This window comes from Hydrogenophaga sp. (genome assembly GCF_041913525.1).
In the GTDB taxonomy this organism is placed as follows: Bacteria; Pseudomonadota; Gammaproteobacteria; order Burkholderiales; family Burkholderiaceae_C; genus Hydrogenophaga.
The window spans coordinates 131,173-244,176 of the sequence record NZ_JAYSFD010000002.1 but is presented as its reverse complement, the minus strand read 5'-3'; the positions used below and the strand labels follow the sequence as shown (position 1 = coordinate 244,176).

Annotated in this window: 102 protein-coding genes, 1 tRNA gene and 1 other RNA gene (2 of these 104 cut by a window edge); 47 read left to right on the top strand and 57 right to left on the bottom strand. The window is 67.7% G+C overall.

All coding sequences use genetic code 11. The features are described from left to right. From ACE3RQ_RS03975 to mdoH, 10 genes are all read left to right on the top strand, one after another. Positions 1–464: the 3' portion of an enoyl-CoA hydratase gene (locus ACE3RQ_RS03975; protein WP_374520140.1), read on the top strand. It extends 319 nt beyond the left edge of the window; the window shows 464 of its 783 coding nt (coding positions 320–783); its start codon lies beyond the left edge, outside the window; its stop codon occupies positions 462–464. A gap of 41 nt (positions 465–505) precedes the next feature. Beyond that, positions 506–582: transfer RNA gene (locus tag ACE3RQ_RS03970), tRNA-Met, on the top strand. A 58-nt stretch (positions 583–640) separates the two neighbouring features. Then, a complete protein-coding gene (locus ACE3RQ_RS03965) occupies positions 641–1,201 on the top strand; it encodes a YaeQ family protein (protein WP_374520138.1) in 561 nt (186 codons plus the stop codon). Between the two features lie 84 nt (positions 1,202–1,285). Next, complete coding sequence (locus ACE3RQ_RS03960; RefSeq protein WP_374520136.1) at positions 1,286–1,699, top strand: hypothetical protein; 414 nt, start codon at positions 1,286–1,288, stop codon at positions 1,697–1,699. A 70-nt stretch (positions 1,700–1,769) separates the two neighbouring features. Then, complete coding sequence (gene miaB, locus ACE3RQ_RS03955) at positions 1,770–3,113, top strand: tRNA (N6-isopentenyl adenosine(37)-C2)-methylthiotransferase MiaB (protein ID WP_374520134.1); 1,344 nt, start codon at positions 1,770–1,772, stop codon at positions 3,111–3,113. Positions 3,114–3,126: 13 nt separating this feature from the next. Beyond that, complete coding sequence (locus tag ACE3RQ_RS03950; RefSeq protein ID WP_374520132.1) at positions 3,127–4,545, top strand: sensor histidine kinase; 1,419 nt, start codon at positions 3,127–3,129, stop codon at positions 4,543–4,545. Then, on the top strand, positions 4,535–5,089 hold the full coding sequence (locus tag ACE3RQ_RS03945) for a hypothetical protein (protein ID WP_374520131.1): 555 nt from the start codon (positions 4,535–4,537) through the stop codon (positions 5,087–5,089). Before ACE3RQ_RS03950 ends, ACE3RQ_RS03945 begins: the two co-directional genes overlap by 11 nt. An 11-nt stretch (positions 5,090–5,100) precedes the next feature. Continuing rightward, positions 5,101–6,492: a sigma 54-interacting transcriptional regulator gene (locus ACE3RQ_RS03940; RefSeq protein WP_374520129.1), complete on the top strand. Its 1,392-nt coding sequence runs from the start codon at positions 5,101–5,103 to the stop codon at positions 6,490–6,492. A gap of 217 nt (positions 6,493–6,709) precedes the next feature. After that, positions 6,710–8,254: a glucan biosynthesis protein G gene (locus ACE3RQ_RS03935; protein ID WP_374520127.1), complete on the top strand. Its 1,545-nt coding sequence runs from the start codon at positions 6,710–6,712 to the stop codon at positions 8,252–8,254. Beyond that, the gene (gene mdoH / locus ACE3RQ_RS03930) at positions 8,227–10,206 is read left to right on the top strand and encodes a glucans biosynthesis glucosyltransferase MdoH (RefSeq protein ID WP_374520125.1); all 1,980 of its coding nucleotides are present in this window, start codon (positions 8,227–8,229) and stop codon (positions 10,204–10,206) included. The genes ACE3RQ_RS03935 and mdoH overlap by 28 nt, the downstream gene beginning before the upstream one ends. A 55-nt stretch (positions 10,207–10,261) precedes the next feature. On the opposite strand, the gene ACE3RQ_RS03925 is transcribed toward mdoH, so the two are convergent. Both ACE3RQ_RS03925 and ffh read right to left on the bottom strand, forming a co-directional pair. After that, a complete protein-coding gene (locus ACE3RQ_RS03925) occupies positions 10,262–10,891 on the bottom strand; it encodes a hypothetical protein (RefSeq protein WP_374520123.1) in 630 nt (209 codons plus the stop codon). Between the two features lie 41 nt (positions 10,892–10,932). Further along, positions 10,933–12,303 carry a signal recognition particle protein gene (ffh, locus tag ACE3RQ_RS03920; RefSeq protein ID WP_374520121.1) on the bottom strand — a complete coding sequence of 457 codons (1,371 nt, stop codon included), beginning with the start codon at positions 12,301–12,303 and terminating at the stop codon, positions 10,933–10,935. A 186-nt stretch (positions 12,304–12,489) separates the two neighbouring features. On the opposite strand from ffh, the gene ACE3RQ_RS03915 reads away from it, so the two are divergent. The 8 genes from ACE3RQ_RS03915 to ACE3RQ_RS03880 all read left to right on the top strand — a co-directional run bounded on the left by ACE3RQ_RS03915 (position 12,490) and on the right by ACE3RQ_RS03880 (position 22,938). Next, positions 12,490–13,284 (top strand): inner membrane protein YpjD, encoded by a 795-nt coding sequence (locus tag ACE3RQ_RS03915; RefSeq protein ID WP_374520526.1) that lies wholly within the window; start codon positions 12,490–12,492, stop codon positions 13,282–13,284. A gap of 23 nt (positions 13,285–13,307) precedes the next feature. Beyond that, entirely contained in the window at positions 13,308–13,586 is a 279-nt protein-coding gene (locus ACE3RQ_RS03910) for a PP0621 family protein (protein ID WP_374520119.1), read from the top strand. A gap of 14 nt (positions 13,587–13,600) precedes the next feature. Then, positions 13,601–15,412 (top strand): PAS domain-containing sensor histidine kinase, encoded by a 1,812-nt coding sequence (locus ACE3RQ_RS03905; protein WP_374520117.1) that lies wholly within the window; start codon positions 13,601–13,603, stop codon positions 15,410–15,412. 4 nt (positions 15,413–15,416) lie between these two features. After that, positions 15,417–16,907 (top strand): sigma-54-dependent transcriptional regulator, encoded by a 1,491-nt coding sequence (locus ACE3RQ_RS03900; RefSeq protein ID WP_374520115.1) that lies wholly within the window; start codon positions 15,417–15,419, stop codon positions 16,905–16,907. Next, positions 16,891–17,505 carry a 1,6-anhydro-N-acetylmuramyl-L-alanine amidase AmpD gene (gene ampD / locus ACE3RQ_RS03895; protein ID WP_374520113.1) on the top strand — a complete coding sequence of 205 codons (615 nt, stop codon included), beginning with the start codon at positions 16,891–16,893 and terminating at the stop codon, positions 17,503–17,505. Before ACE3RQ_RS03900 ends, ampD begins: the two co-directional genes overlap by 17 nt. 457 nt (positions 17,506–17,962) lie before the next feature. Next, positions 17,963–20,776 (top strand): ribonucleoside-diphosphate reductase subunit alpha, encoded by a 2,814-nt coding sequence (locus ACE3RQ_RS03890; RefSeq protein WP_374520524.1) that lies wholly within the window; start codon positions 17,963–17,965, stop codon positions 20,774–20,776. 143 nt (positions 20,777–20,919) lie between these two features. Then, the gene (locus tag ACE3RQ_RS03885; RefSeq protein WP_374520112.1) at positions 20,920–22,086 is read left to right on the top strand and encodes a ribonucleotide-diphosphate reductase subunit beta; all 1,167 of its coding nucleotides are present in this window, start codon (positions 20,920–20,922) and stop codon (positions 22,084–22,086) included. Between the two features lie 222 nt (positions 22,087–22,308). Beyond that, positions 22,309–22,938 (top strand): histone, encoded by a 630-nt coding sequence (locus tag ACE3RQ_RS03880; RefSeq protein ID WP_374520110.1) that lies wholly within the window; start codon positions 22,309–22,311, stop codon positions 22,936–22,938. 51 nt (positions 22,939–22,989) lie between these two features. Here ACE3RQ_RS03880 and ACE3RQ_RS03875 read toward each other — a convergent pair whose 3' ends face one another. The 7 genes from ACE3RQ_RS03875 to ACE3RQ_RS03845 form a co-directional block, all read right to left on the bottom strand. Further along, complete coding sequence (locus ACE3RQ_RS03875; protein ID WP_374520108.1) at positions 22,990–23,883, bottom strand: carbohydrate kinase family protein; 894 nt, start codon at positions 23,881–23,883, stop codon at positions 22,990–22,992. 15 nt (positions 23,884–23,898) lie between these two features. Next, positions 23,899–25,089, bottom strand: a complete 1,191-nt coding sequence (locus tag ACE3RQ_RS03870) for a DUF3426 domain-containing protein (protein WP_374520106.1) — start codon at positions 25,087–25,089, stop codon at positions 23,899–23,901. 33 nt (positions 25,090–25,122) lie between these two features. Then, positions 25,123–26,007, bottom strand: coding sequence for a 50S ribosomal protein L11 methyltransferase (gene prmA, locus ACE3RQ_RS03865; RefSeq protein ID WP_374520522.1), 885 nt, complete (start codon positions 26,005–26,007; stop codon positions 25,123–25,125). Between the two features lie 22 nt (positions 26,008–26,029). Further along, positions 26,030–27,379 carry an acetyl-CoA carboxylase biotin carboxylase subunit gene (gene accC, locus ACE3RQ_RS03860; protein ID WP_374520104.1) on the bottom strand — a complete coding sequence of 450 codons (1,350 nt, stop codon included), beginning with the start codon at positions 27,377–27,379 and terminating at the stop codon, positions 26,030–26,032. Between the two features lie 13 nt (positions 27,380–27,392). Further along, complete coding sequence (gene accB, locus ACE3RQ_RS03855) at positions 27,393–27,854, bottom strand: acetyl-CoA carboxylase biotin carboxyl carrier protein (protein ID WP_374520103.1); 462 nt, start codon at positions 27,852–27,854, stop codon at positions 27,393–27,395. A 211-nt stretch (positions 27,855–28,065) separates the two neighbouring features. After that, positions 28,066–28,599: a TlpA family protein disulfide reductase gene (locus ACE3RQ_RS03850; protein ID WP_374520101.1), complete on the bottom strand. Its 534-nt coding sequence runs from the start codon at positions 28,597–28,599 to the stop codon at positions 28,066–28,068. Continuing rightward, the gene (locus ACE3RQ_RS03845) at positions 28,596–29,201 is read right to left on the bottom strand and encodes a hypothetical protein (protein ID WP_374520099.1); all 606 of its coding nucleotides are present in this window, start codon (positions 29,199–29,201) and stop codon (positions 28,596–28,598) included. The genes ACE3RQ_RS03850 and ACE3RQ_RS03845 overlap by 4 nt, the downstream gene beginning before the upstream one ends. A 48-nt stretch (positions 29,202–29,249) precedes the next feature. Between ACE3RQ_RS03845 and mpl the strand changes: the two genes are divergently transcribed. Then, positions 29,250–30,635, top strand: a complete 1,386-nt coding sequence (gene mpl, locus ACE3RQ_RS03840; RefSeq protein WP_374520097.1) for a UDP-N-acetylmuramate:L-alanyl-gamma-D-glutamyl-meso-diaminopimelate ligase — start codon at positions 29,250–29,252, stop codon at positions 30,633–30,635. A gap of 6 nt (positions 30,636–30,641) precedes the next feature. Here mpl and ACE3RQ_RS03835 read toward each other — a convergent pair whose 3' ends face one another. The 6 genes from ACE3RQ_RS03835 to ACE3RQ_RS03810 form a co-directional block, all read right to left on the bottom strand. Next, positions 30,642–30,962 carry a hypothetical protein gene (locus ACE3RQ_RS03835; RefSeq protein WP_374520095.1) on the bottom strand — a complete coding sequence of 107 codons (321 nt, stop codon included), beginning with the start codon at positions 30,960–30,962 and terminating at the stop codon, positions 30,642–30,644. A gap of 96 nt (positions 30,963–31,058) precedes the next feature. Next, positions 31,059–32,183 (bottom strand): 3-deoxy-7-phosphoheptulonate synthase, encoded by a 1,125-nt coding sequence (locus ACE3RQ_RS03830; protein ID WP_374520093.1) that lies wholly within the window; start codon positions 32,181–32,183, stop codon positions 31,059–31,061. Between the two features lie 199 nt (positions 32,184–32,382). After that, positions 32,383–33,843: a metalloprotease TldD gene (gene tldD, locus ACE3RQ_RS03825; RefSeq protein WP_374520091.1), complete on the bottom strand. Its 1,461-nt coding sequence runs from the start codon at positions 33,841–33,843 to the stop codon at positions 32,383–32,385. 70 nt (positions 33,844–33,913) lie between these two features. After that, positions 33,914–35,068, bottom strand: coding sequence for a rod shape-determining protein RodA (rodA, locus tag ACE3RQ_RS03820; RefSeq protein WP_374520089.1), 1,155 nt, complete (start codon positions 35,066–35,068; stop codon positions 33,914–33,916). 9 nt (positions 35,069–35,077) lie between these two features. Further along, on the bottom strand, positions 35,078–36,934 hold the full coding sequence (locus ACE3RQ_RS03815; protein ID WP_374520087.1) for an ATP-binding protein: 1,857 nt from the start codon (positions 36,932–36,934) through the stop codon (positions 35,078–35,080). After that, positions 36,931–37,659 (bottom strand): response regulator, encoded by a 729-nt coding sequence (locus tag ACE3RQ_RS03810; RefSeq protein WP_374520085.1) that lies wholly within the window; start codon positions 37,657–37,659, stop codon positions 36,931–36,933. Before ACE3RQ_RS03810 ends, ACE3RQ_RS03815 begins: the two co-directional genes overlap by 4 nt. Positions 37,660–37,883: 224 nt before the next feature. Here ACE3RQ_RS03810 and ACE3RQ_RS03805 point away from each other — a divergent pair, with 224 nt between their 5' ends. The 8 genes from ACE3RQ_RS03805 (at position 37,884) to ruvC (ending at position 46,423) form a co-directional block, all read left to right on the top strand. Next, positions 37,884–39,887 carry an Ig-like domain-containing protein gene (locus ACE3RQ_RS03805; protein WP_374520083.1) on the top strand — a complete coding sequence of 668 codons (2,004 nt, stop codon included), beginning with the start codon at positions 37,884–37,886 and terminating at the stop codon, positions 39,885–39,887. Between the two features lie 65 nt (positions 39,888–39,952). After that, entirely contained in the window at positions 39,953–40,564 is a 612-nt protein-coding gene (locus ACE3RQ_RS03800; protein ID WP_374520081.1) for a YqiA/YcfP family alpha/beta fold hydrolase, read from the top strand. Between the two features lie 21 nt (positions 40,565–40,585). Then, complete coding sequence (locus ACE3RQ_RS03795) at positions 40,586–42,646, top strand: ribonuclease catalytic domain-containing protein (RefSeq protein ID WP_374520080.1); 2,061 nt, start codon at positions 40,586–40,588, stop codon at positions 42,644–42,646. 28 nt (positions 42,647–42,674) lie between these two features. Further along, positions 42,675–43,520 carry a TonB family protein gene (locus ACE3RQ_RS03790; RefSeq protein ID WP_374520520.1) on the top strand — a complete coding sequence of 282 codons (846 nt, stop codon included), beginning with the start codon at positions 42,675–42,677 and terminating at the stop codon, positions 43,518–43,520. Between the two features lie 9 nt (positions 43,521–43,529). Continuing rightward, positions 43,530–44,279 (top strand): monofunctional biosynthetic peptidoglycan transglycosylase, encoded by a 750-nt coding sequence (gene mtgA, locus ACE3RQ_RS03785; protein WP_374520078.1) that lies wholly within the window; start codon positions 43,530–43,532, stop codon positions 44,277–44,279. A 10-nt stretch (positions 44,280–44,289) separates the two neighbouring features. Continuing rightward, positions 44,290–44,907 (top strand): lysophospholipid acyltransferase family protein, encoded by a 618-nt coding sequence (locus tag ACE3RQ_RS03780; protein ID WP_374520076.1) that lies wholly within the window; start codon positions 44,290–44,292, stop codon positions 44,905–44,907. After that, positions 44,907–45,881 carry a phosphatidate cytidylyltransferase gene (locus tag ACE3RQ_RS03775; protein ID WP_374520074.1) on the top strand — a complete coding sequence of 325 codons (975 nt, stop codon included), beginning with the start codon at positions 44,907–44,909 and terminating at the stop codon, positions 45,879–45,881. The genes ACE3RQ_RS03780 and ACE3RQ_RS03775 overlap by 1 nt, the downstream gene beginning before the upstream one ends. Next, a complete protein-coding gene (ruvC, locus tag ACE3RQ_RS03770; RefSeq protein WP_374520072.1) occupies positions 45,881–46,423 on the top strand; it encodes a crossover junction endodeoxyribonuclease RuvC in 543 nt (180 codons plus the stop codon). The genes ACE3RQ_RS03775 and ruvC overlap by 1 nt, the downstream gene beginning before the upstream one ends. Positions 46,424–46,436: 13 nt before the next feature. Here ruvC and ACE3RQ_RS03765 read toward each other — a convergent pair whose 3' ends face one another. The 27 genes from ACE3RQ_RS03765 to dapF all read right to left on the bottom strand — a co-directional run bounded on the left by ACE3RQ_RS03765 (position 46,437) and on the right by dapF (position 76,132). Then, positions 46,437–46,613, bottom strand: a complete 177-nt coding sequence (locus ACE3RQ_RS03765) for a hypothetical protein (RefSeq protein WP_374520070.1) — start codon at positions 46,611–46,613, stop codon at positions 46,437–46,439. A 32-nt stretch (positions 46,614–46,645) separates the two neighbouring features. Continuing rightward, entirely contained in the window at positions 46,646–47,569 is a 924-nt protein-coding gene (gene lpxC, locus ACE3RQ_RS03760; RefSeq protein WP_374520068.1) for a UDP-3-O-acyl-N-acetylglucosamine deacetylase, read from the bottom strand. A gap of 214 nt (positions 47,570–47,783) precedes the next feature. Continuing rightward, positions 47,784–49,004 (bottom strand): cell division protein FtsZ, encoded by a 1,221-nt coding sequence (gene ftsZ, locus ACE3RQ_RS03755; RefSeq protein WP_374520066.1) that lies wholly within the window; start codon positions 49,002–49,004, stop codon positions 47,784–47,786. Between the two features lie 207 nt (positions 49,005–49,211). Then, positions 49,212–50,441 (bottom strand): cell division protein FtsA, encoded by a 1,230-nt coding sequence (gene ftsA / locus ACE3RQ_RS03750; RefSeq protein WP_374520064.1) that lies wholly within the window; start codon positions 50,439–50,441, stop codon positions 49,212–49,214. A gap of 14 nt (positions 50,442–50,455) precedes the next feature. After that, positions 50,456–51,253 carry a cell division protein FtsQ/DivIB gene (locus ACE3RQ_RS03745; RefSeq protein WP_374520062.1) on the bottom strand — a complete coding sequence of 266 codons (798 nt, stop codon included), beginning with the start codon at positions 51,251–51,253 and terminating at the stop codon, positions 50,456–50,458. Positions 51,254–51,275: 22 nt separating this feature from the next. Next, positions 51,276–52,232: a D-alanine--D-alanine ligase gene (locus ACE3RQ_RS03740; protein WP_374520060.1), complete on the bottom strand. Its 957-nt coding sequence runs from the start codon at positions 52,230–52,232 to the stop codon at positions 51,276–51,278. A gap of 5 nt (positions 52,233–52,237) precedes the next feature. Further along, complete coding sequence (murC, locus tag ACE3RQ_RS03735; RefSeq protein ID WP_374520058.1) at positions 52,238–53,647, bottom strand: UDP-N-acetylmuramate--L-alanine ligase; 1,410 nt, start codon at positions 53,645–53,647, stop codon at positions 52,238–52,240. Then, complete coding sequence (gene murG / locus ACE3RQ_RS03730; protein WP_374520056.1) at positions 53,644–54,729, bottom strand: undecaprenyldiphospho-muramoylpentapeptide beta-N-acetylglucosaminyltransferase; 1,086 nt, start codon at positions 54,727–54,729, stop codon at positions 53,644–53,646. Before murG ends, murC begins: the two co-directional genes overlap by 4 nt. After that, positions 54,726–56,000 carry a putative lipid II flippase FtsW gene (ftsW, locus tag ACE3RQ_RS03725; RefSeq protein ID WP_374520518.1) on the bottom strand — a complete coding sequence of 425 codons (1,275 nt, stop codon included), beginning with the start codon at positions 55,998–56,000 and terminating at the stop codon, positions 54,726–54,728. Before ftsW ends, murG begins: the two co-directional genes overlap by 4 nt. Before the next feature lie 35 nt (positions 56,001–56,035). After that, on the bottom strand, positions 56,036–57,829 hold the full coding sequence (murD, locus tag ACE3RQ_RS03720) for a UDP-N-acetylmuramoyl-L-alanine--D-glutamate ligase (RefSeq protein WP_374520052.1): 1,794 nt from the start codon (positions 57,827–57,829) through the stop codon (positions 56,036–56,038). An 8-nt stretch (positions 57,830–57,837) separates the two neighbouring features. Then, complete coding sequence (gene mraY, locus ACE3RQ_RS03715) at positions 57,838–59,016, bottom strand: phospho-N-acetylmuramoyl-pentapeptide-transferase (protein WP_374520050.1); 1,179 nt, start codon at positions 59,014–59,016, stop codon at positions 57,838–57,840. Then, the gene (gene murF, locus ACE3RQ_RS03710; protein WP_374520048.1) at positions 59,006–60,445 is read right to left on the bottom strand and encodes a UDP-N-acetylmuramoyl-tripeptide--D-alanyl-D-alanine ligase; all 1,440 of its coding nucleotides are present in this window, start codon (positions 60,443–60,445) and stop codon (positions 59,006–59,008) included. Before murF ends, mraY begins: the two co-directional genes overlap by 11 nt. After that, positions 60,442–61,947, bottom strand: coding sequence for a UDP-N-acetylmuramoyl-L-alanyl-D-glutamate--2,6-diaminopimelate ligase (locus ACE3RQ_RS03705; RefSeq protein WP_374520046.1), 1,506 nt, complete (start codon positions 61,945–61,947; stop codon positions 60,442–60,444). The genes murF and ACE3RQ_RS03705 overlap by 4 nt, the downstream gene beginning before the upstream one ends. Continuing rightward, on the bottom strand, positions 61,947–63,680 hold the full coding sequence (locus ACE3RQ_RS03700; RefSeq protein WP_374520044.1) for a peptidoglycan D,D-transpeptidase FtsI family protein: 1,734 nt from the start codon (positions 63,678–63,680) through the stop codon (positions 61,947–61,949). Before ACE3RQ_RS03700 ends, ACE3RQ_RS03705 begins: the two co-directional genes overlap by 1 nt. Continuing rightward, a complete protein-coding gene (gene ftsL, locus ACE3RQ_RS03695) occupies positions 63,677–63,991 on the bottom strand; it encodes a cell division protein FtsL (RefSeq protein ID WP_374520042.1) in 315 nt (104 codons plus the stop codon). The genes ACE3RQ_RS03700 and ftsL overlap by 4 nt, the downstream gene beginning before the upstream one ends. After that, complete coding sequence (gene rsmH / locus ACE3RQ_RS03690; protein WP_374520040.1) at positions 63,988–64,911, bottom strand: 16S rRNA (cytosine(1402)-N(4))-methyltransferase RsmH; 924 nt, start codon at positions 64,909–64,911, stop codon at positions 63,988–63,990. Before rsmH ends, ftsL begins: the two co-directional genes overlap by 4 nt. Before the next feature lie 8 nt (positions 64,912–64,919). Beyond that, the gene (gene mraZ, locus ACE3RQ_RS03685; protein WP_374520038.1) at positions 64,920–65,345 is read right to left on the bottom strand and encodes a division/cell wall cluster transcriptional repressor MraZ; all 426 of its coding nucleotides are present in this window, start codon (positions 65,343–65,345) and stop codon (positions 64,920–64,922) included. Positions 65,346–65,618: 273 nt separating this feature from the next. After that, positions 65,619–66,947, bottom strand: coding sequence for an ATP-dependent protease ATPase subunit HslU (gene hslU / locus ACE3RQ_RS03680; protein WP_374520036.1), 1,329 nt, complete (start codon positions 66,945–66,947; stop codon positions 65,619–65,621). A gap of 7 nt (positions 66,948–66,954) precedes the next feature. Next, positions 66,955–67,503 carry an ATP-dependent protease subunit HslV gene (gene hslV, locus ACE3RQ_RS03675; RefSeq protein WP_374520034.1) on the bottom strand — a complete coding sequence of 183 codons (549 nt, stop codon included), beginning with the start codon at positions 67,501–67,503 and terminating at the stop codon, positions 66,955–66,957. Positions 67,504–67,595: 92 nt separating this feature from the next. Further along, the gene (locus ACE3RQ_RS03670; RefSeq protein WP_374520033.1) at positions 67,596–69,392 is read right to left on the bottom strand and encodes an STAS domain-containing protein; all 1,797 of its coding nucleotides are present in this window, start codon (positions 69,390–69,392) and stop codon (positions 67,596–67,598) included. A gap of 32 nt (positions 69,393–69,424) precedes the next feature. Beyond that, on the bottom strand, positions 69,425–70,444 hold the full coding sequence (gene dksA / locus ACE3RQ_RS03665) for an RNA polymerase-binding protein DksA (RefSeq protein WP_374520031.1): 1,020 nt from the start codon (positions 70,442–70,444) through the stop codon (positions 69,425–69,427). Between the two features lie 291 nt (positions 70,445–70,735). After that, positions 70,736–71,812 (bottom strand): GTP-binding protein, encoded by a 1,077-nt coding sequence (locus tag ACE3RQ_RS03660; RefSeq protein ID WP_374520029.1) that lies wholly within the window; start codon positions 71,810–71,812, stop codon positions 70,736–70,738. Positions 71,813–71,887: 75 nt separating this feature from the next. Beyond that, complete coding sequence (locus ACE3RQ_RS03655; protein WP_374520027.1) at positions 71,888–73,072, bottom strand: class I SAM-dependent rRNA methyltransferase; 1,185 nt, start codon at positions 73,070–73,072, stop codon at positions 71,888–71,890. A gap of 36 nt (positions 73,073–73,108) precedes the next feature. Further along, complete coding sequence (locus ACE3RQ_RS03650) at positions 73,109–73,543, bottom strand: DsrE family protein (RefSeq protein WP_374520025.1); 435 nt, start codon at positions 73,541–73,543, stop codon at positions 73,109–73,111. Between the two features lie 49 nt (positions 73,544–73,592). Next, positions 73,593–74,549 carry a tyrosine recombinase XerC gene (locus ACE3RQ_RS03645; RefSeq protein WP_374520023.1) on the bottom strand — a complete coding sequence of 319 codons (957 nt, stop codon included), beginning with the start codon at positions 74,547–74,549 and terminating at the stop codon, positions 73,593–73,595. After that, entirely contained in the window at positions 74,546–75,244 is a 699-nt protein-coding gene (locus tag ACE3RQ_RS03640; RefSeq protein ID WP_374520021.1) for a DUF484 family protein, read from the bottom strand. The genes ACE3RQ_RS03645 and ACE3RQ_RS03640 overlap by 4 nt, the downstream gene beginning before the upstream one ends. Positions 75,245–75,256: 12 nt before the next feature. Further along, positions 75,257–76,132 carry a diaminopimelate epimerase gene (dapF, locus tag ACE3RQ_RS03635; RefSeq protein WP_374520019.1) on the bottom strand — a complete coding sequence of 292 codons (876 nt, stop codon included), beginning with the start codon at positions 76,130–76,132 and terminating at the stop codon, positions 75,257–75,259. 99 nt (positions 76,133–76,231) lie between these two features. On the opposite strand from dapF, the gene ACE3RQ_RS03630 reads away from it, so the two are divergent. Together ACE3RQ_RS03630 and ACE3RQ_RS03625 are read left to right on the top strand one after the other, a co-directional pair. Next, positions 76,232–77,953 (top strand): MBL fold metallo-hydrolase, encoded by a 1,722-nt coding sequence (locus tag ACE3RQ_RS03630; protein WP_374520017.1) that lies wholly within the window; start codon positions 76,232–76,234, stop codon positions 77,951–77,953. An 8-nt stretch (positions 77,954–77,961) separates the two neighbouring features. Continuing rightward, positions 77,962–78,264 (top strand): hypothetical protein, encoded by a 303-nt coding sequence (locus ACE3RQ_RS03625; protein ID WP_374520015.1) that lies wholly within the window; start codon positions 77,962–77,964, stop codon positions 78,262–78,264. A 5-nt stretch (positions 78,265–78,269) separates the two neighbouring features. On the opposite strand, the gene rnpB is transcribed toward ACE3RQ_RS03625, so the two are convergent. The 3 genes from rnpB to ACE3RQ_RS03610 all read right to left on the bottom strand — a co-directional run bounded on the left by rnpB (position 78,270) and on the right by ACE3RQ_RS03610 (position 80,621). Then, positions 78,270–78,619, bottom strand: an RNA gene (rnpB, locus tag ACE3RQ_RS03620) — RNase P RNA component class A. A 28-nt stretch (positions 78,620–78,647) separates the two neighbouring features. Further along, complete coding sequence (locus ACE3RQ_RS03615; RefSeq protein WP_374520013.1) at positions 78,648–80,003, bottom strand: MATE family efflux transporter; 1,356 nt, start codon at positions 80,001–80,003, stop codon at positions 78,648–78,650. Between the two features lie 30 nt (positions 80,004–80,033). Next, a complete protein-coding gene (locus tag ACE3RQ_RS03610) occupies positions 80,034–80,621 on the bottom strand; it encodes a DUF2239 family protein (protein WP_374520011.1) in 588 nt (195 codons plus the stop codon). Between the two features lie 111 nt (positions 80,622–80,732). Between ACE3RQ_RS03610 and ACE3RQ_RS03605 the strand changes: the two genes are divergently transcribed. Beyond that, entirely contained in the window at positions 80,733–82,556 is a 1,824-nt protein-coding gene (locus tag ACE3RQ_RS03605) for an NAD(P)/FAD-dependent oxidoreductase (RefSeq protein WP_374520009.1), read from the top strand. An 88-nt stretch (positions 82,557–82,644) separates the two neighbouring features. Next, positions 82,645–83,406 (top strand): glycine zipper 2TM domain-containing protein, encoded by a 762-nt coding sequence (locus ACE3RQ_RS03600; protein WP_374520007.1) that lies wholly within the window; start codon positions 82,645–82,647, stop codon positions 83,404–83,406. Positions 83,407–83,516: 110 nt separating this feature from the next. Here ACE3RQ_RS03600 and ACE3RQ_RS03595 read toward each other — a convergent pair whose 3' ends face one another. The 3 genes from ACE3RQ_RS03595 to ACE3RQ_RS03585 form a co-directional block, all read right to left on the bottom strand. Beyond that, on the bottom strand, positions 83,517–84,491 hold the full coding sequence (locus tag ACE3RQ_RS03595; RefSeq protein ID WP_374520005.1) for a porin: 975 nt from the start codon (positions 84,489–84,491) through the stop codon (positions 83,517–83,519). A 148-nt stretch (positions 84,492–84,639) separates the two neighbouring features. Continuing rightward, on the bottom strand, positions 84,640–85,662 hold the full coding sequence (locus ACE3RQ_RS03590) for a porin (RefSeq protein ID WP_374520003.1): 1,023 nt from the start codon (positions 85,660–85,662) through the stop codon (positions 84,640–84,642). Between the two features lie 252 nt (positions 85,663–85,914). Further along, on the bottom strand, positions 85,915–86,883 hold the full coding sequence (locus tag ACE3RQ_RS03585) for a porin (RefSeq protein ID WP_374520001.1): 969 nt from the start codon (positions 86,881–86,883) through the stop codon (positions 85,915–85,917). A 265-nt stretch (positions 86,884–87,148) separates the two neighbouring features. On the opposite strand from ACE3RQ_RS03585, the gene coq7 reads away from it, so the two are divergent. Beyond that, a complete protein-coding gene (gene coq7 / locus ACE3RQ_RS03580) occupies positions 87,149–87,799 on the top strand; it encodes a 2-polyprenyl-3-methyl-6-methoxy-1,4-benzoquinone monooxygenase (protein ID WP_374519999.1) in 651 nt (216 codons plus the stop codon). Positions 87,800–87,809: 10 nt separating this feature from the next. On the opposite strand, the gene ACE3RQ_RS03575 is transcribed toward coq7, so the two are convergent. Further along, complete coding sequence (locus tag ACE3RQ_RS03575; protein ID WP_374519997.1) at positions 87,810–88,259, bottom strand: OsmC family protein; 450 nt, start codon at positions 88,257–88,259, stop codon at positions 87,810–87,812. Positions 88,260–88,471: 212 nt separating this feature from the next. Here ACE3RQ_RS03575 and ilvA point away from each other — a divergent pair, with 212 nt between their 5' ends. Beyond that, on the top strand, positions 88,472–90,064 hold the full coding sequence (ilvA, locus tag ACE3RQ_RS03570; protein ID WP_374519995.1) for a threonine ammonia-lyase, biosynthetic: 1,593 nt from the start codon (positions 88,472–88,474) through the stop codon (positions 90,062–90,064). Positions 90,065–90,074: 10 nt separating this feature from the next. Then, entirely contained in the window at positions 90,075–91,172 is a 1,098-nt protein-coding gene (locus ACE3RQ_RS03565) for a nicotinate-nucleotide--dimethylbenzimidazole phosphoribosyltransferase (RefSeq protein WP_374519993.1), read from the top strand. Between the two features lie 13 nt (positions 91,173–91,185). On the opposite strand, the gene ACE3RQ_RS03560 is transcribed toward ACE3RQ_RS03565, so the two are convergent. Both ACE3RQ_RS03560 and ACE3RQ_RS03555 read right to left on the bottom strand, forming a co-directional pair. Further along, the gene (locus tag ACE3RQ_RS03560; RefSeq protein WP_374519991.1) at positions 91,186–93,084 is read right to left on the bottom strand and encodes a DUF294 nucleotidyltransferase-like domain-containing protein; all 1,899 of its coding nucleotides are present in this window, start codon (positions 93,082–93,084) and stop codon (positions 91,186–91,188) included. 11 nt (positions 93,085–93,095) lie between these two features. Continuing rightward, on the bottom strand, positions 93,096–93,608 hold the full coding sequence (locus tag ACE3RQ_RS03555; RefSeq protein ID WP_374519990.1) for a type II secretion system protein N: 513 nt from the start codon (positions 93,606–93,608) through the stop codon (positions 93,096–93,098). Positions 93,609–93,679: 71 nt separating this feature from the next. Between ACE3RQ_RS03555 and gspG the strand changes: the two genes are divergently transcribed. The 13 genes from gspG to ACE3RQ_RS03490 all read left to right on the top strand — a co-directional run bounded on the left by gspG (position 93,680) and on the right by ACE3RQ_RS03490 (position 107,108). Then, positions 93,680–94,132: a type II secretion system major pseudopilin GspG gene (gene gspG, locus ACE3RQ_RS03550; RefSeq protein WP_374519988.1), complete on the top strand. Its 453-nt coding sequence runs from the start codon at positions 93,680–93,682 to the stop codon at positions 94,130–94,132. Between the two features lie 29 nt (positions 94,133–94,161). Further along, complete coding sequence (locus tag ACE3RQ_RS03545) at positions 94,162–94,614, top strand: prepilin-type N-terminal cleavage/methylation domain-containing protein (RefSeq protein WP_374519986.1); 453 nt, start codon at positions 94,162–94,164, stop codon at positions 94,612–94,614. Further along, on the top strand, positions 94,611–94,994 hold the full coding sequence (gene gspI / locus ACE3RQ_RS03540; RefSeq protein ID WP_374519984.1) for a type II secretion system minor pseudopilin GspI: 384 nt from the start codon (positions 94,611–94,613) through the stop codon (positions 94,992–94,994). Before ACE3RQ_RS03545 ends, gspI begins: the two co-directional genes overlap by 4 nt. A gap of 1 nt (position 94,995) precedes the next feature. Next, complete coding sequence (locus ACE3RQ_RS03535; protein WP_374519982.1) at positions 94,996–95,694, top strand: type II secretion system protein J; 699 nt, start codon at positions 94,996–94,998, stop codon at positions 95,692–95,694. Then, entirely contained in the window at positions 95,691–96,656 is a 966-nt protein-coding gene (gspK, locus tag ACE3RQ_RS03530) for a type II secretion system minor pseudopilin GspK (protein WP_374519980.1), read from the top strand. Before ACE3RQ_RS03535 ends, gspK begins: the two co-directional genes overlap by 4 nt. Positions 96,657–96,749: 93 nt before the next feature. After that, complete coding sequence (gspL, locus tag ACE3RQ_RS03525) at positions 96,750–98,030, top strand: type II secretion system protein GspL (RefSeq protein WP_374519978.1); 1,281 nt, start codon at positions 96,750–96,752, stop codon at positions 98,028–98,030. Next, on the top strand, positions 98,027–98,551 hold the full coding sequence (gene gspM, locus ACE3RQ_RS03520; RefSeq protein WP_374519976.1) for a type II secretion system protein GspM: 525 nt from the start codon (positions 98,027–98,029) through the stop codon (positions 98,549–98,551). Before gspL ends, gspM begins: the two co-directional genes overlap by 4 nt. A 4-nt stretch (positions 98,552–98,555) precedes the next feature. Next, on the top strand, positions 98,556–99,350 hold the full coding sequence (gspN, locus tag ACE3RQ_RS03515; protein ID WP_374519974.1) for a type II secretion system protein N: 795 nt from the start codon (positions 98,556–98,558) through the stop codon (positions 99,348–99,350). A gap of 37 nt (positions 99,351–99,387) precedes the next feature. Beyond that, positions 99,388–101,547 carry a type II secretion system secretin GspD gene (gspD, locus tag ACE3RQ_RS03510; RefSeq protein ID WP_374519972.1) on the top strand — a complete coding sequence of 720 codons (2,160 nt, stop codon included), beginning with the start codon at positions 99,388–99,390 and terminating at the stop codon, positions 101,545–101,547. A gap of 10 nt (positions 101,548–101,557) precedes the next feature. Further along, the gene (gspE, locus tag ACE3RQ_RS03505; protein WP_374519970.1) at positions 101,558–103,006 is read left to right on the top strand and encodes a type II secretion system ATPase GspE; all 1,449 of its coding nucleotides are present in this window, start codon (positions 101,558–101,560) and stop codon (positions 103,004–103,006) included. 17 nt (positions 103,007–103,023) lie between these two features. Next, positions 103,024–104,253, top strand: a complete 1,230-nt coding sequence (gene gspF, locus ACE3RQ_RS03500; protein WP_374519968.1) for a type II secretion system inner membrane protein GspF — start codon at positions 103,024–103,026, stop codon at positions 104,251–104,253. 155 nt (positions 104,254–104,408) lie between these two features. Continuing rightward, a complete protein-coding gene (locus ACE3RQ_RS03495; protein WP_374519966.1) occupies positions 104,409–105,305 on the top strand; it encodes a 5'-nucleotidase in 897 nt (298 codons plus the stop codon). Between the two features lie 21 nt (positions 105,306–105,326). Beyond that, on the top strand, positions 105,327–107,108 hold the full coding sequence (locus tag ACE3RQ_RS03490; protein ID WP_374519964.1) for an ABC transporter ATP-binding protein/permease: 1,782 nt from the start codon (positions 105,327–105,329) through the stop codon (positions 107,106–107,108). Here ACE3RQ_RS03490 and ACE3RQ_RS03485 read toward each other — a convergent pair. From ACE3RQ_RS03485 to flgL, 6 genes are all read right to left on the bottom strand, one after another. Next, complete coding sequence (locus ACE3RQ_RS03485; protein WP_374519962.1) at positions 107,081–107,494, bottom strand: hypothetical protein; 414 nt, start codon at positions 107,492–107,494, stop codon at positions 107,081–107,083. The two genes, ACE3RQ_RS03490 and ACE3RQ_RS03485, sit on opposite strands and share 28 nt — an antisense overlap. 35 nt (positions 107,495–107,529) lie before the next feature. Then, on the bottom strand, positions 107,530–110,076 hold the full coding sequence (locus tag ACE3RQ_RS03480) for a hypothetical protein (RefSeq protein ID WP_374519960.1): 2,547 nt from the start codon (positions 110,074–110,076) through the stop codon (positions 107,530–107,532). Between the two features lie 21 nt (positions 110,077–110,097). Then, positions 110,098–110,538 (bottom strand): hypothetical protein, encoded by a 441-nt coding sequence (locus ACE3RQ_RS03475; protein ID WP_374519958.1) that lies wholly within the window; start codon positions 110,536–110,538, stop codon positions 110,098–110,100. A 202-nt stretch (positions 110,539–110,740) separates the two neighbouring features. Continuing rightward, a complete protein-coding gene (gene queC / locus ACE3RQ_RS03470; RefSeq protein ID WP_374519957.1) occupies positions 110,741–111,445 on the bottom strand; it encodes a 7-cyano-7-deazaguanine synthase QueC in 705 nt (234 codons plus the stop codon). 34 nt (positions 111,446–111,479) lie between these two features. Continuing rightward, positions 111,480–112,712, bottom strand: a complete 1,233-nt coding sequence (locus ACE3RQ_RS03465; RefSeq protein ID WP_374519955.1) for an HDOD domain-containing protein — start codon at positions 112,710–112,712, stop codon at positions 111,480–111,482. 12 nt (positions 112,713–112,724) lie between these two features. Continuing rightward, on the bottom strand, positions 112,725–113,004 hold the 3' portion of the coding sequence (gene flgL, locus ACE3RQ_RS03460; RefSeq protein ID WP_374519953.1) for a flagellar hook-associated protein FlgL. Its footprint extends 935 nt past the window's final position; only the last 280 of its 1,215 coding nucleotides appear in the window; its start codon lies beyond the right edge, outside the window — the gene reads right to left on this strand; its stop codon occupies positions 112,725–112,727.

Below are 113,004 nucleotides of genomic sequence, written 5' to 3'. Positions count from 1 at the left end.
TCGCCCTGGGTGGCGGCTGCGAGCTGGCCATGATGTGCGACTTCATCATCGCCGCCGACAACGCCAAGTTCGGCCAGCCCGAGATCAAGCTGGGCGTGATCCCCGGCGCCGGTGGCACGCAGCGCCTGCCGCGCGCCGTGGGCAAGGCCAAGGCCATGGACATGGCCCTCACCGGCCGCATGATGGACGCCACCGAAGCCGAACGCTCGGGCCTGGTCAGCCGCGTGGTGCCGCTGGACAAGCTCATGGACGAGGCCCTGGGCGCCGCGCTCACCATTTGCGAGTTCTCGCTGCCCTCGGTGATGGCCGCCAAGGAAGCCGTCAACCGCGCCTTCGAAGGCACGCTGGCCGACGGCGTGATGTTCGAGCGCCGCCTGTTCCACGCGCTGTTCGCCACCGACGACCAGAAGGAAGGCATGGCCGCCTTCATGGAAAAGCGCAAACCGGTCTTCAAGCACCAGTGATTGAACACACGCCAAAAACGTGTGTATAATGCGCGCTTCACGGCGATATAGCTCAGTTGGTTAGAGCGCAGCATTCATAATGCTGATGTCGGTGGTTCAAGTCCACCTATCGCCACCAAACCTGAAAACGGGCTCTGGCAACAGAGCCCGTTTTTTTTCGCCCCGCGCCGAACCCCATGGCCCTCAAGTCCACCATCTTCAAGGCGAACCTGCAGATCGCCGACATCGACCACGGCTACTACGCCGACCACGCCCTCACCCTGGCCCGCCACCCCAGCGAGACCGACGAGCGCATGATGGTGCGCCTGGTGGCCCTGGCCTTGCAGGCCCATGAGCTGCAAGACACCTGCGGCGGCGACGGCACCCTGGCCTTCGGTGCCGGCCTCTCCGACCCGAACGACCCCGACGCCCACCTCACCGACTTCACCGGGCGCAAGCGCGTGTGGATCGAGGTGGGCCAGCCCGAAGACAAGCCGCTGGCCAAGGCCTGCAGCCAGGCCGACGCGGTGGTGGTCTACGCCTTCTCCAGCGCCGCCGACGTGTGGTGGCGCGGCATCGAGACCAAGCTCACCCGCCTGGACCGCCTGCAGGTCTGGCGCCTGCCCACCGAAGCCGCCCCGGCCCTGGCGGCCCTGGCCGAGCGCAGCATGCAACTGCAGGCCACGGTGATGGACGGGGTGCTCACCCTCTCCAGCACACAGGGCAGCGTGAGCGTGGAGCCGCTGCGCTGGAAATGAGCCACCGCCCGGCGGCCCGGCGCAGGCGCCGCCCCCCATGCCCATGAGACAATCGCGGGCTTCTTCAGCCTCTGGATCTACACCATGAACCGCTGTTCCCCTATCGCTGCCGCCACACTGGCCCTGGGCCTGCTGGTCGCCAGCGGCGCCCACGCGCAATCTGTGCAACGGCCCTTTCCCAAAGACGCCCTGCGCGGCACCCTGACGGTGGTGCAACCGCCCTATGTGCAGATGGACGACCGCACCACGCGCCTGGCGCCCGGTGCGCGCATCCGCGGCACCGACAACAACCTGCTGCGCCCCGCCGCCCTGGTCAAGCAAGAGCTCACGGTGAACTACACCATGGACCGCAAAGGCCAGGTGCAAGAGGTGTGGGTCCTCACCGAGCAGGAAGCGCAAGAGAAGCGAGCCACGCTGGGCGTGGAGCGCAACTACCGCTTCGAGTCGCAGCAATCCCAATCGCCCTCGGTGCTCGGCACGGCCGACGCCACCCGCTGATTTCCCCTTCACGTCGCGTCCCGCCGCCCTGGCGGGCGCGGGCGCTGGCCGCGCCCACAGGAGCTTCGCCATGACCAAAAAAGTCTTCATCAAAACCTTCGGCTGCCAGATGAACGAGTACGACTCGGACAAGATGGCCGACGTGCTCGGCGCCGCCGAGGGCTTCGAGAAAACCCAAGACCCCGAAGAGGCCGACCTGATCCTCTTCAACACCTGCTCGGTGCGCGAGAAGGCACAGGAGAAGGTGTTCTCCGACCTGGGCCGCGTGAAGCACCTGAAGGAAAAGGGCGTGCTGATCGGCGTGGGCGGCTGCGTGGCCAGCCAGGAGGGGGCCGAGATCATCAAGCGCGCGCCCTTCGTGGACGTGGTGTTCGGCCCGCAGACCCTGCACCGCCTGCCCGAGATGCTCAAGGCCCGCGACCGCCTGAACCGGCCGCAGGTGGACATCAGCTTCCCCGAGATCGAGAAGTTCGACCACCTGCCCCCGGCCAAGGTGGAAGGCGCCTCGGCCTTCGTGTCGATCATGGAAGGCTGCTCGAAGTACTGCAGCTACTGCGTGGTGCCCTACACCCGGGGCGAAGAGGTGAGCCGCCCCTTCGAGGACGTGCTGGTGGAGATCGCCGGCCTGGCCGACCAGGGCGTGAAAGAGGTGACGCTGCTGGGCCAGAACGTGAACGCCTACCGCGGCGCCATGGGCGACACGAGCGAGATCGCCGACTTCGCCCTGCTGCTGGAGTACGTGGCCGACATCCCCGGCATCGAGCGCATCCGCTACACCACCAGCCACCCCAACGAGTTCACGCCGCGCCTGATCGAGGCCTACGCCAAGATCCCCAAGCTGGTGAACCACCTGCACCTGCCGGTGCAGCACGGCAGCGACAAGATCCTCATGGCCATGAAGCGCGGCTACACCGCCATGGAATACAAGAGCACCATCCGCAAGCTGCGCGCGATCCGCCCCGACATCTCCATGAGCAGCGACTTCATCGTGGGCTTCCCCGGCGAGACCGAGGACGACTTCCAGAAGATGATGAAGCTCATCACCGACATCGGCTTTGACAGCAGCTTCAGCTTCATCTTCAGCCCCCGCCCCGGCACGCCGGCGGCCAACCTGGCCGACGACACGCCGCATGAGGTCAAGCTCGCCCGCCTGCAGCACCTGCAGGCCACCATCGAAGACAACGTGCGCCGCATCAGCGCCAGCCGCGAAGGCACGGTGCAGCGCATCCTGGTGGAAGGCCCATCGCGCAAGAACGCGGCCGAGCTGATGGGCCGCACCGAGTGCAACCGCATCGTCAACTTCGACGGCGGCCCCCACAGCGCCCGCCTGGTGGGCCAGATGGTGGACGTGAAGATCACCCAGGCCCTGCCGCACTCGCTGCGCGGCGAGGTGCTGGTGCGCGAATCGGCCTGACCCTGCCCCTGTGGTGAAGGCCTCGCGCTTCTCGTTCCAGCAACTGCTGCTGGTGGCGTTCCTGTTGATCGGCGCGCTGCTGGGCACGGCGGCGCTGCGGGCGCTGTTCTCGCTGGAACAGCTCATGGACCAAAGCCGCGACGGTGCGGCGCAGGCCATTGCCTTGTCCACCGCGGCCCAGTCGCTGAGCGAGCGCAGCCTGACCATGGAGCGTGCGGCGCGGCAATCGCTGGTGCTGCGCGACCGCCTGCTGCGCCGGCGCTTCGACGAGGCCGCCACTGGCGCGCGCGACATCCTGCGCCGGCTGGGCGAGAACCAGTTGCCCGAGGAGTTCGCAGCCCCCTGGCGGGCCCAGCTCGACACCATCACCGCCCTGCTCGACGGCCCGCCCGAAACCGCCCTGGACCGCGAGCGCGAGGTGGCACGCGCCTTTCGTGAGCTGGACGGCCACACCACCGCCATCGCCCAGCAAGTGCAAAGCCTCATTGGCTCGCGCAACGAGGCGCTGCAGGCCCGCTTCGAGCGCAGCCGCCAGCAGCTCACGCAGCAGGTGGTGGGCACCATCGGCGTGGCCGCGGTGCTGGCCCTGGCCTTCGGCGTGTGGCTGGCCCGGCCGTTTCAGCGGCTGGAGAAGGCCATCGTGGGCCTGGGCGAAAACCGGCTGGACGAGGCCATCGACATCCCCGGCCCGCGCGACGTGCGCCGCGTGAGCCAGCAGCTCGAATGGCTGCGCCTGCGCCTGACCGAACTCGACGCCGACAAGGCCCGCTTCCTGCGCCACATCTCGCACGAACTCAAGACGCCGCTGGCCTCGCTGCACGAGGGCGTGGCGGTGCTGGGCGACGGCGTGGCCGGGCCGCTGAACGAGAACCAGGCCGAGGTGGTGCGCATCCTGCAGACCAACACCCAGATGCTGCAGACGCAGATCGAGGCCCTGCTGCGCTTCAACGCCGCGGCCTTCGAGGCGCGCCAGCTCAAGCGCGAGCGCACCGACCTGCGCGCCCTGCTCGAAGACCAGGTGGAGGCCCAGCGCCTGCACTGGCAGGCCCACCAGCTCAGCGTGCGGGTGGAAGGCCCCTCGGTTCGCTTGCCGGTGGACCGCGAAAAGATGGCCTCGGCCGTGGGCAACCTGCTGCTCAACGCCATCCGCTTCTCGCCGGTGGGCGGCACGGTGCGCCTGGTGCTGCTGGAGCAACCCGGTCGCCTGTGCCTGGACATCATCGACCAAGGCCCCGGCGTGGCCGAAGACGACCGCGAGCGCATCTTCGAGCCCTTCTATCGCGGCACCCACCAGCCCGAGAACGCGGTGCGCGGCACCGGCATCGGCCTGTCCATCGTGCACGAGTACGTCACCGCCCACGGCGGTCGCCTGGCCCTGCTGCGCTCGCCGCGAGGTGCCCATTTCCGCATCGAATTGCCCCATGCTGCCTGACCTCTCCCACTCCCTTGGCCGGCGACTGCTGGCCGCCGGCTGCCTGGCGCTGGCCCTGATGGCCGGCGCCCCCGCGCTGGCCCAAGACCCGCCCACCGCACCGCAACAGACCCTGGCGCCCGACGAGGGCAGCCCGGTGGACTCGCTGCTGGCCTACGCCGATCGCGTGGGCCAGTTCAGCGCGGCCGACCTGAGCACCGAAATCCTCAACCTGGGCGAGCCGGGCCAGTCGCCGCTGCGCCAGATGCAACTGGCCATTGCCCTGGGCCAGACCCACCTGCCGGTGGACACCGCACGCGCCCTGGGCCTGGTGCAGCGCGTGGCCACCAGCCCCTCGCCCGAGGCCACGCCGCTCAAGCCACTGGCCCGCCTGCTCTCGGCCCGCCTGTTCGAGCAGCGCCGCCTGGAAGACCTGCTGGACCGCCAGGCACAACAACTGCGCGACAGCCAGCGCCGCATTGACCAGCTCAACGAGCGCCTGGAGGCCATGCGCGCCATCGAGCGCAGCCTCAACCGCAGCAGCAACCGCCAGCCCACGCGCTGACCGCCACCGCCATGTCCGCCAACCCCTCCCACCGCGCCCGCTTGCTGGTTGTCGACGACGACGCCGACATGCTGCGCCTGCTGTCCATGCGCCTGGGCGCGGCCGGCTACCACGTCACCGCCGTGGGCTCGGCCGAGGCCGCCCTGTCGCAACTCGACATCGAGCGCCCGCAATTGGTCATCTCCGACGTGCGCCTGCCCGGCAAGGACGGCCTGGCCCTCTTCGAGGCGGTGCGCCAGCGCCACCCCTCGCTGCCGGTGATCCTGCTCACCGCGCACGGCACCATCCCCGACGCGGTGGAGGCCACGCGCCGTGGCGTGTTCACCTACCTCACCAAGCCCTACGACGCCAAAGAGCTGCTCGAGCGCATTTCGCAGGCCCTGGCCCTGGGCGCCCCGGCTGGCCCCAGTGCCCCCGCCGACGAGGCCTGGCGCGCCGAGATCGTGAGCCGCTCCAACCGCATGGCCGACCTGCTGGCCGAGGCGCGCATGGTGGCGCAGAGCGACGCCAGCGTGCTGCTGCGCGGCGACTCGGGCACCGGCAAGGAAATGCTGGCGCGCGCCATCCACAAGGCCAGCCCGCGCGCGGGCAAGCCCTTCGTGGCGGTGAACTGCGGCGCCATTCCCGAGGCGCTGCTGGAGTCCGAACTGTTCGGCCACGTCAAGGGCGCCTTCACCGACGCGGTGGCCAACCACAAGGGCCTGTTCCAGGCGGCCGATGGCGGCACGCTCATGCTCGACGAGATCGGCGACATGCCCCCGGCCCTGCAGGTCAAGCTGCTGCGCGTGCTGCAAGAGCGCGCGGTGCGCCCGCTGGGCTCCAGCCAGTCGGTGCCGGTGGACGTGCGGATCATTTCGGCCACCCACCGAGACCTTGAGGCCGCCATGGCCGAGGGCCAGTTCCGCGAAGACCTGTACTACCGGCTCAACGTGGTCACGCTCACGCTGCCCACCCTGGCCGAGCGGCGCGAAGACATCGCCCTGCTGGCCAACCACTTCCTGGCCAAGCTCTCGGCCAAGTACGGCAAGCGCAGCTCGGGCTTTGCGCCCGAGGCCCTCAAGGCCCTCACCATGGCCGCCTGGCCGGGCAATGTGCGCCAGCTCTACAACGTGGTGGAGCAGGTCTGCGCCCTGTCCACCACGCCCCTGGTGCCGCTGGCGCTGGTGCAGCGTGCCCTGCGCACCCCCACCACCGAGGTGCTGAGCTTCGCCGAGGCCAAGCAGCGCTTCGAGCGCGACTACCTGGTGGGCCTGCTCAAGATGACCGATGGCAACGTGGCCGACGCCGCCCGCCTGGCCCAGCGCAACCGCACCGAGTTCTATCGCCTGCTGCAAAAGCACGCCCTCACCCCCGGCCTGTTCAAAAGCGATGGCAGTGGCGCCGACGCTGTCGCCGATTTGTGACAAGAGAACATCGTTGATTTGATTGGCTTTTTTTGAGATGGCCCACCCCCTTGTCGCCGAATGGCGACAAAAACACCGGGTAAACCCTCAATTTCGCACCCCGTCACCCTTTGTCACCAGAAAAACCACGTTCAAGTCTTTGATTTGAATAGGTTTTTTTGATCTGGCACGGTGCTTGCCCTTATAGGGCATGCCCCAAGGTATTTCCCCACTCTTCATGCCCCGCGCGCTGCGGCGTGTGCTCGTGCTGGGAGCCCTGTTGGCGTGGTTTGGCGCGGCCTGCGCCCAGGCCCAGGGCTTTGACTGGGACAGCCTCACCCACCTCGCCCGGGTCCGCGCCAGCGAGGCTTATGTGGCCCCCGGCGACAAGCTGCCCGAGGCCCTGGCCACCATCAGCTACGACGGCCTGCGCGACATCCGCTTCAAGCCCGCTCGCGCCACCTGGCGCGACCAGGGCCTGCCCTTCGAGGCCCAGTACTTCCACCTGGGCCTGTACCAGAAAGAGCCGGTTCGCGTCCACGAAATCGCACCCGACGGCCAGGTGCAGCACATCGCCTACCGAAGCGACGACTTCGACTACGGTGCCAACCGCTTCGACGCCAGCACCTGGGGCGACCTGGGCCATGCCGGCTTTCGCCTGCACTACCCGCTGAACAACGCCGCCTACAAGGACGAGCTGGTGGTGTTCCTGGGCGCCAGCTACTTCCGTGCCCTGGGTGCCGGCCAGCAATATGGCCTGTCGGCCCGTGGCCTGGCCATCGACACCGTGGGCGGGCGCGGCGAGGAATTTCCGCGCTTCAGCGAGTTCTGGATTCGCCGCCCGGCCCACGACGCCACCGAGGTGACGGTGTACGCGCTGCTGGAGTCGCCGCGCGCCACCGGCGCCTACCGCTTCGTCATCCGCCCCGGCCAGCAAACCACCATGGTGGTGGGCGCGCGCGTGTTCCTGCGCGAAGGGGCCGAACCGGTGCGCACCCTGGGCATCGCCCCGCTGACCAGCATGTTCCTCTCGGGCGAAAACCAGCCCCTGCCCGGCGACTTCCGCCCCGAGGTGCACGACTCGGACGGCCTGATGATCGCCACCGGCGAAGGCGAGTGGCTGTGGCGCCCTCTGCAGCGCCCGCGCGCCATCCAGGTCAACTCCTTCTCCACCACCCACCCGCGCGGCTTCGGCCTGATGCAGCGCGACCGCGCCTTCAGCAGCTACGAAGACGTGGAAGCCCGCTACGAGCGCCGGCCCAGCGCCTGGGTGAAGCCCATCGGCGACTGGGGCCCGGGCCGCGTGGAGCTGGTGCAGTTGCCCACGCCCGACGAAACGCACGACAACATCGTGGCCTATTGGGTGCCCGAGCGCCTGCCAGAGCCGGGCCAGGCCCTGGAACTGAGCTACGAGCTGGCCTGGCAGGGCGACACGCAGCAGCGCCCGCCCTCGGCTTGGGTCACGCAGACCCGCCGTGGCCACGGCTACACCCGCCTCAGCCCGGCCGAGCAGGCCGCGCAACCGCAGTTCGTGCTCGATTTCGCCGGCCCCGCGCTGGACGCACTGCCCTCCGGCGCACCCGTTCGCGTGGTGGCCACGGCCAACGCCAACGGCCGGGTGATCGACGCCCGCGCCTACCCCAACCCTGCCACGCGCACCTGGCGAGTGAGCCTGCGCGTGGTGCGCATCGACCCCAACCAGCCGGTTGAGCTGCGCGCCTTTCTTCAACACCTCAACGACACCGTGAGCGAAACATGGACACATCTGCTCCTGCCCGAGTGACTCCCGCCCGCAGCCCGCTGCGCGAGGAGCGCCATCCGAACGCGGTGACCGCCCCGCCCATCCACCGGGGCTCGATGGTGCCGCGCCCCTGGCGCGGCTTCTGGAACAGCGTGGGCACCGCCGCGCTGAGCCTGGCGCACCGCCTGCTGCCGCCCTTTGGTGGCCAGCGCGCCGCGCGCCCGGTGGTCTCAAGCCGCGAGCGCGCCATCAACTGGCGCCGCAATGTGTTCGCGCTGCTGTCGGTGTTGAGCACGGTGCTGGCGGCCTGGCTGTTCGCCGACGCCCAGCCCGACCACGAAAACACCTGGCTGCAGATGGGCCAGTTGGCGCTGTTCACCGTGCTGTCGGCCTGGGTGGTCACCGGCTTCGTGACCGCGCTCATGGGCTTCTGGGTGCTGCTGCGCGGCGACCCGTACACCCTGCGCGCCGCGTCGGTGAAAGACCGCCCGATGGACACCGATTCGCGCACGGCCATCATCATGCCGATCTGCAACGAAGACGTGTCCACCGTGTTCGCCGGCCTGCGCGCCACCTGCGAATCGCTGGCCGCTACCGGCCACGCGCGACAGTTCGACGTGTTCGTGCTGTCTGACAGCTTTGACCCCGAGATCGTGCGCGCCGAGCGCGCCGCCTGGGAGGCCCTGCGTGGCGCCCTGGCCGCCCAGCAGGAACTGCCCCCGATCGAGGTGTACTACCGCCTGCGCAAGCGCCGCACCCACCGCAAGGCCGGCAACGTGGCCGACTTCTGCCGCCGCTGGGGCAAGGACTACGACTACATGGTCGTGCTCGACGCCGACAGCGTGATGAGCGGCGACTGCCTGGTCTCCATGGTCAAGCTCATGGACGCCAACCCCAAGGCTGGCATCGTCCAGACCGCCACCCAGGCCATCGGCCACGCCACCCTGCACGCCCGCGCGCAGCAGTTCGCCTCGCGCGTGACCGGCCGCCTGTTCACCCTGGGCATGCAGTTCTGGCAGCTCAGCGAATCGCACTACTGGGGCCACAACGCCATCATCCGCGTGGACGCCTTCATGAAGCACTGCGCGCTGGCCCCCATCGCCGGCACCGGCGGCATGTCGGGCGGCATCATGTCGCACGACTTCGTCGAGGCCGCGCTGATGCGCCGCGCCGGCTACCACGTGTGGCTGGTCTCCGACCTCAAGGGCAGCTACGAGCAGCAGCCACCCGACCTGCTGAGCGAGCTGCAGCGCGACCGCCGCTGGTGCCAGGGCAACCTGCAAAACGCCCGCCTGATGGCTGAGCCCGGCCTGCACCGCGTGCACCGCACCATGTTCGCCATCGGCGCCATGTCCTACATCTCGGCGCCGCTGTGGCTGGGCTTCCTGGCCATTGGCACCGCGCTGTGGGTGGCCGAGGCCGGCACCGTGCCCCAGTGGGACGCCATTCCCACCGAAATGCGCGGCCTGTGGGCCTGGACGCTGACCATGCTGTTCATGCCCCGCGTGCTGGGCCTGGTGGCGGTGTTCATGAAGGGTGAGCAAAAGCAGTTCGGCGGCCCCTTGGTGCTGCTGGGCAGCATGGCGGTGGAAACCGTGCTGGCCATCCTGCAAGCGCCCATTCGCATGCTGGCGCACTCGCTGTTCGTGCTGGTGGCCGTGACCGGCATCAAGCTCGACTGGAAATCGCCCCCCCGCGAGGCCACCGGCATTGCCTGGGGCGACGCGGCCACCCGCCTGGCCCCCATGACCAGCGTGATCGGCCTGCTGGCCGTGGTGGTGGCCGCCATCAGCCCGCCGGCCCTACTGTGGATGGCCCCGGTGGCCCTGCCGCTTCTGCTGTCCGTGCCACTGACCGTGATCACCAGCCACGTGGAGTTCGGTGCCTGGATGCGCTCGCAGGGCATGCTGCTGATCCCGGAGGAATCGTGGTCACCAGCGGTGCTTCGCCGTGCCTGGCGCCACGCCAGCCGCCTGGCGTTGAAGGCAGCTTGATCGGGGCTACCCCCATCGTTCACTCCAACAACGGCCCTTCGGGGCCGTTGGCGTTTCAGGCGTCGGGCGGTGGATGCAAGTACCGCTGGTCCGACCAGGTGGCCAGCCACTGCGGCACAAAGGCCACGAACACGGCCGCCATCAAGCCGGTGAGGAAGGCATCGCCCCAGGCCATGAGCCAGCGCGCCACCAAGGCCTGCTCAGACGATTCCACGCCCGATGCCCACTGCAAGCCCGCCAGCATCAGCCCACTGCCAAACACCGCCACCGCCGTGCCCAGAAAGCCCCGGCCCAAGGTGTAGACAAACGGATTGGGCGGCAACCAGCGCCGCAGCGCCGCCCCAATGCCCAGCGCCAGCGTGGCCGGCACGATGCCGATCCACACCCACTGCGCCAACACCGCCTCCAGCGGCGCCTGGCCCAGCGCGTACACCAGCAAGGCAATGGCGCTGAGTTCCAGCACGGCCAGGGGCCAGCCCAACATGAGCAAGAGCAGGCTCGCGCCCGAGAACTGCACCTGCAAGCCCTGGGGCAGGTGCTGGGGCAGCAGCCACAGCAAAGGCAGAAACACCAGGGCCGCGAGCGCGGGGGTGAGCAGCGGGCCGGCCAGCATGCGCCAGGGCCGCAGGGACAAGGCCGCCAGCAAGGCCGCGCCCCCCAAGATGGACTCAATCCAGAACAACATGGCCGTCAGAGCGACGCGAGCCGTTGGCCCACGCGGGCGGGTCAGCCCATGCCGGGCAGCTTGGGCATGCCCTTCATGCCGCCCATGCGCTTCATCATCTTCATCAGGCCGCCGCCCTTCATCTTCTTCATCATCTCCTGCATCTGCTCGAATTCCTTGAGCAGGCGGTTGACCTCTTGCACTTGCACGCCCGCACCAGCGGCAATGCGGCGCTTGCGCGTAGCCTTGATGATCTCGGGCTTGCGGCGCTCGGCGGCGGTCATGCTGCAGATGATGCCTTCCTTGCGGCGAATGTCTTTCTCGGCGCGGGTGAGGTCGGCCTCGCTGGCCTTGGCGGCCATGCCGGTGGGCAGCTTGTCCATCAGGCTGGAGAGGCCACCCATCTGCTTCATCTGGCGAATCTGGTCCAGGAAGTCGTTCAGGTCAAAGCCTTGGCCGCTCTTGACCTTGGCCGCCAGCTTCTGGGCCGCGGCCATGTCCACGCCAGCCGACACCTGCTCCACCAGGGCCAGGATGTCGCCCATGCCCAGCACGCGTTGCGCGTGGCGCTCGGCGTCGAACACCTCCAGGCCGTCAATCTTTTCGGACACGCCGGCGAACTTGATCGGCGCACCCGTGACCTGGCGCACCGACAAGGCCGCGCCACCGCGCGAATCGCCGTCGAGCTTGGTGAGCACGATGCCGGTGAGCGGCAACGCCTCTTTGAACGCCCGGGCGGTGTTGATGGCGTCCTGGCCCTGCATGGCGTCCACCACGAACAGCGTCTCCACCGGATTGAGCGCGGCGTGCAGTTCCTGGATCTCGCGCATCAGCGCCTCGTCGATCGCCAGGCGACCCGCCGTGTCCACCAGCAGCACATCGAAGTAGTGGCGGCGGGCGTGGTCCAACGCGGCGCGGGCAATGTCCAGCGGCTTCTGGTCGGGCGAGCTGGGGAACCACTCGGCGCCGGCCTGGGCCGTCACGGTCTTGAGCTGCTCGATGGCGGCGGGACGGTACACGTCACCCGACACGGTGAGCACCTTCTTCTTGCGCTTCTCGATCAGGTGCTTGGCCAGCTTGGCGGTGGTGGTGGTCTTGCCCGCGCCCTGCAGGCCGGCCATCAGGATCACCGCCGGCGGCTGCGCGGCCAGGTTGATGTCGGCCACGCCCTCGCCCATGGTGGCGGCCAACTCGCGGTTGACAATGCCCACCAGCGCCTGCCCCGGCGTGAGCGAGCCCACCACCTCGGCGCCCAAGGCCTTTTCTTTCACGCGCGCAATGAAATCGCGCACGACCGGCAAGGCCACATCGGCCTCCAGCAGGGCCATGCGCACCTCGCGCAGCATGTCGGTGACGTTGCTTTCGGTGATGCGCGCCTGACCGCGCATTTCCTTGACGATGCGGGATAGGCGTTCGGAGAGGGCTGAGGCCATGCTGCGCTCGGGTTGGATCGAAGAAGCCGCGTGCCCCGGCCGACGCGGCGGCCACCAAGGGGGCGAGAGAGCGGAAGGGAGGCCGCCACCGGCTCACGGACGGAGCAGACTGGGCCGTTAAACTGTGCGGATCATTTTAGCCGCGCCGCCCCGCCTGCGATGGCGCGGTCCACCGTCACCATGAGCATGGTTTCCGCCCTCTCCCACCACCTGCCCGCCACCCTGTCGGCTGGCGCCGCTGCGCTGGCCTATGCGGTGCTGGCGGGTGCGCACACCCGCCTGACGCCCGCCAGCGCCCGGCAGGTGATGCTGCTGGCCTGGGGTCTGCACCTGCTCACCCTCGTGCTGAGCCTGTTCGCCACCCCGGCGCGCTTCGGTTTTGCCCCGGCGCTGTCGGTCACGGGCTGGCTGGTGCTCACGGTCTACCTGATCGAGAGCCGCCTCTACCCGCAGCTCAAGGCACGTTGGACACTGGCGGTGCTGGGCACGCTGGTGGTCTTGCTGGCCCTGGTGTTCCCGGGCGCCCCCTACCCGGCCCTCGGCTCGGCCTGGCTGCCTCTGCACTGGGCGCTGGGCATTGCCTCTTATGGGTTGATCGCCACCGCCGTGGCCCACGCCTGGCTCATGCAGCGCGCCGAGCGCGCCATGCGCGCCGGCTTGTCCACCGAGGCCGACATGCCCCTGCTCACGCTGGAGCGCCTGACCTTCCGCTTCGTCGGTGCCGGCTTCGTGGTGCTGGGCGCCACCCTGCTGGCGGGCTGGTGGTTCTCCGAAGGCCTGGTGCACCGCTGGGTGTGGAACCACAAGACCGTGTTCTCGGTGCTGGCCTGGCTCACCATGGGCGTGCTGCTGCTGGGACGCTGGCGCCTGGGCTGGCGCGGTCGCACCGCCGTGCGCACCCTCTACCTGGGGGCCGGTTTCCTGCTGCTGGGTTACGCTGGATCGCGCTTTGTGCTTGAGGTTCTGCTGCAGCGCGCCTGAGCCCACACCCGACAACATCCAACATGAAATACCTCCTCGTGCTGGCCGTGGTCATGGTGGCCGTCTATGTGTGGCGCCAAAACCGCCGCGCCGACATCGAGGCCCAGCGCCCCGAGCCGCCACGACAGCCGCCCAAGGCGCCCCAGACGCCCCAGACGCCCCAGACGCCCCAGACGCCATCGATGATGGTCACCTGCCTGCACTGCGGCACGCACCTGCCCCCAACAGAAGCGGCAAAGGGACACCTGGGCTGGTATTGCGGCGACGAGCACCGGCGACTGCACGGTGACCGCGCGGCCTGAGCCCTTCCAGCGCCATGGCCAAGGACAACAGCACCCAGTTCGCCCCCTCCTGGTACTCGGCATTTGGTGCCACGGAGCACGACGGCCCCTTTCAACACACGCGGGCCTTTGCGCGGCTGTGGCGCGCCTTCATGCGGGCGCGGCTCATCGTGGCGATGGTGCTGCTGGCCTTGCAACTCTTTCTGCAAGTCAACGGCGGCAACCCCAATTTGCAGGAAGGCCCGCCCTGGCTGAGCGTGGTGGTGGGGCTGTACTTGGCCAACTGTCTGCTCATGCTTCGGCGCGGGCGTCCCCTGGATCAGAACCGATCGGCCACGCTGCAATGGCTGCTGACCGTTGGCATCGACATCGTGGTCTTCATGCTGCTGCAGGTGTTCCAGGCAGGTGGCATCAACTACACCCTGCTGTTCGCCCTGCCGGTGCTGCTCACGTCCATCCTGGGCTCGCAGACTCTCGGTCTGGGTGCGGCGGCGGCGGTGACCATCTGCCTGCTGGGCGACGCCTGGCTCGGCGGGCCGGCCGACGTCAGCACCATGCGCCTGCTGCAAACGGCCCTGGCTGGTACGGGGTTTTTCCTGGTGTCGGTGCTGGCGCATCAGCTCGCTGTGCGCCTGGCCCGAGAAGAGGCGCTGTCGGCCAGCAGCCAAGCCGCGGCCCGCACCCAGGCCCAGGTGAACGAACTGGTGATCGAAAGCCTGAGCGTGGGCGTTCTGGTGGTTGACCCGCACGGTGTGGTGCGCAGCGCCAACCCGGCCGCACTGCAAATGCTCATTGGCGAAAACTTCCCAGCAGGCGCGCGGCTGCTGCTGTCCGCCAGAACCGCGTGGACCCACCTGGCAGCCCTGGTGCAGCAAACCTTTCTGATGGGTCAGGCACTTGAAGTCGAGACCGACATCGAGCACGAGGCCCGGCCCATCCAGCGGGTGCACGCCCGCACCCGCCTGACCACGCTTGATGGCCAAGGTAGCGGCCTGTGCGTGCTCTTTCTGGAAGACCTGCGCGAAGTCGAGGCACGGGTGCGCACCGAAAAGCTGGCGTCCATGGGGCGCATGTCGGCGGCCGTGGCCCACGAAATCCGCAACCCCCTCACCGCCATCACCCAGGCCAACGCCCTGCTGGACGAAGAAGTGAAAGAGGCCACGCAGAAACGCCTCACTCGCATGATCGAGCAGAACGCGTCTCGCCTGTCGCGCATCGTCGATGACATCCTCAACGTGGCACGGGCCCAGCCCAACCCCGGCGAAGGCCTGGCGCCGCGCCTGCCACTGGACTTGGCGGTGCGACACGTCTGCACGGAATGGTCGACACAAAACCAGGCCCAGGGCCGCTTCGCCATGCACCTTCACTCGCCCAAGGCCCTGGTGGAGTTCGACCCCGAGCACCTGCGCCGGCTGCTGGTGAACCTGCTCGACAACGCCGCCAAACACGCCAGCACGGCACCAGGGGCCATTCGGGTGATCAGCCAGCCCAGCGGGCCAGAGCATGTGCGCCTGTCGGTGTGGAGCAATGGCGCGCCCTTGGAGACCTCGGTGCAACGCCACCTGTTCGAACCCTTCTTTTCGTCAGAGAGTCGCTCCAGCGGCCTGGGCCTCTACATCTGCCGCGAGCTGTGCGAACGGTATGGCGCCAAGATCGCCTACCAACGCACCCAGCTTGACCAGCAGGAAGGCAATGAGTTCTTCGCCGTGCTGCCCCTGGCCGGCTGGTCCGAGCGCCAGGCGCGGGCGCAGCGCCACACAGAGCCCGGTGCGCTGGACTCGCGCTTCGGCGCGACCACCGTGTTCGACCCCTCGCCTTCAAACCGCCCCCCCCTGGGCGCCGCCTGACCGCATGACCGCCTCATCCAGCGCCTCCATCCTGGTCGTGGACGACGAGCCCGACCTGCGCACCCTGTACGAACTCACCTTGCTGCGAGAAGGCCACGCCGTGACCACCGCCGGCAACCTCAGTGAAGCGCGTGAACACCTGCGTCTGCAGCGCTTTGATGTGCTCATCTCCGACATGCGCCTGCCCGATGGCCTGGGCCTGCAACTGTTGCGCGAAGTGGCTGACGCCCAGCGCACCGAAAAGGCCATCGTGATCACGGCACATGGCTCGGCCGAGAACGCCGTGGAGTCCTTGAAAGCCGGTGCCTTCGACTACCTCACCAAGCCAGTGGATCTCAAACAACTGCGCGGCGCCGTGAGCGCCGCCCTGCAAAGCCAGCGCACGCCCCTGGCCAGCGCGGCTGGTGGCGCCGCGCTGCGCAGCGCCCCACCACCACCTGCCGGCGTGGCCTCGCTGGCGCGCATCGTGGGCAGCTCGCCCAGCGTGGTGCAGATCAAGGCCCGCATCGAGAAAGTGGCCACCAGCATGGCCCCCGTGCTCATCCTGGGCGAATCGGGCACCGGCAAGGAACTGGTGGCGCGCGCCGTGCACGAGTGCAGCCACCGCGCCAGCGGACCGTTCATCGCGGTGAACTGCGGCGCCATCCCCGAAAACCTGATCGAGGCCGAGTTCTTCGGCGCGCGCAAGGGCGCCTACACCGGCGCCACCGCCGACCGCGAGGGCTATTTCCAGGCCGCGCGCGGCGGCACGCTGTTCCTCGACGAAATCGGCGACCTGCCCTTGGCCATGCAAGCCAAGCTGCTGCGCGTCATTCAAGAGCGGCGTGTGCGCGCCCTGGGCGGCGTGCAGGAAGAAGCCGTGGACGTGCGCCTGATCAGCGCCACCCACCGCGACCTGCCCACGCAGGTGCAGGCCGGGCTGTTCCGGCAAGACCTGTTTTATCGGCTCAACGTCATTGGCCTGCGCACCCCCCCGTTGCGCGAACGGCGCGAAGACCTGCCCTTGCTGGTGGATGCCCTGCTCGCGCGCCTGTGCGCCGAGAGCGGGCAGGCGCTGCCCTCGGTGTCGGCCAATGCCATGGCCTGGCTGCGGCAACGCGAACTGCCCGGGAATGTGCGCGAGCTGGAAAACCTGCTGCAGCGCGCCCTGGCCCTGAGCAGCGGCGACACCCTGCAGCCAGAAGACTTCGGCGAGGTCGAGCACACCGACTTCATGCCCACACAGCCGGCCCAACAGCACGAGGCCGAATCGGATACCGTGGCCAGCGCGTCCTTGGGCCAGGCAACGGTGGACTCAGACGACCTTCCCAGCGACCTGCAGCGCTACCTCGACGAACAGGAACGCCAGGTGCTGCTCAAGGCGCTTCGCGAAACCGACTTCAACCGCACCGCTGCCGCTGCGCGCCTGGGCCTGAACCTGCGGCAGATGCGCTACCGCATCCAGCGCCTGGGCATCGCCATGCCAGGGCAGGAAAGCGATGACGACACGAACTGAAACCCAGGCCTGGGACGGCGGCTGGCTGCGCGAGGCCCGCCGTTGCCCATCGCCCAACTTTGGTCCACGGCCCGCCGGGGCGTCTATCGACCTGATCGTGCTGCACTCCATCAGCCTGCCCCCTGGCCAGTATGGTGGCCCCGAGGTAGAGCAGCTTTTCACCAATCGCCTCGACTGGGACGCCCACCCCTACTTCCAGCAGATCCGCGGCGTGGAGGTCTCGGCCCACTTCTTCATTCGTCGCAACGGTGAACTGGTGCAGTTCGTCGATGCCGACGCCCGCGCCTGGCACGCCGGTGCCTCTTGCTGGCGAGGCCGACACAACTGCAACGACGACTCGGTCGGCATTGAACTCGAAGGCCTGGAGGGCGACACCTTCGAGCCCGCGCAGTACCAGGCGCTGGCACGCCTGTGCCGCCACCTGGCCCAACGCTACCCCATCGAACACGTGGCTGGGCATGAGCACATTGCCCCAGGCCGCAAACTCGACCCGGGTCCCGGCTTCGATTGGGCATACCTGCAACAGGCACTGGCCTGGAGCAAAAAATTTTTTCCACCTGCCACCCAGGCGCAGGCCAGCGACCGCACCGCCACCTGAGGTCACGCGCTCTAACACCGATGCCCAATGGCCATGCGGCCCGCACGCGGAAATCGGCTCAGACATCGCATCAAACCGGCCTTTTGAGCGCCCAGCCCGCGCGCCACCAATGCGCCCGCCATGGCGCAGGGGAATGGAGCCAGAACCGTCATTTTGCTTGGCGAAAATGCGGCAGAGCACAATTCGGCGCACACCCATCAGACACTACCGGTAGTGCCTTGAGCCCCTGGTTAACACCAGATATAGTGTGCCCCTGTGTCTTTCGCGGACCGGATTGACTGGCCCCGCCAGGGAGCTATCCGCCCCTTCGGCGCTACGCCAGCAGCCCGTAATGCCGCTGCCCCAGAGGCCATTCGTCTGCACAGACCCCCCAACAACGACGACTGAAAGAGGAACCATGCTGACCGCACCCACCCCATCTATCGACACGCCCTCCACGGGCTCCACCCCCGCCAGCATGGGCGACACCAGCACCAGCGCCAGCGGTAGCGCGGTCTTCACCCATTACCAGATCATTCGCCGCAACGGCGCCGTGGTCTCCTTCGAGCCCAGCAAGATTGCCGTGGCCATGATGAAGGCCTTCCTGGCAGTGCACGGCACCCAAGGCGCGGCCTCGGCCAGCGTGCGCGAGACCGTGGACGAGCTCACCCAGGGCGTGGTACGCGCCCTGCTGCGCTCGCGCCCGGGCGGCGGCACCTTCCACATTGAAGACGTGCAAGACCAGGTGGAACTGGGCCTCATGCGCGGTGGCCACCACGAAGTGGCGCGCGCCTATGTGCTGTACCGCGAGCGCCGCGCCGCCGAGCGCGCCCACCAAGCAGAGGCCAGCCACCCCGCCGAGCCCGTGCTGCACGTGATCGACAAAGGCCAGCGCGTGCCGCTGAACGTGCGCCAGCTGCAAGCCCTGATCGAAAACGCCTGCGCCGGCCTGGGCGCCGACGTGAAGGCCGACCCCATCGTGGCCGAGACCAAGCGCAACCTGTACGACGGCGTGCCCATCGACGAGGTGTACAAGGCCGCCATCCTGGCCGCCCGCACCCTGATCGAGAAAGACCCCGACTACACCTACGCCACCGCGCGCCTGCTGCTGCACACCATCGTCAGGGAAATCCTGGGCGAGGAAGTGCGCCCGGCCGACATGGGCGCGCGCTACGCCGCCTACTTCCCCGAGTTCATCCAGAAGGGCGTTGACGCCGAGCTGCTCAACCCCGAGCTGCTCAAGTACGACCTGACCCGCCTGGGCGCGGCCCTCAAGGCCGAGCGCGACCAGCAGTTCGACTACCTGGGCCTGCAGACCCTGTACGACCGCTACTTCCTGCACGTGCGCAAGACCCGCATCGAGCTGCCGCAGGCCTTCTTCATGCGCGTGGCCATGGGCCTGGCGCTCAACGAAGCCGACCGCGAAGCGCGCGCCATCGAGTTCTACGAGGTGCTGTCCTCGTTCGACTTCATGTCGTCCACCCCCACCCTGTTCAACAGCGGCACCCTGCGCTCGCAGCTCTCCAGCTGCTACCTGACCACCGTGCCCGACGACCTGGACGGCATCTACGAGTCCATCAAAGAAAACGCCCTGCTGTCCAAGTTCGCTGGCGGCCTGGGCAACGACTGGACCCGCGTGCGCGCCCTGGGCTCGCACATCAAAGGCACCAACGGCGAATCGCAAGGCGTGGTGCCCTTCCTGAAGGTGGTGAACGACACCGCCGTGGCGGTGAACCAGGGCGGCAAGCGCAAGGGCGCGGTCTGCACCTACCTGGAAACCTGGCACCTGGACATCGAAGAGTTCCTGGAACTGCGCAAGAACACCGGCGATGACCGCCGCCGCACCCACGACATGAACACGGCGAACTGGATTCCCGACCTGTTCATGAAGCGCGTGATGGAAAAGGGCGACTGGTCGCTGTTCTCCCCCTCCACCGTGCCCGATCTGCACGACCGCTTCGGCGCCGACTTCGAGCGCGCCTACGTGGCCTACGAAGAGAAGGCCGCGCGCGGCGAGATCAAGCCCTACAAGAAGGTGCCCGCCATCGACCTGTGGCGCAAGATGCTCTCGATGCTGTTCGAGACCGGCCACCCCTGGATCACCTTCAAGGACGCCTGCAACGTGCGCTCGCCCCAGCAGCACGCCGGCGTGGTGCACAGCTCCAACCTCTGCACCGAGATCACGCTCAACACCAGCGACACCGAAACCGCGGTCTGCAACCTGGGCTCGGTCAACCTGCTGCGCCACCTCAAGGACGGCCAGCTCGACCACGCCAAGCTGCAGAAGACGATCAACACGGCGATGCGCATGCTCGACAACGTGATCGACATCAACTACTACGCCGTCACCAAGGCGCGCGATTCCAACCTGCGCCACCGCCCCGTGGGCCTGGGCCTGATGGGCTTCCAGGACGCGCTGTACGAACTGCGCATCCCCTACGCCTCGCAGGCCGCCGTCGAGTTCGCCGACCGCTCGATGGAAGCCATCTGCTACTACGCCTACTGGGCCTCCACCGAGCTGTCCCGTGAGCGCGGCCGCTACAGCAGCTACCCCGGTTCGCTGTGGGACAAGGGCATCCTGCCCTTCGACACACTGGACCTGCTGGCCCGCGAGCGCGGCGGCTACGTGGACGTGAACCGCTCGGCCTCGCTCGACTGGGACGCCCTGCGCAAGAAGATCGCCGCCGACGGCATGCGCAACTCCAACTGCGTGGCCATCGCCCCCACCGCCACCATCTCCAACATCATCGGCGTGGACGCCTCCATCGAGCCCTGCTTCGGCAACCTCTCGGTCAAGTCCAACCTCTCCGGTGAGTTCACCGTCATCAACAGCTACCTCGTCAAAGACCTCAAGCGACTGGGCCTGTGGGACGACGTGATGGTGATGGACCTCAAGCACTTCGACGGCTCCCTGCGCCCCATCGACCGCGTGCCGCAAGACATCAAGGCCCTGTACGCCACGGCCTTCGAAGTCGAGCCCCAGTGGCTGGTGGAAGCCGCCTCGCGCCGCCAGAAGTGGATCGACCAGGCCCAGAGCCTGAACATCTACATGGCCGGCGCCTCGGGCAAGAAGCTCGACGACACCTACAAGCTGGCCTGGCTGCGTGGCCTCAAGACCACTTACTACCTGCGCACCACCTCGGCCACGCAAGTCGAGAAATCGACCGGCCGCGCGGGGCAACTCAACGCCGTGTCGGTGACCACCAGCACCGCAGCGATGACCGCTGCCGAGCCGGCCACCGACGTGAAGTTCGTCGCCATCGACGACCCCGGTTGCGAAGCCTGCCAGTGACCGTCAGGCCGCATCGCCCACGCGTTGCGGTGCCGCGCGAACTTTGTTTCGATGCGACACCGCAACACAAAGCGAATGCAGCAAGACCGATCACTTTGCTTTTGCAGCAGACACTTTGATAATCCGACGCATTGGACACCTCTATGTTGACCTGGGAAGACTCCTCCACTTCCGCCTCGATGCCATCGCAAAGCCCCCGGCCTCAAACCGCACCCGGCTTGCAGACCTCACCTGTCGGTGAGAGCGCCCCTGTCACCGCTTCCCCTTCGACCGCCGCCACCGCCGCGCCGCAGCGCCGCATCAACGTGGCCGACAAGCGCATCATCAACGGCCAGACCGACGTCAACCAACTGGTGCCGTTCAAGTACAAGTGGGCCTGGGAAAAATACCTGGCCACCTGCGCCAACCACTGGATGCCGCAGGAAGTGAACATGAGCCGCGACATCGCGCTCTGGAAAGACCCCAACGGCCTCACCGAAGACGAGCGCCGCATCGTCAAGCGCAACCTCGGCTTCTTCGTCACCGCCGACTCGCTGGCCGCCAACAACATCACCCTGGGCACGTACCGCCACATCACCGCGCCCGAGTGCCGACAGTTCCTGTTGCGCCAGGCCTTTGAAGAAGCGATCCACACGCACGCCTACCAGTACATCGTCGAGTCGCTGGGCCTGGACGAAGGCGAGATCTTCAACGCCTACAACGAAGTCCAGTCCATTCGCGACAAAGACGAATTCCTGATCCCGTTCATTGACGCGATCATGGACCCCACTTTCAAGACCGGCACCCTTGAGAACGACCAGACCCTGCTGAAGTCGCTCATCGTGTTTGCCTGCCTGATGGAAGGCCTGTTCTTCTACGTCGGCTTCACGCAAATCCTGGCCCTGGGTCGCCAGAACAAGATGACCGGTGCCGCCGAGCAGTACCAGTACATCCTGCGCGACGAGTCCATGCACTGCAACTTCGGCATCGACCTGATCAACCAGATCAAGCTCGAGAACCCGCAGCTGTGGACCGCCGAGTTCAAGGCCGAGATCAAGGCGCTGTTCCTGAAGGCCGTGGAGCTCGAGTACCGCTACGCTGAGGACACCATGCCGCGTGGCGTGCTGGGCCTCAACGCCTCGATGTTCAAGGGCTATCTGCGCTACATCGCCAACCGCCGCGCCACGCAGATCGGCCTTGAGCCCCTGTTCCCCAACGAAGAGAACCCGTTCCCCTGGATGAGCGAGATGATCGACCTCAAGAAGGAACGCAACTTCTTCGAAACCCGCGTGATTGAGTACCAATCCGGCGGCGCGTTGTCCTGGGACTGACCCATTCAGGCGCCGACATCGCATTGCCTCACACCAAGACATGCGCATCGAAACATCAGGAACCCGCACCCGACGCGATGGCGCCGGTGATGGGACGCCTGTCACCCGATTCAACCTTGTGAGGTCCACAGTGGATGCATCCGCTGACCTCAGAAGGCTGGATCACTTCGGCGGCCAAAGCCCTGCCGAAGTGCTCACTGCAACTTGATCAAGGAGAAAACAATGGCAACTGCGAAGAAGGCGCCGGCCAAGAAGGCCGCCGCTCCGGCCAAGAAGGCCGCTGCACCCGCGAAGAAGGCCGCTCCGGCCAAGAAGGCCGCTGCACCGGCGAAGAAGGCCGCTCCGGCCAAGAAGGCCGCTGCGCCTGCTAAGAAGGCCGCTCCGGCCAAGAAGGCCGCTGCACCTGCTAAGAAGGCCGCTCCGGCCAAGAAGGCTGCTGCGCCCGCGAAGAAGGCCGCTCCGGCCAAGAAGGCCGCTGCACCTGCTAAGAAGGCCGCCCCGGCCAAGAAGGCCGCTGCACCCGCGAAGAAGGCCGCTCCGGCCAAGAAGGCTGCTGCACCTGCGAAGAAGGCCGCTCCGGCCAAGAAGGCTGCTGCACCTGCGAAGAAGGCCGCTCCGGCCAAGAAGGCCGCTGCGCCCGCGAAGAAGGCCGCTCCGGCCAAGAAGGCCGCTGCGCCCGCGAAGAAGGCTGCTCCGGCCAAGAAGGCCGCTGCACCTGCGAAGAAGGCTGCCCCCGCAAAAAAAGCTGAGCCGGCCAAGAAGCCGGCTGCAGCGCCTGCGGCCGCTCCTGTCGCTCAAACCAAGCTCAATCCGCAGGCTGCCTGGCCGTTCCCCACGTCCAGCAAGCCCTGAACATCGGATCGAGTGGTGCAAAAGCCCGGCCTCGGCCGGGCTTTTTTTCGTTCAAGGCATGGCAGGCAGGGCGTAGTTCTGGCAACCACGCGTGGCGATCTTGGCCGCCCCCATGCGGTTGCCCGCCTCGGCACAACGGGCCAGGTCCCAACCCTGTGCCAAGCCATGCAACAGGGCCGCGCGAAACGCATCGCCACAGCCAGTCGGGTCCACCACGGCATCGGCCTTCAGGCCAGGCACGTGCGTCGTGCGGCCACCCTCACGCACCTCGCAACCCTGGTCGCCCAAGGTAACGATCAGCCCCTTCACGCGCGCGGCCAGTGCGTCCAGGTCAAGCCCGGTGCGCTCGCACAGCATGCGGGCCTCGTAGTCGTTCACCGTCACCCAGGTGGCCTGGTCGATGAAGCGCAGCAGCTCTTCACCGTTGAACATGGGCAGGCCCTGGCCCGGATCGAACACAAAAGGAATGCCAGCGGCCTTCAGTTGCTGGGCGTGGCTGATCATGGCGTCGCGGCCATCGGGGGCCACGATGGCCAGGCGAATGTCGCTGCGGGCAGGCACCGGGTTGAGATGAGCCGACGACATCGCACCCGGGTGGAAGGCCGTGATCTGGTTGTTGTCGCGGTCGGTCATGATCATGGCCTGCGCGGTGTAGTGCTCGTCCACCAAGCGGGTGTGAGTGGTGTCCACCCCCAGTGCCCGCAGGCGCTCCAGGTACCCTGCCCCATCCGAGCCCAAAGTGGCCAGCGGTGCGACCGGCGCACCGAGCAAGCGCAAGCCGAAGGCAATGTTGCCCGCGCAGCCGCCATAGTCGCGGCGCAAGCCCGGCACGAGAAAGGACACGTTGAGGATGTGCAACTGGCTCGGCAGGATCTGATCCGCAAAGCGTCCCTCGAAGTTCATGATGGTGTCGAAGGCCAGCGAACCGCAAACAAGAATGGTCATGGGAGGTGTGAAAGGTCAGGGATAAAAAACCAGGGCACGGTAACCCGTCATGGGCGTGGCGCCATCGGCAGCAAGGACCAGCCGCAGGCTCACGGCGACGGTACCGCCCGCGGCCAGCTCGCTGGGCGCCGAGGGCCACTCGGCGGGCAGAAAAACGCGCCGCGCAATGGCGGTGTCAGTGGCGTCGGTCAGGGTCAGCTCAAGGGCCGGCATCGCCAGGGACACGTCGGCGGTGTTCTTGAGCACGAAATCAAAGGAATGGAAATTGCCCAGGCGCCGCACCAGTTCCGAGCTGTCGATCACCACCGATTCGATGCGACGCAGCGGCCTTACCTGGCACTGCAGGGGCTCGCACAGGCGAACGAGCCAGGGTTTGAGGGCCGGCTGCCGGGCCGCGAGCCAGTCGCGCTCTTGGACCGCCCATTGCAGTGCCAGCAGCGCGCCCAGCACAAGCACCAGACCATGCAAGCCCACGCGCACCGAGGTGGACTGCCAGAAAGCACGCCGTCGCGCCTGACGAACGAAGCCCGGCTCTGGCAAAGCGTCGGCTTCGGGAGCGGCAGCCGCAGCAGCGCTCACCGCCGGTTGGACCTCTGGCACCGAGGCCTCGACCGAGGTGGCTGGTTGCACCACCGGCGTGTCGGCGGCAGGCGATGAATCGGCCTCGACCGCTCGGCCTTGCGCACCCGCAAAGCGCAGCAGCTCTGCCTGAAAGTCGGGCTCCGGCTCAGCGACTTGGGCAGGCTTCTCGCTGGCCTCAGGCTCGTCGAGTGGCGGGGGCAGCGTGTCGATGTCCGCCTCGTGCACCGAGGTGGAAGGTTCGGGCTCAGCATCCGGCACCTGCCTCATGCCTAGCGCCATCGCGTCATCCAGGGGGCGAGCCGCCCTGTCGTTGTCACGCTCCGCCATCTCAGCCACGAGATCGGCCACAAGATCGACGTCTGTCGAAGGCGAGGCAACAGGCGAGGGAGCGGGTGCAGGAGTGGGTGCAGGAGTGGGTGCCGGCGCCGCCACGGCTGGCGTTGACAGCGGCGCCGCGCTGGCCGGCGCCGCTGGCTTGGCGCCACCCCACGCTTCGAGGTAGAGGGTGGCGTCGAACACGTCGGCGCAATGACCACAACGCACCCAGCCCTCAGAGATCTTGAGCTGGTCGGCAACGACGCGGAACATCGTTCCGCAGGTCGGGCAGCGCGTGGTGAAACTCATGCGCCGATTATCGGGGCAGCCGCCCCAGGGTACTTAGGCCTTGCGGGCCGTCATGAGGATCCAGCCGTCTTCCTCGTCGCTGACGGACAACGAGACCCAGGGCGCGTAGGCCTCGATCAGTTCGTCGGCCTGACGCGACAGGATGCCCGCCAACACCAGGTGACCGCCCGACTTCACGTGCGAACACAACAGCGGTGCAAGCACTTTCAAGGGCGTGGCCAGGATGTTGGCCAGCACCAGGTCGTGCTCGCCTTGGGCGGCGTCCGGCAAGCCGGCGCCCATCTGCACGTGGTTGGCTTCGGCGTTGAGGCGGGTGGATTCCACCGCCGCCGGGTCAATGTCCACCCCCACCACGTCGGTGGCACCGAACTTGGCGGCACCGATCGCCAAAATGCCCGAACCACAGCCGTAGTCCAGCACCTTGGGACCCACGGGCGCGTGGCCAGCGATCCAGCGCAGGCACATGCGGGTGGTGGGGTGCGTGCCCGTGCCGAAGGCCAGGCCGGGATCCAGGCGGATGACCTGCCGGGCCTGCTCGGGCGGCTCGTGCCAGGTGGGCACGATCCAGAACGTGGGCGTGATCTCCACTGGCGCAAACTGGGACTGCGTCAGGCGCACCCAGTCCTGCTCGGCCACGGGGCGCACGCCCTGCACGGCGCAGCCTTCAAAGAAGTCTTGGAGCTGCAGGACCTCACCCGCCTGGCGGGCCTGTTCGGCGTCGGTGAACAAGGCCACCACGCGCGAGCGCTGCCAGCCCTCCTTGGGCGGGGGCATGCCGGGTTCGCCGAACAGCGCCTGCTCGGCCTCGGTCATGGCGTCGGCGTCTTCCACCGACACGCTCAACGCATCGAGCGCTTCCAGCGCCTCGCTGATGGTCTCGATGGCCGATTCCGGTGCCATGAGCACCAGTTCGGCCATCGGGGCCAGGCCGGGAGAGGCTTCAGCGCTCACGTTGCGACAGCCACTCTTCGAGGTAGTGGATGTTGGTGCCGCCGGCCACGAAGCTGGCGTCGACCATCAGCTCGCGGTGCAGGGGGATATTGGTGTTGATGCCCTCGATCACCGTCTCGGCCAGCGCCGTGCGCATGCGCGCCAGGGCCTGCTCGCGGGTGTCACCGTGCACGATGATCTTGCCGATCATCGAGTCGTAGTTGGGCGGCACGAAATAGTTGGTGTAGATGTGCGAGTCCACGCGCACGCCAGGGCCGCCCGGCGGGTGCCAAGTGGTGATGCGACCGGGTGAGGGCGTGAACTTGTACGGGTCTTCCGCGTTCACGCGGCACTCGATGGCATGGCCACGCAACTGGATCTGGCGCTGGGTGAAGGGCAGCTTCTCGCCAGCGGCCACCGCGATCTGGGTGCGAACGATGTCGATGCCGGTGATCAGCTCGGTCACCGGGTGCTCCACCTGCACGCGGGTGTTCATCTCGATGAAGTAGAACTCACCGTTTTCGTACAAGAACTCGAAGGTGCCCGCGCCGCGGTAACCGATCTTCTTGCAGGCAGCGGCGCAGCGCTCGCCGATCTTCTCGATCAGGCGGCGCGGAATGCCGGGAGCAGGCGCTTCTTCGATGACCTTCTGGTGGCGGCGCTGCATGGAGCAGTCGCGCTCGCCCAGGTACACCGCGTTGCGGTGGGTGTCGGCCAGGATCTGGATCTCGATGTGGCGCGGGTTCTGGAGGAACTTCTCCATGTACACCTCGGGGTTGCCGAAGGCAGCCCCCGCTTCGGCCTTGGTGGTCTGCACCGCGTGCAGCAGGGCCGCTTCGGTGTGCACCACGCGCATGCCCCGCCCTCCACCGCCGCCGGCGGCCTTGATGATCACGGGATAGCCGATGCTCTTGGCGGTGCGCTTGATGACCACCGGATCGTCGGGCAAGGCGCCGTCGGACCCCGGCACGCACGGCACGCCGGCGCGGATCATGGCTTGCTTGGCCGACACCTTGTCGCCCATCAGGCGGATCGACTCAGGGGTGGGGCCAATGAAGGTGAAGCCACTCTTCTCAACGCGTTCGGCGAAGTCGGCGTTTTCCGACAGGAAACCGTAGCCGGGGTGAATGGCCTCAGCGTCCGTCACCTCGGCGGCCGAGATGATGGCCGGCATGTTGAGGTAACTCTGGCCCGACGGCGCGGGGCCGATGCAGACCGCCTCGTCAGCCAGTCGCACGTACTTGGCGTCGCGGTCGGCCTCGGAATAGACCATCACCGCCTTGATGCCCATCTCGCGGCAGGCTCGCTGCACGCGCAAGGCAATCTCGCCGCGGTTGGCGATCAGGATCTTTTTGAACATGGGGCGCCAGTCCTTACTCGATGACGAACAGGGGCTGGCCGTACTCCACCGCCTGGCCGTTCTGCACCAGGATCTGCGTTACCGTGCCGGATTTGTCGGCTTCGATCTCGTTGAGGATCTTCATGGCCTCGACGATGCACACCGTCTCGCCCTCTTTGACCGTGTCGCCCACTTCGACGAACGCCTTGGCGCCCGGGCTGGAGGCGCGGTAGAAGGTGCCCACCATCGGAGACTTGACCGTGTGGCCCACTGGCGCAGCCGGGGCTGCGGCCACCGGCGCGGCCGCCACTTCCACCGCCGGCACCACGGCAGGGGCCACTGGCGCTGGCGCCACGCTGTAGGTCACCGGCGCGGCTTGCACCACGGGCGCGCTCTTGACGATGCGCACCTTGCCCTCCGCTTCGGTGATTTCCAGCTCGGACACGTTCGACTCGGACACGAGGTCGATCAGCGTCTTCAGTTTTCTCAAATCCATGATTTCTCCAACGAATTTCGGCGAACTGGTCTTAATTTCTTGGAACTTCAGGCTTACAGCCAAAGAGCCAGCCGCCAGGGGTGCCGCAGTGTACACGAAGCCCCAGCCTGGACAAAACCGCCAGACCAAGGGCACTTTTGCGCGGGATGCGCGAATTTAGACCTTTTTGAATGCCAGATGGTCACCACCGGTCAGAACGGCGGCGCCCCACTCAAGCCTTGTGAGTGGCTGCCCAACGCGCGAGGTCTTCAGGTGACACTTTGCCAATCTTGCGCTCGGCCACCCGCCCGTCACGCCCAAACACCACGGTGAAAGGGAGCCCCCCCGACGTGTTGCCCAGGGTTCGGCTGAGGTCGGTGCCGGCCAGTCCGGCCATGCCCACAGGAAAGGCCAGCGGCAACTTCTCCGTGAAGCGGCGCACCGCACTGGGTTGGTCCACCGCCAAGCCCAACACACGCCAGCCAGCCGCCGCCTGATCGCGGTGAAAAGCATTGAGCAAGGGCAGCTCTTCCACGCATGGCGGGCACCAGGTGGCCCAGAAGTTCACCAGCAAGGGTTGGCCCCGGAAGTCGGCCAGGGACACGGCCTCGCCGTTGGGGCCATCGTAGCGGGACGACCAGAAGCCCGATTCGGCCTCACCCAATACCGGCGCGAGCGAAAAGCGCCGGCTGGACCACCATGCGCCCACACCAGCAGCCGCCAGGGCGACGGCGCCTGTCAACAGGTAACGGCGGGCGGGCTTCATGCGGCCTCCTCGGCCAGCAAGGCGCGCACGGCCTCGGCATCGCCGCGCGGCTTGCGCCCCTGGCTGTCGGGCTTGAGCGCGCCGCGCAGGTCATCCAGGTCGTGCACCATCAAATGGAGCAACACCCATTGCCCCAGGGCCTGCGAGCGCAGCCGCACGGTGAGGGCGTCCACCGTCTCGCCACGCCAACCGTTCACGCTGCCAGGGTGGTACTCCACCCGGTGGTCCAGCAAGGCCCATTCGGCGGACTTGGGGTCATCGCAAAACAACTGCATATAGATATCGCTGTGTCGGGTGGCGGTGCCGTGCCAGACGGCGCCTCCCAGGTGGGGACGGAAATCCCGTAAGCGATCCATCCAGACCAGGGCCAGTTCCCGCAGGGCACGCAACTCGGCGGGCTGGGTGTCGGCGCAGAAGACCGCGATGTGCTCACGCACGGCGGCCTCCAGCAGGTCGTTGTCGGGCAAGGCAGTTCGGGTCGGCAGCCCCATCTGCTTGACGGCATGGCGCTTGGCCGCCGCGTATTCCTGGCCTTCCTCTACCACCAGGCGCGCGGCCACGGCCGCGATCTCGGCGCTGAGGTCATCTCGGTTGGCGTTCATCCGCGCATTGTGCCCGGGGTGCTGCGCGGCGCCACCTAGAATCCGGGGATGCACATTCACATCCTGGGCATTTGCGGCACCTTCATGGGCGGTCTGGCCGCCCTGGCCCGCGAGGCCGGTCACCGCGTCACCGGCTGCGACGCCGGCGTTTATCCCCCCATGAGCGACCAGTTGCGCGCCCTGGGCATCGACCTGATCGAAGGCTTTGGCGCCGAGCAAATGGCGCTCAAGCCCGATGTCTGGGTGATCGGCAACGTGGTCAGCCGCGCCCGCCTGGCCGATGGCACCCCGAAGTTCCCCCTGATGGAGGCCATTCTGGAGGCTGGCGATCGCTACACCAGCGGGCCGCAATGGCTGGCCGAAAACGTGCTGCACGGCCGGCACGTGCTGGCGGTGGCCGGCACCCACGGCAAAACCACCACCACCTCAATGCTGGCCTGGATCCTGGAGCGCTGCGGCCTGGCGCCGGGCTTTCTGGTGGGCGGCGTGCCCATGAACTTTGGCGTGTCGGCGCGGCGGGGCGCAGGGCGCGCCTTCGTCATAGAAGCCGACGAGTACGACACCGCCTTCTTCGACAAGCGCAGCAAGTTTGTCCACTACCGCCCACGCACGGCCATCCTGAACAACCTCGAATTCGACCACGCCGACATCTTTGACGACCTCGCCGCCATCGAGCGCCAGTTTCACCACCTGGTGCGCACGGTGCCGGGCTCGGGCCGCATCGTGGTCAATGGCTTGGAAGAAAGCCTGGACCGGGTGCTGCACAAAGGCTGCTGGAGCGAGGTGCGCAGCTTTGGCTCCGCCGTGAGCGACTTCGGCGCGATGGGCGAGCCCCACGATTTCGACGTGACCCTGCGCGGCCAGCCAGTGGCTCACGTGAAGTGGGCACTCACCGGCGTGCACAACCAACTCAATGCCCTGGCCGCGATCGCGGCCGCCGAGCACCTGGGCGTGGCACCGGCCGACGCGGCGAATGCCCTGGCCAGTTTTGAGAACGTGCGCCGCCGCATGGAAGTGCGCGGGCGCGTGCCGCGCGCGGGCGGCGAGATCACGGTGTACGACGACTTCGCCCACCACCCCACCGCCATCCGCACCACGCTGGATGGCCTGCAGCGCCGGCTGGGCGAACCCCGCGGTCGCCTCCTGGCGGTGTTCGAGCCACGCAGCAACACCATGAAACTGGGCACGATGAAGGCCCAGTTGCCCTGGAGCCTGGAGGCCGCTGACCTGGCCTTCTGCCACAGCGGTGGCCTGGACTGGGACGCCACCGAGGCCTTGGCGCCCATGGGCGCACGCGCCAAGGTGGCGGCCGACATCAACACCCTGGTGGACCAGGTGGTGGCGGCCGCCCAGCCGGGCGATCACATCGTGTGCATGAGCAACGGCGGCTTTGGCGGCATCCACGAGCGCCTGCTCAAGGCGCTTGCCGCCTGAGCCGGCTCAGTAACCCAGCGTGCCAGCGGCCACGTCGACTGTAACGGTCGGCTTGGCCAATGCCGCGCTGGTGGCCCGGGCAAACGCCGTGGCCCAGGGCCGGTGTTCGGCGTCGCGGAAACGGGCCTCACCCGCGGCCTGCGCCACGCACAGGATCTTGTCGGCCGTGAGCACCTTGCCGGTGAGCTTGATGGGCTCGCAGCCGAAGAAGGTGAACTGCTCGTCCAACCACCCCCGGGCCAGGTCATGGGGCATGGGTTGCACCTCGTCCAGGTCCAGGCGGTAGGTGGACGATTCGCCCCAGGTCACGGTCACGTGGCTGCGCATGGCTAACTCCTCGCGAAGAAATCGGTGGCGACATTGTGGGCCGGCGCGGGCACCCGGTCAGCCCGGGTTAGCCCGCGTGACGCCACGCCAAGGGGCTTAGCCACGCGCCGCCTTGACGGCCTGGGACAACACGTCCAGCGCCTGCACCGAATCGTCCCAGCCCAGGCAGGCATCGGTGATGCTCTGGCCGTAGCGCAGGGCCGCCACATCATCTTTGCCGGGGGTGAACTTCTGGGCGCCGCTCTCGATGTGGCTCTCAATCATCACGCCGAACACGCTGCGCGAGCCGCCAGCGATCTGGGCCCCCACGTCGCGGGCCACGTCAAGCTGCTTTTCGTGCTGCTTGCTGCTGTTGGCGTGGCTGAAGTCGATCATCAGGCGCGGCGTGAGCTTGGCGGCTTCCAGGTCTTTCACGGCCGCTGCCACGCTGGCGGCGTCATAGTTCGGGGCCTTGCCGCCGCGCAGGATGACGTGGCAGTCTTTGTTGCCCTTGGTGTGCACGATGGCGACCTGGCCGTTCTTGTGCACCGACAGGAAATGGTGGCCACGCGCGGCGGCCTGAATGGCGTCGGTGGCAATCTTGATGTTGCCGTCGGTGCCGTTCTTGAAGCCAATGGGCGCCGACAGGCCCGAGGCCAGCTCACGGTGCACCTGGCTTTCGGTGGTGCGCGCGCCGATGGCGCCCCAGCTGATGAGGTCACCGATGTACTGCGGCGAGATCACGTCCAGGAACTCGCTGCCGGCGGGCAGGCCCAGGCGGTTGATCTCAATGAGCAATTGGCGGGCGATGCGCAGGCCTTCGTCGATGCGGTAGCTCTCGTCCAGGTACGGGTCGTTGATCAGGCCCTTCCAGCCCACGGTGGTGCGGGGCTTCTCGAAGTAGACGCGCATCACGATTTCCAGCGTGTCGGCGTAGCGGTCGCGCAGCACCTTCAGGCGGCGGGCGTAGTCGACGGCGGCGGCCGGGTCGTGAATGGAGCAGGGGCCGATCACCACCAGCAGGCGGTCGTCCTTGCCGTGCAGGATGTCGTGAATGCGGTGGCGGGTCTGGCGGATCAGTGCCTCCACCGGGGTACCGGCAATCGGGAAGAAACGGATGAGGTGTTCGGGCGGGGGAAGCACGGTGATGTCCTGGATGCGTTGGTCGTCGGTCAAGCTGGTCTTGTCGGCAGGACGGACATACCAGGCATCGCTGGTGGAAGGGATGTTCTTCGCGGTCATCACAAGCTCCTATGGGGTGTTGGGTAAGTGGGGCGAAAAAAAACCGCCGGGCTTTGACGCTCCGGCGGTTTTGTCGAGATTTTTTGCGCGCTTACAGGCTCGCCTCTCGTCCGCCGGGGACAGAGAACCAAAAGTAAAAGGCGAAGAAAGCAAAACGCGACATGGGGAGCAAATGTAGCACAGGCAAAAAAACCGCTGCTCAGGCAGTGCCGCCGACGGTCATGCCGTCGATCCGAAGGGTGGGCTGGCCCACGCCCACTGGCACGCTCTGGCCTTCCTTGCCACAGGTGCCCACGCCGCCGTCCAGGCGCATGTCGTTGCCGATCATGCTGACGCGGGTGAGCGCGTCGGGACCGTTGCCCACCAGCGTGGCGCCCTTGACGGGGTACTGAATCTTACCGTTTTCCACCCAGTAGGCCTGGCTGGCGGAGAACACGAACTTGCCGCTGGTGATGTCCACCTGGCCGCCGCCGAAGTTGGTGGCGTACAGCCCCTTCTTGATGCTGGCCACGATCTCGTCGGGGTGCTTGTCACCGCCCAGCATGTAGGTGTTGGTCATGCGCGGCATGGGCACGTGGGCGTAGCTCTCGCGTCGGCCGTTGCCGGTGGGCTTCACGCCCATGAGGCGGGCGTTCATCGAATCCTGGATGTAACCGCGCAGGATGCCGTCTTCAATGAGCACGTTGCGCTGGCTGGCATGGCCTTCGTCGTCGATGTTGAGCGAGCCGCGACGGTCGGCGATGGTGCCGTCGTCCAGCACGGTCACGCCCTTGGCCGCCACGCGCTGCCCAATGCGCCCGGCAAAGGCGCTGCTGCCCTTGCGGTTGAAGTCGCCCTCCAGGCCGTGGCCCACGGCCTCGTGCAGCAGGATGCCGGGCCAGCCGGCGCCAAGCACCACCACCATCTCGCCGGCCGGCGCGGGGCGGGCTTCGAGGTTGGTGAGGGCGGCGTCCACGGCTTCGTCCACGTAGCCTTGCACGATGGCGTCGTCGAAATAGGACAGGCCAAAACGCCCGCCGCCGCCCGAGCTGCCCATCTCGCGGCGGCCGTTCTGCTCGGCGATGACGGTGAGCGACAGGCGAATGAGCGGGCGCACGTCGGCGGCCAGGGTGCCATCGGCGCGGGCCACCAGCACCACATCGTGCTCGGCGGCCAGGCCGGCCATCACCTGCGCGATGCGCGGGTCTTTGGCCTTGGCCAGGCGCTCAACCTTCTCGAGCAAGGCCACCTTGGCGGTGCTGTCGAGGGTGGCGATCGGGTCAAGCCCGGGGTAGAGCGAGCGCGACTTGGCCACCTTGGCCGCCGGTGTCTTGACCTTTTTCGACAGGCCCAGGCCCGAGATGGTGCGCACGGTGTGGGCAGCGTCCAGCAGCGAATCCCAGGACAGGTCGTCGGAGTAGGCGAAAGCGGTTTTTTCGCCGCTGACGGCCCGCACACCCACGCCTTGGTCAATGCTGAAGCTGCCGGTCTTGACGATGCCCTCTTCCAGGCTCCAGCCCTCGCTGCGGGTGGTCTGGAAGTAAAGGTCGGCGTCGTCAACGCCGTGCGAGAGGATCTCGCCCAGCGCCTTCTGCAGGTGCGAGGTCGTCAGGCCAAAGGGCTCGAGCAGCAGGCTTTGGGCGGTGGCCAGGCGGGCCAGGGTGGGTTCGCGCGAAATCATGCGGCCATTGTAAGAAGGGCTCGTCCTTCGCGCCGCTCACCCGGCAGATGGCGCCGGGGTGCCAAGGGCTTCAGGTCTGCACCAGGCGCTTGGACTTGGCGATCGACATGAGGATGCCCAGCCCCACGCCCATGGTGACCATGGCGGTGCCGCCGTAGCTCACGAAGGGCAAGGGCACGCCCACCACTGGCAGGATGCCGCTGACCATGCCCATGTTGACGAAGGCGTACACGAAGATGCTCATGGTGACGGCCCCGCCCAGCAGGCGCGCGAACAGCGAGGGCGCCTCCAGGGAGATGATCAGGCCGCGCACGATGAGGAACAGGAAACCGGCCAGCAGGGTGAGCACGCCGACGAAGCCGAACTCTTCGGAGAAGGCCGCAAAGATGAAGTCGGTGGTGCGCTCGGGAATGAACTCCAGGTGGGTCTGGGTGCCTTGCATGAAGCCCTTGCCCCAGATGCCGCCCGAGCCGATGGCGATCATGCCCTGGATGATGTGAAAGCCTTTGCCCAGCGGGTCTTTGGTGGGGTCGAGCAAGGTGCACACGCGCTGGCGCTGGTACTCGTGCAGCACTTTCCAGTCGACCCCAGGAGCGCACCAGTCGTGCTCCATGGTGACGAGGACCACGATGCCGATGGCCACCAGAATGACGGGCGGCAGGATGAGCTTCCAGCTCAGGCCGGCAAAGAAAATGACGAACAGACCGGCCGACAGCACCAGCAGCGAGGTGCCGAGGTCGGGCTGTTTCAAGATGAGGGCCACCGGCACCGCCAGCAACAAGCCGGCCACTGCGAAATCGAGAGGTTTCAACTGCCCTTCGCGCCGGTGAAACCACCAGGCCAGCATCAGGGGCATGGCCACTTTCATGAGCTCGCTGGGCTGAATGATGATGCCCACGTTCAGCCAGCGCTGGGACCCCTTGCGCATGATGCCGAAGAACTCCACGCCCAGCAGCAGCACCACGCCCACGGTGTAAATGGGCAAGGCCAGGCTCATGAGGCGGTTGGGCGGAATCTGGGAGACCACGAACAAGACGCCCGCGGCCAGCATCATGTTGCGGGCGTGGGCCGAGAAACGGGTGCCGTGGTCGAAACCGACCGAGTACATGGTGACCAGGCCAATGGTGGCCATGACGCCGATGGCCAGCAGCAAGGGAATGTCGAAGCCCTGGAAGACCGGAGCCACGCGCTGCAAAAGGGAAGGTTTCTCGAAGACGACCGCCATGGGGCGGAATTATCCCGCGCCGTTGGCGCCGCCGGTCGGGATGCCGATGGCCACCACGGTGCGCCCGGGCTGGCTCTGCAGATCGAGCACCACGCCAATGCCCTGGGCCCGCTCCTGCATGGACTTCAAGCCCCGGCGGGGCGGCACCCGGGTGTCAAAGCCATGGCCATCGTCGATGAGCCGGATACGGGCCAGCCCATCGTGCGCCTCGGCTTCGATGCGCACACGCCGCGCGTGGGCGTGCTGCATCACGTTGGACAGTGCCTCGAAGACCATGAACTGCAGTTGTCGCATGGCTTGGGCGTCCAGCCAGGGAATGGGGTCGATCAGGTCCACCGCCCATTCCAGCTCGATGTCGCAGGCCCGCAGGCGCGGCTCCAGCCGGTAGCGCAGGTTGGCCAGCAGCGCCGTGATGTCACCGGTGGGCAGGTGGATGGCGTCGATGGACAGCTTGAGCTGGTCAAGCGAGTCGCGCAGGGTGGAGAGCAACTCGCCCTGACTGGAGCGCCCCGATTGCAGTTGCCGGATGGCCGAGCTGATGTGCGCGCCGACGCCGTCGTGCATGTCGCGCAAGATGCGGGCGCGCTCGGCGCCGCGCTCTTGCTCGCGCGCGAGCTGTTCCAGGCGGCGGTAACTTTCCTGCAACTCCAGCTCTTTTTCGCGCACACGCTGGGCGAGCAGGTCGCGGGCCTCGCGGGCCTGGGCGCTGGCCTCGCGAAAGCGCATGACCACGATGTAGACCAATGTCAGGCCGAACAGCACCGAGGAGTAGCGAATCCAGGTGTTGTCGTTCAGGCTGCCGCTGATGCGAATGGCCAGCCAGTCGCGCAGGCCCATGGCCACGTTCAGGCAGCCCACCAGGGCCACCAGCCAGCGCGCCACGTCGGGCTTGCGCCAGGCGGCCACGGTGTAGACCAAGGCGTAGGCCACGAAGCAGAGGTTGGCCAGACCCAGCCAGGCCGTCAGGTAGGCGGGCTCCAGCGCAAAAAGGGAGATCGCCGAGGCCGCCACCGAGGACAGAAACAAGGCCGCCACGCCCAGAGAAAACCAGCGCATGCCACGCCCGTTCTGCCACCCGGCCACGTGATGGCAAAACAACGCGGTGCAGCAAATCCATCCGGCAAACGAGGCCGTGGCCACGATGCCCCACCAGGGCCAGGGAATGGGTGGGTGGGTGATGGCCACGTCACCGACCCTCAGGGACCAGCACAACTCGGCCAATGCCGCCCAGAGGTAGGTGTTGTCGCGCCGAGGCTGGCCGGGGCGGGGGTCATCCTGCGTGATCCACAGCACCAGGGAAATCAGGGCCACCAGCCAGCTGAAGACCGCGATGCTCATGGACACCTGCACCCGCCATCGCTGGGCTTCCTGGTGCAGCGCCAGCACCTGGTCGGCTGGTCCCAGGGTGATGGGCGACAGGCCGCCACGCCGCCCATCGTCGGCGCGAATTTCGATGCGCAGGGTGTTGTGGGTGGTCAGCAAGCCGGTGGGGATGGGCACGTAGGTGGACGACTTGGCATGGTCTTCGCCATTGACCTTGTCGGGATTGCCAGCCTCTTGAAGCAGATTGCCGTTGAGCCAGAACCGATAGGCGTTGCCCAGGCGGGGCAAGTAAGCACCCCAAGGGTCGCTGGGCCGGTCATTCAGCGTGAACGCCAGTTCAAACTGGCCCCAGCCACCCTGCGTGCGGTGCAGGCGGTCCCAGTGGTACGGCAGGCTTACCTCTGCCGCCTGGGCCTGCCCGCCCACCTGCACCACGGCGTGCGCACGATCGAGCACCAGCAAGCCATCGCTCTGCCCTGCCCAGACAGCGGCGCTCAGGCACCAGCACAGCAACAGGAAGAGCCGGCGAAGCGACGCCTTCATCGCGAAACGCGTGGCAAAAGGCCCATGCGAGTGGCCTCGAAGACCGCCTCGACCTTGGAATGCACGGCGAGCTTGCCGTACAGGTTCTTGATGTGCGTTTGCACGGTGTGCACGCTCACCCGCTGCAAGCGGGCGATCTCTTGGTAAGAGAATCCGCGCGCGATCAGCTCCAGCACCTCTTGTTCGCGGCGCGACAGGGCGGGCCGCTCGTCGTCCAGCACCTGCGGCGGCGGCTCGGCCAACTCAGCCCGTCTTGATTGCAGGGACACGTACTTGGCCAGTACCCGCCGCGCCACCATGGGCGAAATGGGCGACGCGCCGGCTTTCATGTCGAGAATGGTCTGGGCGATGTCGTCTGGCGCGGCGTCTTTGTGGATGTAACCCAGGGCGCCGGCCTCGATGGCGGCCAGCACGTTGTCCTCGTCACCGAACATCGAGATGACCAGCGACTCGCAGGCCGGAAAGCGCTGTCGAACCGCCCGGATGATCTCCAGCCCGCTGCCGTCGGGCAATTGCAGGTCAGTCAGCAACACGTCTGGCGGGTCGGCCTCGTCCAGCAAGGCCAGGGCCTGGGCCACGGTGCCTGCGCTGGCGGCCACGCACAGGTGCGTCGAGCGGGCCACGCCGCTTTCGAAGAACTCCCGCATGTCGGGGTCGTCTTCCACGATGAACACACGCCACACGGTTCTGCACCTGCGCTTCCAAACAAAGGTGTCGGCAAGCATATCGGCATTCGGTGCGGGGGCGGTGGGTCACGCCTCCCACGAACATGGGGTGGGCAAGCGCCTGTGCCTGTCGCCCAATCGGGGGATGGGGAATGGCGCCATCTCAACCCCGGCGCCGGAGACGACACATGGCATTGGAACGGACATGGCGATGGGGGGCAGTGGCCCTGGCGGCCACCTTGGCGGCTTGCGGGGGAGGCGGAGGCGGAACGACGACCGGGGGCGTGACGCCGCCTGCCGCGACCGTGACCCTCACGGGCGTGGCCGCCACGGGGGCGGCCTTCACCGGCGCGGTCATCACGGTGATCGACAGCCGGGGCCAGACCGTGGGCACCAGCCAGCCCGTGGGTGACACCGGCAGCTACAGCATCACCCTGAGCGCGGGCGCCGTGGCGCCCTTCGTGCTGGTGGCCACGCGCACCGACGCCAACGGCGCCAACGAGACCCTGGTCAGCGTGGTGCCGTCGGCCAGCACCACCACGGCCAACATCACCCCCATCACCACCCTGATCGCGTCGCGCCTGTCGCCCAATGGCGACCCCACGCAGCTCGACGACGCCCTGGCGGCTGGCACGGTGGCGATCACGCCGCAGGCCGTGGCCGACACCGTGACCGAAGTGCAGGCCATCCTGGCGCCGCTCCTCAGTGCCACCGGCACCGACGCCGTCAACCCGCTCACCGGCAGCTTCAGCACCGACGGCACCGGCTACGACCGCCTGCTGGACTCCCTGGCCATCACCTTCATCCCGGCCAGCACGAGCAGCACCAACATCGAGGTGAGCGTCAAGCAGGCCAGTGCCGATGGCAGCCAGCCCACCAGCGTGAGCTTCAGCAGCGCCACCAGCACCCCACCCCCCTTGCCCACCATCGACTCGGCCAACTTGCCGGCGCCCGGTTTGTCGGTGCAGATCGCCAACTTCCTGCAGGCCCTCACCACCTGCTATGCCGTGCCCTTCGAGCAACGCGTGAATGGCGCCACCAGCGGCGTGAACGCCGTCACCGGCACCGCCGCTGACGTGATCGCACCGGCCTGTCAAAACGTGTTCAGCGGCAACGACCCCGCCAACTTCCTGAACAACGGCGGCCGTGTGGGCCGAGACGCGTCCAACAACGGTGCCTTCTCCAGCCTGTTCCGCCGCGCGGCCACCGGCGCCAGCTTCAGCCAGGGTGCTTACGAGTTCACCCGTGGCGATGGCTCCATCGTCATCAGCTACAAAAACCGGGCCCCGGACGGCGCCGAAAGCTACGACACCTTTGTGCTCAAAGACGACAACGGCAATGGCGTGCTGCGCCTGATTGGCAACCAGTACCAGTACGGCGGCCGGGTGGCGGCCTACCACCAGCGGCGCAACTTCATCACGCTGAACCAAAGCGCGTACGACTACTACAGCACCGGCTACTCAATTGACATCCCCAACGAACAAGTCAGCGGCAGCCCGCGCTTTGACCGGGTGCTCGTGACCACGCCCAACAACTCGGTGCTCACCTTCAAACCCAGCGGCAACTCCTCCTTCCTGGGCCTGGTGAAGGCGGACAGCAGCATCACCGGCACCAGCTTCGTGCGCCTGCGCAGCGAGTACGTGGACACCACGCGCACCACGCCCCATCCGCGCGACATCGACGGCACGCTCTTCTTCGTGCCCACCGACCGCACCGAAGCCGACCTGGCCGCGGCCAAGACGGGCGGCACCTGGAAGTTCGACTACTTCCTGGCCGGCAACGCCAGCGCCACGCCCGACGCCACGCAGTACTACAAGAACCGCGCCCGCGCGCTCACCATCGGCGAGTTGCGCACCCAAGGCCTGGCCCCGCTGTCGCCCACGCTGGTGGCCGAGATTGCCGCGGGGGCCAACCCCAGCGGCCAGCCCCGACCAGGGCAGCTCACCCTCGGCCCCAACGAGCTGGCGGTGATCGGCACCGACGGTGGCGGGGCTGGTTGGTCGGTGGCCTCGGGTCAGTTGCCGCCCACCAGCATCACGCTGTTTGGCACCCTCTCGGGCGTGCGCTTCACCGACTCGCAAACCGTCAGCTCCACCGCCCGCAGCGCCACCGTGCCCTGCTCCCGCCAGAGTGGGTCGGACACGCACTGCCACAGCAACGGCGATGGCACCTATGGCCCCGGCTTCGCCGATGGCGCCACGCTCAATGGCCTGCACCTGTTCGCCCGCGACCCGGCAGGCCGCGAGTACGCCAACTTTTACGCGATGTACCAACTCACGCTGCCCTGACACATCGACAGGCCCGCCACAGCCCCGGCCCGCCGGGGCTTTTTTTCGTCCCTATGATGGCCGGCATGCCCACGCCCACCACCCACCTGCTCTACCTGCACGGCTTCCGATCGTCCCCGCAATCGACCAAGGCCCGGATGGTGTCCGCCCACGTGCAGGCCCATCACCCGAGCCTGCACTGGTGGTGCCCGCAGCTACCGCCCTCGCCCGCTGAGGCGGCCCGATTGATTCAGCAAGGCACGGCCGACTGGCCGCGCGAATCGATGGCGGTGATGGGGTCTTCACTGGGTGGCTTCTACGCCCGCTGGTGGGCGCTGCACACCGGCTGCCGCGCCGTGCTGCTCAACCCGGCGGTGCACCCCGCGCGAGACCTGGCGCGGCACGTGGGCCAACAAACCAGTTGGCACGACCCGAGCGAGCGCTTCGACTTTTCGCCCGCCTACGTGCAAGAGCTGGAAACCCTGGAGGCCAACATCGAGCGCCTGGCCGCCACCCGGCCCGCCACCACGCAGACGCAGTTGGCGGTGATCGCCAAGGGCGATGAAGTGCTGGACTGGCGCGAGATGCTGGGCTTCTGCGCCGGCGGGCAAGTGCGCCTGCTGGAAGGGGGCGACCACGCCATCAGCGACTTCGCCGAGCACCTGGACGCGGTGATGCGCTTCATCGACCCTGTCTGAGCGCGTGGGACAATTCGGCTCATGCACATTTTGTTTGACGAGGCCGGCAAATTCCTCACCGGCCGATTGATGTCCGAGGCCGACAGCTCGATGCAAGTCGAGCTCGATTCGGGCAAACGCGTGAAGGTCAAGGCCGCCAATGCGCTGCTGCGCTTCGAGAAGCCCGCCGCCAGCGAGCTGATGGCCCAGGCCACTGCCCTGTCCGCTTCCATGGAGCTGGAACTGGCCTATGAATTCGCGCCCGAAGACGAGTTCGGCTTTGCCGACCTGGCGCGCGAGTACTTCAGCGCCCAGGCCACCTCGGTGGAGCAGGCCGCCACGCTGATGTGCCTGCAAGGCGCCCCGCATTACTTCCGCCGCGCAGGCAAAGGCCGCTTCAAGAAAGCGCCGCCCGAGATCGTGGCGCAGGCCCTGGCGGCCATCGAGAAGAAAAAGCAGGTCCAGGCCCAGATCGACACCTGGGCGGCCGAGCTGGTGGCCGGCCAATGCCCTGAGCCCGTGCGTGAGCAGCTCTACCGCATCCTGTTCAAGCCCGACAAGAACGCCCCTGAGTACAAGGCCGTGGTGGAAGCCGCGCGCCAGGCCCACGCCGCCCCGCTGGACCTGCTGCAAAAGGCCGGCGCCATCACCAGCGCCTACCAGTTCCACTGGCAGCGCTTTCTGTTCGAGCAGTTCCCCAAGGGCACCGGCTTCCCTCCGCTGCAGGCCCCCGCCATCACCGACGAACTGCCGCTGGCCCCGGTGGAGGCCTTCTCCATCGACGACTCGGCCACCACCGAAATCGACGACGCGCTCTCGCTGCAAGGCCTGGGCAGCGGCACGGTGACCGTGGGCATCCACATCGCCGCCCCCGGCCTGGTGGTGGCACCCGACAGCCCCATCGACGCCGTGGCCCGCACTCGCCTGTCCACGGTGTACATGCCGGGCCACAAAATCACCATGCTGCCCGACGAGGTGGTCAACGCCTACACGCTGGAGGCCGGCCGCCCCTGCCCCGCCGTGTCGCTGTACGTGCGCTTCGACGAAGCCACGCTGGCCGTGCTGGACAGCCGCACCGCGCTGGAGCGCGTGCCTATTGCCCACAACCTGCGCCACGACCGCCTTGACCACCTCATCACCGAGGCTTGGCTTAATGGCGAACCCTCGGCCAATGCCGACGCCGAGATCACCGCGCTGCAGCCCTCGCTGGCCTTCCTGTTCCGGCTGGCCAAGCACCTCAAGGCCCAGCGCGAGGTGGCGCGCGGCAAGCCCGAAACCTTCACCCGCCCCGACTACACCTTCAAGCTCGACGGCGTCGTGGGCAGCGAACCGGCCGGCGATGAGCGCGTGATCATCGGCACGCGCTCACGCGGCGCCCCGCTGGACCTGATGGTGGCCGAGGCCATGATCCTGGCCAACAGCACCTGGGGCCAGTGGCTGGCCGACAGCGGCGTGCCCGGCATTTATCGCAGCCAGGCCAGCCTGCTGCCGGGGGTGAAGGTGCGCATGGGCACCAAGGCCCAGCAGCACGCCGGCCTGGGCGTGAAGTGCTACGCCTGGAGCACCTCGCCCCTGCGCCGCTATGTGGACCTGGTGAACCAGTGGCAAATCATTGCCTGCGCGCGCCACGGCAAAACCGCCGCGCTGGCCGCGCCCTTCAAGCCCAAGGACGCCAGCCTGTTCTCGGTGATCAGCGCCTTCGACGCCGCCTACACCGCCTACAACGGCTTCCAGAACGGCATGGAGCGCTACTGGACGCTGCAGTACCTGCGGCAGAACGCCATCACCGAGCTGCACGCCACCCTCATCAAGGACAACCTGGTGCGCGCCGACACCCTGCCCCTGGTGCTGCCGGTGCTGGGCGCCGACGGCTTGCCGCGCGGTGCCCGCGTGATGGTGCGCCTGGGCGAGATCGACGACATCACGCTGGAGATCAGCGGCACCGTCACCGAGCGCCTGGACGAGCCACTGGAAAGCGCCGACGAACTGGCGGACGAGGCCGAGGAAGACGAGGCCCTGGCCGCGCCGCTGGCGCTGGCCATCGACGTGAACGAGGCCGATGCCGCTGCCGCGACGCCGGCCGCACCCGCCGACAACGGATAATCGCCGCGTGAAAACGGGCCTGACGCACCTGAAAAACCTGAGCACGCTGCAGTGGGCGCTGGGCGCCTCGCTGCTGGTGCATGGGGCCTTGCTGACGGTGCGTTTCGTCAACCCCGAGGGCTTCAACCGCGTGTTCCAGGACACGCCGCTGGAAGTCATTCTGGTCAACGCCCGCGGCGACCAGCGCCCGGAGAAGGCCACCGCCATCGCCCAGGCCTCGCTGGCCGGTGGTGGCGAGGCCCAGCGCGGCCGCGCCACCTCGCCCCTGCCGCCTTCGGCCACTGCCCGCCTGGGCGACACGCCCGAAGAAGACCAGCGCCGGATCGAGGCACTGAAGGAACAACAAACCCGCCTGCTGGCCCAGGTCAAGCGGGCGCTGGCCACCCTGCCACCGCCTGACCTCGCCAGCGACGCGCCCAGCCAGGAGGCGGTGCAGCGCGAAGAGAAGCGCCGGGCGCTGGTGAAGATCCTGGCCGAGATCGAGAAGCGCATCAACGAAGAGAACGCGCGGCCCAAGAAGCGCTATGTCAGCCCGGCCACGCGCGAGGCGGTGTACGCCATCTACTACGACGAATTGCGCCGCAAGATCGAAGAGCGCGGCACCAGCAACTTCCCCGAGGTGAACGGCCGCAAGCTCTATGGCGAGCTGACCATGGTCATCACCGTCAACCACAACGGCCAGGTGCTCGACACCGAGGTGGTGCAAGGCTCGGGCATCAACCCGCTGGACCGGCGCGCCGAGGCCATCGTGCGCGGCCTGAGCTTTGGCACCTTCAACGAGGCCATGCGCCGCCAGGCCGACCAGATCGTGGTGGTCTCGCGCTTCCGCTTTACCCGGGAGGACGGCTTGCAAACCCAACTCTCTGCCCAGTGAGGACAGCGCATGCGATCCCTGGGCCGCTGGGTGTTGTGGGTGTTGCTGGCAGGCGTGGCCCTGCAGCTGGTGTTTCTGGGCCGCATCGCGCTGATGGCCGTGGTCGACCCGCAAAGCACCGCCTTCCAGCGCTCCGAGGCCTGGCGCATTGCCGTGCAGAGCGCCACCGACCCCAAGGCCGACTGGCGCTGGCGCCAGCGCTGGGTGCCGGGTGAACAGATCAGCCCCCACCTCAAGCGCGCCGTGATCGCCTCGGAAGACGCCGGCTTCGCCAGCCACGGCGGCGTGGAATGGGAGGCCATTCAGGGCGCCTGGCAGAAAAACGAACGCCGCCAGCAGATCGCCGAGCAGCGCGCCGCGCGCAACCCCAACCGCCCCGTGCGCGAGCCCAAGATCGTGGGCGGCTCCACCATCACCCAGCAACTGGCCAAGAACCTGCTGCTCTCGGGCGAGCGCCAGCTCTGGCGCAAAGGCCAGGAACTGGTGCTGGCCCTGATGCTGGAGGCGCTGCTGAGCAAGGAGCGCATCCTGGAGATTTACCTCAACAGCGTGGAATGGGGCGAAGGCGTGTTCGGCGCCGAGGCCGCCGCGCAGCGCTACTTTGGCAAGCCCGCCAGCCGCCTGAGCGCCTATGAGGCCGCCCGCCTGGCCGTGATGTTGCCCAGCCCCAAGTTCTTCGAAACCCGCCAGGGCTCGGCCTACCTGGCCCGGCGCACCGGCACCATCGTCGCGCGCATGGGCGCGGTGGCCCTGCCATGAGGGCTGGCAAATGAAGTGGGCCGCTCGCCTGGTGGGGGCCCTGCTGCTGGGCTTCGTGCGCCTGCTCACCGGGGCACAAGCGCGCTGGCATGGTTGCCCGCCCAAGGCCGAGCAGCGCATCTACTTCGCCAACCACCAGAGCCACGCCGACCTGGCGCTGATCTGGGCCGCCCTGCCCACCGAGCTGCGCGCCATCACCCGGCCGATTGCCGCCAAAGACTACTGGACCGCCTCGCGCCTGAAGCGCTGGATCACCACCGAGGTGTTCAACGCCGTGTACGTAGAGCGCGAGCGCAAGGGCGACGAAGACCCGCTGGCGCCGCTCATTGAGGCGCTGGACAAGGGCGACTCGCTCATTCTGTTTCCCGAGGGCACGCGCGGCCACGCCGAAGACCCGCAGCCCTTCAAGAGCGGGCTCTACAACCTGGCGCGCCGGTTCCCCGACGTGGTGCTGGTGCCAGCCTGGATTCACAACGTGCAGCGCGTCATGCCCAAGGGCGAGGTGGTGCCGGTGCCGGTGTTGTGCTCGGTGACGTTTGGCGCGCCGCTGGCCTTGGGCCCCGACGAGGACCGCGCGGCCTTCCTGGCCCGTGCGCGAGAGGCCGTGATGGCCTTGCGGGAGGTGTGATGGTCAGCTTTCTGCGCCACCTCACCCCCAGTGAACAGGTCAGCCTGCTGTTCGTGCTGGTGTTCGGCCTGCTGGCGCTGGCCAGCGCCGCGCACCTGCTCGTGACACTGCGCGATGGTGACGCCGACGAGGCCCTGTCGCGCCGCCGCCAAGACGAGCGCCTGTTGCTGCGCCACTCGTGGGCCATGGCCATCGTGTTCTGGTGCGCCTGGGTCTGGGGCGCGGGCATGGCGGTGGTGCTGTTCGGGCTGGTGTCGTTCTTTGTGCTGCGCGAGTTCATCAGCGCCTCGCCCACCCGCCGGGCCGACCACCGCAGCCTGGTGCTGGCCTTCTTCGTGGTGCTGCCGGCGCAGTTCGCCCTGGTGTGGACGCGCCAAGCCGATCTGTTCACCGTGTTCATTCCGGTTTACGTGTTCATCGCCCTGCCCGTGGTCAGCGCCCTGCGCGACGACCCGCAGCGCTTTCTGGAGCGCAGCGCCAAGCTGCAGTGGGGCATCATGGTTTGCGTCTATGGCCTGAGCCACGTACCGGCCCTTTGGCTGCTGGACTTCCGCGGCTGGACCGGGCAAAACGAGTTCCTGGTGTTCTTTCTGGTGGCGGTGGTGCAGACCTGCATGCTGGTGCAGCATGTGGCCTCGCGCGGTGAGGTGCCCTCGGTGGCCCCGGCCATCAGCCGCAGTTTCCACTGGCGCGGCTGGGCGCTGGGCTTGCTGGCGGGCGCGTTCGTGGGCGCCCTGCTCTCGGGCCTCACCCCCTTCAAGCCCCTGCCCGCGGTGGCCATGGCGCTGGTGGCCTGCGCGGCGGGCAGCCTGGGGCACCTGGTGATGAAGGCCATCAAGCGCGACCGCGGCATCACCCACTGGGGCCTGGAGGGCCGATCGGTCACGGGCGCGGGCGGCCTGCTCGACCGGGTGGACGCGCTGTGCTTCGCCGCCCCGGTGTTTTTTCACTCTGTTCGCTGGAACTTCGGCTGATGAGAATCTTGGGCATTGACCCCGGCCTGCAATGCACCGGCTTTGGCGTGATCGACGCCGAGGGCGGGAACCTGCACTACGTGGCCAGCGGCACCATTCAGACCGACCCGAAAGACCGTGGCCTGCTGCCGGCGCGGCTGAAGGTGCTGTTTGAGGGCATCACCGAGGTGATCTCGCGTTACCAGCCCGACGCTTCGGCCTGCGAAATCGTGTTCGTGAACGTGGACGCGCAGGCCACCCTGAAGCTGGGCCAGGCGCGCGGCGCCTGCCTGACCGCGCTGGTGATGGGCGGCCTGCCGGTGGCCGAGTACACCGCGCTGCAGTTGAAAAAGGCCGTGGTCGGCTATGGCCACGCCACCAAGCCGCAGATGCAGGAAATGGTGAAGCGCCTGCTCAAGCTGCCCGGCTTGCCCGGCAAAGACGCGGCCGACGCCTTGGGCCTGGCCATCGTGCACGCGCAGGTGAGCCGCACCACCTTGGCCATGGGCGGCGAGCTGCAGGCCCGTGCCCACGCGGCCTACAAGGGCGGCAGAAGTTATTGAGCGGTGCGACGCCTCAGAGCAGGCGCTCGAGCACCAACACGCCAAAGGAGCCCAGGGCGGCGATCACCGTCCACTTCAGGATGACGATGCCCCAGCGGCGGTAGTGCGGCCGGCCGGTGCCAATGTAGAAGGTGAAGCACACGCCAGCGGCCAGTAGCAGCAGAAAAATGGTCCAGCGAAACAGCAGCATGGTGGGGTCTTCTGGCAGGGCTCAGCCCACCATCACCAGGCTGGGGCCAACTGGGCGAAGCCCTTGGGCGCCTCGCGGTCTTGCGCGAAGGTGACGATCTCGTAGGCGTCGGGCCGGGCCAGCAGGGCGTGCAGCAACTGGTTGTTCATGGCGTGGCCGCTGCGGAAGGCGCTGTAGGCCGCCAGCAAGGGCTTGCCCACCACATAGAGGTCGCCCATGGCGTCCAGTATCTTGTGCTTCACGAACTCGTCGCCGTAGCGCAGGCCATCGGCGTTGAGCACCTTCACGTCGTCCATCACGATGGCGTTGTCCAGCCCGCCGCCCAGGGCCAGGCCGTGCGAGCGCATCATCTCCACGTCGCGGGTGAAGCCGAAGGTCCGGGCCCGGGCGATCTCGCGCGAGTAATTGCCGGTGCCCAGGTCGAACTCGACCCGCTGGCCGGTGGAGTTCACCGCCGGGTGATCGAACTCGATCTCGAAACTGAGCTTGAAGCCGTGGTACGGCTCAAGCCGCGCCCACTTCAGGCTGCGCCCCTCGCCTTCGCGCACCTCCACCGGCTTGGTCACGCGAATGAAGCGCTTGGGCGCCTTCTGCGTGACGATGCCCGCGCTTTGCAGCAGGTAGACAAAAGAGGCCGACGAGCCATCGAGGATGGGCACCTCTTCGGCGGTGATGTCCACCATCAGGTTGTCGATGCCCAGGCCCGCGCAGGCACTCATCAGGTGCTCGATGGTGTGCACCTTGGCGCCGCCGTTGGCGATGGTGGACGCCAGCCGCGTGTCGCTCACGGCCTGCGTGTTCACCGGAATTTCCACCGGCTCGGGCAAGTCCACGCGGCGAAACACGATGCCGGTGTCGGGCGCGGCCGGGCGCAGCGTCAACTCCACCCGCTGACCGCTGTGCAGGCCGACACCGACCGCCTTGGTCAGGGATTTGAGGGTACGTTGCGCAAGCATCACGAGATTTTAGTTTTTCAGGCGTTTTTGCGCTCACCAGGAAAACTATCCCGGTGATTGCCTACCGGCCGCACGCCGCCCCTCGGTCAATCACACGCCCTTTCCGGCGCGCGTGCCCGAACCGAGGGATGCCGTGGAACCGGCTTCGCCGGGCCACAGGCATCGTCCCCCCGTGGGGGGAAGCGGCGACAGCCGCGCAGGGGGGAGGCCGATTTCAATCGGCTTGCTTGCGAAGGAAGGCCGGAATCTCGAAATCGTCCATGCCGCCCGAGGCCAGCGCGTCCACCTTGGCCGCGGCCTGGGTGCGGTTGGTGCGCCAGACGCTGGGCACGGCCATGCCCTGGTAGTCGGGCTGGCTGGACACGCTGCCAGCGCCCGGGCCACCCACGGCGGCGCTGACGGTGGGCACGTTGAAGGGCACGTTGTCGGTACCGGTGCGCAGCACCTGCAGCGGCGGGGCGGTGCGGCGAGCGCCTTGGCGCGACAGGCCGGTGGCCACCACGGTGACGCGCATCTCGTCGCCCAGGCTGTCGTCGTAGGCGGCACCGTAGATGACGTGCGCTTCCGGCGAGGCGTAGGCGCGGATGGTGTTCATCGCCAGCTTCGATTCCGACAGCTTGAGCGAGCCCTTGGCGGCGGTGACCAGCACCAGCACGCCCTTGGCACCCGAGAGGTCGATGCCTTCGAGCAGCGGGCAGGCCACGGCCTGCTCGGCGGCGATGCGTGCGCGGTCCGGGCCGCTGGCGGTGGCCGTGCCCATCATGGCCTTGCCGGGCTCGCCCATCACGGTGCGCACGTCTTCGAAGTCGACGTTGACGTTGCCGTACTCGTTGATGATCTCGGCGATGCCGCCCACGGCGTTCTTCAGCACGTCGTTGGCCTGGGCGAAGGCTTCGTCCTGCGTGATGTCGTCGCCGTACACCTCGAGCAGCTTCTCGTTGAGCACCACGATCAGCGAGTCGACGTTGGCTTCCAGCTCGGACAGGCCGCTGTCGGCGTTGGTCATGCGGCGGCCGCCTTCCCAGTCGAAGGGCTTGGTGACCACGCCCACGGTGAGGATGCCCATTTCCTTGGCCACGCGGGCGATCACGGGTGCGGCGCCGGTGCCGGTGCCGCCGCCCATACCGGCGGTGATGAAGAGCATGTGCGCGCCGTCGATGGCTTCGCGGATCTGGTCCACGGCCATTTCGGCGGCCTCGCGGCCCTTCTCGGGCTTGCTGCCGGCGCCCAGGCCGGTCTGGCCGAGCTGGATCACCTTGTGCGCGGCGCTGCGGCTCAGCGACTGGGCGTCGGTGTTGGCGCAAATGAACTCAACGCCTTGCACGTTGCGGGCAATCATGTGCTCGACGGCGTTGCCGCCGCCACCGCCCACGCCGATCACCTTGATCTGGGTGCCTTGGTTGAATTCTTCCACTTCGATCATTTCGATGGTCATGTGAACGCTCCTTTGTTGTGTCGGTTGGCCACTGGGCCTGAGATGCTGGGAATGGGGTCGGATCGGAACTCGGTTCTTGCCCTGGGGGGCGGGCGGCGGGTCATCCTGGGGGACCGGTGCCTTCGGAGCACCGTCCTCGGTGGAGGGCCTGGCGCCGTGCCAGCCAGCACAGGCCAGGGGGGCGGGCGTAGGGAATGGGCCGGTTCATCAGAAGGTCCCCACGAACCAGTTTTTCACCCGTTCGAAAGCGCCTTGCACCGAGCCGGCCTTCTGCGCCACCTTGTGGCCGCGCACGCGGGCCAGCCGCGCCTCTTCCAGCAAGCCCATGACGGTGGCCGCGCGGGTCTGGGCCACCATGTCGGACAGGGCGCTGGCGTAGTTCGGCACGCCTCGGCGCACCGGCTTGAGAAAGATGTCTTCGCCCAGCTCGACCATGCCGGGCATCACCGCGCTGCCGCCGGTGAGCACGATGCCCGAGGACAGCATTTCCTCGTGGCCCGAGTCGCGCAGCACCTGCTGCACCAGCGAGAAGATCTCCTCCACGCGCGGCTCGATCACGCCGGCCAGGGCCTGGCGGCTGAGCATGCGCGGGCCGCGATCGCCCAGGCCGGGCACCTCAACCTGCTGGTCGGGGTCGGCCAGCAGTTGCTTGGCGCAGCCGCTCTCGACCTTGATGTCCTCGGCGTCCTTGGTGGGGGTGCGCAGCGCCATGGCGATGTCGCTGGTGATGAGGTCGCCCGCAATGGGGATGACCGCCGTGTGGCGAATGGCGCCGCCCGAGAAGATGGCCACGTCGGTGGTGCCGGCGCCAATGTCCACCAGCGCCACACCCAGCTCTTTTTCGTCGTCGGTGAGCACGGACTGGCTGCTGGCCAGGGGGTTGAGCATGAGCTGGTCCACCTCAAGGCCGCAGCGGCGCACGCACTTGATGATGTTCTCGGCCGCGCTCTGCGCACCGGTGACGATGTGCACCTTGGCCTCCAGGCGGATGCCGCTCATGCCGATGGGCTCTTTCACCTCCTGCCCATCGATCACGAATTCCTGCGGCTCGACCAGCAGCAGGCGCTGGTCGGTGGAGATGTTGATGGCCTTGGCGGTCTCGATCACGCGGGCCACGTCGGCCGGGGTGACCTCGCGGTCCTTGATGGCCACCATGCCGCTGCTGTTGATGCCGCGGATGTGGCTGCCGGTGATGCCGGTGTAGACGCGGGCGATGCGGCAGTCGGCCATCAGCTCGGCCTCTTTGAGGGCCTGCTGAATGCTTTGCACCGTGGCGTCGATGTTCACGACCACGCCACGCTTGAGGCCGTGGCTGGCCGCCACGCCCAAGCCAGCGAGCTTGAGCGCTCCGTTGGCCTGCACCTCGGCCACCACCACCATGATCTTGGCGGTGCCGATGTCCAGTCCGACGACGAGGTCCTTGTATTCCTTGGCCATGATGGGATGCGTGCTTAGCGTTTGGGTTTAGCGGGGGTGTTCTTGGGTGGCTCGGCCAGCGTGGTCACGCCACGCATGCGCAGGGCGTAGCCATTGGGGTAGCGCAGGTCCACCGATTGCAGGGCGGTGGGGTAGCGCTGGGTGAGTTGGGCCAGCGTGGCGGTGAAGCGGTGCAGGCGGGCCAGCAGTTCGTCGGGCGACCCGCGGCCCAGCTCCATCACGGCGCCGCTGTCCAGTCGAGCGCGCCAGCTGCCGCGCTCGGTGAGTTCCAGGCGCTCCAGGTTCAGCTCGAAGCGCTCCAGCTCGGGGCGCAGGCGCTGGTAGAGCGCCAGGATGTGGGCCGACTCTTCTTTCGGCCCGGCCAGTTCGGGCAGCGCATCGCTGTCGTCGGGGCTGGCCTCGAAAACCTCGCCCTGGCTGTTGACCAGTTGGCCAGAGCCGCTCTGGCCCCACCAGGCCACGGCCTGGTGCTCTTCCAGCGTGACGCGCAGGCGGTTGGGAAACTCGCGCTGCACCACGGCCTTGCGCACCCAGGGCGCTTGCTCGAACAGCTCGCGCACCTGCTGCAGGTCCAGCGTGAGGAAACTCGCCGAGAACTGCGTCTTCATGCGCGTGCCCAGGTGGGCGCGCAGGCCCACGGCGCTTTGGTGCGTCACGTCACCGTGCACCGAGATGCCCTTGAGCGCCCACGCCGGGTGGCGCACCGCCCAGGTGCCCAGCGCCCCCAGGCTGAGCAGGACGAACGCGCCCAGCAGAAGCTGGGTGGCCAGGGCCATCAGCTTCACGTCCAGGGGCAGTTCGGTGCTCGACATGGTGGTGTGGGTTGGGGTGGGCTCAGGCGGCGTTGTCCAGGCTGGCGCTGGCCAGCACTTGCAGGCACAGGTCTTCGTAGCTCAGGCCGGTGGCGCGGGCCGACATGGGCACCAGCGAATGGCCGGTCATGCCGGGCGAGGTGTTGATCTCCAGCAGGTAGGGCTTGCGGGTGGCGGCGTCGATCATCACGTCGGCGCGGGCCCAGCCACGGCAGCCCAGGGTGCGGAAGGCCTTGAGCACCAGGGCCTGGATGGCGGCCTCTTCGCCCTCGGGCAGGCCGCAGGGCACGAGGTACTGCGTGTCGTCGGTGAAGTACTTGTGCTGGTAGTCGTAGTTGCCACCCGGGGCCACGATGCGGATCACCGGCAGCGCACGCGCCTGCTCGTCGGTGCCCAGCACCGGGCAGGTGACCTCGTCGCCGGCGATGAACTGCTCGCACATCACCATCGGGTCTTGGCCGGCGGCCAGCTCGTAGGCGGCGGCGCACTGCTCGGCGCTGGTGACCTTGGTGAGGCCGATGGTGGAACCTTCGCGCACGGGTTTCACGATCATGGGCGAGCCCAGGGCCTCGAAGGCGGCGCGGGTTTCAGCGGCGCTGTGCACCTGGCGCCAGACCGGCGTGGGCAGGCCCTCGGCCAGCCAGATGCGCTTGGTCATGAGCTTGTCCATGGCCACGCTGGAGGCCATCACGCCCGGGCCGGTGTAGGGAATGCCCAGCAGCTCCAGCGCGCCCTGCACCGTGCCGTCTTCGCCAAAGCGGCCGTGCAGGGTGATGAAGCAGCGCGCGAAGCCCTCGCGCTTGAGGTCGCACAGGTCGCGCTCGGCGGGATCGAAGGCGTGGGCGTCCACGCCCTTGGCACGAAGGGCGGCCAGCACGCCAGTGCCGGACATGAGGGAGATGTCGCGCTCGGCGGAGCGGCCGCCCATGAGGACGGCGACCTTGCCCAGCGTGGTTGGATCAATGACTTGAGGTTCCATGGTCGTCAGGCGGGAATCTGTTGTGCGCGTTCGATGATCTGGCCGGCCACGGCGCCAATGGAGCCCGCGCCCATGCACAGCACCACGTCGCCGTCGCGAGCGTTGTCCAGCACGGCCTGGGGCATGGCGGCAATGTCGTCCACGAACACCGGCTCTACCTTGCCGGCCACGCGCAGGGCGCGGGCCAGCGAGCGGCCGTCGGCGGCGACGATGGGCGCTTCGCCGGCGGCGTACACCTCGGCCAGCAGCACGGCGTCGGCCTGGCCGATCACCTTCACGAAATCTTCAAAGCAGTCGCGGGTGCGGCTGTAGCGGTGCGGCTGGAAGGCCAGCACCAGGCGGCGGCCCGGGAAGGCGCCGCGCGCGGCGGCCAGTGTGGCGGCCATCTCCACCGGGTGGTGGCCATAGTCGTCCACCACGGTGCAGTGCCCGCCGCTGGGCAACGCGGCGTCGCCGTAGCGCTGGAAGCGCCGGCCCACGCCCTTGAACCCGGCCAGGGCGCGCAGCACGGCGTCGTCGGGCACGCCCAGTTCCACCGCGATGCCGATGGCCGCCAGGGCGTTGAGCACATTGTGCTGGCCCGGCAGGTTGAGCACCACGTCCAGGTCGGGGAGCTGCACGCCGTTGCGGCGCTGCACGGTGAAGTGCATCTGCGTGCCCACGGCGCGCACGTGGGTGGCGCGCACCTGGGCGTCTTCGCTCAGGCCGTAGCTGGTGATGGGGCGGGCGATGGCGGGCAGCAGTTCGCGAATGGCGGGGTCGTCCACGCAGACCACGGCCGCGCCGTAGAAGGGCATCTTGTGCAGGAAATCGACGAAGGCCTGCTTGAGACGGCCGAAGTCGTGGCCGTAGGTGTCCATGTGGTCGGCGTCGATGTTGGTGACCACGGCCAGCACCGGCAGCAGGTTGAGGAAGGACGCATCGGACTCGTCGGCCTCGACCACGATGTACTCGCCCGAGCCCAGTTGCGCGTTGGCGCCGGCGCTGTTCAGGCGCCCGCCGATCACGAAGGTGGGGTCCAGCCCGGCCTCGGCCAGCACGCTGGCCACCAGGCTGGTGGTGGTGGTCTTGCCGTGCGTGCCGGCAATGGCCACGCCCTTCTTCATGCGCATCAGCTCGGCCAGCATCACCGCGCGCGGCACCACCGGCACCAGCTTGGCGCGGGCGGCCAGCACCTCGGGGTTGTCGGCCTTCACCGCCGTGGAGGTGACGATGGCGTCTGCCCCCGCGATGTAAGAGGCCTCGTGGCCCATGAACACCTCGGCGCCCAGCGCCTGCAGGCGGCGCGTGGTGGCGCTTTCGCCCAGGTCGCTGCCCGTGATGCGGTAGCCCATGTTGAGCAGCACCTCGGCGATGCCGCTCATGCCGGCGCCCCCGATGCCCACGAAATGGATGTGGCGGATGGCGTGTTTCATTCGGTCCTGACTTTCGCTAGTTGAGCGCACGCGGCCACCACGGCGGCCACGGCCTCGGTCTTCTCTTGTTGCTTGGCCCGCTCGGCCATGTGCAGCAACTGCTCGCGACTCACGCCTTGCAGCAGCGCGGCCAGCTTCTCGGGCGTGAGGCCGGCCTGCGGCTCCAGCCACGCGGCGCCGGCGTCCACCAGGAAGCGGGCATTGGCCGTCTGGTGGTCGTCCACCGCGGCCGGGAAAGGCACGAACACGGCGGCCGCGCCCACGGCGGCGATTTCGGTGACGGTGCTGGCCCCCGCGCGGCCCACGATGAGGTCGGCCTCGGCAAAGGCACGCGCGGTGTCGTCAATGAATGGCGTGAGTTCGGCCTGCACGCCGGCCTCGGCGTAGTTCGCGCGCAGGGCGTCAATCTGCTTCTCGCCGCTCTGGTGGGTGACGATGGGCCGCTGCTCGGCCGGGATCAGCGCCAGCGCCTGCGGCACCACGCGGTTCAGCGCCTGTGCGCCCAGGCTGCCGCCCACCACCAGCAGGCGCAGCGGGCCGCTGCGGCCGGCGAAGCGTTCGGCCGGCGCGGCCTGTTGCAGAAAGGCCTGGCGCAGGGGGTTGCCCACCCAGGTGCTCTTGGGCAGCGCATGGGGGAAGGCGGTGAACACCCGGTCGGCCACACCGGCCAGCACCTTGTTGGCCATGCCCGCCACCGAGTTCTGCTCGTGCAGCACCAGCGGCTTGCCCAGCAGCACACCCATCATGCCGCCGGGGAAGGTGATGTAGCCGCCCAGGCCCACCAGCACGTCGGGCTTCACGCGGCGCACCACCTGAATGCTCTGCCAGAAGGCGCGCAGCAGGCGCAGCGGCAGCAGCGCCAGCGTGAGCACGCCCTTGCCGCGCACGCCGCCGAAATCGATGGTTTCCAGCGCGAAGCCGCGCGGCGGCACCAGGCGGCTTTCCATGCTGCCGGGCGCGCCCAGCCAGTGCACGCGCCAGCCGCGCTCGCGCAGGGCCTCGGCCACGGCCAGGCCCGGGAAGATGTGGCCCCCGGTGCCACCGGCCATGATCAGGGCGCAAGGTTGGCGGGTGGCGCTCATGCCCGGCCTCCCTTCATCAACTGTCTGTTCTCATAGTCGATGCGCAAGACGATGGCCAGCGCCATCATGTTGAGCAGAATGGCCGAGCCGCCGTAGCTCATGAACGGCAGCGTCAGGCCCTTGGTGGGCAAGGCGCCCAGGTTCACGCCAATGTTGATGAAGGCCTGGAAGCCGAACCACAGGCCCACGCCCTGCGCCACCAGACCCGAGAACACCTGGTCCAGCGCAATGGCCTGGCGGCCGATGTGCATGATGCGGCGGGTGAGCCACAGGAAGAGACCGATCAGGGTGAGCACGCCCAACAGGCCGAACTCTTCGCCGATGACGGCCAGCAAGAAGTCGGTGTGCGCCTCGGGCAGCCAGTGCAGCTTCTCGACGCTGCCGCCCAGGCCCACGCCGAACAGCTCGCCTCGGCCAATGGCAATCAGCGCGTGCGAGAGCTGGTAGCCCTTGCCCAGCGCGTGCTCTTCGCTCCAGGGGTCGAGGTAGGCAAAGATGCGCTCGCGGCGCCACTCGCTCATCAAGATCATGAGCGCGAAGGCGGTCACGGCCAGCGCGGCGATCAGGAAGAACATGCGCGCGTTCACGCCACCCAGGAACAGGATGCCCATGGCGATGACCACGATCACCATGAAGGCGCCCATGTCGGGCTCGGCCAGCAGCAGCATGCCCACCACCACCACCGCCACGCCCATGGGCGCCACGGCTTTGAAGAAGCGCTCCTTCACGTCCATCTTGCGCACCATGTAGTCGGCTGCGTAGAGCAGCACGGCCAGCTTGGCCAGCTCGGAGGGCTGGAAGTTCATCACGCCCAGCGAGATCCAGCGGCGTGCGCCGTTGACGCCCTTGCCGATGAAGGGAATGAGCACCAGGATCAGCAGCAGCAGGGCCGTGGCGAACAGCCAGGGGGCGTATTTCTCCCAGCTGCGCATGGGCATCTGGAAGGTGAGCAGCGCGGCGATCAGGCCGATGGCGATTGAGAGCGCATGGCGCACCACGAAGTGGGTGTGGGCGTAGTTGCCGAAGCGGGGGTTATCGGGCAGCGCGATGGAGGCCGAATACACCATCACCAGCCCCCAGGCCAGCAGGGCCACCGCCACCCACAGCAGGGGTTGGTCGAAACCGAGTTCGCGCACGGCCACGCTCTGCGTGCCCGCGTACGTGCGGCTGGACAAACGCACCGGCAGGCCATCGCTGCCCACGCCACCGGCGCCAGCGAGCTTGCGCCCGGGCACCAGGCCGGCCAGCCAGGCGCGCAGGCGCTGGCCCATGGGCTGGCTGGGGCTGCGGTTGGCGCGGCGCTCGCTCACAGGCCACCCTCCAGGCTTTGGCCGCGCTCGGCGGCGAGTTCGGCCACGGCGTCCACGAACACGCGGGCGCGGTGCACGTAGTTGTCGAACATGTCCAGGCTGGCGCAGGCGGGCGACATGAGCACGGCGTCGCCGGCATGGGCCAGGCGCGCGGCCACTTGCACCGCCTCGGGCAGGGTGGCGGCGTCTTCTTGTGGCACGTGGCGCTCGACCAGGGCCTCGCCCACGGCGGCGCGAATCTGCGGCGCGTCGCGGCCGATGTACACCACCGCTCGCGCGTGCTGGGCCAGGGGCTGGGCCAGGGGCGCGAAGTCTTGGCCCTTGCCGTCGCCACCCAGAATGACCACCAGGCGGCGCTCGGCCCCCAGGCCGCTCACAGCCGCCAGCGTGGCGCCCACGTTGGTGCCCTTGCTGTCGTCGAAGTACTCCACCTCGTCCACGATGCCCACCGGCTCCACCCGGTGCGGCTCGCCCCGGTAGTCGCGCAGGCCGTGCAGCATGGGCGCCAGCGGCGCGCCGGTGGAGGTGGCCAGCGCCAGGGCGGCCAGGGCATTGGCCGCGTTGTGGCGGCCACGGATGCGCAGTGCATCCACCGGCATCAGCCGCTGGAAATACAACTCGTCGGCGTCGGTGCTGCGGGTGCGAAGGCGGGTTTCGTCCACCGCGCGGGCGCGCACCAGCCAGCTCATGCCGTTGACCGATTCGATGCCCCAGTCGCCATTGCGGGTGGGCTCGTCCAGGCCGAAGGTGGCGTAGGCGCGGGCCGGCACCTGGCGGTTGCGGTTGGACACCTTCACCGTGACCAGACCGGGCTTGAAGCCCATCACCACCGGGTCTTCGCGGTTGAGCACCATCAGCGCGCCGGTGCCGAACACCGCGGCCTTGGCCTGGGCGTAGGCGGCCATGCTGCCGTGCCAGTCGAGGTGGTCTTCGGTGATGTTGAGCACGGTGGCCGCGGTGGGCACGGCGTCCCAGGCGCCACCGGCCGTGCCATCAAGCTGGAAGCTGGAGAGTTCCAGCACCCACACGGTGGGCAGGTGCGGCGGTGCGGGCGGCTCGGGCGTGGGCGGGGTGATGAGCGGCTCGGCCGAGTCATCGGTGGATTCGTCGGCCGCGTCGTCGGTGGCGGGCAGGGGCTCGTCATCGGCCTCGGCGGGCTCGGCGCCGTGCATGGCGTCGGCTTCGGGCGCTTCAGGCGTTTCTGGCGCGGCGGGCTCGGCGGCCGGCGCGGCTTGCGCCTCTGCGGCGGCGCGCTCGTCGTCTTCGCGCTGGGCCACGGCCTCGGCGTCAAGCGCGGCCGAGAGCACGTCCAGCAAGGCGGGGCCGATGTTGCCGGCCAGGGCCACGCGCTCACCGGCGCGCTGCAACAGCAGGGCCGTGAGCGAGGTGACGGTGGTCTTGCCATTGGTGCCGGTGATGGCCAGCACCTTGGGGCGATAAGGGAAGCGCTCGCGCTGGCGCAGCTCGGCCAGGGCCTGGGCGAACAGGTCCAACTCGCCCACCACGGGCACGGCCTGGGCGTGCGCCCAGGCGTTCACCGCCTGCAGGCTGGCCGGGGCCAGGCCGGGGCTGCGGGCCACCAGGGCCCAGGGCGCGCGCGCCAGCAAGGATTCGTCAAAGGCGCCAGCCACGAAGGTGGCGCCCGGGCAGTCGCGCTGCAGGGTGGCCAGTTGCGGCGGGGCCTCGCGTGTGTCCGCCACGGTCACGTGGGCACCCTGGCGGGCGCACCAGCGCGCCATCGCCAAACCGGAGATGCCCAGGCCGAGGATGAGGACGTGCTGTTGGTTCATCGCCCCGTTCACCGCAGCTTCAACGACGACAGGCCCACCAGGCACAGCAGCATGGTGATGATCCAGAAACGCACCACCACCTGGGTCTCTTTCCAGCCCTTCTTCTCAAAGTGGTGGTGCAAGGGCGCCATCTGGAACAGGCGACGGCCCTGCCCGTAACGGCGCTTGGTGTACTTGAAGTAGCTCACCTGCAGCATCACCGACAGGGCCTCGACCACGAAGATGCCGCCCATGATGGCCAGCACGATTTCCTGGCGCACGATCACGGCGATGGTGCCCAGCGCGCCGCCCAGGGCCAGGGCACCCACGTCGCCCATGAACACCTGCGCGGGGTGGGTGTTGAACCACAGAAACGCCAGGCCGGCACCGGCCAGCGCGCCACAGAAAATGAGCAGCTCGCCCGCGCCGGGAATGTGCGGCAGCAGCAGGTAAGGCGCGAACACGGCGTTGCCGGTGACATAGGCGAACACGCCCAGGGCCGAGCCCACCATCACCACCGGCATGATGGCCAGACCGTCCAGGCCGTCGGTGAGGTTCACCGCGTTGCTGGCGCCCACGATGACCAGGTAGGTCATGATCACAAAGCCAGCCACGCCCAGGGGGTAGTTGATCTCTTTGAAGAAGGGCACCAGCAGGCCCGCCTGGGGCGGCATGTCCAGCGTGAAGCCCGAGGCCACCCAGTCCACGAACAGCTCCAGCACGCGCAGGTTGCTGGTCTCGGACACGGCGAACACCAGGTAGAAGGCGGCCACCAGGCCAATGACGGACTGCCAGAAGTACTTCTCGCGCGAGCGCATGCCCTCGGGATCTTTGCGCACCACCTTGCGCCAGTCGTCCACCCAGCCAATGGCGCCGAAGCCCAGCGTCACCAGCAACACGATCCACACGAAGCGGTTGCTCCAGTTGAACCACAGCAGCGTGGACAGGGCGATGGCAAACAGAATCAGCACGCCACCCATGGTGGGCGTGCCGCCCTTGCTCAGGTGGGTCTGCATGGCGTACTCGCGAATCGGCTGGCCGATCTTGAGCGCGGCCAGGCGGCGGATGAAGTACGGCCCGGCGGCCAGGCCCAGCACCAGCGCGGTCATGGCGGCCATCACCGCCCGGAAGGTCAGGTACTGGAAGACCCGCAGAAAGCCCAGATCGGGGAAGAGGCCTTGCAGCCAGAGGGCCAGGCTAGGCAGCATGAGAAGAATCCTTTGAATCGTTGGCCAGCGCCATCTGCGAGGCGCGCACCTGCAGGGCCTGCACCACGCGCTCCATGCGCATGAACCGCGAGCCCTTGACCAGCACGCTGCGAACGGCTGGCTCGGCGTTGACCACGCGATCGGCCATGGCCGGTGCCAGCGCGGCCACGTCGGCCCAGTGCGTGGGGGCAGGCTCGCCAGCGGCGCGCAGGGCGTCCACCGCGCGGGCCATGTGTTCACCGGCCACGTGCACGGCTTCGAGGCCGCGCGCCGCGGCGTGGCGCAGCACCTCCAGGTGGAAGGCCAGGCCTTGTTCGCCCACCTCGCCCATGTCGCCCAGCACCAGCAGGCGCGGGGCCGGCAGCTCGGCCAGCACATCCACGGCGGCGCGCATGGAGTCGGGGTTGGCGTTGTAAGTGTCGTCCACCAAGGTCACGGTGCGGCCCGGCAAGGCCAGCGCCAGTGCGCGGGAGCGGCCGCCCACCGGCTCGAAGGCCGCCAGGCCTTGCTCGATGGCGGAAAGGGGCACGCCCGCGGCCATGGCGCAGGCGGCGGCCGCCAGGGCGTTGCGCACGTTGTGGCGCCCGGCGATGCGCAGGCGCAACGAGAGCGGGCCTTGCGGGCTGCTGGCCTGCACCGCCCAGGCGCCGTCGGCCCAATGGGTCTCGGTGGCGCGCACGTCGGCGGTGGCGTCGGTGTCGCTGAAGGTGAGGCAGCGGCGCGGGCCGACCAGCTCGCGCCACACCCAGGTGTGCTCGTCGTCGCTGGGGAACACGGCCACGCCATCGGCCGGCAGGGCCGAGAGCACCTCGCCGTTCTCGCGGGCCACCGCCTCCACCGTGGCCATGAACTCCTGGTGCTCGCGCTGGGCGTTGTTCACCAGCGCCACGGTGGGCGCGGCCATGGTGGCCAGGCCGGCGATCTCGCCCGGGTGGTTCATGCCCAGCTCGACGACCGACAGGCGATGCGAGGAGTGCAGCCGCAACAGCGTGAGCGGCACACCGATGTCGTTGTTGAAGTTGCCTTGCGTGGCGTGCGCGCCCTCGCCGGCGGCGGCGCGCAGGATGCTGGCCACCATCTGCGTGACGGTGGTCTTGCCGTTGCTGCCGGTCACGGCGATCAGGGGCAACTTGAATTGCGCGCGCCAGCGGGCCGCGAGTTCGCCCAGGGCGGCCAGGCTGTCGGGCACTTCCACGCCGGGCAGACCAGCCTCGGCCAAACCGCGCTGGGCGATGGCGACCACCGCGCCAGCCTCACGGGCCTGGCGCAGGAAGTCGTGGGCATCGAAGCGTTCACCTTTGAGCGCCACGAACAGGTCACCGGCTTGCAGGCTGCGGGTGTCGGTGTGCACGCGGGCGACATCGGCGGGCAGTTCGCCCACCACGCGGGCACCGCGAAGGGTCAACAGGAGCTGGGGCAAGGTCTTCATGCCTGCCCCCTGCGTTGGGCCAGCGCGGTGCGCGCCTGCTCGATGTCGGAGAACGGCGTCTTCACGCCCTGGATCTCCTGGTAGGTCTCATGGCCCTTGCCCGCGATCAGCACCACATCAGCAGCGCTGGCCTGCTGCACCGCCAGGGCAATGGCCTGGGCGCGGTCCACCACCACGCGAGCGGCATCGGGGCGGCTGAGGCCGGCCACCATCTGCCGCAGGATGGCCTGCGGGTCTTCGGAACGGGGGTTGTCGCTGGTGAGCACCACCTGCTGCGCGGCCCGCTCGGCCACGGCCGCCATCTTGGGGCGCTTGGTGGCGTCGCGGTCACCGCCGCAGCCGGCCACCACCCACAGCGCGCCACCGCGCCGGCTGGCCAGGGGTTGCACCGCTTCCAGGGCCTTTTCCAGGGCGTCGGGGGTGTGGGCGTAGTCCACCAGCACCAAGGGGGCGTCGGCGGCGTCGGGCTCGGCCTGCTCCATGCGGCCGGGCACCGGGGTCAGGCGCTCGCAGGCCATCACGGCCTGGGCCAGCGGCACATCCAGCGCGCGGGCCGCGGCGATCACGCCCAGCAGGTTGTGCACGTTGTAGCGGCCCACCAAGGGCAGGCTCAGGCGACGCTCGGTGGTCTCGGGCGAATGCGCGCCGCGCTCCACCACGGTGAAGGCCATGCCAGCGTGGGTGAATTCGAGGTCGCGCGCGCTCAGGCGAGCGTCGCCGTCAATGCCCACGGTCCAGAGATCAAGGTCAGTGTCGGCCAGGGACTGCCGCAGTTCAGCGCCACGCGGGTCGTCCACGTTCAGCACGGCGGCCTGCAAGCCGGTCCAGCGGAACAGCAGGGCCTTGGCGTCCCAGTAGGCCTGCATGCTGCCGTGGAAGTCGAGGTGGTCTTGCGTGAAGTTGGTGAACACCGCCACGCGGATCGAGGTGCCGTTCAGGCGCCCTTCCACCAGGCCGATGGACGAGGCCTCGATGGCACAGGCGTCCAGCCCCTGGTCCACGAAATCGCGCAAGGTGGACTGGAACAGCACCGGGTCGGGCGTGGTCAGGCCAGTGGGCACCAGGCCGTCTTGCGGCCGCCCCACGCCCAGCGTGCCCACCACACCGGCCGGGTGGTCACAGGCCGAGAGCAATTGCGCCATCCACCAGGCGCTGGAGGTTTTGCCATTGGTGCCGGTGAAGGCCACCACGTCCAGAAAGGCGCTGGGGTGGCCGCACCAGGCCGCCGCGATGGCGCCAGCGCGGGCCTTGAGGCCTGGCACCGCCAGCACGCGCGGGTCGTCCAGGCCGAAGCCTTCGATGCCGTCGCGTTCGACCACGGCCACGGCAGCGCCGGCGTCCAGCGCATCGCGCACGAAGCGACGGCCGTCGGTGGCCGCACCGGGCCAGGCGATGAAGGCATCGCCCGGGCGCACCTGGCGGCTGTCGCAGCGCAGGGCGCCGGTGACGCTGGCGCGCAGCCAGGTGGCCACGGCATCGGGGTGAAGCAGGGTCTGAACCATCAGAACGACTCCTCCACCACGTCGCTCACGATCTGTGGCTTCACGTTCATGTCGGGCTGCACGCCCAGGATGCGCAAGGTCTGCTGCACGGTTTCGCTGAAAACAGGGGCGGCCACGATGCCGCCGTAAAACGACCCGGCCGTGGGCTCGTCCACCATCACCGCCACCACGATGCGGGGTTTGTCGATGGGGGCCAGGCCCACGAACCAGCTGCGGTACTTGCGGTCGGCGTAGCCCTTGCCTTCTTGCTTGCGGGCCGTGCCGGTCTTGCCGCCCACCGAGTAGCCAATGGTCTGGGCGCGGGTGGCGGTGCCGCCAGGGCCGGTGGCCATGGCCAACATCTGGCGCACTGCGATGGCCGTCTTGGGGGTGAAGACCTGCACGCCGGAGGCGGGCTGGTCGGACTTGATCAGGGTGAGCGGAATCAGCTCGCCGTCGCGGGCGAAGATGGTGTACGACTGCGCCATCTGGAACAGCGAGGCCGACAGTCCGTAGCCGTAGCTCATGGTGGCCTGCTCGATGGGGCGCCAGCTCTTGTAGGGGCGCAGGCGGCCCGACACCGCGCCCGGGAACGGCACCTGCGGCTTCTGACCGAAGCCGGCCTGGGCATAGGTTTCCCACATCTCGCGCGGGCTGAGCTGCATGGCGATCTTCACCGTGCCCACGTTGCTCGACTTCTGGATCACCTCGGCCACGGTCAGCACATCGTAGGGGTGCGAGTCGTTGATGGTGGAACCACCGATGGTGATGCGACCGGGCGCGGTGTGAATGGGCGTGTCCGGCCGCACAATGCCCTTCTCCAGCGCCAGCGCGGTGATGAAGGGCTTCATGGTCGAGCCGGGCTCGAAGCTGTCGGTGAGCACGCGGTTGCGCAACTGCTCGCCGGTGAGGTTGCCCCGCCGGTTGGGGTTGTAGCTGGGGTAGTTGGCCAGGGCCAGCACCTCGCCGGTGAGGGTGTCGATCACGATCACGCTGCCGGCCTTGGCCTTGTGCAGCTGCACCGCGTCCTTGAGCTTCTGGTAGGCGAAGTACTGCACCTTGCTGTCGATGGACAGCTGCAGATCGGGCCCGTCCACCGGCGGCACCACGTCGCGCACGTCTTCAATCACACGCCCCAGGCGGTCTTTGATGACGCGGCGCGAGCCGTTCTTGCCGGCGAGCTTGTCGTTGAAGGTGAGTTCAACGCCCTCCTGCCCACGGTCTTCCACGTTGGTGAAGCCCACCACGTGCGCGGCGGCCTCGCCCTCGGGGTACTGGCGCTTGTAGTCGCGGCGCTGGTAGATGCCCTTGATGTTGAGCGCCGCGATCTGCTTGGCAATGGGCTCGTCCACCTGGCGCTTCACCCAGACAAAGGTCTTGTCCTCGTCGCCCAGGCGCTTCTTCAAGTCGGCCAGTGGCATCTCCAGCAGCTTGGCCAGGTCGCGCAGCTTGGGGTCGGACTTGTCCACGTCTTCGGGAATCGCCCAGATGCTTTGTGCCACCACGCTGGAGGCCAGCAACAAGCCATTGCGGTCCAGCACGCGGCCGCGGTTGGCCGGCAGTTCCAGCGTGCGGGCAAAACGCACCTCGCCCTGGCGCTGGAAGAAATCGTTGCCGAACACCTGCACATAGGCCGCGCGCCCGGCCAGACCAGCAAAGGCCAGCGCCAGGCCGGCCACAATGAACTTGCTGCGCCACACCGGCGTCTTGCTCGCCAGCAGAGGGCTGGAGGTGTAGTTGATGCTGCGGCTCATCGCGCACCCTCCGCACCAGCAGGCGTCGCGGGCGCCGCCACCGGGGCCTCGTTCACCGTGACGTACTGCGTGATGCCAGGCGTCACCGCCCGCATGTCGAGCTGGCGCGTGGCGAGCTGCTGCACGCGGGCCGGCGTGGCCTGGGCGCGTCGCTGCACCTGCAGTTGCTCGTGCTCGGCCTCCAGCTTGCGCATCTGCGCCTGCGAACGGTCAATGGCCGTGTACAGGCGGCGCGACTCGTATTGCGTGTGCACCAGGTAGAAGGCACTGGCCAGCACGGCCGCGAGCAACACCAGGTTCAGGCGGATCATGCCGGCACCTCCGTGCGCTCGGCCCAGCGCATCACCGCGCTGCGCGAGCGCGGGTTGGCCTGCACCTCGGCATCAGACGGCATCACCCGCTTCGGGCTGCGCAGCTTCATGGGCGTGGGGGCGGCAAACGGGGCGCGACGGTCGTACACCTCGCGCGAGTGGCCCGCCATGAACTGCTTGACGATGCGATCTTCCAGGGAGTGAAAGCTGATGACCACCAGACGCCCGCCGGGGCGCAACACACCCAGACTGGCCTCTAGCGCTTGTTGCAGCTCTTCAAGCTCGGCGTTGATGAAAATCCGAAGAGCCTGAAATGTGCGCGTTGCAGGGTCCTTGCCCGGCTCGCGGGTTTTGACCGCGCCAGCCACGACTTCGGCCAACTCGGCGGTGGTTCGAAGAGGGCCCCGTTCCTGTCGGCGACGATCAATCGCCTTTGCAATCGGTTGAGCAAACCGTTCTTCGCCGTATTCACGGATGACCTCCGACAGGGTTGAGATATCGGCCGTTTCCAGCCACTGGGCCACGCTCTGGCCGCGCGTGGTGTCCATGCGCATGTCCAGCGGGCCGTCGTTGCGAAAAGAAAAACCCCGGGCGGGGTCATCGATTTGAGGGGAGCTGACCCCGAGGTCCATCAGGATGCCGTCGGCACTCGCTGGCCCCAACTCGGCCAAGTGACAAAAGCCTTCGTGCCGGATGGTGAAGCGAGCGTCTTGTGCCGCCAGGGCGGTGGCGGCTGCCACCGCTTGCGGGTCTTTGTCAAAAGCGGTCAGGCGCCCCTGGGCCGAGAGGCGCTGCAGAATCAGGCGGCTGTGACCACCACGACCGAAGGTGGCGTCCACGTAGTGCCCTTCCGGCCGAATGGCCAGGGCGTCAACGGCCTCGTTCAGGAGGACGGTGTGGTGAACCCATGCGTCTTGCACCGCCGCCCTCAGAAAGAAAAGTCCTTGAAGACATCGGGCATCTCGGCCTTCATGGCCTCGGCCTCCTGCTCGGCGTACACCTTGGCGTCCCACAGTTCGAAGTACGCGCCCATGCCCAGCAGCACGGCGTCTTTGCTGATGCCGGCAGCTGCCCGCAGCTCGGGCGAGACCAGCACGCGACCCGACGCGTCCATTTCCACGTCCATCGCGTTGCCCAGAAAGATGCGCTTCCACCACTGGGCCTGCATGGGCAGAGCGGCGATGCGGTCGCGGAACTCTTCCCAGGCCGCTCGGGGAAACACCATGAGGCAGCCGTGCGGGTGCTTGGTGATGGTGAGCTGCGCGCCAGCCGCGCCCAGGGCGTCACGGTGCCGGGTCGGCACAGACAGCCGACCCTTGGCATCCAGACTCAGCGATGACGCGCCCTGAAACACGTTGAATCAGCCCCTTGAAAACACTTTTCACCACTTAATTGCACTTTTTTCCACTGTAGCAGGAAAACCCTGTTCCCCTTCAGGGGTACAACACTTTTTTTCAATGAAATCAACCACTTAGAGCATCTTTTGGAGACAAGAGAGACCCAAAATTCACATACAAAGCAAGCACTTACAAAGCGCTCTGCAAGTGATGGTTGAAAACAAAACGCCCCTGGCCGTGCGGCCAGGGGCGCGATCGTTCCGACAGCCGGCAAAGCGGCCCAACGGGAATCAGAGGATGTAGCGCGACAGGTCTTCGTTGCGGCTCAGGGCCGTGAGGCGCGAATCCACATAGGCACCGTCCACGGTGACGGTCTGCCCTTGCAAGCGGGCGGCATCAAAGCTCACCTCGTCAAGCAAATGCTCCATCACGGTGGCCAGACGGCGCGCGCCGATGTTCTCGGTGCGCTCGTTCACGTCAAAGGCGATCTGCGCCAACTGGCGAATGCCCTCGGGCGTGAACTCCAGCGTGACGCCTTCGGTGGCCAGCAAGGCCTGGTACTGGCGCACCAACGAGGCATGGGTCTGGGTGAGGATGGCCTCAAAGTCGTCCACCGACAGCGACTGCAACTCCACCCGAATCGGGAAGCGCCCTTGCAGCTCGGGAATCAGGTCGCTGGGCTTGGCCAGGTGGAATGCACCACTGGCGATGAACAGAATGTGGTCGGTCTTGATGACGCCGTACTTGGTGGACACCGCCGTGCCCTCCACCAATGGCAGCAGGTCGCGCTGCACGCCTTGGCGCGACACCTCGGCCGTGCCGCCGTCGCTGCGGCTGGTCACCTTATCGATCTCGTCGATGAACACGATGCCGTTCTGCTCGGCGTTGTGCAGCGCACGCGCCTTGATCTCTTCTTCGTTGACGAGCTTGGCCGCTTCCTCGTCGATCAGCACCTTCATGGCCTCGGCGATCTTGAGCTTGCGCACCTGCTTGCGCCCCGCCCCTAGCTGGCTGAACATGCCGCGCAACTGCTCGGCCATCTCTTCCATGCCGGCGGGGCCCATCACCTCCATGGCCGGGCGCGGCTCGGCCACTTCGATCTCGATCTCGCGGTCATCGAGCTGGCCTTCGCGCAGCTTCTTGCGAAACGCCTGACGCGCCGTGCCGTCGGCCGGCGGCGTGGGCTCGAAGCCCACCGAACGCGGCGGTGGAATCAGGATGTCCAGAATGCGGTCTTCGGCCGCGTCTTCGGCGCGGGCGCGCTGCTTGCGCATCTCAGTCTCGCGGGTCTGCTTCACCGCCACCTCGGCCAGGTCGCGGATGATGCTGTCCACGTCCTTGCCCACATAGCCCACCTCGGTGAACTTGGTGGCCTCCACCTTGATGAAGGGCGCATCGGCCAACTTGGCCAGGCGGCGGGCGATCTCGGTCTTGCCTACGCCGGTCGGGCCAATCATCAGGATGTTCTTGGGCGTGATCTCGGGGCGCAGCTTCTCGTCCACCTGCTGGCGGCGCCAGCGGTTGCGCAGTGCAATGGCCACGGCACGCTTGGCGCCTTGCTGGCCGATGATGAAGCGGTCGAGTTCGGAGACGATTTCCTGGGGCGTCATGGACGACATGGCTGGCTCACTCCAGGGTTTCAATGGTGTGGTTCATGTTGGTGTAAATGCACAGCTCGCCGGCGATTTCCAGCGAACGGCGCACCACGTCTTCGGCACTGAGGTCGGTGTGGTCGATCAGGGCCTTGGCCGCCGATTGGGCATACGCCCCACCCGACCCGATGGCCACGATGCCATGCTCAGGCTCCAGCACATCACCGTTGCCCGTGATGATCAGGCTGGCGGTCTTGTCGGCCACGGCCAGCATGGCCTCGAGGCGACGCAGCACACGGTCGGTGCGCCAGTCGCGGGTCAGCTCGATGGCCGCCCGCGCCAAGTGCCCCTGGTGCTTTTCCAGCTTGGCCTCGAAGCGCTCGAACAGGGTGAAGGCGTCGGCGGTGGCGCCGGCGAAGCCAGCGAGCACACGGTCGTGATAGAGCTTGCGCACCTTGCGCGCCGTGCCCTTGACGACGATGTGCCCCAGCGTCACCTGGCCATCGCCACCGATGGCAACTTGCACGCCGGCAGGGGTCTGGCGGCGCACGCAAACAATGGTGGTTCCGTGAAACGATTCCATGGGGTCCAAGATAGGGTGATTCGAGCCCGGCGCAAGACCGGTGCTCGACAGAGATGAAAGCAATGGTGACAAGCCGCGGGCCGCGGCCTATCTCAGTCGGTGCGCACGACCACCTTGGCGTATTCGGTGATGCCGATGACGTGGAAGAAGGCGGACACCAGCCGGTTCACGTCCACGAACTGCACCACCCGGCCGTCCGACCGGTGCCCGGACACCCAGTTGAGCAGGGTGCCGGCGGCCGAAAAATCCACGCGAATGAGGTTGCGGCAGGAGATGATCATCACGTCCGCGCCGGCCAGCTTCTGTTCCAGGTGACTGAGCGTGTCTTGCGGATCGCCACGCACCTCGCCAGACAGTTCCACCATGCCCAGCTGATTGAGCGTGGAGACGCGCGAGTCGAAGCCCGATTCGCCCGACAGCGTGGAGACTGTCTCTAGGGTCACGTCACCCAATAGAGAGCGACCCACGCCATCGTCGCTGCAAGGGTCGATTGCCTCAAAGCGGCAGCGTGGCTTTTCCCACCCCGGAGGCGACAGCTCGTAAGTCACACAGAAATCCAGGGCCACCAGTTCAAACTCGTCGATGCGATTCATGAGCCGCAATACCGCCATGCGCAAGTCCCACCAGACCTGCTCCACGTCGCGGCGGCCCGACACGGTCATTTCCTTCAGACGATCGCGCAGAATGCCGGCGCCCAGAAAGCGCAACTGCACGGGCTGGTCTGCCCAAAGAGTGAACAAACCCAAAAGCGCGCGTGCCGCCTTCTGGTCAAGCTTCTCCAGCGGCGTCCAGTCAATCACCCAGGGATTGGCACTACGGGACAGCACATTCTGCAAAGTGCCCACGGCGTGGGCATCCAGTTCGACCTCACTCACCCAGATCACGCGATTGGAGCCCGCGCCCGCGGGCGCAGCTGCCCGCCCCTTCAAATTGGCCACAGCCTGAGGCATGTCGTACCACTGAGGCGCAGACCGATTGAACCGGTTCACAAAATCGACCGCACGGCTCTCGAAAGGGGCCAACTGCCCGGTGGCGCGGTAGAGGTCGAACAAGGCGAGCCAGTCTTCGATCTGATCCACCCTGAGCCCGCCCTCACCCAGCACCTCTAGCAATCCCTGCTCGGCGCCTGCATCGTCACCATTGGCGAATCGAATGGCCGCTTCTTCCACCTCTGGGTCCTGCACAAATTCCTGCACGTCCATGGCGAGGAACTGCGACGCCGAAAAAGACGATGCCCCACCGGCCGGTTGGCGACTCACGGGTGCGACCAAGCCCGTCTTTTGCAGCGACGGTACAGCGGAAACCACAGGAAAAGCTGCCGATGACTGGGTGGCGGACCACGAGTTACGTGGCGCCCCAGGACCAGCCGGCGTGCCGCCACCCGGCAAGCCTGAGGGCTCGGTTATTTGGTACTGAGGCTGCGCTCGGCGCGAGTCAGCGCTCAATTGGGCTGAGGCAATGCCGGCTGCCCTAGGTCGTAGCCCCTGAGCGCCAGTGTTGAGACCAGACCCAGTGCTGGACGATGAATCGGGGCTCTTGGTCTTCCACCACTGCATGGACATCTGCGCCTCGATCTCGTCGATCTTCTTGAGCGTCATGGCCCTGTCGTCGGGCTTGGACTGCAGGCTGCTCTGGAAGAAAGACGGACGCATGCTCTGCGGCTCGCCCTGGTTGGCCTCGCGGCTGCGAATCTTGCGCAGCATGTCGAACTCGCGCTTGCGCACGAAATCGTTGCGCCGCTTGCGCTCAATCATTTCCTTGAGCGCTTGCTTGCTGTATTCGCTCTCGCGGTCGGCGGTGCGCGTGTCCAGATCGGCCCAGCTCGTGGTCGGATGCCGCACGAACTTCACCACTTTGGACAGGAAGCCGCCGGAATCGTCCTTGGCCATGTTGTCAGTTATCGGGATCTGGTGCCTGAAATTCAGTCCCCAAACATCTTCTGCTTGAGTTCACGGCGCTGCTGGGCCTCCAGCGACAGGCTGGCGGTGGGGCGGGCCATGAGACGGCCCACGCCGATGGGCTCACCGGTCTCTTCGCAATAACCGTAATCGCCGGAATCGATGCGGGCGATGGCCTGCTCGATCTTCTTGAGCAGCTTGCGCTCGCGGTCGCGGGTGCGCAGCTCCAGGGCGTGCTCTTCTTCAATGGTGGCGCGGTCGGCGGGGTCGGGCACGACCACGGTGTCTTCGCGCAGGTGCTCGGTGGTCTCGCCGGCATTGGCCAGGATGCCGCTCTTGAGCTGGTTGAGCTTCAGGCGGAAGTACGCCAGCTGCACGTCGTTCATGTACTGGTCTTCCGGCATGGCCAGCACATCCTGATCGGTCAGTTGATCGATCGGCAGGGTCTTCCAGTTGTTGGCCCGCTTGGGGTCTTTCTGGACGGGGGTCGGGACGGGAGCAGTCATTACGGGTTCGTTCGTGAGAGAAAAAGTCGCCTTGGCGGCGTCGGGCGCATGGGTGGGAACCGACTCGGGCTGAGCCATTTGTTCCATCATCACCTTCTTCGCTGCCCGCTTGCCCAGGGGACGGGGCGTAGGCTCGATGACCGGCGGCGCGGCAGGCGCCACCGATTTGGCCACGGACACGGGCGGCTTGGTGGCCTTCCCGGCGGTGGGTTTGACGACCTTGGCGGGCGCCACTGACTTGGACTCGGATTTCTTGGCCGGCGCCACCTTGACAGGCACCTTCTTGGCCGGTGCGGCTTTGGCGGTCGCCTTGGTGGCGACGGCCTTGGTCGCTGTCTTGGGCGCCGCCACCTTGGCGGGCGCCTTGGCCACTGGCTTGGACACTGGTTTTGCCGGCGCCTTGGCCGAGGCCGGCGCTGCGGCCTTGGTTGCCTTGGCGGTCTTGGAGGCCAACGTCTTCACCGCCGACGCGCGCGCTGAAGCCCCCTTGGGGATGGGCTTGCCAGATTTCGCTGCCGTGGGTGCCGGGGCTTTCACAACGGGTCTCCTGTCAGGGGATGACGAAGCGGGAACGGCGGGGAGGTGCCGTCGCGTCGTGCTTGCCCGAGACCTGACGGCCCTGGGGCGTGCGAGCCGACGACGGCGCTGTTATACCTCCCTTTGGAGACACCTCTGGCGGCAGGGCGCACACGCCCGGCGTTGCCTGGGGGGCCTGCCAACTTGGGCCGCGATTGTAGCCACGACAGGCTAAGACGGTTGCCCTATCCACCCGGGCAGGAGACCGGGCGTTGGGGAAGCGAGACAGACGCCGCCGATTCGGGATGTTCTTCACACCAGCGCTTGCTGCAAACCTTGTTCCAGGATGTCGCGTGGCAGGTCGATGCCAATGAACACCAGCTTGCTCACGCGCGGCTCGCCTTCGGCCCAGGCTGGCCCCAGGTCGCTGCCCATGAGCTGGTGCACGCCCTGGAAAATCACCTTGCGCTCGGTGCCCTGCATGTTGAGCACGCCCTTGTAGCGCAGCATGCGCGGGCCATAGACCTGCACGATGGCACCCAGGAAGTCTTCGAGCTTCTCGGGGCTGAAAGGCCGGTCTGCCCGGTAGACGAAGCTTTTCACGTCGTCATCGTGGTGGTGGTGGTGGCCATGGCCGTGCTGGTGCGACGGGTGGTTGCAGTGCTCGCCATGCTCGTGGTCATGGTGGTGGTGATCGTGGCCGTGGTGGTCGTGGTCATGACCGTGGTCGTCCACCTTGAGGAAGTCCGGGTCAATGTCGAGCTTGGCGTTCAGGTTGAAGCCGCGCAGATCGAACACCTCCTTGAGCGACACCTCGCCGAAATGCACCGGACGGATCGGGGCGCGGGGGTTCATGTGCTTGAGGCGGTGGGTCAGGGCGTCAAGTTCCTCGGCACTGACCAGATCGGACTTGCTGATGAAGATCTGGTCGGCAAAGCCCACCTGGCGGCGGGCTTCCTGGCGATCGTTGAGCTGCTGGGCCGCGTGTTTGGCGTCCACCAGGGTGAGGATGGAGTCCAGCAGGTACTGCTCGGCCACCTCATCGTCCATGAAGAAGGTCTGCGCCACCGGGCCGGGGTCGGCCAGGCCGGTGGTCTCGATGACCACGCGCTCGAAGTCCAGTTCGCCTTTGCGCCGGCGCTGGGCCAGGTCTTGCAAGGTGGCGCGCAGGTCGTCGCGAATGGTGCAGCAGATGCAGCCGTTGCTCATCTGGATGATGTTTTCCTGGGTGTCGGCCACCAGGATCTCGTTGTCGATGTTTTCTTCGCCGAACTCGTTTTCCACCACGGCGATCTTCTGGCCATGGGCCTCACTGAGCACGCGCTTGAGCAGCGTGGTTTTGCCTGAACCAAGGAAGCCGGTGAGGATGGTGGCGGGAATCAGGGCCATGACGAACTCGCTGTAATAGAAAAGGGGGCGAAAAAACGAAGCGCGACAGTGTAGGCCAGGGGCCTGAGGCAGCCCTCAAGGCTTGCGCATCACCACCAGGCCTTTGAGGTATTCGCCTTCGGGGAAGGTGAGGTCGGTGGGGTGGTCGGGCGCGCCGCCCAGGCGCTGCAAGATGGCCGCGTCCACGCCGGCGTCCAGGCCGGCCGAGGCCACGATCTTGTGGAACAGCTCCACACCAATGCCGCCCGAGCAAGAGAAGGTGAGCAACACGCCACCCGGCCTGAGCAGCTTCAGGCCCAGGCGGTTGAGGTCTTTGTAAGCACGCGCGGCCCGCTCGGCGTGGGCCACGGTGGGGGCGAGCTTGGGCGGGTCCAGCACGATGGCATCGAACTGGCGGCCCTCGGCCAGAAAGCGGCGCAGGCTGGCGTTGACGTCGGCGTCCAGGAAGGTGGCACGGGCCGGGTCAAGGCCGTTGAGCGCCAGGTTGGCCCTTGCCTGTTCCAGCGCGGGCCCCGACGAATCTATCGAGGTGACATGGCTGGCACCGCCGGCCAGCGCGGCCACGGTGAAGCCCCCGGTGTAGCTGAAGCAGTTGAGCATCTCACCCAGGCCCAGGCGGCGCACGTACTCGTGGCAAGCCAGGCGGCTGTCGCGCTGGTCCAGGTAGTAGCCGGTCTTGTGGCCCAGGGCAATGTCCAGACCCAGGCGCCAGCCATGCTCGTGCAGCTCCAGGGCCGTGGGGCCATCGCCGCGCAGCCAGCCGGTGACCTGGGGCAAGCCTTCCAGTTCGCGGCTGCTGGTGTCCGAGCGTTCGTACAGGCGCGGGCAGCCGGTGAGCTCGATCAGCGCGTCGGCGATGGTGTCTTTCCAGCGCTCCACGCCACAAGAACCGAACTGGGCCACCAGGGTGTCGCCGTAGCGGTCCACGATGAGGCCAGGCAGGCCATCGGACTCACCGTGCACCAGCCGCACCCCGTTGCTGGCAATGGCCAGGCGCTCGCGCAGGGCAATGGCGCGGGCCAAGGTGGCGCGGAAGAAGGCGGCGTCGATGCGCTGCTGCGCATCAAAGCTCCAGGCGCGCACGCGGATGCGGGAGTCGGGCGAGAAGGCGCCCCAGGCCAGGAACTGGCCCTCGGCGTCTTCCACGCGCACGGTCTCGCCGGCATCGGCCCGGCCTTTGGCGATGGCACCGTCGAACACCCAGGGGTGGCGGCGGTGCAAGGAGCGGTCTTTGCCGGGCTTGAGTCGGATCGATTTCATGCCGGGTATTGTCGTCGGCCCCGGCTGGCCTGGGCCTCAGGGCCGCAGGTAAACGAAAGCCTCGCGGGCTTGCAGGCGGGCCACCTCGGCCACGCCCGAGGGCACGATCTTGGCTTCCATGGCCACCTTGGAGGCGTCGATCTTGCGCGAGACCAGGGTGTTGTTGCACACGCGAAACTCCACGCCGCGCGCGGCCAGCTCGCCAATGGCACCAGCGAAGGGCTGCTCCATCTGGTTGGTGGCGCCGTCGAGCAGGAAGTCAATGCCCAGCCCGTGGGTGACCACCACGATCTTGGCGGTGGGGTCGGCATTGAGGTGGTTGCGGATGTTGTTGATGGCGCGCGAGGCTTGTGGGATGCCCTCGCTCATGTGATAGACGACCTTGATGGCCTCTTGCGCCTGGGCCGGGGCGGCCAGCGAGCACATGGCCACGGCGAACAATGCGGACCAACGGGCAAGAATTTTGAACATGCTTATCTCCTGATAGTGGTGGAAAAGGGAACCGGAAAACGGTTGCGGCTCAGCCGCGGGAGCGGCCCGGCGGTTTGCGGCTTTGGGCCCGGGGGTGGGCCGCATCGTAAACCTGCGCGAGGTGTTGGAAATCCAGCCGGGTATAGACCTGCGTGGTGCTGATGTTGGCGTGGCCCAGCAGCTCTTGCACCGCCCGCAGGTCGCCGCTGGATTGCAGCACGTGGCTGGCGAAAGAGTGGCGCAGCATGTGCGGGTGCACCGGCGTGGCCAGCCCCGCCATGAGCGAGCGGCGCTTGAGGCGCACTCGGATGTGCTGGGGCGTGAGGCGCTGGCCCCGATCACCAATAAAAAGCGCCGGGTCATTGCCAGCCCAGGCACTGCGGGCCAACAGCCAACGGTCGAGCGCGGCCAGGGCCGCACGGCCCACCGGCACGCTGCGCCGCTTGGCGCCCTTGCCCAACACAAAGGCCTCGCCCGCCTCACGGTCGATCCAACCGCGGGCGGTGACGCTAGCGGCCACGTCCAGGCCCACCAGTTCGCCAATGCGAAGCCCGCAGCCGTAGAGCAGCTCGGTGATGCAGGCGTCGCGCGCCTCCAGCGCTGGGTCGTCATCGGCCTGCTGGTGCTCGGCCAGGCGCACGGCCTCGTCCACCGGCAAGGCCTTGGGCAGGGGCTTGCCCACCTTGGGCGAGCGCACGTCTTGCACCGGGTGGTGGTCAATCAGGCCCTGGCGCACCAGCCAGGTGTAGAAGCCGCGCCAGCCTGAGAGGATGAGCGCAATGCCACGCGGGGTGCGGCCCTGGCTGTTCATTTGCGCCACCCAGCGCCGCAGGTGGGTGGGCTGCACGTCCACCAGGGCGACCGCCGCCTCTTGCGCGTGCTGGCGCAGGCGGTTCAGGTCGATGGTGTAAAGCGCCACGGTGCGCTCGGCCAGGCGCTTTTCGACGCGCACATGGTCCAGATAGGCCTGCACCAGCCCCGCGTCGTCGTGGCGAGAGAGGGTCACGCCACCGCCGCCGACGTGGCCGGGCGCAGGCGCGAAAACGCCGCGCTGGTGATCTGGCCGATGCGCTCCAGGAAGTCGGTGCCCATGTCGGGGGCGAAGCGCTGCGGGTCGGAAGAGGCCAGCACCAACATGCCGAAGGCGTCGGGCGCCAGACCCGGGCGAAGGGGAATGAGGGCCAGCGACACGGCAGCGGCCGGGTCGGGCAGCCAGCGCGCGGCCTCCAGCCCGGGGTTGCCGCCGCAGTAAGGCTGGGTGAGCGACGAGGTGAAGGCCTGCGCGTCTTCGCTCACGCCCTGGGCGTAGTCTTCACCCGCGAACTCGGGCGACACGCCCCACACCCGCACCGCCACCTGCGGCACCAGGAACTGGCGCTCGATCTGGTCGGCCACCACGCGCGGCAGGTCACGGGCGTCGCGGGTGAGCAGCAGTTCGCGGGTCCAGCGCTGCAGCTTGTCGGCAATGGCGGTGTTTTCCTGGCCGTGGCGAATCATCTCGGCCGCCTTCAGCTCCAGCCCCCGAATCTTCTCGCGCAGCATTTCGGCCTGGCGCTCCTGCAGGCTCACGGCGCGCTGCCCGTGCGGGCTGGTGAGCTGCACGGCGGCCAACACCTCGGCGTGGCGCTCGAAGAAGCTCGGCGTGTTGAGCAGGTAGTTGGCGATGTCGTCTTCGGTGATCGGGGGAATGGGCTCGTTCATGGTGTGTTTGGCTCAGGTCAGGTCGGGCAGGTCGATCTCGCCCTCGAAGACGGGCGTGGCGGGGCCGGTCATCATGACCGGCTGATCCAGCGAAGGCGTGGGCGTCCAGGCGATGGTCAGCAAGCCGCCGCGGGTGTGCACGTCCACCCGATCGTCCAGCCAGCCCAGGCGAATGCCTGCCACCACCGCCGCGCAAGCGCCAGTGCCGCAGGCCAGGGTCTCGCCGGCGCCGCGCTCGTACACGCGCAACTTCACGGTGGCGCGATCGACCACTTGCAGAAAACCAGCGTTGACGCGGCGCGGGAAACGGGCGTGCCCCTCGATCAGCGGGCCCCACTGGGCCACGGGGGCGGTGTCCACGTCGTCCACGCGCAGCACGGCGTGCGGGTTGCCCATGGAAACCACGGCCACGGGCACGGTGATGCCACCGTCCAGCGCGAGCGGCCAGCGCTCGAACTGGCCCAGGCGCTCGGGCGTAAGGCCTTGCGCCTCAAAAGGCACACGGGCGTGGTCGAACACCGGCGCGCCCATGTCCACGGTGACGCGGCCATCGGCCAGGCGCTGGAGTTCGATGGTGCCGTTCTTCACCTTCACGCGCAGGGGGTTGCGCTCGCTCAGGCCCTTGTCGTGCACGTAGCGCACGAAGCAGCGCGCGCCGTTGCCACAGTGCTCGACCTCACCGCCGTCGGCGTTGTGGATCACGTATTCAAAGTCAAGGCCCTCAGCGGGCGAGGGCCGCACGGTGAGGATCTGGTCGGCGCCCACGCCAAAGTGGCGATCGGCCAGAAAACGGTACTGGGCCGGGGTCAACCCCAGCCGGCCCTGGGTTTCGTCGAGCACCACGAAATCGTTGCCCGCGCCCTGCATCTTGGTGAATCGAATGCGCATAGGGCGGGATTATCGGCCCACGGCCCGACTTGCGGCACCGCGGCAGACGCCACCGCACGTGACAGCCCCGCCCATTCGGGCTGCCGCAAAATGCCACGCATGGTCCGCCCCACCCAACTCCTGCACCCCGCCCGCCCACCCGCACCGCTGCGCCCGGCCGCCACCGTCTTGCTGCTGCGCGACAGCGCCGACCCGGCCCGCCCCGGCATCGAGGTGCTCATGACGCGCCGCTCGGCCACGGCCAGTTTCGCGCCTGGCGCTTACGTGTTTCCTGGCGGCGGCATTGACGCGGCCGACGCGCAATGCCATGCCCTCTCCACCCGCCGTCCCACACAGAGCGACCTGCGGCTGACCCAGGCCATTGCGGCCATCCGCGAGAGCTTTGAGGAGCTGGGCGTGCTGCTGGCCCACCGCTCAGACGGCTCGCCCGTGCGCGACGACGACATCGCCCGCCTGGACCGCAAAGCCCCGTTCGCCGCCCAATGCCAGGCCCACGGCCTCACGCTGGACGGCGCCGACGTGTTCGTGCTGGCCCACTGGATCACCGACCGCGACCTCTCCCGCCGCTTCGACGTGCCCTTTCTGGTGGCCCGCATGCCCGAAGGCCAAGAGCCCGTGGCCGACGAGGCCGAGCAATTCGAGCCGGTGTGGGTGCGCCCGCAAGACGCCCTGGCCCGCCACGCCGCAGGCGACTTCTTCATCATCTTCCCCACCATCCGCACCCTGGAGCGGCTCACCGCCTACGCCACGGTGGACGCGGTGCTGGCCGCCTGCTCGGCGCACGACGAGCCCCTGTTTGCCAGTTGCCCGCGCGCCGGTTTGCTGAACGGGCGGGAGGTTCGACTGATGGAACACGAACCCGCCTTTGGTGAAGTGGCGCTGGTGTGCCCAGACGGGCAGATCGTGCACCCGCTGGACTGGCAGCACGACCAGCCCGTGGCCCTGCTGAAGAACGTGCAGCGGCTCACCGCCCCCAACCCTGGGCACATGACGGGCCCCGGCACCAACAGCTACGTCGTGGGCGATCCGGCCACCGGCTACGCCGTGATTGACCCGGGCCCGGACGAGCCCGAGCACATCGAGCGCCTGTGGCGCGCAACCGGCGGCAGCATCCGCGCCATCGTCTGCACCCATTCGCATGCCGACCACTCGCCCGGCGCGGCACCGCTGCAAGCCCTGTGCGTGAACGCCGGCCTGCCCAAGCCCCCCATCCTGGGCCTGCCCAGTGCCAGCACCGCGCGCCACAACAGCCACTTCGTGCCCGACAAGGCCCTGGCCGACGGCGAACTGATCGAGCTGATCGGCATGAACGGCAACGACACCGTGAGCCACACGCTGGAAGTCATCCACACCCCCGGCCACGCGGCCAACCACCTGTGCCTGGTGCTGGTGGAGGACAGCCTGCTCTTCACGGGGGACCACATCCTCAACGGCAGCACAACGGTCATCGACCACCCCGATGGCGACATGAGCGCCTATCTCGACTCGCTGGACAAGCTTGACGCCGCCTGCCAGCGCCACGGCATCGACTTCATCCTGCCCGCCCACGGCCACGTGCTGGGCGACCACCGCCAGGCCCCCGACAACCCGCTCTCGCCGCCCGAAGGCGGGGCGCGCCGGGCCATTGCCCAGCTCAAGGCCCACCGCCTGGCCCGCGAGGCCAAGGTGGCACGCGCCATGAAGGCCCTGCCCCAAGGCACGCCCGACGAGTGGGTCAAACTGGCCTACGACGACGTGCCCGAGCGCCTGTGGCCAGTGGCCAAACGCTCGCTGCTGGCCCATGTGGAGCGGCTGCAGAACCTGGGCGTTTTCAACTTGTGAGGTCCGCGATGAAAACCACTGCCCCCCTGAGCCTTGCCCTGCTGACCGCCCTGCTCGCTGGTCCGGCCGCGGCGAGTTGGAACCTGGCGCTCGACAAAGACTGCCTGGCCTGCCACGGCACGCCGCCGCGCGGCGACGCCCCCACCATCGAGCGCCTGGCCAAGCGCAGCGAAGGCCTGCGCGGCAACGAGGAAAAGATTCGCCAAGAAGCCCAGAAGCTGCGCTCGCGCCGAGACGCGGTGGCGCATGAACAGCTCAGCCAGGCCGACGCCGAGCGCCTGGTGCGCTGGCTGGCCGACGGGGCCAAATGAATAAAGTGTGAAGCGCGCCGATAAGCCGGATTCTGTGCGGTCGGGTTGCCCCGACCGTGACCGCCATTCCTCTGGGCCGCCGGTCACCCAAGCGGCTCGATGCTACCTACCCGCCAGCTCCGCGGAACCACATCAACGCTGGCCTATTTGGTATTGCTGCGCGTAGAGATTGCCCGTTTCACCCGAACTGAATCGGCTCGTCTCTGTTGCTCTGATCCTCACCTTAGGGCCCGCCGGGCGAACCCGGCTGGCTGATCGGTGGAGAGGTGTTACCTCCTACGCTGTCCTGTGCAGTCCGGACGTTCCTCCAGTGCGCCCTTTCGGGCCTTGCACCAGCGGCGGTCTGGCGCGCTCCACGGGCGGCATTATCGCCGCACGCGCGATCAGACCAGGCGGCGAATGCGCCGGTGGCGCCACACGCCCTGGTAATAGCCCGTCTGCAGCACCAGCATGCACAGGTAGGCCACCGGAAACGCGATCCAGATGCCCGCCAGCCCCATGCGGGCATCCAGCACCGAGGCCACCGGCAACTGCACCCCCAAGATGCAGAATAGGGAAATCGCCATGGGCACCAGCACCACGCCGCTGGCGCGCATCACGCCGCCCACCACCGCCTGGAAGCCAAACACCAGCAGGCTCCACAGCATGATGTGCAGCAGTTGCTCGGCCTGCACACGCACCTCAGGCTGCGTGAGGAACAGGCCCAGCAGGTGGTGCGACAGCCCATAACCCGCCAGCACCAGACTACCGGTGATGGCCAGGTTCAACCACAGCCCCGTGCGCAGGATAGGCCCCAGGCGCTCGATGTGCCCGCCCCCGATCGACTGCGCCGCCAGGATGGACGCGGTGATGGCAATCGACAGCGCCGGGAACTGCACGTAGTTCACCACCTGCGTCACCGCGCCATAGGCCGCCGTGGCCTGCGAGCCGTGGCCGTTCACCAGCGCCAGGATCACCAGCTCGGACACCGAAATCACCACCATCTGCACGCCCGTGGGCAGGCCAATGCGCAGCACCTTGGCCAAGATGGCCCAGTCCAGCCGCAGGGTGCGCACCAGGGCATGGTCCAGCGCCAGCACATGGCGCCGCCGCCCCAGCCACCACACCAGAAACACCCAGGCCACGGCATACGACACCAGGCCCGCGTAGGCAGCGCTCTGAATGCCCAGCCGAGGCAGGCCCAGCCAGCCCTGGATGAAGGCTGGCGTCAGCACCAGGCCCAGCGCGGTGGACAACGCCAGCGCCAGCAGGGGCGACACGGTATCGCTCACGCCGCGCAGCAACTGGGTGAACAAGATGAACACCAACAGCAGCGGCATGATGAGCAGCATCACCCGCGCATAGGCCACGGCATCGTCCAGCACGTCGGCCGGCGTGCCCAGGGCCTGCATGGCCGGGCGCGCGAACAACACGCCCAGCACGGCGGCCACCACGCCAATCCAGGCGCCCAGCACCAGCGCAGAGCCGGCGATGGCGCGCACCTTCTCAGGCTCGTGCGCGCCCCAGGCCTGCCCAATCAGCACCGACGCCCCCGCGCCCAGGCCGATCACCAGCGAAATGAAGAAGAACACGATCGGGAACATGCCCGACACCGCCGCCAGCGCGTGCGTGCCCAGCATCTGCCCAATGAAGATGCCATTGAGCGTGCCCGACAGCCCTTGCAGCACGTTGGACAGCACCATGGGCACCAGGAAGACGAGATAAATCTGCCAAAGCGGGCGCGGCAAAGGAGACGACATGAAAGACTTTCAATAAAACCAGCCCAAAGTTCAGGCGGCGGTTGAAGTGGGGGGCGCGGGAGGCTCGAAGGCATCGCGGGCCAACCACGACAGGTGGCCCCGCACGTCAATCGGCCAGGCGGCAATGCGCTGGGCGAAGGCCTCGGCGTCGTGCGCGAACAAAGTGCGCGACGCCTCTTCGAAGCCCGGCAGACCACCCGCGATGGCACTCATGAAGCGATAAGCGCGCTCGGTGGCCAGGCGCTGGGCGTCGCGCCCGGCCTGGGTGCGGCGGGCTTCATCGACCAGGCGCCTCAGTGCGGCCGACGCCCCACCCGGCTGCTGGGCCAGCCATTCCCAGTGGCGCGGCAGCAGCGTCACCTCGCGGGCGACCACGCCCAGGCGCGGGCGCCCCACCGCCGGCGCCGCGGCCACCGGGGCAGGCACGGGCGATGCGGAGGCGGAATAGCCGGGCGGCCAGGGGTAATCGACTTGCGCGCCCGTGGCGTCGTCAAACACCAACAGGCCGCCAGCCGAAAGGTCCACCTGGGCCAGCGCGCGCGCCACGTCGGCGTACGTGCCATGGGCCACGCGCTGGTGACCGAGAAAAGCCGTGCAACAGGAAACAGAATCGTCCATGTCGGAAATTTTACCCGGGTTATTTATTTTTACCCGGGTTATTTTCAGCCAGCGCGACGAGCGGCCTTTGGCGACAATACCGGCCTTCCCCTGCTTGATCGACACAAGCCCATGATCCGCATCGCCGAACTCAAACTCTCCCTGGCCGACGTGCCCGCCGAGGGCCGCCGCGCCGCCGACGCCCCCACCGAAACCGACACCGACCGCCAACCGCCGCCCCACCCCATCGAGGCGCTCACGCGCCTGGCCGCCCAAGCCCTGGGCGTGGGGGTCGAGGCCATTGCTGACCTGCACGTCTTCAAGCGCAGCTTCGATGCCCGCAAGGCCGATCTGCGCGCCGTCTACATCGTGGACGTCACCCTGGCCAACCCCGCGCTGGAGCCCGCGCTGCTGGCCCAGCACGAGAAAAACCCGCACATCCTGCCCACACCCGACATGCGCTGGAAACCGCCCGGCCATGCGCCCGCTGGCTGGCCAAGCAACGAGGCCGAGCGCCCCGTGGTGGTGGGCCTGGGGCCCTGTGGCCTGTTCACGGCGTTGGCCCTGGCGCAAATGGGCTTTCGCCCCATCGTGCTGGAACGCGGCAAGCCGGTGCGCCAGCGCACCAAAGACACCTGGGGCCTGTGGCGCAAGAAAGTGCTCAACCCGCAAAGCAACGTGCAATACGGCGAAGGTGGCGCGGGCCTCTTCTCCGACGGCAAGCTCTACAGCCAGATCAAAGACCCGCGCTTCTTCGGCCGCAAGGTGATGCAGGAGTTCGTGGACGCGGGCGCGCCGCCGGAAATCTTGTACATGGCCCACCCGCACATCGGCACCTTCAAGCTGGTGAAGGTGGTGGAAGCCATGCGCGAAAAAATCATCGCCCTTGGCGGCGACATCCGCTTCGAGCACCAGGTGGTGGGCGCCCGCTTCACACCTGAGGGCAAGGGCCAGCGGCTGCAAGCCTTGGTGGTGCATCGCCTGGACACCGACGAGACCACCGAATTGCCCACGCAGCACGCCGTGTTTGCCTTGGGCCACAGCTCGCGCGACACCTTCGCCTGGCTCTGGGACGCCGGCGTCTTCATGGAGCCCAAGCCCTTCTCGGTAGGCTTTCGCATCGAACACCCGCAAAGCGTCATCGACCGCGCGCGCTGGGGCCGCCACGCCGGCCACCCCTTGCTGGGCGCGGCCGACTACAAGCTGGTGCACCACGCCAAGAACGGTCGCGCCGTCTACAGCTTCTGCATGTGCCCGGGCGGCACCGTGGTGGCCGCCACGTCCGAGCCGGGGCGAGTGGTCACCAACGGCATGAGCCAGTACTCGCGTGCCGAGCGCAACGCCAACGCCGGCATGGTGGTGGGCATCGAACCCGCCGACTACCCCCAGACCTTCCCGCAAGACGCCCCCCTGTGGACCGCCGCCTTCGGGGAAACCGATGGCCCGCGCTACGCCGCGCAGGCCCAGGCCTTGGCGGCCAAGGGCCGAGTGCACCCGCTGGCCGGCATCGTGATGCAGCGCCAGCTGGAAAGCCGCGCCTTCGAGTTGGGCGGCGGCACCTACGAAGCCCCCGGCCAGCGCGTGGGCGACTTCCTGGTCGGCCAACCCAGCACCGCACTGGGCGAGGTGCAGCCCTCGTACAAGCCGGGCATCCACCTCACCGACCTTGCCCCTTCGCTGCCGGCCTACGCCATCGAGGCCATGCGCGAGGCGCTGCCGGTGTTCGGCCGCCAAATCAAGGGTTACGACATGCCCGACGCCCTGCTCACCGGCGTGGAGACCCGCACGTCGTCGCCCCTTCGCATCACGCGCGGAGAAGACCTGCAAAGCCTGAACACCCGCGGCCTCTACCCGGCCGGCGAAGGCGCGGGCTACGCGGGCGGCATCCTGTCGGCCGGCGTGGACGGCCTGAAGGTGGCCGAGGCGCTGGCGCGTGAACTGCTGCACACCACCTGACCCCCAGTCACCAACTTTTACAAAGTGCGCACCTCGCCTTGACAGGCCGGGCGCACAGTGCGGCTTCCCCATCCTTCAGGAGATTCCTGTGAAAACCCCTTCCACCCCCGTCGCGCTTGCCCTGGCCACCGGCCTGCTGGGCCTGAGCGCCAGCGGGTTGGCCCAAGCCCAGGAAGAACAGGGCCGTGTGATTAGCAGCACCCCCGTCATCCAGCAAGTGGCCGTGCCCCGCCAAGTGTGTACCGACCAAGAGGTGCTGGTACAAGAGCCCAAGAGTGGAGGCGGGGCCTTGCTCGGCGCCATCGCGGGCGGCGCAGCGGGCAATGCCATCGGCAACGGGGGTGGACGCACCGCCGCCACCGTGATCGGCCTCATCGGCGGCGCCATGCTGGGCGACCGCATCGAAGGCCAGCCGCAGGCGCGCACCGAGCTGGTCCGCAACTGCGGCACGCAAACCCAGTACGAAAACCGCACCGTGGCCTACGACGTGGTGTACGAATACGCCGGGCGCCAGTACCGCACCCAGATGCCGCAAGACCCCGGCCGCTTCGTGCGCCTGAGCGTGACGCCGGTGGACGCCATGCCGCCCCCGCCGCCGGCCACCGTCTATCCGGCACGCCCCCAGGTGATCTACCAGACCCCCTACGCGCCTGCGCCGCGCGTGATCATGGGGACCACGGTCGTGCCCACTTATCCCCTGAGCGCAGGCATCGTCTACATCAACGGCCAGGCCTACCAGCGCCCGCCGCGCGATGGCTGGGACCGTGACCGCCACTGGCGCGATGACGACCGGCGCTGGGACGGCGACCGCCGCTGGCGCGGCCGCGACGACGATCGCTGGCACCGCTGAGGCCCACACACAAGAATGCCCGCGAGGCGCGTGCCTGGCGGGCATTGGGATCGAGCGCTAGGCCCGACGCGAGAGGGGCAGCCGCCTGAGACTGGCAGCCGCCCTCACGATCAGAAGGAATGACGAAGACCAGCGCCGTAGATCGTCTCTTTGGCCTGGGTCACGCCACCGAGCTTCGACTTGCCCTGGTTGTAGGCGACATAGGCCGTGGTGCGCTTCGACAGCGCGTAGGTGGCGGCCAAGCCAAAACCGGTGCGCTTGTCGGCGCCATCGGTTTCCGAACGGGCGAAGCCACCCGACAGGGTCAGCGCCGGGCTCAGCGGCAAATCGGCACCAATCTGGTACTCGTCCACCTTGGCACCAAACACGGTGTTGCGGGTGGTGGCAACGTTGCCTCGCAGGGTGGCCACGCCGAAGTCGTAGGCACCGGCCAGCACCGTGAACTTGGACTTGACGTTCGTCGCGGTGTTGTCACGCTGCTGGTAACCCAGCGCAGCGGTCAGCGGGCCAGCCTCGTACAGCACGTTGAAATCGGTCTGCTTGATGATCCCAGCGCCCTTGCCCTTGTAAGACACGGCACCCGAGAAGCCGCCAAAGTTGGGCGAGGTGTAGCGCACCACGTTGCCCGGGTTCGCGTTGTACGCGTACAGCGACATCACGTCCGAAGCGCCCGGCGAGAAGATGGAATCAAAGGCCGAATTGCCGATGTAGAACACATCGTCCAGTGCAGTCCAGGTGTTGCCCATCTGGAACTTGCCGAAACCACCCTCAAGGCCGACCCAAGACTGGCGATCGAACGCCGAGCCAGGCGTGCCCACGGTGCCGTTGTCGGCATTGAAAGACTGCTCCAGGTTGAAGATGGCCTTCAGGCCACCACCCAGGTCTTCAGAGCCGGAAAGACCCCAGCGGCTGGTGGAAAGACCACCCGAGTTCAGACCGGTGGTCGACACCGAAGAGCCCAGACTCTCGGTCTTGGTACGGCCCAGGTAGGCATCCACGATGCCATACAACGTGACGCTCGATTGGGCCTGAGCCACGCCAGCCAGCGAAGCCAAAGCCGCGCAAGCAATCCAAGTTTTTTTCATTCAAACCTCCTTGAAAAGTCCTTCTAAGAGGACGGTAAGAGCAAACCCCGGGGGAAACCCGATGATAGGAGGATTCATTCGCCAGAAACAAAAAAAGCCACCCGGCTTCCCGGGTGGCTTTGCTGATTGTGGTTCGAAAAGAACGAAATCAGAACTTGTGGTTGATACCCACGGCGTACAGGGTGTCCTTGCCTTCGGTGGTGAAGGGGATGTCCTTGGCCTTGGTCTGCGACAGCACGCCGTAGACGGTGGTGCGCTTGCTCAGGCTGTACAGCAGGGAAGCGGTGTAGCCGCTGACCTTGGCAACATCGGTACCGGCGGCAGAGATCTTAGACTGAGCGTAGCCCAGGCCGAAGTTCAGGTTGGCAGCCACGGGCACTTCCACGCCCAGATTCCATTCCTTGGCCTTGCCGTCGCCGGGAATCGAGGTGTCCTTGGCTTGGTTGTAGCCACCGACCAGCTTGGCCATGCCGAAGTCATAGGAGCCGTTGATCAGGGTATTGGTGAACTTGGTGTCGGTGGCGCCGTCCTTTTCAGCTTGGTAAGCCAGACCCACGAACACGGGGCCATTGGCGTACTGCAAACCCAGAGAGGTCAGGCTGCTGGACTTGCCATTGGCGTTGGCCAACTTGTCTTCGCCCAGACCGTAGGTCACGCTACCACTGAAGCCGCCGACGGTGGGGCTGAGGTACTTGATGCTGTTCACCGGACGGTCGGTATAGCCAACCCAGGTGTTGAACGAAGCAGCGACGTTGGCGTTGAAGCTGTCGTTGGCCGACGAGCGGATGTCGTCGTACGAAGACCAGGTCTTGCCGAACTGCACTTCACCGAAGCCACCCGACAGGCCAACCCAGGCTTGACGGTCGAAGGCTTGGCTGGCGGCGGTACCGGTGGAGTTGCCAGCGGTGCCGTTGTCGATGTTGAAGCCCTGCTCCAGCTGGAAGTTGGCCTTCAGACCGCCGCCCAGGTCTTCAGAGCCCTTCAGGCCGAAACGGCTGGTAGCAACGCCGTTGCCGTCCAGCTTGGTGACGCTGCTGCCAACGCCATTAACTTCGGTCTTGGTGGAACCAACCCACACGTCGGCCAAACCGTACAGGGTCACAGACGATTGGGCTTGGGCCATGCCGGCCACGGAGCCGAGGACGGCCAGGGCGATCAGAGACTTTTTCATGGAGACTTCCTTGAGTTATCTGTGCGAGGCACAGGTTGAAAAAACTGACCAAGAAATAGTAGGGGGAAACCCGCTATCGAAGGCCAAAATACCCGAGGGAGATGCTCAAAACCTCGTCATTTCGTTGTCATAAGGCAACACCCCACTGGGTACCCGACTCGAGGACACCACGGAAGCGCCAAAAGCAAAACGCCCGCCAAAGGCGGGCGTTTTGACTCAATCAGACGAGACCGCCCTCAAGAGCGGGCTTGATCAGAAGGAGTGGGTCAGGCCAAAGCCGTAACCGTTGCTGGACTTGGCGGTAGCAGCGCCAGACACGTTCAGGGCGGCGTTGCCGTTGGCCAGCTGGAAGTAAGCCTGGGTGCGCTTGCTCAGGTTGTACTTGTAACCGGCGATGATGGAACGCTTGTCGCTGCCAGCGGCCTCTGCCACGTTGTACGAAGCGTACAGGGAGCCGGGACCCACGGGAGCGGTCACGCCCAGGGCGTAGCCGGTGTCAGCGGTGGAGGCCTTGTTGCTGTCGTCGCGGTAGGTGAAGAACACCTTGGCCACGGAGAAGTCGTAGGCGGCGCCCAGCTGGGTCACCGACTTCGGCTTCAGCAGAGCAGCGGTGCCAGCGCCTTCATAGCTCACCAGCGAGGCGCTCAGGGGGCCGTTGTCGTAACGGATGCCCAGACCGAAACCGTCATCGGCGTTGGCCAGTTCGGAAGGAGCGTACTCCACCTGAACCTGGAAGCCGGCGAAACGGGGCGAGTGGTACTGCACGGCGTTTGCCACGAACACCGAGCTGCCAGCGTTGGCGACCAGGCCAGCCAGCAGCGTGTTGGCGTCGTAGCCGGTCACGCCCTTGGTGCCGTTGGCGAAGAAGGCGTTGCCGTACAGAGTATTGATTGGACGGCCAGCGCGCAGGGTACCGAAGTTACCGGTCAGGCCCACGAACATGTCGTTGTTGCCGAAGGCGTTGGCGCTGGCCAGGGTGCCGTCGTCAGAGTTGAAGGAGGTCGAGGCCTTGAACACAGCCTTCAGGCCACCGCCCAGGTCTTCGGTGCCGCTCAGGGTCCAGTTGCTGGTGGCGTTGCGGTTGGCCGCCATCTTGGTGGGGGCGCCAGAGAACTGCTTCTCGATACCGACGTCCACCAAGCCCGACAGGGTCACGGACGACTGAGCGAAAGAGGCGCTGGTGGCAGCCACAGCGGCCAGTGCGATCAGGGTCTTCTTCATGAAAAAATTCTCCAAGGGTTGATAGAGGCCAGCGGTCTGTGCCGCCGGGCCAACCTCCGTGAGGAAGCTGGGGCCATTCCATCAGAAAGGCGCGGCGCTGACCATGTTTCCCAACGTTTTTGCCCCCGAACGGCGCCATTTCGTTGCAGCCATGCGACGACCCAAGCGTTAACCCTTAGACCCCAATGGGCCTGGTATTTCACGGTGCAAAACACGATGCCCTGTACCCTGCGTGGCAACATTGCCCCATAGGAGAGAAGCAACCATGACTTCATTGAGTGATGCTCTTTTGACCGCGGCCGATTCGGCCCTGCGCACCGTGTTCGCCCCGGCGAGGACAACGCGCGCCTGCCCGACCCTGCCCGAGCAGGCGAACGACGCCGAACTGACGGCGGACGAAAAGGCGCTGTCCGCTTCGTTGATGCGGGTGAACCACGTGGGCGAGGTTTGCGCTCAGGCGCTGTACACAGCACAGGCCCTGGCGGCCCGCTGGCCGGGGCGCGAAAACGAGGCACTGGCCCAACAGCTGGAGGCGGCGGGCAGAGAAGAAACGGATCACCTGGCCTGGACGCAGGAGCGGCTGAAGGAATTGGGGTCACGCCCCTCTCTGCTAAACCCGCTCTGGTACGGCGGAGCCTTCGGTCTTGGCCTGGTGGCTGGCGCACTGGGCAAGGGCATCAGCCTGGGCTTTGTGGTGGAAACCGAGCGTCAGGTGGAGGCCCACCTGGCAGGGCACATGGAACGGCTTCCAGCCAAGGACCACGCCTCACGGGCGATCGTGGCGCAAATGAAGGACGACGAGATTCGCCATGCGCGCGAGGCACAGCACGCTGGTGGCGTGGAATTGCCCATGCCCGTGCGCGGGATGATGCGGGCTGCAGCCAAGGTGATGACCACCGTGGCGCACCGCATCTGAATTTGGACGGTCAGCCTTCGATCAGGTCGAAGCTGGTGGTGATGTCGGCTGTCTTGGCCAGCATGATGCTGGCCGAGCAGTACTTGTCGTGGCTCATGGCGATCGCACGCTCCACCGCGGCGGCAGGAATGCCCCGACCGGTCACGGTGAAGTGCATGTGAATCTTGGTGAACACCTTGGGGTCGGTGTCGGCGCGCTCCGAGGTGAGCTTGACGCTGCAACCGCGCACGTCGTGACGGCCGCGCTTGAGGATCAGCACCACGTCGTAGGCGGTACAACCGCCCGTTCCGGCGAGCACGGTTTCCATGGGACGGGCCGCCAGGTTGGCGCCGCCGTTTTCAGGCTTGGCGGCGTCAGGCGCGCCGTCCATGGCGATGACGTGGCCGCTGCCGGTTTCGGCCAGAAATCCCATAGCGGAGCGGGTGCCGGCGGCGCCGGTCCAGGTGACGGTGCATTCCATGTGTTTGAAGGTGCTTGGGCAGTGCCCCTGTTGCGTGGGCGCACTGCGTTATGTGTAGCGAAATTCGCACGACGATGTTGCGATGCAGCATCGTCTGTTGTACAATTGCGTCATTGTATTGAAGGTTGTCTCCTCTACCCTCCACGGGTGGATTCAAACCCGGATGGAACTTCCATCCGGGTTTTTTTTCGCCCGTCGATATGATTCGTCACATGACCGCCCCGAAAACCCCGCGCGCCAGCGCGACCGAAAACGCCACCCTCACCCCCGCCGACTACCTGAAGAAGATCCTGAACGCCCGCGTGTACGACGTCGCGGTGGAGTCGGCGCTTGAGCCGGCGCGCCAGCTCAGCCGCCGCCTGCACAACACCGTGCTGCTCAAGCGGGAAGACCAGCAACCGGTGTTCAGCTTCAAGCTGCGGGGCGCCTACAACAAGATCGCGCACCTGAGCCCTGAGCAACTCGCCAAGGGCGTGATCTGCGCCTCGGCGGGCAACCACGCCCAGGGCGTGGCATTGGGTGCGCGCAAACTGGGCGTTCGTGCCGTGATCGTGATGCCCACCACCACGCCGCAACTCAAGGTGGACGCGGTGAAGGGCTTGGGCGGTGAGGTGGTGCTGCATGGCGACAGCTATTCCGACGCCTATGCCCATTCGCTGAGCCTGCAGAAGAAGCAGGGGCTGACCTACGTGCACCCCTTTGACGACCCCGACGTGATCGCGGGTCAGGGGACGATTGCCATGGAAATCCTGCGGCAGCTCCAGCCGCTGGGCTCCAGCGACCTGGACGCCGTGTTCGTGGCCATCGGCGGCGGCGGGCTGATTTCGGGTGTGGCGAACTACATCAAGGCCGTGCGCCCCGAGATCAAGGTGATTGGGGTGCAGATGGTGGACTCCGACGCGATGAAGCGCTCGGTGGAGGCCTGCGAGCGCGTGACCCTGCCTGACGTGGGTCTGTTCGCGGACGGCACGGCGGTCAAGCAAGTGGGCGAAGAGACCTTCCGCGTCGCCCGCGAACTGGTGGACGACTACGTCACTGTGGACACCGACGCTGTGTGCGCGGCCATCAAGGATGTGTTCGTGGACACGCGCAGCATCGTCGAGCCCTCGGGGGCCATGGCGGTGGCCGCCATCAAGCAGTACGTGGCCACGCACAAAACCAAGGGCCAGACCTACGCGGCAGTGCTGTGTGGCGCCAACATGAACTTCGACCGGCTGCGCTTCGTGGCCGAGCGGGCCGAGATTGGCGAGGAGCGCGAGGCGCTGTTCGCGGTGACGATCCCGGAAGAGCGCGGCAGTTTCCGCCGTTTCTGCGAGGTGATCGGCGAGTTGCCCGGCGGGCCGCGCAACGTGACCGAGTTCAACTACCGCATCCACGACGGCAGCCAAGCCCACGTGTTCGTGGGCATGACGACGCACGGCAAGGGCGAATCGGCCAAGATCGCGGCCAACCTCAACAAGCACGGCTTCGCCACGCTGGACCTCACGCACGACGACCTGGCGCGGGAGCACATCCGGCACATGGTGGGCGGTCATTCGCCGTTGGCGCAAGACGAGCGCCTGCTGCGTTTCATCTTCCCCGAGCGCCCAGGTGCGCTGCTGAAGTTCCTGAGCATGATGCGCCCGAGCTGGAACATCAGCCTCTTCCACTACCGCAACCAGGGCGCTGACTACGGCCGCATTCTGGTGGGCCTGCAGGTGCCGGCCAAAGACCACAAGGCCTTTGCCAAGTTCCTCGACACGCTGGGTTACCCGTACATCGAAGAAACCGACAACCCGGTGTACCGCATGTTCCTGAAGAACTGAGGTTGCTTGCATGCCGTCGGACCCCGCATTGACCCCGCTGCACCTTCGGGCGCCCGTGCTGCCCGAGGGGCTGAAGCTGCCGTCGATTGCAGCGACGGGCGACGCCATGCTGGACTTCCAGCTGCACCGCCGGCTGGCCCACCCAGGGCAACCCGCCCACGCCCTTGGGCGAGTGGAACTGCTGGCCATGCAGTTGGCGCGCATCCAGAACGGCAGCCCCCTACCGTTCGACCTGCTGGTGTTCGACTCGCCTCAACTGCTGGTATTCGCTGCCGACCACGGACTGGCGGATGAGGGTTTGTCGAGCTGGCCGCAGGCCATGACCCTGACCGAGGTGCAAGCCCTGCTTGACGGCTCAGCCCCCGTGGGCTTGCTGGCGCGCCAGCACGGATTTGAGGTGACGGTGGTCGATGCCGGGGTGGCCACCCCCATCGAGCCGCCCAAGGCGACGCGGCCGAGGGCGCGCTTGCTCACGCGGAAAATCGGCTTTGGCACGCGCAACCTGCTGCTGGGGCCGGCCATGTCTGTCACCCAGGCGGTGTCGGCCCTGCACGCGGGCATGGACGTGGTGCGGCACCTGCCGGGCAATGTGGTGGCGCTGGGCGATGTGGGCGTGGCCAACCAGGCCAGTGCGGCGCTGCTGCTCTCGCGTCTGTGCGGCGTGCCCATCTCGGACGCCTGTGCGCGAGACGATGACGCCAGCGGCGACTTCAGCGACAGCGCCTACCAGGTACGCGTGGAAAAGCTGCTGGCGGCGGCCACCCGACACCGCCGGGCCATTCAGCCGATGGACGTGCTGGCGGCCCTGGGAGGCTTTGAGATCGCCATGATGGTGGGCGCCATGTTGCAGGCCGCCAGCGAACGGCGGGTGGTGCTGGTAGATGGCTTGGTGCCCACGGCGGCTGCCTTGGTGGCCCGTGGCTTGAACCCGTCCGTCACCGATTACTTGGTGTTTGCACAGCGTCACGCCGACCCAGGCCACCGCCTCATGCTCATCCACCTGCAGGCGCAGCCCTTGCTGGACCTGGGCATGCGCACCCACCAGGGCATTGGTGCGATGCTGGCTTGGCCGCTGCTGCTGGCCGCCCAGACGCTGCTGGAGCGCTGAGCGCCGCTTCGCTTCAGCGCTCGTAGTCGAGCCGCACGCGCTGCTGCAAAGACCGCAGCACCCGCAACACTTCCTTCAGCAGGCGCCGGTCGATGTCGTGCAAGTCGTCAAGGGCGATGCGGTTCGGGTTGCCCGCCACGGTGCGTCCGTCGAGCTGGGCACGCAGGCGCAGGGTCTGCAAAAAGTCGAAGGCACCGATCCAGGCCTGGTGCTCGGCGGGCGGCACGCCCATCGGTGGGCCAACACTCGCCAGGCGCTCGCGTGTACCCGTTGCCGACACGCCATTGGCCAGCGCATACAGGCGAGCCACGTCCACCACGAGGGCCGTGCCCTGCAGCTTCAGGTCAAGGGTCTGCCGGCCTTCCACCTCAGTGGTGTCGATGTTGCCCAGCCAGTTCAGGGGCGCACTTTGCCGCAAACCGTTCAGGGCCAACTGACGCAGGAAGCGGGGCGTGGCCTGCGCGCGCGGCGTCACCCACTCACGCAAACGCTCGGCCAGGGCGCGGTCACCGGCCAAGGCGCGGAAATCGAAGTAGATGCTGGCGTTGAGCAGGTCTTGCGGCGAGCCGTACTCGATCCAGTGCCCGAAGCGCTCACGCCAGTCCGCCAGCGTGAGGCAACAGGCCGGGTTGCTGGCCATGATGTCCCCCTTGCACAGCGGGTAGCCGCAGGCGTCGAGCGCCTCGTTCACCTCGCGGGCGAAGGCCAGCCAGGGCGCGGCCTCTTGGCCCTCGCCCAGGATGAGGGCGTTGTCCTGGTCGGTGGCGATGGTCTGCTCGTTGCGCCCCTCCGAGCCCAGCGCCAGCCAGCACATGCGGCGCAGGTCAAGCCCGTGGCGCCGGGCCGTGAGTTCCAGCAACCGCCCCGTGAGCACGTCGTTGAGGTGGCTGATCAGGGCCGTGAGCTGTTGCGCCTGCACACCCTGCCCCAGCAGGCGGCGAGCGAAGGCCTGGATCTCGGTGGCCGCCTCACGCATCTCACCCAAGTCTCGCGCGTCGCGCAGACGTGAGCTCACGTGCTTGAGGCTCAGTCGCTGCAAAGCGAACAGGTCTCGCTCGGAGACCACGCCCATTAGGCGCCCCTGCTGCAGCACGGGCACGTGACGGACACCCTGTGCCGACATGAGCAGCGCAGCCTCCTGGGCTGTGCGCTCAGATGGCAGGGTGTGCACTGGCTGAACCATCACGGCGGACACGGGGGTGTGCAGCGGCACCTCGGCCAGGGCCACCCGGTGCAACACATCGCTTCGGGTCAGGATGCCGACAACCGCGCCTGCCGCGTCCAGCACCACCATGGCCCCCACCCGCTCGTCGTGCATGCGCTGCAGCACCTCGCGCAGAGGCGTGTCGGCGGCGCAGGCCACCGGCGTCCTGTGCACCAGTTGGGCGAGAGGCGTTTCCCACGACTGCTCGGCCAGCACGCGAGACGCATAGGCGGTCTGCAGGGCCGTGCGCGAGAGCGCCAGGAAGGTGAGGATGCGCCGGTTGAGGAAATCACCGAACACCGCACTGCGGGCGGCCAGCGCCTGCATCTGCTCGGCAGAGATGGCCAAGGCCTCGGTGTCTTCGCTGGCGCTGTAGCGCGTGGTGGGCGCGCGCTGCGCCAGCACCGCGCTCACGGGGAACAGGTCACCGGCTTCGTATTGAAAGGCGCCACCGGCCAGGTCAGACAAGCCGCGCTGCCCGGTGACGGCGCCGCGCCGGATGAAGAACAGCTCGCGCACCGGGCCGTCCTCGGGCGCCACCACCAGTTGCCCGCGGCGAAAGTGCACCGCGCGCGCGGCCGCCGCGAACTCGCGCACGTGCTCGGGCGCCATCTGGTTGAAGGGTGGGTGGCGGCGCAACTCGTCGATTGCGCTGAACAAATCAGGCCCTGCTTGCCCCGGGGTGTGGCGATCGCCAGGGTGCGCCATGGCCTGCGGCGTCAGGAGGGGTTGGGCGGCGGCAAAGCCAAATCGATCGGATTGCCGGCTCCCGATGCCGGCGCCAGCCGCGCCTGCCTGGCGCCGAGCGACTTGAGCACCAGCCCGCCTTCCAGCAAGGCGCCCACCCGGTAGGGCTTGGGCGGCTGCCCGTCCACTGAAATCAGGGCCGCGCCGCGGTCGGTGCCCGACGCCACCACCCCGATCAGGCGGTAGCGTGAGGCCGCGTCAACTGCCGGCGCCACACCAGCAACGGTGGCTGGCGCGGCTGGCACGGCACCCAAGGCTCGGGCCACTGCCGAGGGCTCGGGCGCCTGAACGGGTGCCGCGGTGGCCACCAAGGGGCTGATCGGTCCCTGGCCGATGGCCTGCAAGGCCCAATAGCCGGCGCTCAGCCCGGCGGCCAGCCACAACACGCCCGCCAGCAAGGCCGGCGCGCGGCGCGGCACCTGGGCGTTGCTGAGGGGGCCATCGGTGAGAAAACCCGAATGTCCGAAGGTGGAAGACCGACTCATGCGGGCATTATCATCGACCGCACCCGCCCGGCGTCGCCCCGATGGCCGGGCTTTTGCCGGGAGACCTTCGCGTGACACGCCCACTGAAGACCGCCCTCGCGGTCACCCGCCGCCAGTTGCTGCGCGGCTTCACCCTGATTGAGCTGATGGTGGTGCTGGTGATCATCGGCGTGCTGGCCGCGCTCATCGTGCCCAACGTGCTTGACCGCGCCGACGACGCCCGCGTCACCGCCGCCAAGACCGATGTGAACAACCTCATGCAGGCCCTCAAGCTGTACCGCCTGGACAACCAGCGCTACCCCACGGCCGAGCAAGGCCTGGCCGCGCTGGTGAACAAGCCCGGCGCAGGCCCACAGCCGCCAGCCTGGCGCCGCTACCTTGACAAGCTGCCCGCTGACCCCTGGGGCCGGCCTTACCAATACCTGAACCCGGGCGTGCACGGCGAAGTGGATGTTCTCTCGCTGGGCGCCGACGGTCAGCCCGGCGGCGAGGGCCAAAACGCCGACGTCGGCAGCTGGCAATAAACCCGCTGCGCTCCCTGCGCCGCCACGCCATGCGCCACGCCCTGGGCTTCACCTTGCTGGAGTTGATGGTGGTGGTGGCCATCGCGGCCCTGGCCACGGCGGGGGTCACCCTGGCGTGGCGCGACAGCGACGCCGAGCGGCTGGATCGCGAGGCGCTGCGGCTGGCGGCGCTGATCGAGTCGGCGCGGGCCCAGTCTCGCGTCACCGGCCTGCCGGTGGCATGGCGCGCCGTGCCGGGGGGGTTTGAATTCCTGGGCCTGCGACGCCCAGGCACCAATGGCGCATCGGCCGCGCCGCAGCCATGGCTGTCTGAGCAGACCAGCGCCACCGTGGTGCAGCCCGCTGGGGCCCCCGTGCTGGTGCTCGGGCCTGAGCCGGTGGTGCCACAGCAGCGCCTGATGCTGGCCCTGGGCGATCGGCGCCTGACCATGGGCACCGACGGCGTCGGGCCTTTCAAGGTGATGCCGGACGGCACTCCATGAGCCCCCCTCACCCGACCCCTTCGCGGGGCTTTACCCTGGTCGAGGTACTGGTGGCGCTGGCGGTGGTGGCCATCACCCTGGCCACCGGCTTGCGCGCCACCGGCGCGCTGGTGCGCAGCGCCGAGCGCCAGACCGATCAGTTCATGGCCCAACTCTGCGCCGAGAACGAACTCACCCGCCTGCGGCTGCAACGGCAGTTGCCCGGCATCGGCGACACCGACGCCACCTGCGAACAAGGCGGACAGTCGTGGCGGGTGCGGTTGACGGTGGCCCCCACGCCCAACCCCAACTTCCGCCGGGTTGACGCCGCGGTGTTCGGCACCGCCGACGGGACCGAGGCGCGCCTGCTGCAGTTGTCCACCGTGCTGGGGCGTTACTGACATGGCCGCGCGCTGGTCCCACAACCGGGGTTTCACCCTGATCGAGTTGCTCACGGCGGTGGCCATCATGGCTTTGCTGGCGGTGCTGAGCTGGCGCGCCATCGACGGCATGGGACGAACCCAGACGGTGACGCAGTCGCGCAGCGAGGCCTTGCAGCGCCTGCAGGCCGGCCTGCTGCAGTGGACGCTTGACCTGGACGCGATCACCGACACGCGCGAGGTGAACGCCATCGATTTCAACGGCCAGGCACTGCGCCTGACCCGGCGCGACATGGCCGCCAGCCTGGTGGACAACCCTGGCCTGCGCGTGGTGGCCTGGGCCCGCCGCAACGGGCCCGACGGCAGCCAGTGGATGCGCTGGCAATCGGGCCCGATTCGGCAGCGCGACGAACTCGCCCGCGCCTGGCAGCGCGCCGCCGACTGGGCCCGGGGCGTGGCCGACCCCGCCCCGGCCAATGCGGCCGGCGACAGCGCGGTGGCGCTGCTGCCGGTCAGCGACTGGCAGCTCTTGTTCCACCGGGGCGAGACCTGGGTCAACCCACAGTCGTCCGTGGGTGCCCTGCGCCCGGGCGACGAGCTGGGCGGCAATGCTCGCTTGCCCAACGGGGTACGCCTCACGCTGGGCTTGCCCGAGGGTGGCCCCATCACAGGGCAGATCACGCGCGATTGGGTGCGCCCCACCCTGGAGGCGGGCCAATGAAGCGCCAGCGCGGGGCCGCCCTGCTGCTGGCCATGCTGACGGTGGCGCTGGTGGCCACCATTGCCGCCGCCGCGACGTGGCAGCAATGGCAGGCCGTGGAAACCGAGCGGGCCGAGCGCCAGCGCGCGCAGGCCGCCTGGATTCTGAACGGCGCACTGGACTGGGCGCGCCTGATCCTGCGCGAAGACGCACGTGGCAACCAGACCAGCGGCAACGCCGATCACCTGGGCGAGCCCTGGGCCCTGCCCTTGGCCGAGGCGCGCCTGTCGAGCTTTCTGGCGGCCGACCGGGACAACAACGCCGACAACGTGCTGCAGGCCTTTCTGTCCGGCGAGATGCTGGACCAGCAATCGCGCCTGAACCTCTTCAACCTGGTGCGGGTGGAAGGCTCGGGCAACTCGGCACAGGTAAGCGTGTCAGAACCCGACCTGCTGGCGGCGCGCCGGCTCTACGAGCTGCTGGGCCTGCCGGCCGCCGAGCTGACCCAGGCCGTCAACACCTGGCGCGACACCGTCTCGCGCGGGCTGGCTGAGGCGCAACCGACGGCCACACCACTCATTCCCCGCCGTTTCGGCGAGCTGTCGTGGCTGGGCATCTCGGCACGCAGCCTGCAGGTGCTGGCCCCACACAGCACCCTGCTGCCCGAGCGCACCCCGGTCAACCTCAACACCGCCGGGCTGGAGGTGCTGCAGGCCGTCTTGCCTGGTGTGGATGCCGCCCGCGCCCGCCAACTGATGAGCACGCGCGAACGCAGCCCATTCAAGAACCTGGGCGACGTGAGCCGCGCGCTGGGCGACAACGCACCGCGACTGATGGAAACGCAGCACGATGTGCGCAGCCGCTACTTCGAGGTGCGGGGCCGCCTGCGCCTGGACGACGTGGTGATTGAAGAGCGGTCGCTGGTGGTGCGCGACAACCTCACGGTGCGCGTGGCGTGGCGAGAACGCCTCGCCCGTCCCTGAATCGGGCGCCCTCGCCTTGGCGCCACACCGCAGCGTCACCATCGGTCTCTAGAATGCTTTGGATCGCCCGTCCACCCCTTAATCGGCCTCAACGTGCTCATCGTCACCCCGTCTGACCTCTCGTTGGCCTCAGCCGCCCCCGGCCCGGCCAGCGAATTCGCCTGGGCGCACTCGCCCGATGGCCAGCAGGTGGGCGACCACGGTGTGTGTGCCGCGTCGTTGATGCCGCGCGACGAAGACGTGGTGCTCGTGTTGCCCGCCAGTGCCCTCTCCTGGCACCGGGTGAGCGTGCCCAAGGTGGCGCCCGCCAAGCTGCGCGCGGTGCTCGAAGGCTTGCTGGAAGACCGGGTGCTGAGCGACGTGGCCGAGCTGCACCTGGCGCTGGAGCCCGGCGGCAAACCAGGCCAGACCCTTTGGGTGGCGGCCACCGACAGCGAACCCCTGCGTGCCTGGCTGCGCGTGCTGGACACGTCCGGCCGCCCCGTGAGTCGCATCGTGCCCAGCCTGTGGCCGCTCAAGCGGCCACAGGGCAGCGACCTGGGCAGCAGCCGCTCGCGCCTGTTTGATGAAGACGTGCCCGAGCCCTTGCACTGGGCGCACGCCGAGGGCGAGCAAGCCTGGCTGGACAGCACCAGCGTGCACGGCGTCAGCCGCCTGCCTCTGCGCGAGGGCAGCGACGCCCAGGCGGCCATCGCCGGGCTGGGCAGCCCCGACGGCTTGCCCGACAACGGCATTTGGCTGGCCGATCCGGCGGTGGCCGGTCTGGCCGAGCGGGTGCTGGCGCGCCGTTTCCAACTGGTGTCGTTCCCCGCGTGGCTGGTGCGCTGCGCCCAGGGCGACTGGAACCTGGCGCAATTCGACCTGAGTCTTTCGGTGGCCGCGCGGCGCCGCCAGCGCCTTCGTCGGCAGTGGCAGCAGTTCCGCAAGGCCCCTGCCTGGCGCCCCGCCCGCTGGGGCCTGGCAGCCCTGGTGGCAGCCAACCTCGTTGGTCTGAACACCGCCGCCTGGCACGAGCGGCGCCTGCTGGATCAGCAGCGCCAAGCCATCGAGCAAACCCTGCGCCAGACCTTCCCCGGGGTGCCGGTGGTGCTGGACGCGCCGGTGCAGATGCGCCGCGAACTCGTTCGCCTGCAACAGGCCAGTGGGCAACCGTCGCGGGCCGACCTGGAAGTCTTGCTGGCCGCGCTGGACCAGGCGGCGGGCGATGCCCCCATTGGCGCCACCCGCCTGCAGTTTCGCGCGGGCGCCTTGCAGCTCAGCGGCTGGCAGGCGCCCCCCGAGCGGGTTCAGGCCATCGCACAAGGCCTGAGCAGCAGCGGCTGGCGCGCCCGCGTCGACGGCGAACAACTCACGCTGGAGGCCGCTCAGCCATGAGCCAACCCCAACTGCTCAAGGCCCTGAGCCCGCTGCGCGACCGCCTCACACAGGCCATGGCGCGCCTGAACGCCCGTGAACGGCGGCTGGTGCAAATTGCTGCCTGGGTGGTGGGCCTGGGCCTGGTGTGGTGGCTGGGCGTGTCGCCCGCCTTGCAAACGCTGCGGCGGGCGCCGGAACGCCAAGCCCAGCTCAGCCAGCAACTGGCCGACGTGCAACGCATGGCCGCCACCGCCGCCACCTTGCGCGAGCAAGGCAATGCCCGCGTGCCGGCGCGCAACGAGGCGCTGGGTGCCTTGGAACGGGCCACCGCCAGCCTGGGCACCCAGGGACAACTCTCGGTGCTGGGCGACCGGGCCACGCTCACGCTGCGCAACGCCGACCCCACCGCGCTGGCCCAGTGGCTGGCGCAGGCAAGGCTCAACGCCCGCGTGAGCCCGGTGGAAACGCAGCTCACGCGCGAAGGCTCGGGCTGGAGTGGCAGCGTGGTGCTCAGCGGCCCGGGCCTGGCGGGCGAGTAAGGCCATGAACCCGCGCGCACCGAAACGACTGGCCTGGATCGGCGCCTGCCTGGGCCTGGCCATCGCCCTGCTGGCATTCGCCCCCGCGCGCTGGCTGGCCGACGCTGTCACGCGCGCCACCACCGGCCAGGTTCAGTTGGTCAATGCCCGGGGCACGGTGTGGTCAGGCTCGGCCGACCTGATGTTCACCGGTGGCGAGGGCAGCCGTGACCGCAGCGCGCTGCCCCAGGGCCTGCAATGGCGACTGGGCCTGGGCCTCGCGGGCGCCTGGCCGGCCCTGGCCCTGAACCTGCGCGCGCCGTGCTGCACGCCCGACCCGCTTGCCATTCGCCTGCGCCCGCACTGGGGCGGCGTCGAGTGGCACCTGGGCGCCAACCGCTCAGCCTGGCCGGCCGATTGGCTGGCCGGACTGGGCACGCCCTGGAACACCCTGGGCATCGACGGCCTGCTGCGCGTGGAGACCCAGGGCCTGGCACTGCGCACCGACCGGGGCCGCCTGAACCTGAGCGGCGCGCTGGTGATCGACGCGGTGGACCTGGGTTCGCGCCTGGCCCGCGTGCGCCCCCTGGGCAGCTATCGCAGCACCCTGCGTTCCACCGCTGACGGCAATTCCGCCACCCTCACCCTGGAAACCCTGCGCGGCGATCTGCGCCTGCAGGGGCAAGGCGAATGGGTGGGCGGGCGCCTGCGCTTCAACGGTTTCGGCGAGGCCGCGCCCGGCGCCGAGGCGGCCTTGACCAACCTGCTCAACATCATGGGCCGCCGCCAGGGCCCACGCTCGGTGTTTGCCATCGGTTAATGCCCACGGCACACCCCTCAAGATTTAGGATTCCTCCATGCAACCGCCCATCCAATCCGCCAGCCGCGCCACCTGGGGCTCGTCATGGGGCTCATCATGGAGCGCCTGTGCGCTGGCCTGCGCGCTGAGCCTTGGCCTGCCATCGCTCACCCTGGCCCAGACCAAGGCCAGCCCCAACGAGCCGGTGACGCTGAACTTCGTGGGCGCCGACATCGAGGCCGTGGCCCGCACCATGGCCACCCTCACCGGCCGCAACGTGGTGGTGGACCCGCGCGTGAAGGGCCAGATCACCCTGGCCACCGACCGGCCGGTGCTGCCCTCGGTGGCGCTCAACCAGTTCGGTGCCGCGCTGCGCCTGCAAGGCTTCACGCTGGTGGACACGGGCGGGCTCTACAAAATCGTGCCCGAGGCCGACGCCAAGCTGCAGGGCAACCCGGTGAACGCCGGCCCGGTCACCTCACTGGCCTCGGGCAACCAGATCGTCACGCAGATCTTCCGGCTCAACCACGAGTCGGCCAACAACCTGGTGCCGGTGCTGCGCCCCTTGATCGGGCCCAACAACACCATCAACGTCAACCCCGGCAACAACTCGCTGGTCATCACCGACTACGCCGACAACCTGCAGCGCATCGGGCGCATCATCGCCTCGCTGGACGTGGCAGGCGCCACCGACGTAGAGGTCATCCCGCTGCAGTACGCGATCGCGGCCGATCTGGTGCCCCTGATCAACCGCCTGATCGAACCCACGGCGGCCAGCGGCGGCACCGCGCAGCAAGGGGATGCCTCGTACAAGACCACCATCGTGGCCGAGCCGCGCAGCAACAGCCTGGTGCTGCGCGCGGCCAACCCGGCGCGCCTGGCGCTGGTGCGCTCGCTCGTGGCCCGGCTCGACCAACCCTCGGCCGCGGCCACCAGCGGCAACATCCACGTGGTGTACCTGAAGAACGCCGATGCGGTGTCGCTGGCGACCACGCTGCGCGCGGCCCTGGCCGGCGAAGGTGGCGGTGGTGGCGCGGGTGGCACAGGCGCCGCGCCCACGCGCACTTTGACGGCGGCCACCGCCACCGGCGCCGCCGGCAGCAGCCCGGCCACCACGCCGGTCAGCCCCAGCGCGGCGCCGTCCACGGGTGGGCAGATTCAGGCCGACCCGGCCACCAACTCGCTCATCATCACCGCGCCCGAGCCGCAGTACCGGCAGTTGCGCGCCGTGATCGACCAGCTCGACTCGCGCCGCGCCCAGGTGTACGTGGAGAGCCTGATCGCCGAGGTCAACGCCGACAAGGCGGCCGAGTTCGGCATTCAGTGGCAGGGCGCTTCGGGCAACTCGGGTGACCGCGTCATCGGCCTGCTGGGCACCAACTTCGGCACCGGCGGCAACAACATCATTGACCTGGCGCAGGGCAACACCACGCCCAACCCTGGCCTGAACATCGGCCTGGCGCGGCGCACCAACGGCGTGTACGTGCTGGGCTTCCTGGCGCGCTTCCTGCAGCAGAACGGCGAGGGCAACATCCTCTCCACCCCCAACCTGCTCACGCTGGACAACGAAGAAGCCAAGATCGTGATCGGCCAGAACGTGCCCTTCGTCACTGGCCAGTTCACCAACACCGGCAGCAACAACGGCTCGGTGAACCCCTTCCAGACCTTTGAGCGCAAGGACGTGGGCCTGACGCTGCGCGTGAAGCCGCAGATCAGCGAGAACGGCACCATCAAGATGACCATCTACCAAGAGGTCAGCGCGGTGCAGCCCAGCTCGGTGAACTCGGCCACCGGCATCATCACCAACAAGCGCAGCATCGAATCGACCGTGCTGGTGGACGACGGCTCGATCGTGGTGCTGGGCGGGCTGCTGCAAGACGAATACGCGGGCAACCAGGACAAGGTGCCCGGCCTGGGCGACGTGCCTTTGCTGGGCGGCCTGTTCCGCAGCGAGACGCGCAGCCGCAAGAAGACCAACCTGATGGTGTTTCTGCGTCCCGTGGTGCTGCGCGACTCGCGCGAGACCGCCACCCTGGCGCTGGACCGCTACGACCTGATGCGCGCCACGCAGCAACAGGCCCAGCCCACGCCCAGCCGCGCGCTGCCGATCAACGAATCGGGTGTGCTGCCCCAACTGGCGCCGCCGGGTTCGCTGTCGGCACCGGCGGGTTCAGGCGCTCCGGCGGCCCCGGCCACGACAACACCCGCGCCGCAATGAGGCCGCGCCCGTGAAGTACCCCCTGCCCTACGCCTTTGCGCGCGAAAACCTGTGGTTGCTGGAGCAGGCGCACGACGGCGCCCCCGCCACGCTGCTGGGCTGCCGCACGCCGGCGGCCGACGACGCCGCTCAGGCGCAGCGCCTGTCTGCCCTCTCGGAAATCCTGCGCTTGCACCCGGTGGACACCACCGTGTGGCTGGGCGCTGACGAGCTGAGCCAGCGCATCAGCGCGGCCTATTCCCAGGGCGAATCGAGCGCGGCGGCCGTGGTGAGCGAGGTGCAGAGCGACGCCGACCTCAGCCGCATGATGCAAGAGCTGCCGGCCATCGAGGACCTGCTGGAAACCGCCGACGACGCGCCCATCATCCGCATGCTCAACGCCCTGCTCACGCAGGCCGCGCGCGACGGCGCCAGCGACATTCACATCGAGCCCTACGAACGGCACTCCAGCGTGCGCTTCCGGGTGGACGGCACGTTGCGCGAGGTGGTGCAACCGCACCGCGCCTTGCACGCCGCCCTCATCTCGCGCCTGAAGATCATGGCCGAGCTGGACATCTCGGAAAAACGCCTGCCACAAGACGGCCGCATCAGCCTGCGCATCGGCACGCGGGCGGTGGACGTGCGCGTCTCCACCCTGCCCAGCGCGCATGGCGAGCGGGCCGTGCTGCGCCTGCTCGACAAGAGCGAGAGCAAGCTCGAACTGGAGGCCGTGGGCATGCAGGGCCAGGTGCTGGCGCGCTTCCAGAAGCTCATTGCGCAGCCGCACGGCATCATCCTGGTCACCGGCCCCACCGGCTCGGGCAAAACCACCACGCTATACGCGGCCCTGCAGCGGCTGGACGCCGGCACGCAGAACATCATGACGGTGGAAGACCCCATCGAGTACGAACTGGCGGGCGTGGGCCAGACGCAGATCAACGCCAAGATTGACCTGACGTTCGCCAAGGCCCTGCGCGCCATCCTGCGCCAAGACCCCGACGTGATCATGATTGGCGAGATCCGCGATTTCGAGACCGCGCAGATCGCCATCCAGGCCTCGCTCACTGGCCACTTGGTGCTGGCCACGCTGCACACCAACGATTCGGTGAGCGCCGTCACCCGCCTCACCGACATGGGCGTGGAGCCCTTTCTGCTGAGCTCGTCGCTCTTGGGCGTGCTGGCCCAGCGCCTGGTGCGCAAGCTGTGCACCGAGTGCCGGAGGCAAGACGAGCGCGGGCGCTGGCACGCCGTGGGCTGCGAGGCCTGCAACCAAACCGGCTACCGGGGCCGCACCGGCATTTACGAACTGCTGGTGGCCGACGAGAGCGTGCGCGCGCTGGTGCACTCGCGCGCCCCCGAGAGCCAACTGTTCGTGGCGGCCGAACGCGGCGGCATGACGACCATGCGCGCCGATGGACAGCGCCTGATCGACAGCGGCGTGACCACGGTCGAAGAGGTGATGTCGGTCACCCGCGACTGACGCCCAACCGAGCCCCCATGCCCGCCTACACCTTTGAAGCCCTGGACGCCCAGGGCGCCACGCAAAAAGGCCTGATCGACGCCGACACCGCCCGCGCCGCGCGCACCCAGTTGCGCGCGCGCGGCCTGGTGCCCCTGCAGGTAGAGCCGGCCGCCGCCAGCGCCGCCGGTGCCAGCGGTCAGGGCCTGCGCCGCGAGTTGTGGGCCTCCAAGACGTTCAACGCCACCGGGTTGATGGTGTGGACGCGCCAGCTCGCCGGCCTGGTGCTGGCCGGCATGCCGCTGGAGCGCGCACTCTCGGCCCTGACCGAAGAGGCCGAGGCCGATCGCCAGCGCCACCTGTGCGCCTCGCTGCGGGCCGAGGTGAGTGGCGGCACGGCCTTTGCCCGCGCGCTGGCGCAGTTCCCGCGCGAGTTCGACACCGCCTACACCGCCGTGATCGCCGCGGGCGAACAAAGTGGCCAACTGGGCACGGTGCTCAACCGCCTGGCCGATGACCTGGAGGCCCGCGAAGCCCTGAAGAACAAGCTGATCGGTGCCTCGCTGTACCCGGCCATCGTGTCGCTGATGGCGGTGGCCATCGTGATTTTTCTGGTGTCCTACGTGGTGCCGCAGGTGGCCAGCGTGTTCCAGGGCAAGGAGCGCGCGCTGCCCTGGTTGACGGTGGTGATGCTGGCCGTGAGCGCCGTGGTGCGCGACTGGGGCTGGGCCATGCTGCTGGCCTTGCTGGCCCTGGGCGGCGGCGTGGCCCTGGCCCGGCGCCAGCCTGACCTGCGCCTGCGCATGGACGCGGCCTGGCTCACCCTGCCCTTGGTGGGGCGACTGGCCCGGGGCTTCAACGCCGCGCGTTTTGCCGCCACGCTGGCCATGCTGGCCTCGGCCGGCGTGCCGATTCTGCGTGCGCTGCAGACCGCCGCCGACACCCTGAACAACCGCGCCATGAGGGCCGACGCACTGGACGCCCTGGTGCTGGTGCGCGAAGGCGCGCCACTGGCCTCTGCCCTGGCCAGCAAGAAACGCTTTCCGCCGCTGCTGAGCATGTTCGCCCGCCTGGGCGAGCAGACTGGTCAGTTGCCCGCCATGCTGCAGCGCGCGGCCGACCAGCTCTCGGCCGAGGTGCAGCGCCGCGCCATGCACCTGGCCACGGTGCTGGAGCCGCTGCTGATCGTGGGCATGGGCCTGGTGGTGATGCTGATCGTGCTGGCGGTGCTGATGCCCATCATTCAGCTCAACCAGCTGGTTCGGTGACCCCCCTGCGCCGCTTCGCGTCTTCCCCCCGGCGGGGGGACCACACCAGTGGCCCGGCGAAGCCGGTTCCACGGTGTGTGCGGGGTGACGTCACTTCGCGCCGGATGTGCCTGTGCTGCACCGACAACTGAACACCCTTCTCGGAGACTTCTGACATGCCCGCAACATTGGACGGTCAACTGGTGGTGGCGATTTCCTCGCGTGCCTTGTTTGACTTTGAGGAAGAGAACCGGGTGTTCGAGACCGGGGACGACCGGGCTTACATGAAGCTGCAACTGGAGCGGCTGGACCAGCCGGCCGAGCCGGGCGTGGCGTTTTCGCTGGTGCACAAGCTGCTGGCCTTCAACGATGAGCGGGCGCAGCGGGTGGAGGTGGTGATCTTGTCGCGCAACGACCCGGTCTCGGGCATGCGGGTGTTCCGCTCGGCCAAGCACTACGGCCTGCCCATCCTGCGCGGCGTGTTCACGCGCGGCGTGTCGCCCTGGCGTTACTTGCGCCCGCTGCGCGCCAACCTGTTCCTGTCCACCCACCTGGCCGACGTGCGCGCCGCCCTGGACGAAGGGGTGCCGGCGGCGCAGGTGTACCCGCACTCGGTGCGGGCCAGCGACGCCCATCCGCACGAGGTGCGCATTGCCTTCGACGGCGACGCGGTGCTGTTCTCCGACGAGGCCGAGCGGGTGTACCAATCGGAAGGGCTGTCGGCGTTTCAGGCGCATGAGGTGAGCAAGGCCGCGCTGCCGCTGGCGGGCGGGCCCTTCAAGCCACTGCTCGAAGCCCTGCACCGCCTGCAAAGCGAGGGCACGCCGGCCATGCGCATTCGCACCGCGCTGGTCACGGCGCGTAGCGCACCCGCGCACGAGCGCGCCATCCGCACGCTGATGAACTGGAACATCGACGTGGACGAGGCCATGTTCCTGGGCGGTCTGCCCAAGGGCGAGTTCCTGCGCGAGTTCGAGCCCGACTTTTTCTTTGACGACCAGACCGGCCACATCGAATCGGCCGCGCGCCACGTGCCCGCCGGCCACGTGGCCAGCGGCGTGGCCAACCACTGATCGCTTCTTGCCCCCAACGCCATGACCGACTCGCCCTCAAAACCGCAGCAGTTCATGCGCTTTGCGCGCCAGGTGGGCGCGCTCACCACGCCCTACTTCACCAGCGACGAAAAATGGAAGGCCCGCGCGCTGCTGGCCGCCATCGTGGCCCTGAACCTGGGCGCGGTGTACATGCTGGTGCTGCTCAACGACTGGAACCGCGTGTTCTACGACGCGCTGCAGAACAAAGACGCCGCCGTGTTCTGGCGCGAACTGGGGCGCTTTTGTTACCTGGCCTTCGCCTACATCCTGATCGCGGTGTACCGCTTCTACCTCACGCAACTGCTGGAGATGCGCTGGCGCGCGTGGATGACCACCCACTACCTGGACCGCTGGCTGCGCCACCAGCGCTTCTACCAAATGGAGCTGGCGCGTTTCGCGCGCGGCACCGACGCGCCGCCCGACAACCCCGACCAGCGCATCGCCGAGGACATGAACCTGTTCACCAGCTACTCGGTGGGCCTGTCGATGGGCCTGCTGAACGCGGCCGTCACGCTGGTGAGCTTCGTGGGCATTCTGTGGTCGCTCTCGGGCAGCTTCGCGTTCTCGCTGCAGGGGCAAGAGGTGGTGATTCCCGGCTTCATGGTGTGGATGGCGGTGCTGTATTGCCTGGCCGGCAGCGTGATCACGCACTACCTGGGGCGCGCGCAGATTGGCCTGAACTTTCGCCAGCAGCGCTTTGAGGCCGACTTCCGCCACCACCTGGTGCGGGTGCGCGAGTACAGCGAATCCATCGCGCTGGACCGGGGCGAGCCGGTGGAGCGGCGCCACCTGGGCGAGCGCTTCACCGAGGTGCTGCGCAACTACCTGCAACTGCTGCGCGCGCACAAGCGCCTGACCTGGTTCACCGTGGGCTTCGGGCAGGCGGCGGTGGTGTTTCCCTTCATCGTGGCGGCGCCGCGCTTCTTCAGCGGCGCCATTCAGTTGGGCGAGCTGATGCAGATCGCCTCGGCCTTCGGGCGCGTGCAAGACTCGCTGGCCTGGTTCGTGGACAACTACAGCACCCTGGCGGCCTGGCGCGCCACCACCGACCGCATCACCTCATTCGAGGCCAGCTTCGCCGCCCTGCCCGAGCCCACCCAGGCGGCCGACGCGCCCACGCCCAGCGACGACACGCTGGTGGTGGACGACCTGCACCTGAGCCTGCCCGGGGGCGTGGCCCTGCTCAGCGCGCAGGGCCTGGTGCTCAAGCCCGGCGACACGGTGCTGGTGCAAGGGCCGTCGGGCAGCGGCAAGTCCACCCTGTTCCGTGCCTTGGCGGGCATCTGGCCGTGGGCGCGGCGTCGCATTCGCCTGCCGCACGACTTCGCTGAGCAGGCCATGTTTTTGCCGCAACGGCCCTACTTCCCGGTGGGCAGCCTGCGCGATGCGCTGGCCTACCCCGAGAGCGCCGAGCGCTACACCGATGAGCAACTGCAGGCCGCCTTGCGCAACGCCCTGCTGCCCGATCTGGCCGCGCGGCTGGACGAGCACGACGCCTGGGGCCAGAAGCTATCGGGTGGCGAACAACAGCGCCTGTCGGTGGCGCGGGCACTGCTCAAACAACCGCGCTGGCTGTTCGCCGACGAGGCCACCAGCGCGCTCGACCCGCAGGCCGAGCAGGCCATCTATTCGCGGCTGCTCGACCTGGTGAAAGCGCGCCAAGGCGCGCTGGTGTCCATTGCCCACCGCCCCGCCTTGGCCGCGGTGCACGCCAGCACCTGGGCGCTGGTGCCTGGCCAGGCGGGACAAGGCCCTTACGTGGTGACCTCCAGCGGCAGCTGAACCTGCCGCCAGGCCTGCACCACCTCGCACCAGCCCCGGATGGTGGTGGCCAGGCCGTCACCGCTGACCTCATCCACCGCAGGCACCACCGACGCGAACAGCAGGCGGCTGCCGTCGTCGCTGAGGTGGAAGTGGCCGCAGAGATCGCCCATCCAGGCGGTCTGTTGCACGAGCAGGGCCTCCAGCACGACCTCGCGATGGGCGATGGGTAGGGGCCCGACGTCCAGGAAGAAGGCCACGCCGTCGAAAGGTCGATCGACCGGCCGGGCACTGAGCCAGACGCCGTTGGTGTGGACCAGCTCGCCCCGCGACAAGGCGCCAGGATCGGAGAGGCTCAGGTGGGCAGCCGCTTGGCCGCACAGTGCTTCAAATTGCGTTGCGTTCATCAGGCATTCCTTTGAATGGGTGTGATGGCCAGGCCTCAACCCTGACCATTGACCCTGGTGGGCGAGTCTGAGTCGCTGGTCTCCGAGACTGGAGCCGTGATCGCCGTCAACGCCACCTCCAGGTCGGCGGTGGTATCGGCATCGCCCTGCGCGCTACGGGTCAAGGCGGTCAGTTCTAGGGCTGTCTGCTGGAGGCTTTGGACGAAATCCCCGGCGGACGCCAACTCGTCGGCCGATGCGCTGTCCGACGCCGTCTCTGAGCCGCTCTCGGACCCACTCTCTGATCGCTCCTCAGACCGAACCCTCATTTCTTCCTCCGATGCGCCCTCCGGGTCGTCAAGAGACTCCACCCGCGTGTCCGTCTCAGATGAGGCCCCCGACGGTTCGTCTTCGGGCGGGTGATCGCCAGAGGCGATCACGGACGGCATGGTCACGGTCGTGCTGGAGGGCACAGGCGGGGTGGTCATCGTCGAGCAACTTCCCGCCAGCCGCTCCACCAGCCCGATGCCGGCATGAATGACGTGCTGGTACAGCGGATCAAACAAGACGTTGCGGGTGTTCCAACCCAGAATGGCCACCAGGGCGGTGGTGCCGGAGGCGGCGGCGTGCGGTTGCAGCGCGTGGCCGATCTGAGACGGCGTCAGGGTCACGTCCGCCGGCGTGACGGGCTGCACCCAGTACCGGCGCGCCTCTGCGTAACGGGCCTGCGCGGCACCGCCAGCCGTGGCCGCCACCCCAGCCACATTCGCTGCGTTGGCGGCATTGGCCGCCAAGACCTTGGCTGCCTCGAGAGAAGCGCCTATCGCCCGGCTGGTCGCGATGGACATCGCCGTCACCGGCATGAGGGCACTCGCGTAGCCCAGGTACTTGGACACGCCGCGCACCACCGAAGGCGAGCCATCGGTCCAGGTTGCCCCGACCGTGTGACCCGTGCGCCCTGTCACCACCCGACCGACGTCCAACACAGCACGGCTGATCGCGCCTGTGGCCGAGGTCAGCGCCCGAATGTCGTCCTGCGTCCGGGCTTTGCGTGTGCCCACTTCCTTGCTCAAGGCCTTGTACTCCTTGCACAGGTCCCGACACTGTTTGAGAAGATCCTTCAAGGCAACCCGGGTCTTTGTATCTGGCAGGTCTTGCGCCTTCAGTGCGTTTTTCAGCCGAGTCCTCAAACGCCGAAGTGCGTCCAGCACGAGATACGCTCCGGCCAACCGAGATTCATCCAGCGTCAGCTCAATCAGCTTGGGCGTGCTCTTGTCGTCGAGATAGGCGTCGTTGGTTGGATCGGTGGGCCCCACCCCTTGCACCATGGGGCGAATCCAGTCTTGCAGCAGGAACATGAAGTACATGGCGAACAAGCCTGCGCAGGTGTGGACGGCGGCATCGACCACCCTGGTGATGACCTGACCTGTGCTGCTGAGGCCGAAGAGTGCGGGCCACATGGTGTTGAGGCAGCCCGTGACACCGTTCAGAAAGGTGAACGTGTGAACCGGCAACTCATCGGACACCAGAATGCGAGCCAGCATGGCCGCCACCACCTTGTAGCGCTGAGCCTTGGTGTAAGGCGAGCCTTTTAAGGCAGCCTCCACCTCAGCCTTGGGTCTGGCCGGGTCGATGATGGGATCGACCCCCGAGGCAATGAAGAGCGGCTTGCCGGTCACGGTGCCGGGCCTGCCCTGCTCGCGCCAGACCACGGCGTTGAGGGCGCGGTCCATCTCCAAGGCGAACTTGGGCGCCAGGGCGGCATGGGCACCAGCCACGTTGGCGCGCATGTACAAGGCATGGGCCGTCATGAAGGCGGCGTATTGGCGGGAATCTTCCGACGGCACGTTGGGACCGAAGTTGCGCAACGCCGCGCCCATGGGATCCCCTGTGATGGCTTGGGTCAAGGGGACCACCAGGGCGTTGACCAGGGCCGCCAAGGCCGCGCTCCCCGCGGGCCCTGTGAACACCAGGCCAATGCCGGTCGCGGCGGTGAGCCACTTGCCCAGGAAAAAGGTCACGAGGTACATGGCCGTCGAGGCGCCCAGGGAATTGAGCAAGCCAGGACTGCTGACACCCGGCACCGGCGTCACCTGGGCTTTTGCCTTGGCATTGGCGAGGATGGTGTCGATGTCCTCATCGTTCAGGGCAAGATGGTGCAGGTATCGCCTGGCACGCCCCAAGGCCGCAAGATCGTCTGCGTGACGGTCGACATCGTAGGGCGGGGTCGCGCAGACGGCTTTCAAGTCGGTAGCCGCAATCCGGTTGGCCCATTGCAGCTGGGCCTCGTTCGCTTGGTCAAGATAGATGCGGACCAGCTCCTTGAGAGGTTGGGGAGGGTGATCGTCCGGTTCGTCTTGCGAATCGCCGATAGCGCTGCCAGTGGGATCGCCCCCCAATCCCGGGCCCTTGCCCTCAGAGCTGCAGATGCGGATCGTCCGGTCGGTGCCCGGGCTTGTCGGGTCGTCAGGCGTGCTGGCTTCGTGGCTACCGGAATCGCTCGAGCCCTGTCCAAACTCCAAGTCTGTCCACGTCTCCGGTTCCTTGCCCTTGCCGCTGCCCTCGCTGCGGTCTTGTTGCTGGTCGTCAGGAAAGATTTCCATGGTGCCTCCAGAAGCTGGGTGTCAAGGCGCCGTGGCCGTGCCAGACCGGTCCACCACGAGCAGGTCGGCGAACGCCTCGGTTCGCCACACGTGCACCTGCTCCACCAGGCGGGTGAGCACAGTCGCCAAGGCCTGGGGATCGCTGGCGGCGCGCAGTGGCAGGTTGACGCACCACATCAGTCGGTCGTTAACCGGGTCCAGAACAAAATGGGCCCACAGCGCCAGTTGATCTTGACCCTGCAGCTGCAGGGCCTTCATGAAGCAGGTCTCCCGCTTGCCTTCTGCCAGCGCGCCCACTTCCAGCAGCGCCAGCACGTAGTTGTCCGCCCAGCCCGCGCACATCAGCTCCACCTCGACACCGCCGATCACGGCCGGAAACCCAACGCCCAGGGCGTCCACTTCGTTCAGCCCAAACCGGGCGGACACCTGCTCGCAGATGTCATCCAGAACCAGAGGGTTCATGACTCAGCTCCTCATCGTGAGGGCGCCACACCGTGCGGCACCTTGTCAGGGGATGAGTGAGGGCTGAATGGGTGGACGCTGCGCGCGGCGCCACCCTGGGCTTGCGCACCCCAGGCCAGGCCCGCACCGGCGACGGCGACGGCGCGAAGCGAGTGCAGCGGGGGCCGATATCGAGCGCCCCGCCAAGGGGCACCCGCAGGGATTAGCGCTGGGCCTGGTGCGCGGCCCAGCCCTGCGCGCGAAGTTGGCAGGCGGGGCATTCGCCACACCCATAACCCCAGGCGTGGCGGTGGGTGCGGTCACCCAGGTAGCAGGTGTGGCTGTGCTCCACGATCAGGTCCACCAGGGCTTGGCCGCCCAGGGCATGGGCCATCTGCCAGGTGGCGGCCTTGTCGATCCACATCAGCGGCGTGTCGATGCGCAGGCGCGTGTCCATGCCCAGCGAAAGCGCCACCTGCATGGCCTTCATGGTGTCGTCGCGGCAGTCGGGGTAGCCCGAGTAGTCGGTCTCGCACACGCCAGTGACCAACACGCTCAGGCCACGGCGGTAGGCCAGAGCCGCCGCGAGCGTGAGGAACAGCAGGTTGCGCCCGGGCACGAAGGTGTTGGGCAGGCCGCTGGCCTCCATGCGGATGGCAGTGTCGCGGGTGAGCGAGGTTTCGCTTACCTCGCCCAGCACGCCCACGTCAAGCAGGTGGTCGTCGCCCAGGCGCGGGGCCCAGCGGGGAAATTCGCGCCGGATCTCGCTCAGCACGGTGGTGCGCACATTCAGTTCAACGCGGTGGCGCTGGCCGTAGTCGAAGCCGAGGGTCTCGACGTGCTCGAAGCGCGTGAGCGCATCGGCCAGGCAGGTGGTGGAGTCCTGGCCACCAGAGAAAAGGACAAGAGCGCGGGTGTGGGTGGTCATGGGCGCGATGGTATCGCCTGACCCGTCCTCACCCTCAGGTGAAGCGCTCGGAGCGCACGCCGGCGTGGTCGCGGCTGGTGGTCAGCATGCGCAGCAGCGCGCGGTTGGCCTGCTCCAGCGGGATGTCGTGTCGCACGCTCAGGGCGGGCAACTGGTGCATCTGGGCTGGGGTGGCCAGGGCACGGGCCATGTCCACCAGGGGAAAGTAAGGCCCATCGCGGCGCAGGGTGGCGTCGAACACTCGCCCGGGCAAGGGCAGCTTGTGCAGCAGCTCAGGCAGAGGCTGGTGCAGCAGCCGGTCCAACTGAGACAGCAGCGCCGTGGCGTACACCTCGGCGCGCAAGGCGTCGTCCGAGCCGGTGGCCAGCAGGTGCTGCGCCATGCGGGCGCGCATCACCATGGCCTGGCGCAGTGGGTGCAGGTCTTCGTCGGGGTCGCCCTCGGGCACCTGGTCGGTGAGCCAGCGGCTCAGTTCGCGAAAGCCCAGCATCATGAGCGCGTGCCGCAGCGAGCCAATCTCGCGGCGAAGGCCATAGGCGGCCGAGTTCACCAACAGCAGGATGCGGTACACCAGCACAGCGTCCTGGCGCACGATGCGCTCCAGGCGTTCGATGGAGCAGTCTTCGTGGTCCAGCGCGAGCAGCACCTCGTGAATGACGCGCAGGTCGTAAGTGACGGGGCGGCGCTTGTGCTGGGTGAGCACATCGTCTTCTGGCCAACCCACCAGGCCCCAGGCGCCGGTTTCGTCAAGTGCGCGGTGGGCCAGTTCGCGCGTGGGCACGCCGGCCAGCAGACCGCCGCGTGGCCAGGGTGCATAGAGCGCACCGGGCGCGGGCGCAGCTGCCAGGGTCTGGGCGTCTGCGTCGTTTATCTGCAGCAGGTTGCGCACCGGAAAGGACAACTCGCGCACCTGAGACCAAGCCGACAGCGGCAGGCGCCGCATCAAATGATGGCCTCGACCCGCCGCCAGCGACAAACGGGCCAGCCCTTCTTCTTGGTCAAAGGCACCACTGGGCACCTCGACCCAGGTGTGTGCCACCGCTGGGCCCATCAGAGCCTGGGCCAGCAGGCGCGGGCTGTTGAAGGCCAGCACCAGGGGTGGCGCGCTTTCGGGCCAGCTGTCGCCCAGCAACTGCAGCAGGTGGGTCGCATCGGCGGCCTCGGGTCGCACTGCGCCAATGTGCAGGCGCACAGCGGCCAGCGCCCGCTCGCGGCTCCAGATGGGCTCGTAGGCCAGGGTCAGGCTATCCAGCACAGACTGCGTCATCACCCCGTCCTATCAGATGGCGGAGAACAATGAGAGCTTCTGCACCTGGGCGTAGGCCTTGATGGCCGCGTCCAGAGCGGTTTGCTGGGTCTGGAAATCCGAGATGCCCTGGATCAGGTCCAGGTCTTCCAGGTTGGACTTCTCGATCTTCAGGGCCGCCGAGCGGTCGCCCAGCAAAGAGTCGAGCGAATCGGCCCGGTTGAGCCACTCGCCGGCGCGGCCACGGGCCAGCAACACGCGGTCATGGGCCGAGTCGAGTTCGGTGAGCGATTGGGTGAGCGCCTGGGTGCGC

Bases quoted from the DNA above. Each gene is read 5' to 3' on its own strand.
- ACE3RQ_RS03965 (WP_374520138.1), top strand. From the start codon at position 641: ATGGCCCTCAAGTCCACCATCTTCAAGGCGAACCTGCAGATCGCCGAC.
- ACE3RQ_RS03960 (WP_374520136.1), top strand. From the start codon at position 1,286: ATGAACCGCTGTTCCCCTATCGCTGCCGCCACACTGGCCCTGGGCCTG.
- miaB (WP_374520134.1), top strand. From the start codon at position 1,770: ATGACCAAAAAAGTCTTCATCAAAACCTTCGGCTGCCAGATGAACGAG.
- ACE3RQ_RS03945 (WP_374520131.1), top strand. From the start codon at position 4,535: ATGCTGCCTGACCTCTCCCACTCCCTTGGCCGGCGACTGCTGGCCGCC.
- ACE3RQ_RS03940 (WP_374520129.1), top strand. From the start codon at position 5,101: ATGTCCGCCAACCCCTCCCACCGCGCCCGCTTGCTGGTTGTCGACGAC.
- ACE3RQ_RS03935 (WP_374520127.1), top strand. From the start codon at position 6,710: ATGCCCCGCGCGCTGCGGCGTGTGCTCGTGCTGGGAGCCCTGTTGGCG.
- mdoH (WP_374520125.1), top strand. From the start codon at position 8,227: ATGGACACATCTGCTCCTGCCCGAGTGACTCCCGCCCGCAGCCCGCTG.
- ACE3RQ_RS03925 (WP_374520123.1), bottom strand. From the start codon at position 10,891: ATGTTGTTCTGGATTGAGTCCATCTTGGGGGGCGCGGCCTTGCTGGCG.
- ffh (WP_374520121.1), bottom strand. From the start codon at position 12,303: ATGGCCTCAGCCCTCTCCGAACGCCTATCCCGCATCGTCAAGGAAATG.
- ACE3RQ_RS03915 (WP_374520526.1), top strand. From the start codon at position 12,490: ATGGTTTCCGCCCTCTCCCACCACCTGCCCGCCACCCTGTCGGCTGGC.
- ACE3RQ_RS03910 (WP_374520119.1), top strand. From the start codon at position 13,308: ATGAAATACCTCCTCGTGCTGGCCGTGGTCATGGTGGCCGTCTATGTG.
- ACE3RQ_RS03905 (WP_374520117.1), top strand. From the start codon at position 13,601: ATGGCCAAGGACAACAGCACCCAGTTCGCCCCCTCCTGGTACTCGGCA.
- ACE3RQ_RS03900 (WP_374520115.1), top strand. From the start codon at position 15,417: ATGACCGCCTCATCCAGCGCCTCCATCCTGGTCGTGGACGACGAGCCC.
- ampD (WP_374520113.1), top strand. From the start codon at position 16,891: ATGACGACACGAACTGAAACCCAGGCCTGGGACGGCGGCTGGCTGCGC.
- ACE3RQ_RS03890 (WP_374520524.1), top strand. From the start codon at position 17,963: ATGGGCGACACCAGCACCAGCGCCAGCGGTAGCGCGGTCTTCACCCAT.
- ACE3RQ_RS03885 (WP_374520112.1), top strand. From the start codon at position 20,920: ATGTTGACCTGGGAAGACTCCTCCACTTCCGCCTCGATGCCATCGCAA.
- ACE3RQ_RS03880 (WP_374520110.1), top strand. From the start codon at position 22,309: ATGGCAACTGCGAAGAAGGCGCCGGCCAAGAAGGCCGCCGCTCCGGCC.
- ACE3RQ_RS03875 (WP_374520108.1), bottom strand. From the start codon at position 23,883: ATGACCATTCTTGTTTGCGGTTCGCTGGCCTTCGACACCATCATGAAC.
- ACE3RQ_RS03870 (WP_374520106.1), bottom strand. From the start codon at position 25,089: ATGAGTTTCACCACGCGCTGCCCGACCTGCGGAACGATGTTCCGCGTC.
- prmA (WP_374520522.1), bottom strand. From the start codon at position 26,007: ATGGCCGAACTGGTGCTCATGGCACCGGAATCGGCCATCGAGACCATC.
- accC (WP_374520104.1), bottom strand. From the start codon at position 27,379: ATGTTCAAAAAGATCCTGATCGCCAACCGCGGCGAGATTGCCTTGCGC.
- accB (WP_374520103.1), bottom strand. From the start codon at position 27,854: ATGGATTTGAGAAAACTGAAGACGCTGATCGACCTCGTGTCCGAGTCG.
- ACE3RQ_RS03850 (WP_374520101.1), bottom strand. From the start codon at position 28,599: ATGAAGCCCGCCCGCCGTTACCTGTTGACAGGCGCCGTCGCCCTGGCG.
- ACE3RQ_RS03845 (WP_374520099.1), bottom strand. From the start codon at position 29,201: ATGAACGCCAACCGAGATGACCTCAGCGCCGAGATCGCGGCCGTGGCC.
- mpl (WP_374520097.1), top strand. From the start codon at position 29,250: ATGCACATTCACATCCTGGGCATTTGCGGCACCTTCATGGGCGGTCTG.
- ACE3RQ_RS03835 (WP_374520095.1), bottom strand. From the start codon at position 30,962: ATGCGCAGCCACGTGACCGTGACCTGGGGCGAATCGTCCACCTACCGC.
- ACE3RQ_RS03830 (WP_374520093.1), bottom strand. From the start codon at position 32,183: ATGACCGCGAAGAACATCCCTTCCACCAGCGATGCCTGGTATGTCCGT.
- tldD (WP_374520091.1), bottom strand. From the start codon at position 33,843: ATGATTTCGCGCGAACCCACCCTGGCCCGCCTGGCCACCGCCCAAAGC.
- rodA (WP_374520089.1), bottom strand. From the start codon at position 35,068: ATGGCGGTCGTCTTCGAGAAACCTTCCCTTTTGCAGCGCGTGGCTCCG.
- ACE3RQ_RS03815 (WP_374520087.1), bottom strand. From the start codon at position 36,934: ATGAAGGCGTCGCTTCGCCGGCTCTTCCTGTTGCTGTGCTGGTGCCTG.
- ACE3RQ_RS03810 (WP_374520085.1), bottom strand. From the start codon at position 37,659: ATGCTTGCCGACACCTTTGTTTGGAAGCGCAGGTGCAGAACCGTGTGG.
- ACE3RQ_RS03800 (WP_374520081.1), top strand. From the start codon at position 39,953: ATGCCCACGCCCACCACCCACCTGCTCTACCTGCACGGCTTCCGATCG.
- ACE3RQ_RS03795 (WP_374520080.1), top strand. From the start codon at position 40,586: ATGCACATTTTGTTTGACGAGGCCGGCAAATTCCTCACCGGCCGATTG.
- mtgA (WP_374520078.1), top strand. From the start codon at position 43,530: ATGCGATCCCTGGGCCGCTGGGTGTTGTGGGTGTTGCTGGCAGGCGTG.
- ACE3RQ_RS03780 (WP_374520076.1), top strand. From the start codon at position 44,290: ATGAAGTGGGCCGCTCGCCTGGTGGGGGCCCTGCTGCTGGGCTTCGTG.
- ACE3RQ_RS03775 (WP_374520074.1), top strand. From the start codon at position 44,907: ATGGTCAGCTTTCTGCGCCACCTCACCCCCAGTGAACAGGTCAGCCTG.
- ruvC (WP_374520072.1), top strand. From the start codon at position 45,881: ATGAGAATCTTGGGCATTGACCCCGGCCTGCAATGCACCGGCTTTGGC.
- ACE3RQ_RS03765 (WP_374520070.1), bottom strand. From the start codon at position 46,613: ATGCTGCTGTTTCGCTGGACCATTTTTCTGCTGCTACTGGCCGCTGGC.
- lpxC (WP_374520068.1), bottom strand. From the start codon at position 47,569: ATGCTTGCGCAACGTACCCTCAAATCCCTGACCAAGGCGGTCGGTGTC.
- ftsZ (WP_374520066.1), bottom strand. From the start codon at position 49,004: ATGACCATCGAAATGATCGAAGTGGAAGAATTCAACCAAGGCACCCAG.
- ftsA (WP_374520064.1), bottom strand. From the start codon at position 50,441: ATGGCCAAGGAATACAAGGACCTCGTCGTCGGACTGGACATCGGCACC.
- ACE3RQ_RS03745 (WP_374520062.1), bottom strand. From the start codon at position 51,253: ATGTCGAGCACCGAACTGCCCCTGGACGTGAAGCTGATGGCCCTGGCC.
- ACE3RQ_RS03740 (WP_374520060.1), bottom strand. From the start codon at position 52,232: ATGGAACCTCAAGTCATTGATCCAACCACGCTGGGCAAGGTCGCCGTC.
- murC (WP_374520058.1), bottom strand. From the start codon at position 53,647: ATGAAACACGCCATCCGCCACATCCATTTCGTGGGCATCGGGGGCGCC.
- murG (WP_374520056.1), bottom strand. From the start codon at position 54,729: ATGAGCGCCACCCGCCAACCTTGCGCCCTGATCATGGCCGGTGGCACC.
- ftsW (WP_374520518.1), bottom strand. From the start codon at position 56,000: ATGGGCCAGCGCCTGCGCGCCTGGCTGGCCGGCCTGGTGCCCGGGCGC.
- murD (WP_374520052.1), bottom strand. From the start codon at position 57,829: ATGAACCAACAGCACGTCCTCATCCTCGGCCTGGGCATCTCCGGTTTG.
- mraY (WP_374520050.1), bottom strand. From the start codon at position 59,016: ATGCTGCCTAGCCTGGCCCTCTGGCTGCAAGGCCTCTTCCCCGATCTG.
- murF (WP_374520048.1), bottom strand. From the start codon at position 60,445: ATGAAGACCTTGCCCCAGCTCCTGTTGACCCTTCGCGGTGCCCGCGTG.
- ACE3RQ_RS03705 (WP_374520046.1), bottom strand. From the start codon at position 61,947: ATGGTTCAGACCCTGCTTCACCCCGATGCCGTGGCCACCTGGCTGCGC.
- ACE3RQ_RS03700 (WP_374520044.1), bottom strand. From the start codon at position 63,680: ATGAGCCGCAGCATCAACTACACCTCCAGCCCTCTGCTGGCGAGCAAG.
- ftsL (WP_374520042.1), bottom strand. From the start codon at position 63,991: ATGATCCGCCTGAACCTGGTGTTGCTCGCGGCCGTGCTGGCCAGTGCC.
- hslU (WP_374520036.1), bottom strand. From the start codon at position 66,947: ATGTCGTCCATGACGCCCCAGGAAATCGTCTCCGAACTCGACCGCTTC.
- hslV (WP_374520034.1), bottom strand. From the start codon at position 67,503: ATGGAATCGTTTCACGGAACCACCATTGTTTGCGTGCGCCGCCAGACC.
- ACE3RQ_RS03670 (WP_374520033.1), bottom strand. From the start codon at position 69,392: ATGGCCAAGGACGATTCCGGCGGCTTCCTGTCCAAAGTGGTGAAGTTC.
- ACE3RQ_RS03660 (WP_374520029.1), bottom strand. From the start codon at position 71,812: ATGGCCCTGATTCCCGCCACCATCCTCACCGGCTTCCTTGGTTCAGGC.
- ACE3RQ_RS03655 (WP_374520027.1), bottom strand. From the start codon at position 73,072: ATGAAATCGATCCGACTCAAGCCCGGCAAAGACCGCTCCTTGCACCGC.
- ACE3RQ_RS03650 (WP_374520025.1), bottom strand. From the start codon at position 73,543: ATGTTCAAAATTCTTGCCCGTTGGTCCGCATTGTTCGCCGTGGCCATG.
- ACE3RQ_RS03640 (WP_374520021.1), bottom strand. From the start codon at position 75,244: ATGAACGAGCCCATTCCCCCGATCACCGAAGACGACATCGCCAACTAC.
- dapF (WP_374520019.1), bottom strand. From the start codon at position 76,132: ATGCGCATTCGATTCACCAAGATGCAGGGCGCGGGCAACGATTTCGTG.
- ACE3RQ_RS03630 (WP_374520017.1), top strand. From the start codon at position 76,232: ATGGTCCGCCCCACCCAACTCCTGCACCCCGCCCGCCCACCCGCACCG.
- ACE3RQ_RS03625 (WP_374520015.1), top strand. From the start codon at position 77,962: ATGAAAACCACTGCCCCCCTGAGCCTTGCCCTGCTGACCGCCCTGCTC.
- ACE3RQ_RS03615 (WP_374520013.1), bottom strand. From the start codon at position 80,003: ATGTCGTCTCCTTTGCCGCGCCCGCTTTGGCAGATTTATCTCGTCTTC.
- ACE3RQ_RS03610 (WP_374520011.1), bottom strand. From the start codon at position 80,621: ATGGACGATTCTGTTTCCTGTTGCACGGCTTTTCTCGGTCACCAGCGC.
- ACE3RQ_RS03605 (WP_374520009.1), top strand. From the start codon at position 80,733: ATGATCCGCATCGCCGAACTCAAACTCTCCCTGGCCGACGTGCCCGCC.
- ACE3RQ_RS03595 (WP_374520005.1), bottom strand. From the start codon at position 84,491: ATGAAAAAAACTTGGATTGCTTGCGCGGCTTTGGCTTCGCTGGCTGGC.
- ACE3RQ_RS03590 (WP_374520003.1), bottom strand. From the start codon at position 85,662: ATGAAAAAGTCTCTGATCGCCCTGGCCGTCCTCGGCTCCGTGGCCGGC.
- ACE3RQ_RS03585 (WP_374520001.1), bottom strand. From the start codon at position 86,883: ATGAAGAAGACCCTGATCGCACTGGCCGCTGTGGCTGCCACCAGCGCC.
- coq7 (WP_374519999.1), top strand. From the start codon at position 87,149: ATGACTTCATTGAGTGATGCTCTTTTGACCGCGGCCGATTCGGCCCTG.
- ACE3RQ_RS03575 (WP_374519997.1), bottom strand. From the start codon at position 88,259: ATGGAATGCACCGTCACCTGGACCGGCGCCGCCGGCACCCGCTCCGCT.
- ilvA (WP_374519995.1), top strand. From the start codon at position 88,472: ATGACCGCCCCGAAAACCCCGCGCGCCAGCGCGACCGAAAACGCCACC.
- ACE3RQ_RS03565 (WP_374519993.1), top strand. From the start codon at position 90,075: ATGCCGTCGGACCCCGCATTGACCCCGCTGCACCTTCGGGCGCCCGTG.
- ACE3RQ_RS03560 (WP_374519991.1), bottom strand. From the start codon at position 93,084: ATGGCGCACCCTGGCGATCGCCACACCCCGGGGCAAGCAGGGCCTGAT.
- ACE3RQ_RS03555 (WP_374519990.1), bottom strand. From the start codon at position 93,608: ATGAGTCGGTCTTCCACCTTCGGACATTCGGGTTTTCTCACCGATGGC.
- ACE3RQ_RS03545 (WP_374519986.1), top strand. From the start codon at position 94,162: ATGCGCCACGCCCTGGGCTTCACCTTGCTGGAGTTGATGGTGGTGGTG.
- gspI (WP_374519984.1), top strand. From the start codon at position 94,611: ATGAGCCCCCCTCACCCGACCCCTTCGCGGGGCTTTACCCTGGTCGAG.
- ACE3RQ_RS03535 (WP_374519982.1), top strand. From the start codon at position 94,996: ATGGCCGCGCGCTGGTCCCACAACCGGGGTTTCACCCTGATCGAGTTG.
- gspK (WP_374519980.1), top strand. From the start codon at position 95,691: ATGAAGCGCCAGCGCGGGGCCGCCCTGCTGCTGGCCATGCTGACGGTG.
- gspM (WP_374519976.1), top strand. From the start codon at position 98,027: ATGAGCCAACCCCAACTGCTCAAGGCCCTGAGCCCGCTGCGCGACCGC.
- gspN (WP_374519974.1), top strand. From the start codon at position 98,556: ATGAACCCGCGCGCACCGAAACGACTGGCCTGGATCGGCGCCTGCCTG.
- gspD (WP_374519972.1), top strand. From the start codon at position 99,388: ATGCAACCGCCCATCCAATCCGCCAGCCGCGCCACCTGGGGCTCGTCA.
- gspF (WP_374519968.1), top strand. From the start codon at position 103,024: ATGCCCGCCTACACCTTTGAAGCCCTGGACGCCCAGGGCGCCACGCAA.
- ACE3RQ_RS03495 (WP_374519966.1), top strand. From the start codon at position 104,409: ATGCCCGCAACATTGGACGGTCAACTGGTGGTGGCGATTTCCTCGCGT.
- ACE3RQ_RS03490 (WP_374519964.1), top strand. From the start codon at position 105,327: ATGACCGACTCGCCCTCAAAACCGCAGCAGTTCATGCGCTTTGCGCGC.
- ACE3RQ_RS03485 (WP_374519962.1), bottom strand. From the start codon at position 107,494: ATGAACGCAACGCAATTTGAAGCACTGTGCGGCCAAGCGGCTGCCCAC.
- ACE3RQ_RS03480 (WP_374519960.1), bottom strand. From the start codon at position 110,076: ATGGAAATCTTTCCTGACGACCAGCAACAAGACCGCAGCGAGGGCAGC.
- ACE3RQ_RS03475 (WP_374519958.1), bottom strand. From the start codon at position 110,538: ATGAACCCTCTGGTTCTGGATGACATCTGCGAGCAGGTGTCCGCCCGG.
- queC (WP_374519957.1), bottom strand. From the start codon at position 111,445: ATGACCACCCACACCCGCGCTCTTGTCCTTTTCTCTGGTGGCCAGGAC.
- ACE3RQ_RS03465 (WP_374519955.1), bottom strand. From the start codon at position 112,712: ATGACGCAGTCTGTGCTGGATAGCCTGACCCTGGCCTACGAGCCCATC.